Origin of the sequence: Kitasatospora sp. NPDC048239, assembly GCF_043202015.1 — a bacterium.
GTDB lineage: Bacteria > Actinomycetota > Actinomycetes > Streptomycetales > Streptomycetaceae > Kitasatospora.
Genome location: NZ_JBICZP010000001.1, coordinates 339,794 through 453,123 on the forward strand (window position 1 = coordinate 339,794; position 113,330 = coordinate 453,123).

The window sequence follows — 113,330 nt, forward strand, 5'->3', positions numbered from 1 at the left end:
CCGAGGTCGGCGAGGAGCTGGTCGCGCTGCTTGGCGCCGGTGTCGAAGACCTGCGCCGCGCTCTCGATGTCGGCCTTGGACGGGCAGCTGTTGACCTTGGCGACCGCGCTGCCGATCGGCGCCTTCGCGCCCTCGCCCCGGGCCAGCAGCTCGTCCAGCGACTTGGCCTGGGTCTGCGCGCCCGGTCCGGGGGCGCCGGCGGACGGGCTCGCGCTCGGGCTCGCCGAGGCGGGGTCGGTGGCGGCCGTGCTGGGGGCGGCGTCCGAACCGCTCGGGACGGGGGCGGGCTGCGGGTTCCCGCCGGCGGTGGTCTCGGTGGCCGAGGGGGTGGGGCCGGCGGCCTTCTCGGACGGGGAGCCGCTGTCCTGCTTCGCCCAGAGGATGCCTCCGCCGAGGGCGACGACGATCAGCAGGGCGAACGCGATCAGCAGCGGGGCCCGCTTGTTGCCGCGCCGGTCCTCGTCGTCGTCGAGGTCCTCGTAGCCGGCCGGGTAGTCCGGCTGGCCGGGGTACTGGCCGTAGCCTCCCGGGGCCTGGGCGTACAGGTCCGGGGCGGGGCCGCCTGGGCCGCCGTGGCCGTACGGCGCGGCCTGGGGGTACGGCGCGCCGTACCCGGGCGGGGGCTGGGCGGGGCCTCCCGGGGAGACGGGCGGCTGCGGGTAGCCGTAGCCGCCCTGGCCCTGGCTCTGCGGGGTGGCGTGGCTAGGGAAGCCCTGGCCGGTCGGGGCGGCCGGTGGCGCGGACGGTGCCGACGGCGGCGCGGCGCGGGGGAAGGCGGGCGCGGTCGGGGCGTCGTAGCCGGGAGCGGCGGCCAGGTAGGGACGGGCGCCCAGCGGGGGGCCCTGGTCGCCGACGCCGCCGGCCGGGGCCTGCTGCGGGCCGGGAGGGGGCGTCGGGGCGGCGGCCGGGGGAGCCGGCCGGGGCTGCTGCTGCGGGGGCTGCTGCTGGGGCTGGGCCGGGGGTTGGGGCTGGGCGGGGGCGGCGCCCTGCGGGCCGCGCACCCAGCCGCCCGCCCCACCGCGCGCGGTGGGGTCCCAGACCGCCGGAGCGGTGTTGTGCTGGTCCGTCATTGCGCTAGCCCCCACCGTCTGCCCGATGCTCTGCCTGGTGCTGTGCCGCTGTCGCCGGCTCCTGGCGCCCGCCGCGGTGCCGCAGCGGTGCCGGTCGCGGCGCCGCCGTGATGGCCGACGCGCCGCGCGGACACCGTACCGTTCGAGCCCCCGCCCCACAGCCCCGGCACGACGTTAGAGCATCCGTGATCGCCTGTGGGGCGGGTCCGGGGATCTCGTGGACCGGCCGGGACCGCGCGGACGGGAGGTAACGGCGGGATCCCGCAGCGGGTGGCCGGTGGTCCCCGGAGGCGGAGGGACGGGGACCGGGAGGGGCGGCGCGGGTCAGCCGGCGGTGGGGGTCAGCCGGCGGTGCGACGCAGCACCCGCAGGGAGCCCGTCACCGAGACCTCCTCGAAGCCCTCGGAGAGCGCCCGCAGGTAGACCCGGTAGGGCGCCTGTCCGCCGTCCGCCGGGTCGGGGAAGACGTCGTGCACCACCAGCAGGCCCTCCGGCGCGAGGTGCGGCACCCAGCCCTCGTAGTCGCCGGTCGCGTGCTCGTCGGTGTGGCCGCCGTCGATGAAGACCAGGCCGACCTGTCCGCCCCACAGCGCCGCGATCTGCGGCGAGCGGCCGACCAGCGCGACCACGTACTCCTCCAGGCCGGCCGCGTGCAGGGTGCGGCGGAACCGGGGGAGGGTGTCCATCCGCCCGACCTCCGGGTCCACCAGGGTCGTGTCGTGGTACTCCCAACCGGGCTGCTGCTCCTCGGAGCCCCGGTGGTGGTCCACGGTCAGCGCCACCGTGCCGGTCTCCCGGGCCGCGGCGGCCAGCAGGATCGCGGACCGGCCGCAGTAGGTGCCGATCTCCAGCACCGGCCGCCCGGTGCGGCGGGCGGACTCCACCGCCGCCGCGTACAGCGCCAGGCCCTCGTCCACGGGCATGAACCCGGTCGCGGCCTCGAACGCCGCCAGCACCTCGGGTGCGGGGCGCGTGTTCTGCAGGAGGTCGGACATGGTGCTGCTCCTCGCCGGGGCGGTGGACGGTGTGGGCTCCCGGGCTCCCGGGGTTCCGGGCGGGCCGGGTGCACGGGGAGTTCGGGATGTTCCGGGCGCTTCGGGTGTTCCGAGCGACCCGGTGGGCGGTGCTACCGCTCGCCGTCGGACCCTACTCGACGGTATGCCCGGTCGTCCTGCGGGTGCCGGGGAAACCGGGGGCGCGGGCCGGGCGCAGGAAGTCGGGCGGGCCGACTTCCTACGCGGCCGATGGCTCCGGGGCGCTCGGCGGGTCCGCCAGTAGGTCAGCCGGTCAGCCGGCCAGTAGGTCAGTCGGCCAGCAGCGCGCGGGCGACGCGCTCGCGGTGCGGGGCGAGCTCGGCGGCGATGGCGGCGGACTCGGTGGCTGTGGTGGTGACGACCGCCGGGTGGGAGGGGCGCCGGTCGAGGAGGGCCAGCCGCAGGTGGGTCGGCGGGTGGGTGGCGTCCACGGCGTCCTGCCGGAGCGCCGAGCGGCGCAGCAGGCGCTCGCGCTCCAGCGGCGGGATGGTGGCGAGGTGCTCGCGCAGCTGCTCCCAGAGCGTCGCGGTCACCGGCTCCTGCGGCGGGCGGGCCGCACCGCGGCGGACCGCCCTGGGCCGGTGGATGCGGTCGGCCCGCAGCCGGGTCACCAGGGTGTCCGCCGCGCCTTCGAGCAGCAGGGTCTCCAGCAGCCCGCGGGCCGCCGTGGTGGAGGCGGCCCGGGCGGCGAGTTCGTCCGCGTGGTACTCGGCCTGCTGACCGGCTCGGGCGGTGAGCCGGTCGAGCAGCCGTACGGCCCGAAGCAGCAGCCAGGCCAGGCCGCCGAGCAGCGCGTCACTGATCAGGTCGGCGAGCTGGAACAGTAGCTGCAACCCGCCCGGGCTCCCGGCCCGCCGACGGGGCCGGGCGAGGTCGTGCCAGTGCGCGAGCGCGCCGATCGCGGAGCCGAGCCAGAGGCCGCGCCGGTGGTCGCCGTTCACCCGGTGGGCGAGTTCGTGGCCGAGCAGGGCGATCCGCTGCTGGTCCGTCAGCGCCTCCCAGAGCTGCAGACCCAGGGTGAGGACGGAGCGGCGGCGCAGGCCGACCACCCCGATGGTCGCGTTGAACGTCCCGTCGATCCGGATCACCCCGACCGGATCAGCCCCCACCTGGGCGGCGAGCCGGTCCACCAGGCCGTACAGCGCGGGTGCCCGGTGGCGGTCCAGCACGTGCTCGTCGCGCGGCACCCGGCCGAGCCGCGGGCGCAGCAGGACGACGACCGCGAGGGCGCCGGCGCCCAGACAGCGCAGCGGGGTGTTGCCCGTGACGAGCAGCCAGAGCGCCCAGGCGAGCAGTGCGGTGGTGCTCAGGTGGACGGCTGCGGCGACGGCGGAGGCGGCGAGCCAGTCGCGCCGTCCGGTGGCGCCGTGGCCGGCGGCGAGGTCCTCGTAGAGCTGCTCGGTGCGGTCGGCGTGAGCGGTACGGGCGGTGCGGTCGGTGTGGGCGGCGCCGTGTCGGGGCTGCTCTGTGGCCTCGGCGGCCTCGGAGGCCGGGGTGAGGTTCCATTCGCAGTGCGGGCACCAGACGGAGAAGCGGGGATCGACGTCGAGTCGCGCGCCGCACTCCGGGCAGGTCTGGACAACGGGCGAGGTCAAGGCAGGTCTGGACACGGCGGCTGATCATGCCATGGGCGGCCGACCCGGAGCGGGTGGTTTTCGAGGGGCGGTCAGGAGCGGCCGGACAGCGGAGTGAAACGTGTTCTACTCCGGGCGGACGGGGCGTGCCAGAATCGGGCCCGACCAGCGATTCGGACCCCGGGAGCAACGCCATGCGCGCAGCCATCCTGCACAAGACCGGCCAGGACACGCTCGACGTTCGAGACGACGTGGTGGCGGTCGGCTTCGGCCCTGGCAAGGTGCGGGTGCGCCTGCGGGCGGCCAGCCTCTGCCACTCCGACCTCTCGGCGATGAGCGGTGTGCTGCCGCAGCCCGCGCCCTTCGTCCCCGGCCACGAGGGATCCGGGGACGTGGTGGAGGTCGGGGAAGGCGTGACCGGCATCGAGGTCGGCGACCGGGTGGTGCTCTGCTGGATGGCACCCTGCGGCCGCTGCGTCCACTGTGAGCAGGGCCGTGGGCACCTGTGCGTGGCGAGCCTTCGCCGACTCGGCGCACCCGGCTTCCGGTTCGGCCCCCTGACGGACGCCGCGACGGTCGAGGCCTCCGGCTTCTACGGGACCGGGGCGTTCGCCGAGGAGGTGGTGGTCGACCGCGGCGCCGTCGTCAAGGTCCCCGCCGACCTGCCGTACGAGCTCGCCGCGCTGATCGGCTGCGGGGTGACCACCGGCATCGGCGCGGCGGTCAACACCGCGAAGGTCGAGCCGGGCGCCTCCGTCGCCGTGATCGGCGCGGGCGGCGTGGGCGTGGCCACGGTGCAGGGTGCCCGGGTCTGCGGCGCCGGGCGGATCACCGTGGTCGACCCGGTCGCCTCGCGGCGGGAGCGGGCCCTGGCCTTCGGCGCCACCGACGCCATCGCTCCCGAGGACCTGAAGGCCACGGCCAAGGGCGTACCGGGCGGCGGCTACGACTACGTCTTCGAGGCGGTCGGCCGCGGGGCCACGGTGCGGGCCGGGTACGACGCGGCGCGGCGCGGGGGCGCGGTGGTGGTGATCGGCGCCGGGGCGCAGGACGACCTCGCGCAGTTCACGATGGGCGAGCTGTTCTTCAACGAGAAGCGGCTGCTGCCCTCGCTGTACGGCGGCGCGGACGTGTCACGGACCATCGCGCTGGTGGTCGAGCTGTGGCGGGCCGGGCGGATCGACCTGGCCGGGATGATCACGCACCGGGTCGCGCTCGCCGACGTCAACGAGGCCATCGCGCAGATGCGGGACGGCGAGGCGCTGCGGACGATCGTCACGCTGGACGCGTGGGGTGCCTGAGGTGCGTCGTTGGGCGTGTCGGTGGGCGTGTCGTGGGGCAGGGCGCGGTTTTCCGCTGACCGCTGACCGCTGACCGCCGACCGAGGCAAGCGGAAGGGCCCGCCGGTGTGGCGGGCCCTTCCGGGGTTCCGTGCGGGCTCTCTCAGTTCCGGCCGGCGAGGGTGCCGAGCCGGTGCCGGCCGTGCGGGTCGGCCTCCGGCGCGTCGTCGGCGGCGGAGTGGCCCCGGTGGCGACCGTGCGACGAGGTGTCCTCGGCAGTGGTCTCGTCGGCGTCGGGCCCGTTGCTCGCGGGACCGGTGGTGTCGGTGAGGGTGTCGGACATCAGAATCGTCTTTTCCGTGCGAGGGTGCAGGTGCTTCGGCGCCCGGGTGGTACCACGGGCGCGGGGCGGGCGTTGATCGGGTGTCCGGTGCAGGCGTCCGATGCCGGTGCCTGATCCGGCCGCCCTGATCCGGCAGCCCTGACCCGACAGCCCTGTTCGGATGCCCGAATCAGGTGTCGCAACCGGTTGTCCGACTGGATGCCTGACTGCGTGCCCGGTCTCGGACACCCGGTCTCGGACACCCGGTCTCGGACGCTTGATCAGGGGACCGGTCGGAGAACCGACCGGAGATCCGATCGGGCGCTCCGTGGTGCGCCACAGCCGGTGATCGCGGCCCTTGCCCCGGCCACCATAACGGCCGGAACGGGCGAGATCCTATCGAGATCACGACGTGCCCCTGCGACCGGTACGGCGCCGGGCGGCCAGGCCGGCGAGGGCGTCGGCGCCCAGGGCGGTCATGGGATGGGTGAGCCGGGCGGCGGTCGGGCTGCCGCCGTCGGGGACGCCGTCGGGGACGCCGTCGGGGACGCGGGCGGGGCGGGGGCGTGGGCGGAACGGGGCCGCCGCCAGGGCTGGGGCCGGTGAGGTGGACTCCTGCCCGGAGGGCGCCGTCGGGCGCGGTGGGGGAGGGCGAACAGGACGGGGGCCTCGGTGACGGTCGATGTGGTGTCCGAAGTGCAGTGGTCCGGGGCGCTCGTACGCCTCCTGGAAGGCCGCCACCAGAAAATATGTAGACCGATCGGTATATGTAGACCGGTCTGCATATATCGACGCGCCGTCCCCGCCTGTCCGGACAGGCGGGGACGGCACCGGTGGGCGGCCGCCGACCGGTCGACTAGCTGATCGTGAAGATCAGACAGGTCAGGATCAGACAGGTGTACTGGCAGCCGCCGCCGTGGCCGGTCAGCTCGACGGACTCGGTCTCGGGCAGCTCCTGCAGGGCCGCGAGGTCGGTCTCGAAGTCCACCATGTACTCCATGATCGGATTCCTCCCCTGGTGTTTCCGCCCGCCGCGATCTGCGGTACGGGCGATGGGTATTGCCCCCGCGGTGGTCTCCATCCACCGCCGCGGGTACCACCCCGGGCCGCAGGGGCCCGGGAGTCTGAGGGGCGCCGGCTTCCAGCCCGATCGCCCGGTTGTCGTGCGGCCGCCCCGGTTGTGGACCGCCCTGGGTACGGACCGGCCAGCCGAGGCGGTCCACAACCAGGGCTAAGCCCGAGGTCAGGCCCGCCCCCGCAGGCCCGCCTCCCGGGCGGGGCCTAGCCCGGCCGGCCGGTGCGCAGGAAGGCGGCCAGCAACTCGTGGAGCACCGCGGCGCCCTCCTCGGCCAGTACCTCGTGCCCCGCGCCGGCCGCCTCCACGTAGCGGAAGTCGGCACCCTCGGTGCGGCCGATCCGCAGCAACTCGTGCCGCAGCGAACGGGACTGGCTCACCGGGACGACCTCGTCCCGGTCCCCGTGCACGACCAGCAGCGGTGAGCTCAGCCGGTGCGCGAGCTGGAGGACGTCGCGGGGGCCGCGGGCGTCCGCGATCGGTTCGCCGCCGCCGAGCCGCGTCGTCAACGCCCTGACCGGAGAGGACGCTTCGGCCAGCAGCCGGGCTCCGGACAGGAACGGCGCGACCACCGCGCAGCGCGCGACATGGTCGGCGGGCGCGTGCGCGGCCGCCAGCAGGGCCAGAAACGCGCCGTAACTGACCCCGAACAGGGCCGGCGGCTCCAGGCCGAGGGCGGCGCGCTGGCCCGCGATGCCGTCCAGGAGGTACAGGATGTCGTCCAGATCCGGTCCGCCCCAGGCGCCTCGGATGGCCATCGCATGCGCCAACCCGTAGCCGGTTGAGCCGCGTTGGTTGGGGGCGATCACGGCCAGTCCCGCGGCGGCCATCCGCTGGAGTGCCGGGTCGAACTCCAGCCGCCAGGCGTCCGCCGGGCCACCGTGCAGGGCGAGTACCAGGTGCGGACTGCTCAGCCAGGCATCCCCGCCGTACACCACCGCCTCCAACGGACCCGCCGGGCCAGCGAGTTCAAGGCTCTGGGCGGGATGCCAGCGGCCGCCGTCCCCGGGCGGGGTGCTCCCGTCCAGCTGCCAGCCGGGCGGCGCGGTACGGGCGGTGCGCGGGGTGCCGGGCTGCCACGGGAGGACGGTGTCCCGCCACGGCCCGGGCAGTCCGGAGCCGAGCGGTGCCAACTGCAGGGGCAGCGGTACCGGTCCGGTGGTCGCGGTGGCCGGACCGTGGTCGAGCAGGGCGTCCACGTCCAGGGTGGCCAGCGCGGCCGGGTGTTCGGGGGAGGAGTACGGCATCCGTAGTCCGGCCTCCGACCAGTGTCCGACCGCGCCCAGTCGGCCGGGCGGCACGGCCAGCGGATCCAGCCGCCCGGCGGCGGGCCGCCACAGGGCGAGTGCCGAGCCGGCGCCGTGGTCGACCTGGACGGCCACGCGGGGACCGTCCGGCGCCGGGCGCAGCGCGACGGGTCGCAGGAACATGCCCGCCATGTGCAGGCATTCCGGGAACCGCAGGGGTTCGCCGCCGCCCAGCACGCCCCAGCCGAGCCGGTCGGTGGCGGGCGCGTCGCTGCGCACCATCGCGAAGCGGCTGTCCGGATCGAACAGCACCAGCCGGTCGTTGCTGCGCTCGCCGATCTCCAGCAGCGGGGTGACGTCGCCGGTGCGCAGGTCCAGGACGACCGTGCGGACGACTCCCGCGTTAACCCGGTCGAGCGCCAGCAGGGTGCCGGCGTGGTCGAGCCAGACCCCGCCGCCGTGCAACCCGGGGATCTCGGCGACCTGTTCGGGCTCGCTGCCGTCGGTGCGCAGCAGCCATGCGGTGGTGGCCGGCCGGGTGTCGGTACCGAGCGCGAGGGCGACCGGCGCACGGGACGATCCCCGCGTGCGGGGGGCGTCGCCGGGCGGCACGGGCAGTGGCAGCAGTCGCAGCCCTGGCATCCGCAGGGTGGCCAACTGCTGTTCGCAGGTGACCGGTTCGCGCCCCGGGCCGGGATCGGACAGCAGGACGAGATCATGCCGTTCGCCGTCGTGCCGACAGACCAGCACCGATCCGTCCGGCAGCGCGATCAGCTGCGAGCGCAGGTTCTCCGAGCGGTTCCCGGGCAGCGGCAGCGCGGTCGGTACGGCGGGCCCGGTCGGGGGGAGGATCCAACTCTCCACGTACCAGCCGCCGTCGGCGGCGGAGGCCAGGCTGGCGGCGTGGCTGCCGTCGGTGGCGAAGGTGAAGCTGAGGCGGCGCAGCGCGTGGGTCGCCGCGCGGGTGGCCACGTTCATTTCGCACCGCCTGTCCCGGGTTCGCCTCCGGGGTGCCGACGGTCGGCGGCGGGTGACACGGGATCCACCCAGAGCCTGGGGCCGCCGTGCCGCAGTCGCAGCAGGAAGGCCAGCGCACCCGCCGTGCCGGTGCCGTACGCGGCGGCGCAGCCCGTGCCGGTCTCGTCCGGCAGGACGAGCAGCCCGTCGCGCAGCGCCGACCTGGCGGTCATCAGCTGCGCCAACTCGCTGGCAGCGAGGCGGAATTCGTCGTCACCGGTGGCGTCGGCAAGGTCGAGCAGGTACTCGCCGTTGCCGGCCAGCCCGTGGCAGGCGCCGATGCCGCTGTGCCAGCGCCCGGCCGACACGGCCCGCCCGGCGGCGAGGGCGAGCTCATGCGCGGCGGCATCACCGGTGACCTGCCATAGCCGGATCAGGAAGCTGCCCGCGCCGGAGGATCCGCTGCACCAGTGCGCCAGTCGGACGTGCTCGGGGTCGCCGGCGCTCTGCGGCCACCAGGCCGTGTCCAGGCCGCCGCCTTCCTGCCCGCCGCCTTCCTGCCCGCCGTCGCGCTCCCGGCGGGCGGTCGCGACAAGGGTGCGCCCGGCCTCGGCGGCACCGGCCAGCAGGTCGCGGTCGCCGGTGGCCTCGGCCGCGGCCAAGAGGAAGGCCCCGACCCCCGCGACGCCGTGGGCGAAGCCGAGGTGGGTGATCCCGGCGAGCGCCGAGTCGAAGTCCTTCGGCACCGGCCACACCGTGCCGTACGGCGCACGGCGGGCGGCGGCGAGCAGCCCGTGGCCGCACCGGGCGGCCCGGGCCAGGAACTCCTGGTCGGAGCCATCCCCCAAGCCGGCTGCCGCGAAGCGGAGTTGCAGGAAGCCGGAGCCGGCCGCGCCGTGGCAGACGTCCGGGTTGGGCCACTCGACGGCTATCCGGCGGGCCAACTCGGCGGCGTGTCCGGCGAGTCGTGGGTCGGACAGCGCCTCGGCGGTGTCCAACAGGGCCCAGGCTGCGCCGGATCGGCCGAAGTGCAGGCCGGGCAGGACGACCGGTTCGGCGGCGCAGCGGCGCTCGACCCACTCGGCGGCGGTCCGGGTCGTCCGGCGGGCCTCCGCGCGAACCTCCTCCGGCAGACCCGCCGCCAGCGTGGCCCGGGCGAGCAGCGCCAGCACCCCGGCGGCGCCGTGCTGCACGTTGCACGGGTCGGACCGCTCGCCGGCGGGCACGGTCGGCCAGAGCCGGTCGCGCCGCAGCGGCGTGGCGGTCAGGGCCAGGTGCCGAAGCCCGTCGTGCAGGACCCGGTCGACGACGGCGTCGGAAGCGGCGACCCGCAGGTCGGCGACGGAGACGTGAGAGGGCGCGGGCGCGCCGGAGTCCACGGACGGACCCGTCGCCCCGGCGAGCACGAGTGCCTCCCGCGCCCGGGCCAGGCTCCAGCGCTGACCGGGCTCCTCCGCCCGCAGCCCGAGGACGAGCGGGGCGAGTCGGCGTGCGGTGTCGCCGTCGCGGGCGGCGAGGGCGAGCCAGCGGCCCAGCCGGTCGGCGACCGGACGGGCCTGCGGCAGGTCCTCGGGAAGCAGCGGGTCGTGGCCGGTGGCGAGCAGGAAGAGGAGTCCGCCGAGCGCGAACAGGTCGGCGGAGGGTTCGGCCAGGCAGCCTCCCGCGTCCCCCGTCACCAGGGTGAGCCGCCCCTGTTCGGGGGCCCGGTAGCCGGGGGTGCCGGCCGTGCCCGCCCGGTGACCGGCCTCGGCGGCGAGCTCCAGGTCGACCAGCCGCAGTCCGCCGTCCGGCAGCACCATGACGTTGCCGGGGGAGAGGTCGCGCAGCACCAGACCCTGCTCGTGCACCCGCTCGACCAGGTCGAGCAGGGCGTGCGCAAGCGGTTTGGCCTCGGCCCAGGCGACGTCGGGACTGCCGTCGCGGCGCAGCCGTGCGGCGACCCAGCCGCCGAGCGGCTGTCCGGAGATTCGTTCCTGCACAAGGAAGAGCGAGTCGTCCTGCTCGATCAGCTCGATCGGACGCGGCGCCAGTGGCTGCCGCCCGGGCCCGCCGGCCGTGCCCGGCTCACCCGCTGTACCCGGCGCACTCGCCCCGGCCGCCTCCGCCACCCGGCCCGGCTCGGCCACCCGGCCCGGCTCGGCCACCGCGGAGAGCCTGGTCAGCATCGCCGCCTCGTGTCGCAGCGCCGTCCGCGCATCCGTACCGGACCGGTCCACCTCGATGTGCGCGCGGGCCTGCTTGACCACCACCTCCGCGCCGCTGTCCGTGTCCCGTCCGAGGAAGACCCCTCCCTTGGCGCCGTGCCGCACGGCGGCGGTGAGCGCGTACCGCCCGGCGAGCAGCACGCCGCCGCGCTTCGCCGGCACCACCGGCTTCGGCGCACCCGGCCCGCTCGCACCCGGCCCGCTCGCAGCACCCGCCGCAGGCCCGGCCGCCGCCAGCGGGTCCCGCGCCCACGGCGGGCAGCGGTACGCCGCCGCCCGCACGTCCTCGACGCGCTCCCCGTCCGGCCCGCGCAGCATCGACCGGTACCCGCCGTCGTTGCCCAGCTCGGCCCGGCCCGCGATGGCGCCGTACCGGTAGTGCACCCGGCTCCCGCGCTCGTACGGGCGGTCGGAGAGCACCACCGGGCCGGGCCGGCCCGCCGTCGCCCGGTGCAGCGCGGCGGCGAGCCGCCGGAACTGCTCGTCGCCAACGGGGTAGACCGTGATGAACTTGCCCGCCGAACCCCGGTCGCTGTTACGCGAGTTGATCTCGTGGAGCCGCTCCGGACCGGCGGCGAACTTGAAGGTGCAGGGGTCGTCCGCGAGCACCGCGACGACCGCCGCCAACACCTCGCCCCCGACCGCCGAGGCCGCGCTCACATGGATCTTCCAGCCCTCCTCGGCCGGCTCCAGCGAGGCGGCCGCCCGCAAAGCGGCCTCCCGCGAGCCCGGCTCCCACGAGACGGCCTCCCGTGGGCCCGGCTCCGACGCCGCCGGCCTGGCCGTGCACCAGAAGCCCTCGACGGCGACCTCCCAGTCGCCGCCGCCTCCCCGGCCCCCGGCACCGGCCAGCACCGCCCGCGTCGCCTCCGGCCACGGGCCGGCCGCATCCGGCCCGCGGCCCGCCGATCCCCGCGCCCCGGCCGTCCGCAGCGATGTGCCCGCGCCCATCTGCATCCACATCCCTTCGTCTCGGTCGACGCCCGGCGGTGCCCACTGCTCCGGCACCCGGGCGCACGGCCACGGCCTGGATCGGTTCTCGGAAGTGCGGGAGCGCCGCCCCGGCCGCGTCCGCCCGGCCCTGCCGCTGTCCGGACCCGCATGCCGGCGGAGCTACTTCCCGACCCCCGGGTCGGGACAACTCCCGTTCACAGAAGTGAAGTTACTTTCGAGGTCGGGGCGGTTCAACGCGAATCCGGTCACTTCACTCGTAAGGGTGATCCGGCCGGTGTTTCGAATATGTACGAGCGAGCGGGTGTGGGCGGAGCCCGCCGGGCTGATCGCGGCAGGGACCCCCGGGTCGCCGGCGCGACCGCACGGCCCCCCGGGTTGACGTGCATCCGTACGGTCGGCGCCCACCTGTGCGCCCCGCGCGCACCGGCCCCGGGACGGGCGGCGGCCCGGACGCCCCCGCGCGCACGGTAGTCTCGACAGGTGCCGAAACTGTCCGACGTCATCACCGCGCTCGAAGAGGTCTACCCGCCGCAGTGGGCGGAGTCCTGGGACGCCGTCGGCCTGGTCTGCGGGGACCCTCAGGCCGAGGTCGGCCGCGTGCTCTTCGCCGTGGACCCAGTACAGGCCGTCGTCGACGAGGCCGTCGAGTGGGGTGCCGACCTGGTGGTCACCCACCACCCCCTCTATCTGCGCGGCACCACCAGCGTCGCCGCCACCGGCTTCAAGGGCCGGGTCGTGCACACGCTGATCGGCAACGGCATCGCCCTGCACGTGGCCCACACCAACGCCGACCACGCCGACCCGGGTGTCTCCGACGCCCTCGCCGAGGCGGTCGGGGTCCAGGTCACCGGCCCGCTGGTCCCGGACCCGACCGACCCGCTGGGTCGGCGCGGCAGCGGCCGGATCGGCCTGCTGGAGCCCCCGCTCACCCTCGCCGCCTTCGCCGCGCAGGTAGCCCTCGGCCTGCCGGCCACCGCCACGGGCGTCCGGGTCTCCGGCGACCCGGACCAGCTGATCGGCCGCGTCGCGGTCTGCGGCGGCTCGGGCGACAGCTTCCTCGCCGAGGCGCGGGCGGCCGGTGTCGACGCGTACCTCACCGCAGACCTGCGCCACCACCCGGCGTCCGAGGCCGTCGAGGCGGCGCCGGTCGCCCTGGTCGACGCCGCGCACTGGGCCACCGAGTGGCCCTGGCTCACCCTGGCCGAGCGGGCTCTCCACAGCGCCGCCGAGAAGCGCGGCTGGGCCGTCGAGACCAAGGTCTCCCACAAGGTCACCGACCCGTGGACCGCGCACGCCCCCATGTCCTTCACCGCCTGACCCGATTCACAGGAGCTCTCCGCTTGAACGCCGCGCCCGCCGACCAGATCCGCCTGCTCGACCTCCAGGCCATCGACTCGAAGCTCGACCAGCTGGCCCACCGGCGGCGCAGCCTGCCCGAGCACGCCGAGATCGACAAGGCCACCGCCGACCACACCGCGCTCAAGGACCTCGTGGTGGCCGCCCAGGCCCAGCACGGCGACACCACCCGTGAGCTGACCAAGGCCGAGCAGGACGTCGAGCAGGTCCGCACCCGGTCCGCCCGCAACCAGCAGCGCCTGGACTCCGGCACGATCACCTCGCCGAAGGACCTGGAGAACCTCCAGCACGAGATCGGCTCGCTGGCCAAGCGCCAGGGGGACCTGGAGGACGTCGTCCTGGAGATCATGGAGCGGCTGGAGTCCGCCCAGACCCGGGTCACCGAGCTGACCGCGCGCCTCGAGCACTCCACGGTCGTGCTGACCGAGGCCGAGTCCCGCCGGGACGCCGCCTTCGGCGAGATCGACAGTGAGGCCGAGAAGGTCAGGCGCGACCGCGAGGCCGTCGTCGCCGTCGTCCCGGCCGACCTGCTGAAGCTCTACACCCGCCTGCGCGAGCAGCAGGGCGGCGTCGGCGCCGCCCGTCTCTTCCAGCGCCGCTGCGAGGGCTGCCGGGTCGAGTTCGCCGTCTCCGACCTGAACGCCATCAAGGCCGAGCCCAAGGACGCGGTCGTCCGCTGCGACAACTGCGGCCGCATCCTGGTGCGCACCGCCGACTCGGGCATCTGACCCGATGGCGGGGCGCAGGTTCATCGTCGAGGCCGACGGCGGTTCCCGGGGCAACCCGGGGCCGGCCGGTTACGGCGCGGTGGTGCGGGACGGCGACACCGGCCAGATCATCGCGGAGGACGCCGAGTTCATCGGCCACGCCACCAACAACGTGGCCGAGTACAAGGGTCTGATCGCCGGCCTGAAGGCGGCCCGGAAGATCGACCCGGACGCCTCGGTGGACGTCCGGATGGACTCCAAGCTGGTCGTCGAGCAGATGTCCGGGCGTTGGAAGATCAAGCACCCCGACATGCAGCCGCTCGCCGCCGAGGCCCGCACCATCCTCCCGCGCGGCCAGGTCAAGTACACCTGGATCCCGCGCGAGCGGAACAAGGACGCCGACCGGCTGGCGAACGAGGCGATGGACGCGGGCAAGGCCGGCCGGGCGTGGGAGCCCAAGGCCCGCGCCGTGCCCGCGGCGCCGGCCGCGCCGGTGGCCGAACCCCCGCTGGAGAAGGCCGCGCCGAAGGCCGGCTGGGCGGCCCCGGCCGACCTCGGCACGCCGACCACCTTCGTCCTGCTGCGCCACGGCGAGACCGCCCTCACCCCGGAGAAGCGCTTCTCCGGCAGCGGCGGCAGCGATCCGGAGCTCTCCGAGAAGGGCCGCTGGCAGGCCGAGCGGGCCGCCGAGGCGCTGGTCGCGCGCGGCAGCATCCAGGCCGTGGTCAGCTCCCCGATGCTCCGCACCCGGCAGACCGCCGAGACCGTCGCCACCCGGCTCGGCCTGGAGGTCCGGTACGAGGAGGGGCTGCGGGAGGTCGACTTCGGGGACTGGGAGGGCCTGACCTTCGCGGAGGTCCAGGAGCGCCACCCGGAGGACCTCAGCGCCTGGCTCGGCTCCGCCAAGGCCAAGCCGACCGGCAGCAGCGAGAGCTTCACCACGCTGACCCACCGGGCCGGGGTCGCCCGTGACAAGATCCTCGCCCGCTACCCGGGGAAGACCGTGCTGGTCGTCTCGCACGTCAGCCCGATCAAGACGCTGGTCCGGCTCGCGCTCGGCGCCCCGCCGGACTCGCTGTACCGGATGGAGCTGTCGGCGGCCTCGCTCTGCGCCGTCCAGTACTACGCGGACGGCAACGCCTCGCTGCGGCTGCTCAACGACACCGGGCACCTGCGCTGAACACCGGCGGCGGGCCCCCGGCCCGCCGCCGCCCGCTGCACCTCAGTGCAGCTCGGTTCAGTGCACCTCGGCTCAGTGCACCTCGGCTCAGTGCACCTCGGTGACCACCACGTCGAGCTGCCACGGCTTGCGCGCGGTGCCCTCGGCCGCGACCTCCACCCGGTGGCCCAGCGCCGACAGCGCGTCCACCAGCTCACCGGGCGTCTTCGGCTCGGCGCCCGCCACCAGCAGGTCGCGCACCAGCCGGCCCTTGGTGGCCTTGTTGAAGTGGCTCACCACGGACCTCTTGCCGTCGCGCTCCTGCAGCACCCGCACGGTGGCCGTCCGGGACACCACCTCGCCGGCCGGCCGCCACGCCGCCGCGTACGCCGAACTGCGCAGGTCCAGTACCAGGCCGTCCGCCACCTCCGGCAGCACGGACGCCATCGCACTCCGCCAGAACGCCCCGAGTGCCCCCGGGCCGGGGAGTTTCACGCCCATCGAGCAGCGGTAGGGCGGGATGCGGTCGCTGATCCGGACGGCGCCCCAGAGCCCGGAGAACACCAGCAGCGAGCGCTCGGCCCGGTCGTACGCGGCCTCGTCGAGGGTGGCCAGGCCGAGGTTGTCGAAGAGCACGCCGGTGTACACCTCGCCGGCCGGCAGCGCGCCGGCCGTCGGCAGACCCGCGTTCCGGGCGACCTCGCCGCGCAGGCCCGGGCTCAGCCCGAGCACCCCGGCGGCGGCCTCCTCGTCACCCCGGCAGAGCCCGACCAGGGCGTCCAGCACCTGCGCGCGCGCCGCCGTCAGCCCGGGCAGCGACAGCCCGTCGAGCGCCACCGGCACCCCGTCCCCGGACGCGGCCTTGCCCTCCGAGGGCGGCAACAGCACCAGCACAGCGGACTCCTCAACATTTTGTGCGGACGAACCCCGCCACCCTACGCAACCCGACCGGACCGCCGGTAACCCCGCCGCCCCCGCTACGCGTCCGCCCCCGCTACGCGTCCGCGCCCCGGCCGGCCGCCGCGACCACGGCCGCCCCGGCGCCGAGCGCCAGGCAGAGCGGCGAGTAGTACCGCGCGTTCAGCCGCTTGAACCGCTCCGTCCGCTCGGTCAGCCCGCCGAACAGCAGCGGCCCGGCCGCCCCGCGTGCCAGCAGCACCCCCGCCACCGTCCGGACGCCCGCCCGGCGCACCCGCTTCGCCCCGGCCGCCGGCAGCACCCCGGCCTCCGCGCCCACCAGGTACGCGGCCGTCCCCAGCAGTCCCGCCACCGCGAGGCAGGCCGCCACCGGAGGCACCGTGTCGCCGGTCCCGATCACCGTGTCCGCGAACTCCTCCGGTGTCCGCGCCGGCCACGGCGTCACCGTCCACACCGCGTGCAGCGCCCCCGTCGCCGCCAGCACCCCGGCCACCGCTGCCCCCGTCACGCGTACCGCACCCATCGGCGAGCCCCCTTCGCATCCGATACCTGGGACCACCCTAGGAGGCCTTACACGGAAACCACTGGGCCCCCGGCTGCCCCCCGGCCTACGGTGGCACCGAAGGAGAGTGACGAGATGACCATGCGCCCCCTGGACCTGGTACCCGGCGACGACGACGCGGTGGAGGAGTCCCTGCCCGTCCGACTGCCCGCCGACCTGCCGCCGCAGACCCGGCAGGCGCTGGAGTTCGCCCTCCGGGCGGCGGCCCAGGCGGTGCTGGCCGGCCGGGTGCGGGTGACCGGGGCGACCGACCCGGACAGCGCGGAGCTGGCCTTCGACGTACGCCGGTCCGAGGTGCCCGAGGCGCTGGCCGAGCAGCCGGCACCCGGCCGGGCGGAGCGCCGGGCCGCCATGGTCGACCGGATCCGGGCGGCCAACGCGGAGACGCTGGAGAGGCTGAAGGAGCTGTGACCGCGCCGGGGGGAGCGAACGCCGTCGAGTACCTCGACCTGGAGGACGTCAGCTACCTCGCGGGCGGTCCGGAGAACATCCGCGACCTCGGCGCACTGCTCTCGGCCCTCGGGCGCCCGCAGGCGACCCTCTTCGGCCGGGACGCCTACCCCGACCTCTGGACCAAGGCGGCCGCACTCGGCCAGAGCCTCGCCCGCAACCACCCGCTGATCGACCGGAACAAGCGCACCGCCTTCGAGGCGATGCTGCTCTTCCTCGACTACAACGCCCAGCCGTACACCGACCCGCACCCGGACGACGCCGTCGCCTTCATGCTCCGCCTGGCCACCGGCGGCTACGACGACGCCGTCGCCCTGGCCGCCAAGGACCTCAGATCCCTCCTCGGCGCCGAACCCGGCCGGACCGGGGCCTGACCCCGGCCTGCCGCGCCCCGGGCGAACCCGGGCGGAGGTCGGCGCGCCCGCTGACCTCCGCCCGGAATCACCCGATTCGCCCTACGCTGCCTCCATGCCACGCCGAAAACTGCGGGTCAAGGCCGCCGACTCCGCCCGGATCAACGCCGAACTGGCCGACCTGCGCTCCCGCCTGGAGATCCGCACCGAGTGGCCGGAGGCCGTGCTGGCGGAGGCCGAGCGGGCCGCCGGGTCGCCGCGCCTGCCGGAGTACGACGCGACCGAGCTCCCGCTCTTCACCGTCGACCCGCCCGGCTCCCGCGACCTCGACCAGGCCATGCACCTCGCGCACCGCCCCGGCGGCGGCTACCGGGTGCACTACGCGATCGCCGACGTAGCCGCCTTCGTCCGCCCCGGCGGGGAGATCGACGCCGAGGCCCGCCGCCGCGTCGAGACCCTCTACTTCCCCGACCGCCGCGTCCCGCTGCACCCCGCCCGGCTCTCCGAGGACGCCGCCAGCCTGCTGCCGGGGGAGACCCGCCCCGCCCTGCTCTGGCAGCTCGACCTCGACGCCGACGGCGCCGTCGTCCTCGCCGACCTGCGCCGCGCCCTGGTCCGCTCGCACCGCCGGCTCGACTACACCGAGGTCGAGCGCGCCGTGGAGGCCGGCGGCGCCGACGAACCGCTCGCGCTGCTCGCCACCGTCGGGCGGCTGCGCGAGGAGCAGGAGCGCGCCCGCGGCGGGATCAGCCTGCCCGTCCCCGAGCAGGAGATCGAGGAGACCCCGCGCGGCTACGTCCTCGGCTACCGCGCACCCGGCCCCGCCGACGGCTGGAACGCACAGATCTCCCTGCTCACCGGCATGTGCGCGGCCGAGCTGATGCTGGACGCCGGCGTCGGCCTGCTGCGCACCCTGCCCGCCGCCCCCGCCGCCGCGTACCAGCGGCTGCGCCGGGTCGCCGCCGCGCTCGACGTCGACTGGCCGGACGCCCTCCCCTACCCGGAGCTGATCCGCTCCCTCGATCCCGGCGTCCCGCTGCACGCGGCCTTCCTCAACGAGTGCACCGGGCTGCTGCGCGGCGCCGGCTACCAGGCCTTCGACGAGACCCAGGACCTGCCCGCCCCCGCCGACCCCGGGCACGCCGCGCTCGCCGCCCCGTACGCGCACTGCACCGCGCCGCTGCGCCGCCTCGCCGACCGCTTCGCCCAGGAGGTCTGCGCCGCCGTCGCCGCAGGCGAGGACGTCCCGGACTGGGCCCGGGAGGCGCTGCCGACCGTACCCGCGCTGATGGCGGGCGGTGACCGCCGCGCGGCCGAGGTCGAGCGGGCCTGCGTGGACCTGGTCGAGGCGGAGCTGCTGGTCGGCCGGGAGGGCGAGGACTTCACCGCGGTGGTCGTCGACGTGGACGAGAAGCGCCCCGCCTACGGCACCGTCCAGCTGCGCGAACCCGCCGTCCGGGCCCGCTGCGACGGGGAGCGCGACCATCCGGGCCTGCCGCTCGGCGAGGAGATCCTGGTCCGGCTGACGACGGCCGACCCCGCCACCCGTACGGTCCGCTTCGCACCGGCCTGAGCCCGGCCCCGTGCGAGGATCGGACCGTGCCCGACCCCACACTCCCCGCAGCGGCCGACCGGCGCCGCCGACTGCTGATCCTGGCGATCTGCTGCCTCAGCCTGTTCATCGTCGGCCTCGACAACACCGTGGTGAACGTCGCCCTCCCGGCGATCCAGAAGGACCTCGACGCCCCGGCCTCCGGGCTCCAGTGGATCATCGACGCCTACACCCTGGTGCTGGCCTCGCTGCTGATGCTGTTCGGCTCGGTGGCCGACCGTTTCGGGCGCCGCCGGGTGTTCCAGGCCGGGCTGCTGCTCTTCGTGCTCGGCTCGCTGCTCTGCAGCCTGGCGACCACCCTGGAGTGGCTGGTGGTGTTCCGCGCGGTGCAGGCCGTCGGCGGCTCGATGCTCAACCCGGTGGCGATGTCGATCATCACCAACACCTTCACCGAGCCCCGGGAGCGGGCCCAGGCGATCGGCGTCTGGGGCGGGGTGGTCGGCATCTCGATGGCGCTCGGCCCGCTGCTCGGCGGCTTCCTGGTGGACGGCGCGGGCTGGCCGTCGATCTTCCTGATCAACGTCCCGATCGGGCTGGTCGCCTGCCTGCTGACGGCCCGGTACGTCCCCGAGTCGCGCGCGCCCCGGCCGCGCCGGCTGGACCCGGTCGGGCAGCTGCTGATGGTGGTGCTGCTCGGGAGCGGTACCGCCGCGATCATCGAGGGCCCCGAGCACGGCTGGACCTCCCCGCTGATCCTCACCCTCGCCGCGGCCGCGCTGGCGGCGCTGGTGGCCTTCCCGCTCTGGGAGCGGCGGGTGGCCGAGCCGCTGGTGGACCCGCGCTTCTTCGGCAGTGTGCCGTTCACCGGCGCCACCGTGACGGCGGTCTGCGCGTTCGCCGCGCTCGGCGGCTTCCTCTTCCTCAACACCCTCTACCTGCAGGACGTCCGGGACTACAGCCCGGTCGAGGCCGGCCTGTGGACCCTGCCGATGGCCGGGATGATGCTGGTCTGCGCCCCGCTGTCCGGCCGGATCGTCGGCGTCCGGGGCCCGCGCGGCCCGCTGGTCGCGGCCGGTCTCGGACTCGCCGCCAGCGGGCTGCTGCTCACCCGGCTGACCGCGGACTCCCCGCCCGCCCTGCTGCTGGCCGCGTACGCGCTGTTCGGCTTCGGCTTCGGCATGGTCAACGCCCCGATCACCAACGCCGCCGTCTCCGGCATGCCGCGCGCCCAGGCGGGCGTGGCCGCCGCGGTCGCCTCCACCAGCCGCCAGGTCGGCCAGTCGCTCGGCGTCGCCGTGATCGGCACCGTGGTCACCTCGGCGGTCGTCGGCCCGGTCGCGAGCGGCTTCGCCCCGGCCAGCCGGTCCGGCTGGTGGATCGTGGTCGGCCTCGGCGGCGTGATCCTCACCCTGGGCCTGGTCACCACCACCACCTGGGCCGTCGGCACCGCCGCCCGGGTGGCGGCCCGCTTCGGCTCCGAAGCGCCCGCGCCCCGGCCCGGCGTACGGGAGGCCCCGCCCGAGCGGCTACCATGACCACTACGGCGGAAGAGTCGGCCGGGCGGTCGCGACGGGTCCTCACGGGCCCGCCGAGGAACGTCCGGGCTCCACAGAGCAGGGTGGTGGGTAACGCCCACCCGGGGTGACCCGCGGGACAGTGCCACAGAAAACAGACCGCCCGCCGCTTCGGCGACGGGTAAGGGTGAAACGGTGGTGTAAGAGACCACCAGCGACCGGGGTGACCCGGCCGGCTAGGTAAACCCCACCTGGAGCAAGGTCAAGATCGGTGCCCTCGGGCACCGTGCGCGGATGACCGAGGGCTGCTCGCCCGAGTCCGCGGGTAGACCGCACGAGGCTGTCGGCAACGGCAGCCCTAGATGGATGGCCGCCTCCCCGGCCCGCGCAAGCGGACCAGGAGACAGAACCCGGCGTACAGGCCGACTCTTCCGCCCCCTCTCACCCCCGGCCGGTCAGGCCGGGTGGGCGCCCACCGCGTCGCGGATCTGGTCGCCGAGGCCGCCGTTGAGGCGGGCGCAGTTGGCGCAGCAGAAGAAGCGGCCGGAGACCTCGACGCCGTGGCCGACGATCCGGACCTGGCACTGCTCGCAGCGCGGCGCGAGCTTCTCCATCGCGCACTCGAAGCTGTCGAAGGTGTACGTGTCGCCGGTGATGGTCTTGATCTCGAAGGCCAGCCAGTAGTCGTTGTGACAGACGTCGCAGACCGCCATGGGGCCGTCTCCCTTTCGGTGGGGGCTGACCGACCGGGGTGGGCGCTCAGTGCTTCCCAGTGTCGGAGCCGTCGGGGGGAGCGGCCACTCGGTGCACCCGGTCAGGCGGACCGGGTCGACAGCCCGGCCAGGGCGTGGAGTGCCCGGTCGGCGTCGTCGGCGCCGACGAACAGGTGGTCGTGGTGGAAGCCGGCCACGACGTTGCAGCTGATGCCCTCCTCCGCGAGCCGGGTCGCCACGGCGGCGGTCAGGCCGACGGCCTCCAGCGCCGAGTGGATCTGCAGGGTGATCCAGGCGGCCACGTACTCGTAGCGCAGGCCGAGCGCGTCCGCCTCCTCCTGTGCCACCACCACCGTCACCCCCTCGGGTTCGGCGACCGTCACCACCGGTCGCATCCCGGCGGGCACCTTCGCGGGGAGGGTGCAGTACACGTACCTCCCCGGGTTGAGCGCCGGGCGCATGTTGCTCAGCAGGGTCGCAAGGTCTCGTTCACCGGCCATGCCCGCCACCGTAGCGGCTGGGTCCGGATCCGGCGGGTTCAGGCGCCGCCGCGCTCGGCGCGTCGGCGGACCAGCTCCTCGACCGCGCTGGGGAGGGTCGTCTCGAAGTCGATCAGCTTCGCCCAGGTCGGGGTGACGACGATCCGCACCATGCCGTCGTAGAGCGAGCGGATCTCGGCCTCCCAGGTGACCCGCTGCTCGGGCGTCATGGTGTAGGCGCCGTTGGCGTGGAGGAACTCGTCCGGGATCCCCTCGACCTCGTCCAGCTCGGCCCGGCCGCGGATGAGCAGGATCTTCGGCGGGTGCACCTCGGTGTCGATCGTCAGGGCGACCGCCGGGCGCTGGCGCAGGGCCGAGAGCTTCGGGGCGTACTTCGGCGTGCACATCACGACCTCGGAGCCGTTCAAGAGGAAGCCGATCGGAACGGCCCGGGGTGTGCCGTCCTTGGCGACGTAGGCCAGCCGGGTCAGGTCGCGGGCCAGCAGCTCCCGGCTGATCGGACGGTTCAGGACCTCGGTGATCTCGCTCGACTGCATGGTCGGCCCGCCTTCCGTCGGTCGTCCACCGGTCCCCTCCAGCTTAGGGAGCCCCCACCGGAGGCGAGCGGGCCGGTGTATCGGTAGGCGTTGACGGGCGACAGTCACCGATATATCGTCGAGGTATCGAGACAGTGACGTGACTGTCCGAACGAGCACGCTGGCGGACATGCGGGCGAAGACGGCAGGAGGTGGGCGCGATGCGCTCGACCAGGCGATTTCGAGAGGAGGGCCCGCGCGGCGGAAGGCGTCGTGGGACGGGTCCGGAGTTCGGGGGGATCCCCGGAGAGGGGTTTGCGAGCCGGGGGGCGTTCGGGGCCTTCGGGCCGCCGTTCGGGCCGCCCGGGCGGCCGATGGGCGGGCCGTTCGGCCAGGGCTTCGGCGGGCACGGCGGGCGCGGGCACGGTCCGCGCGGCCGGCGCGGCGGGCGGGCTCGGCGCGGGGACGTGCGGGCGTCGCTGCTGGCGCTGCTCAAGGAGCGGCCGATGCACGGCTACGAGATGATCGCGGAGATCACCGAGCGGACCGGCGGGGCCTGGCGGCCCAGTCCGGGCTCGATCTACCCGAACCTCCAACTGCTGGAGGAGGAGGGTCTGATCACCGCCGAGGAGGTGGGCGGCAAGCGGCTGAACTCGCTGACCGAGGCCGGTCGGGCGGTGGCCGAGGCCGGGGACGCCGAGCCGTGGGCGGAGGCCGGCCGGGAGGTCGACTGGGAGGCCGTCCAGGAGGTCGGCCAGGCGCTCGGCGCGGTCGACCAGGCGATCCGGCAGGTCATGACGACGGGCACCGAGGCGCAGCGCGCCAAGGGCCTGGCCATCCTCAACGAGGCGCGGAAGAAGCTCTACCTGGTCCTCGCCGAGGATGACTGACCGGCCAGGGGGGCCTGGAACGGGCGGTGCGGCTGCTCAGGGGCGGATGGCGAACAGCGTCACGCAGGCGAGCAGCAGCACCGCCCAGCCGAACCAGAGCCAGCCGTTGGCGCCGAGCGCCGCGCTGTAGACGCTGATCACCACGAGCAGTCCGGCGGTGACCGCGGCCACCTGCCGGTTGTGGTGCGCCACGGCCTGCGGCCGCGTCCTGGGGTGCCGTGCGGTCCTGGCCATCGCGGTCCTCCCGGGGGAGCGACCGTCACCCGGAGGCGCGGGCGGTGGCCGCCTCGTCGTACTCGTAGTGCCAGTACCAGCGGAGGCCCCGCTGCTGCTTGGCCCGGACGTACACCAGTGTGCGCGCCGCGACGTCCCCGTGCGCGGGGACCGGCACCTTGTAGGTCTTCGGTACGCCGTACATGGGCCCCAGCGGGATCGGCAGGATCCGGCCGTCCAGGGGGCCGCCGACGAATTCGGTGTCCGCGCTCTTCACCCCACCAGGGTCTCACCCCGGGGCGGCCGGCCGACCGCCGAGGTCGCGACCGGGGACCGCGAGGGGGAGGCCCTGTGAGGACCGGGTGCCGGGAGTGTGACCGGAGAGGCACCGCCCCCGGTCATCCGAAGGCGCCGCGCACCCTTATCCTTCCTGTTACGCCCTCGGGGTTCACCCGGGTCAGCGGGCCCGTACGGGCCGGGCGAGGCGCATGTCGCCGCGCCCGCCGAGCCGCATCCTGCGTGCTGCCGCGACTCCGTACCGTGACCCCGGCGTCGGCCGTCCGGCAACCCCGGCTCCGGTCGGCAGGGCGCGGACCGCAGGGCCGAGCAGCACCCCGGGAAGCAGCGGGGGGCGCTGTGCGTTGCGTCGGAGTGGTACGTCGAATGCTGTGTCACACCAGGCACGGCAGTGCGCGGAGAGGGGCCCGATGGAATCCGGCAGTAGGTGGACGACCTGGTGGCAGAAGCGTGACCGCCAGCGGGCCCGGTCGGCGGATACGGACAGTCCGGCCGCCCGACTCGATCAGCTGCTGGGCGCCGTCCGCGCCGGCTTCCCGCTCGCGCCCGCGGCCCATCCGGCCGGCTACCGGTGTTCCTGTGACCGGGTCGCGTGTCCGGCCCCCGCCCAGCACCCGGTCTCCTTCGCCTGGCAGAGCCAGGCCACCACCGACCCCGAGCAGGTCGCCCGCTGGCTCTCCCGGGATCCGCGGGCCAACTTCATCACCGCCACCGGGCGCGCCCACGACGTGCTGGACGTGCCCGCCGAGGCGGGCCGGCTGGCCCTGGCGCGGCTCACCGCGCTGGGCGTCGAGGGCCCGGTGGCCGCGGTCGGCGAGGACCGCTACCTCTTCTTCACCGCCACCCGGGGCACCCCGGTGGACGAGGACGAGTGGTGGCCGAGTGCGCTGGACTCCACCCCGGACACCATGTCCGAGCACCCCGGGCTGCGCTGGCACTGCCGGGGCTCGTACACCCTGCTGCCGCCGGCCGCGCTGCCGGACGGCTCCGAGGTGCGCTGGCTGAGCGGGCCCGAGCAGCCGCTGCCGGACCCGCTGCGCGTGCTGGACGTGCTGACCGACGCCTGTACCGAGGTGGGCGCGGTCGCCGAGGAGCAGTGGCTGATCGGCTGACGCGCTGACCGGCTGACCCTGTTGACCGGGCGACCCCGCTGGCCGCGCCGGTGCGGCCGCCGGGCCGGGCCCGGCGGCCGTGGCCGTTACGGCAGGGTGAGGACCTCCGCGCCGTCGGCGGTCACCACGAGGGTGTGCTCGAACTGCGCGGTGCGCTTGCGGTCCTTGGTGACGACCGTCCAGCCGTCCGCCCAGATCTCGTAGTCGTAGGTGCCCAGGGTCAGCATCGGCTCGATGGTGAAGGTCATCCCGGGCTTGATCACCTCGGTGGCCCGCTCGCTGTCGTAGTGCGGGATGATCAGGCCGGAGTGGAACGACGTGTTGATGCCGTGTCCGGTGAAGTCCCGCACCACGCCGTAGCCGAAGCGCTTGGCGTAGGACTCGATGACCCGGCCGATCACATTGACCTGCCGGCCCGGCTTGACCGCCTTGATCGCCCGGTTCAGCGACTCCCGGGTGCGCTCCACCAGCAGCCTGGACTCCTCGTCCACGTCGCCGCACAGGTAGGTGGCGTTGAGGTCGCCGTGCACCCCGTGGATGTAGGCGGTGGCGTCGATGTTGACGATGTCGCCGTCCTGGAGCACGGTCGAGTCCGGGATCCCGTGGCAGATCACCTCGTTGATGGAGGTGCAGACCGACTTCGGGAAGCCGCGGTAGCCGAGGTCCGACGGGTACGCGTCGTGGTCGCACATGTACTCGTGCGCGACGGCGTCCAGCGCATCGGTGGTGACGCCGGGCGCGATCAGCTTCGCGGCCTCCTCCATCGCCTGGGCGGCGATCCGGCTCGCGATCCGCATCTTCTCGATCGTCTCGGCGGTCTGGACCTCGGGCCCGGTGTACGGCGCCGGTGCGGGCCGGCCGACGTACTCGGGGCGGGCGATGTGCGCCGGGACCTTGCGGGTGGGGGACTGGATGCCGGGTACGAGAGCCATGGCCGCGAGTCTAGAGCGTGTCCGGCGATTCCCGCCGGGCGCACGAACCCACGGCGCCGGCCCGGCCGCCGTGGTGTGCGCGGGGGCCCGGCCGGGGGAATCATCGGTACGAACACGACGACGACCGACGGGAGACAGCACCATGCCCCTGGGATTCCACCGCAAGCCGACCGGCAAGCCCGGTGAGTGGTTCTACTGCATCAAGCACGCCAAGGTCGAGGAGGGGCCGGAGTGCCCCGCCAAGGACCGCCTCGGCCCCTACGCCAGCCGGGAGGAGGCCGCCCACGCGCTGGCGCTCGCCGACGAGCGCAACCGGGAGTGGCGCAACGACCCGAACTGGAGCGACCGCCCGGCCGGTGGCGATCCGCAGTAGGGTCCGCGGTCGCGGCGGCCCGACCCCCGGGCCCGGGAGCCCGAACGCACCCGCGCCGGCCGGGCCGCCGAGAGGCCGCCAAGAGGCCGCCGAGAGGAAGCCGAGAGGCCGTCAGCGGTCCTGCGGGTCCAGGTACTTCGCGCTGGTCAGCGGCGCGAGCACCTGCCAGCCGAGCGAGGCGTACAGCGCGTGCCCGTCCGGGGTGCCGGCCAGCACGCCGGTCTGGGCCCCCCGCTCGTGCGCGGCGGTCGCCAGCACCCGCATGACCAGGCTGCCGAGGCCCTTGCGGCGGTGGTCGGCGGAGGTCTCGATCTGGTCGACGACGGCGGTCGCACCGCCGACGGCGATCTGGCCGCGGGCCGCCAGCGCGCCGTCGGCGGTGGCGACCATGGTGCGCACGACGTCGCCGCGGACCCAGCTGCGCAGGCGGTAGCCGTCGGGGGCGGTCAGCCGGTGGGCGGGCGCCGGGGTCAGCGGGACGGTCATCAGGTAGCCGGGCTCGTCGTCGATCCACCACTCGGGCCCGAGCCAGGGCGTGATGACCGCCGGCTCCGCGAAGATCTTGAGCCAGGTCCCGCCGGTGCGCACCGAGCCGGCCACCTTGCGCACGTCGGCCTCCCGCACGGCGTCCCCGGTGGCGTCGAAGACGTGGCGGGTGACATGGCCGACGACGCCCACGTCGACGGTGTACCCCCAGGGCTCGACCGTGGGCGGCGCCGCCATCCGCGACGCGATCCACCCGTCGACCCAGCTGCGTACGACGTTCTCCGCCGTGGTCTCCAGCATGGCCACCCCTCCGTTCGACAGACCTGAACAGAGGCGAGAGTAATGGTCCTATTGGCTATTTGTCACTTACTTTCGGAGGGTGGGCCGCCGGGCCGGTGTCAGCCGACGGCCGCCCGCCGTGCCTCGGACCGCTCGTGCTCCGCGCGGACGGCGACCGCGTTCGGGTCGGTCCGGCTGTCGTAGGAGAGCAGGCTGGGCAGGGCGGCGGCCAGGGCGAGGACCCCGACCACGCAGGCCGCGCCGCCGGCCCAGACCGAGGCGCGGACGCCGACCAGGCCGGCCATGCCGCCGGCCCGGACCTGGCCGAGCTGGGGGCCGAGCGAGTAGCTGAGCAGCTCCACGCCGGCCATCCGCCCGCGGACCTCGTCGGGGATGGACTGGTTCCACATGGTGGAGCGGGCGATGCCGCTGATCTGGTCGGCGCCGCCGGCCAGGGCCAGGCAGAACAGGACCAGCCAGACGCTGCCGGACAGCCCGGCGAGGGTCATCGCCGCACCCCAGCCGAGGGCGGCCACCACCAGCATCCGGCCCTGCCGGTGGATGGCGGAGGTCCACCCGCTGGTCGCCGAGACGGCCAGCGCGCCGACCGCGGAGGCGGCGTACATCGGGCCGAGCGCCCAGTCGGCGTGCAGCTCCGAGGCGAGGAAGGGGAAGATCGCCACGGGGAAGGCGAACAGCATCGCGCAGGTGTCGATGGCGTAGGTGCCCAGCAGGTCCTTGCGGCTCCAGGCGTACCGGACCCCGGCGGCGACGGCCCGCAGCGAGGGCTTCTCGGCTCCGGTGGGCGGCGGTACCGCGCGCATCCGGGCGAGCAGCAGCAGCGAGGCGGCGAAGGTCAGCACGTCCAGCGCGTACGCCGTCTGCACTCCGGCGAAGGCTACGATGATCCCGGCCAGGGCCGGGCCGGCCACCGAACCGGCGTTCCGGTACAGGGAGTTGAGCGCGAAGGCGGCGGTCAACTGGTCGTGCGGGACGATCCGCGGGGTGAGCGAGTCCAGCGCCGGGCGCTGCAGGCCGTCGGTGGCGGCGACCAGCGCGGCCACCAGGTAGATCGGCCACAGCACGGGGGTCGGCAGCAGCGCGTTGAGCAGCAGCAGACCGGTGAGCAGACCGAGGCCGGCCTCCGAGAACAGCACCAGCTTGCGGCGGTCCAGCGCGTCGGCGAGGGCGCCGCCCCAGAGGCCGAAGACGACCAGCGGCACCAGTTCGAAGGCGCCGACCAGGCCGACCGCGAAGGACGAGCCGGTCAGCTCCTTGATCTGCATCGGCACGGCCACGTAGGTGAGGAAGCTGCCCAGGCTGGTGACGCACCCGGAGAGCCACAGCAGCCGGAAGTCCCGTGAGGAGTGCCAGGGGGTCAGGTCGGGGCGCAGGGAGCGCAGCAGCGCCCGCGGTCCCCTGGTCGGGGCTGGTTCGGATTCGTTCACGGAGGACCATCCTCGGCGGCCCGCGGCCGCCCCCGCAACGGGTTTTCCGCCGGCCGCCCGCCGGGTGCGGCCCCGGCCGCCCGCCTACCAGCGGCTGATCGCCGGCCCCGCGGTGAGCCGTCCGGCGAGGTCGGCCAGCCGGTTGATCGCGGAGCGGCGCCCCGGTGCCCGCCCGGCGGCGGCGCTCACCAGGTGCTGGGCGAGGTCGAACGGCTCCTCCTCCGCGGTGCCGACGGCCAGCCGCTCGTGCGCGAGCCCCGCGAGGTCGCCGGAGCCGGAGCCGGAGCCGGAGCCGGGGCCGAAGCCGGAGCCGGAGCCGGGCCGGCCACCAGAACCGGGCCCGCCGCCGAAGCCGTCCCCGGTGCCGCCGCCGTCCACGGCGAGCACCGTGGCGCCGGACCGGCGGGCGTCCTGCACCCGCTCCAGCAGCGCCTCCCCGGCCGCCGCCGGGGCCACCACCAGCACGGTCGCCCCGCGCCCGGCCCCGCTCAGCCGCCGCAGCCCCTGCGCCAGGTGCTCCGGGGCCTGCTCGGGCACCCGGTGCCGCAGCAGGGTGGGGGCCAGCCGCGGGACGTCCGACCAGGCCGCCTCGTCCTCCAGATGGGCGGCCAGGTGCCAGGGCTCGTACGCCTCGGTGCCCACCAGCAGCAGGCCGCCCGCGCCCCGCCGGGTGACCGAGTGCCGCAGCGCGCCGGCGAAGCCGCCGACCGCCTCCAACCAGCCCGTGCCCGCCAGGTGCTCACGGAGTGCCGAAACTCTCACCGCGTCCATGCGCCCCAGAATGTCGCGCCGGGGCGGCAGTTTGGCAGGATCGGCCCATGACTTCCCTCGAATCAGCGACAAACCCGGCCCACGAGCTGCCGGACGTCTCGCAGCTCGTGGTCGGTGTCCTCGGCGGCACCGGAGACCAGGGGCGCGGGCTGGCCTACCGACTGGCCAAGGCCGGCCAGCAGGTGATCATCGGTTCGCGCGACGCGGCCCGCGCCGAGGCCTCGGCGGCCCAGCTCGGCCTCGGCGTGCGCGGCGCCGACAACGCGGCCACCGCGCGGGACAGCGACATCGTGATCGTCGCGGTGCCGTGGGACGGGCACGCCGCCACGCTCTCCGCCCTGCGCGAGGAGCTGGCCGGCAAGATCGTGGTGGACTGCGTCAACCCGCTGGGCTTCGACAAGCAGGGCGCGTACGCGCTGGTACCGGAGGAGGGCAGTGCCGCCCAGCAGGCGGCCGCCCTGCTGCCGGACTCCCGGGTCACCGCCGCCTTCCACCACCTGTCGGCGGTGCTGCTCCAGGACGAGTCCGTCGAGTCGATCGACACCGACGTCATGGTGCTCGGCGAGGAGCGCGCCGCCACCGACGTCGTCCAGGCGCTGGCCGGGCGGATCCCCGGGATGCGCGGCATCTTCGCGGGCCGGCTGCGCAACGCCCACCAGGTGGAGTCGCTGGTCGCCAACCTGATCTCGGTCAACCGCCGCTACAAGGCGCACGCGGGTCTGCGGATCACGGACGTCTGACCGGCCCGCGCGGCCCACGCCCACCGGCCCGCGGACGCGCCGACCTCACCCCTGGACCCGGTCCGGCGGTGAGGTCGGCGACAATGGGGGCCGACCGCACCCGCCCTGAGGAGCCCCCCGCCATGCCCCGCACGTCCCTCTTCGCCCTGATCGTCGTCGTCCTCGCGATGACCGCCGCCGTGGTCGCCCTGGTGCAGGGCGACTGGGTGGGTCTGATCTGGATCCCGCTGGCCGGTGTGGCGAGCAACGTGCTCTGGCTCAACCTGCGCCGCGCCAGGCTGGCGAAGGCCGCCGCCGAGCGAGGCTGAGCGGCGGCCCCGGCCCGGCCGGACCGGGGCCGGCTCTCCCGAAGACGGGCCCTAGCTCTTCCAGAAGGTGAAGAGCTCCCGGCCGAACAGTGCGTACGCCTCGTCGACCCCGAACAGGTCCATCAGGCCGTACACGGTGTCGAAGAAGAACCGGTTCACCTCGGGCTGCCACAGCAGCGCGAAGACCGCCAGCATCCCGTACGGCGCGAACGGCTCGACGGCGCGGCGGGCCCGGTACGACAGCCAGGGCTCGATGATGCCGTAGCCGTCCAGCCCCGGCACCGGGAGCAGGTTCAGCAGGGCCGCGCTGAGCTGCAGCATGCCGAGGAAGCCCAGGGCCAGCGCCAGCGGCGAGACGATCAGCTCCTGGCCGCGCCAGACGGCGTGCACGGACGGGTCGTCCAGCCAGCCCGCGCCGACCGGGATCAGCAGCAGGGCCGCGCAGACCAGGTTCACCAGCGGGCCGGCCGCCGAGATCAGGCTGTGCTTGAGCCGCCCGTTGATCCGGTGCCGCTCGATCCAGACCGAACCGCCGGGCAGGCCGATGCCGCCGAGGATCACGAAGACGATCGGCAGGACGAAGCTGATCAGGATGTTCGCGTACTTGAGCGGGTTGAGCGTCAGGTAGCCCTTGGCCCCGACGGTGAGGTCGCCGCCGTGCAGCGCCGTCCGGGCGTGCGCGTACTCGTGCAGGCAGAGCGAGACCATCCAGCCCGCCACCACGAACAGGAACACCCCGAACGAGGCGTTGCCGTACCCCGCGTACACCGCCCAGCCGGAGGTGGCGAGTATCGCGAGCAGCACCCAGAACACCGGGCTGATCCGGCGGTCCTCGCTGCGCGAGCGCTGCGTTGCGGCGAAGGTCATGAGGTGGGTGCTCCGAGGGGGTCTGGGGTGCGGGCCGGACCGATCATGCCGGGCGGTCCGGCGCTGGGACAAGCCGTCCAGGGTGAACGTACGGCACCCTGGTCCCGTTCCACCCCCGTGCAAATGTGCGTGCGCACCCGCGGGCATCGACCAGAATGGGCAGGTGCACTACGGCATCCTCGGCACCACCACGGCCCATCACGACGACGGAACCCCGGTCCCGCTCGGCGGTGCCCGGCTGCGCGCACTCCTTGCCGCCCTGGTCCTACGGCAGGGGCGGCCGGTGCCGGCCGACCTGTTGGTGGACGAGGTCTGGGACACCGAGCCGCCACAGGACTCCTCGGCCGCGCTGCAGACCCTGGTCGGCCGGCTGCGGCGCACCATCGGCCGCGACGCGGTCGGCTCCGGCCCGGCCGGCTACTGGCTGACCGATCCGCGGACCGACCTCGGCGAGTTCCAGCGGCTCTCCGCCGAGGGCCGCCAGGCGCTGGAGACCGGCGACCACGCGCCGGCCGCCGAGCGGCTGGGACAGGCCCTGGCGCTCTGGCGCGGCCCCGCCCTCGCCGACCTGCCCGACCGCGGTGGGCCGGCCACCCGGCTGGAGGCCCAGCGCGAGGAGGCCCGCCGGCACCGGATCACCGCCGAGCTCGGCCTCGGCCGGGCCGCCGAACTCGTCGCTGAGCTCGCCGAGCTGTGCGAACGGCAGCCGCTGGACGAGCAGTTGCAGTACCTGATGGTCCGGGCGCTGAACGAGAGCGGCCGCACCGCCGAGGCGCTGCGCCACTACGAGCGGACCAGGCGGGCGCTGGCCGACGAGCTCGGCGTCGACCCGGGACGCAGGCTCCAGGAGCTGTACGCGCAGCTGCTGTCCCCGGCCGAGCCGCCGCCGGGCCGGCCGCAGCCCGGGGCGCCGAAACCCGGCGCCGCCCAGCCCGATCCGGCCCGGCCCGCAGTCCCCGCAGGCCCCTCCGCCCCCGCCGGAGCCGCCAAGGCATCGGCGCCCGAGCCGGCCGCCGCCCGGAGCACCGGCAACCTGCGCGGCCGGCTCACCAGCTTCGTCGGCCGGGAGAGCGACCTCGCGGCCCTGCGCAGCACCCTGACCGGCAGCCGGATGGTCACCCTGACCGGCCCGGGCGGCTCCGGCAAGACCAGGCTCTCGGTCGAGGCCGGCCGGGCCGAACAGGGCGCCGGGCGCTGGCCGGACGGCGTCTGGCTGGCCGAGCTCGCCCCGCTGGAGAGCCCGGACGCCGTGCCGGGCGCGGTGGTCTCCGCGCTCGGCCTGCGCGAGACCGTGCTGCATACCGGCGGCATGGTCGCCGAGGTGATAGAGAGCCGCACCGAGGACCCGGTGCGCCGACTGGTCGAGCACTGCGGCCACCGCCGGATGCTGCTCGTCCTGGACAACTGCGAGCACCTGATCCAGGCCGCCGCCGACCTCGCCGACCAGCTGCTCGCCGAGTGCCCGGGCCTGACCGTGCTCGCCACCAGCCGCGAGCCGCTCGGCGTCCCCGGCGAGACGGTCCTGCCGGTCGAGCCGCTGCCCGACCCGGTGGCGCTGCGGTTGCTCGCCGAGCGCGCCGCCGCCGCCCGCCCCGGCTTCGACCCGCGCAGCGAGCCGGAGGCCTGTGCCGAGATCTGCCGTCGGCTGGACGGCCTGCCGCTGGCCATCGAACTGGCCGCCGCCCGGCTGCGGGTGATGACGGCCCGCCAGATCGCCGACCGGCTGGACGACCGCTTCGCGCTGCTCACCGCGGGCAGCCGCACCCTGCTGCCGCGCCAGCAGACCCTGCGCGCGGTGGTCGACTGGAGCTGGGACCTCCTCGGCAAGCGTGAACGGGCCGTACTGCGCCGGCTGTCGGTGTTCGCCGGCGGCTGGCGGCTGGAGGACGCCGAGGCGGTCTGCGCCGACCGCGAGGTGCCCCGCGAGGAGGTCGCCGACCTGCTGCTCTCGCTGGTCGACAAGTCGCTGCTGGTGGCCGACCTCGGCGGCGGGGGCCTGCCGCGCTACCGGATGCTGGAGACCATCCACGAGTACGCCGCCGAGCGGCTGGCCGAGGCCGTCGAGAACGACGGGACCCAGCGCCGGCACGTCGAGCACTTCCGCACCCTGGTGGTGAGCGCCGAGCGGCGCATCCACGGCCCGGAGCAGCTGCACTGGCTGGACGTGCTGGAACGCGAGCAGGACAACATCCGGGCCGCGCTGCGCCGCGTGGTGGACCGCGGCGAGGAGCAGGAGGGGCTGGCCCTCGTACTCGGCATGAGCTGGTACTGGTCGCTGCGCGGCTACAGCCTGGAGGCCCGTGGCTGGTACGACGCGGTGGGGGCGTTCGGCCCCGACCCGTTCGCCCCGGAGGCGGTGGTCGTCCCGCTGGACCGCCCGGTGCTGGCGTACGGCCTGCCGATGCCGGAGGGGGTGGTGGCCGAGGGCCGCCGGGAGATGGCGATGTACCGGCTGGTCGGGCTGTTCGAGGGCAACCTGGAGATCCTGGCCGATCCCGAGGCGGGGCGGCTCGCCCAGCGGATGCTGGCCGTCTACACCCCGGACCTGCCGCAGGCCTACCGGTTCCCGGGGCTGATGCGGGTGTTCGGGGCGTTCGTGGCCGGCCGGCTGGACGAGATGAGGGGCCTGCTGGAGGACGCGGTGGAGGGCTGCCGCCGGCACGGCAGCGGCAACGACCTGGCGTTCATCCTGCAGATCCGGGCCAAGATGATGAACGACTGGCCGGGCGGCACCGAGCAGGGCGTGCGGGACGGCGAGGAGTCGCTGGAGCTGTTCCGCCAGGCCGGCAACCGCTGGGGGATGTCCCAGGCGCTGGCGGCGCGCGGCGAGTCGATGGCCAACCAGGACCTCACCGACGAGGCCGTCGAGTCGTACCAGCGGGCGATCGAGCTGGCCGAGGAGCTGGGCGCCCCGCAGGAGGTGCCGATGCTGCGGGTGCACCTGGGCGGTGCACTGCTCGGCCGCGACATCGACGAGGGCGAGCGGTACATCCGGGAGGCGCTGGCCTCGATCGAGCCGGGGAAGAACCAGGCGTCCAACGGTGCGCTGCTCTTCGGGCACCTGATGCTCTGCGGCCTGCACGCCTACCGCGGCGAGTACGACGAGGCCCTGGAGCAGTTGGACCAGCTGGGCTGGAGCAGGATCGGCGCCTTCGCCCCCGGCCTGGTCGCCGGGATGCTCACCGTCACCCGGGGCTGGGTGATGGCCCGGGCCGGGGATCCCGAGGGCGGGGCCGAGCTGGTCCGGGAGGGGCGGCGGCTGCTGCAGGCCGTCCCGGAGCCCGCGAGCGGTTTCGCCGAGCAGATGTCGGTGATGCTGGTGCCCCCGGTGGCCGGGGTGCTGCGGGCCTTCGCCGAGCGGGACGGCGATCTGGTGGCGGCCCGTCGGGCGGCCGTGCTGCTCGGCGCGCACCAGGGGCTGCACGGCCCGCGGGGCGGCTGGCTGGACCGTACCGAGCGCGAGGAGTCCGAGCGGAGCCTGCGGGCCCTGCTCGGCGAGGAGGCCTTCGAGGCGGCCCGGGCCGAGGGCACCGGGCTGACCATCGGCCAGGCCGGTGTGCTGCTCGACATGGTGGCCGACTGGCAGGCCGGCTGACCCCCCGTCCCAGGGGTCGGCCGGCCTGCCGGATCATGGTGTGCGGACCGTCAGGTCCGCTTGCGGAAGCGGGCCACCGCGAGCGGCGCGAAGACCGCCGTGATGCCCACCGACCAGCCCAGCACGATCAGCACCGGGTGGGCCACCGCGCCCTCGCCGTTGAGCAGGGCGCGGCAGGCGTCGGCGAGTGCCGAGAGCGGGTTGACCTTGGTGAAGGACTGCAGCCAGCCGGGCATGGTGCCGGTCGGCGCGAAGATCGAGCTGCCGAACTGCATCGGCATCAGGACGAGCATGGACACCCCCTGGACGGCCTGCGCGCTCTTCATCGCCATGCCGAGCAGCATCGAGATCCAGACGATCGACATGCCGAACAGCAGCGCGAGCCCGACCGCGGCCAGCACCTCCAGCGGGCCGGTCTTCACCTCGAAGCCGAGGATCAGGGAGAACCCGATCAGGATGGTGAAGGAGACCAGGGACCGGCAGGTCTCCGCGCCGATCTTGGAGAGCAGCACCGAGGAGCGGCCGATCGGCAGGGTCCGGAACCGGTCCATCACCCCGGTCTGGAAGTCGCTGTTGAGGCCGGTGCCGACGGCCATCGCCAGGGTGATCCCGGTCTGTCCGAGCAGGCCGGGGATCAGGTACTGCTTGTAGGCGTCCTGGCCGCCGGAGATCGCGCCGCCGAAGACGTAGACGAACAGCACGATGAAGATGACCGGCATCAGGACGGCGTCGAACATCGACTCCGGGTCGGCCTTGATCCGCATCAGGTTGCGGCGGGTCAGTGCGCCGACGTGCCGCAGGTGGCCGGAGAGCCCGATCCGGGAGTCCTCCACCTTGGCCGGGCTGAGCGTGGCGGTGGTCATGCGACGGGCTCCTTGGCGAGGCTCTGGGCGGGCACCGCGTCGGCCGCGGGCTTGCCGGTGATGGTGAGGAAGACCTCGTCGAGGCTGGGCACCAGGGTGTCGATGTCACTGATCGCGAAGCCGCGGGTGCCGAGCACCCCGACCACGGCGGTCAGCTGCTCGTCGCCGGTGATCGGCACCGAGAGCAGTCCGGTGTCGGCGGAGAAGGTGGCGGCGCCGATGCCGGTGTCGTGCAGGCAGCGGGCCATCTCGGGCAGCTCGGCCGCGTCGGCCGGGCGGACCTGCAGGGTCCGGCCGCCGACCTGGGCCTTGAGCTGGGCCACCCCGCCGGAGGCGATGACCCGGCCGCGGTCGATCACGGTCAGCTCGTGGGCGAGCTGCTCGGCCTCCTCCATGTACTGGGTGGTGAGCAGCACGGTGGAGCCCTCGGCGACCATCCGCTGCACCTCGTCCCAGACCTCGTTGCGGGTTCGCGGGTCCAGGCCGGTGGTGGGCTCGTCCAAGTAGAGGACCCGGGGGCGGCCGATCATGCTGGCGGCCAGGTCGAGGCGGCGGCGCATGCCGCCGGAGTAGGTCTTGGCGACGCGCTTGCCGGCCTCGGTGAGCGAGAAGCGCTCCAGCAGCTCGGCGGCGCGCTCCTTGGCGTCCTTGCGGGAGAGGTCGAGGAGCCGGCCGATCAGGTAGAGGTTCTCGTAGCCGGAGAGCATCTCGTCGACGGAGGCGTACTGGCCGGTGAGGCCGATCGTGCGGCGCAGCTGCTTGGGCTGGCGCAGGACGTCGTAGCCGCCGACGAAGGCGGTGCCGGCGTCGGGCTTGATCAGCGTGGACAGGATCCGGACCAGCGTGGTCTTGCCGGCGCCGTTGGGGCCGAGCACGCCGAGGACGGTGCCCTCGCGGACGGTGAGGTCGACCCCGTCGAGGGCCTTGGTGCTGCCGTAGTGCTTGACGATGCCGCGGACCTCGACGGCGTTGCCAGCGGCGGGTCCCCGGTCGTTCGGGGCGGTGGCGATTCGTGTCATGCCCTCAGGCTGCCCGACCCGGCTGTCAGCGGGCTGTCACCGCCTCCCCGGCCCGGGCGGGCGGTGACAGCCCGCTGTCATCACACTGTCGCGGCGCTGTCAGCAGGCGGGGAGGGCCCCGCACCCGGCGGGTGCGGGGCCCTCCCGGGCGTGCCGACCGGTCAGTGGAAGGTGTGCTCCGGCGCCGGGAAGGTGCCGGCCGAGACGTCGGCGGCGAACTCGCGGGCGGCCTCGCCGAGGACGGCCCGCAGGTTGGCGTACTGCTTGACGAACTTGGGCACCCGGCCGGCGGTCATGCCGGCCATGTCCGTCCAGACCAGGACCTGGGCGTCGCAGTCGACCCCGGCGCCGATGCCGACGGTCGGGACCGACAGCTGCTCGGTGACCTGGGCGGCCAGCTCGGCGGGCACGGCCTCCAGGACGACGGCGAAGGCGCCGGCCTGCTGGACGGCCTTGGCGTCGCGCAGCAGCTGGTGCGCCGCCTCGTCGCCGCGGCCCTGGACGGGGTAGCCGCCGAAGGCGTGCACGGACTGCGGGGTGAGGCCGATGTGCGCCATCACCGGGATGCCGGCCTCGACCAGCAGCTCGATCGAGCGGGCGCTGCGCTCGCCGCCCTCCAGCTTGACCGCGCCGACCCCGGCCTCCTTCATCAGCCGGGCGGCGTTGTGCATGGCCTGGGCGGGCGACTCCTGGTACGACCCGAACGGCAGGTCGGCGACGATCATCGCCCGCCTGGTGCCGCGGACGACGGCGGCGGAGAGCATCACCATCTGATCCATGGTCACCGGCACGGTGGTCTCGTAGCCGAGGTGGCAGTTGCCGGCGGAGTCGCCGACCAGCAGGACCGGGGTGCCGGCCTCGTCGAAGACGCCCGCGGTCAGGGCGTCGTAGGCGGTGAGCATCGACCACTTCTCGCCGCGCTGCTTGGCGGCGGCGAGGTCGCGGACGGTGACGCGGCGGTTGGTGACCCCGCCGTAGAGGCTGGCGGTCGACGCCTGGTTCTGGGCAGGCGAAGGCGAAGAAGCGTTCATCGAACAGGCTCCTGAAGGGTTGTCGTCTCGTGGCGCCGTGCGGCGTCCCCGGATCACCTCCATGCTTGCACGCCTGCGCGCGGGCGCAAAGAGGGGTGCATCCCCTCCGGTGCGATCTGTGGCACACCGCGGGCCGGGCCGGGCCTTTGCCCAAACTTTATGAAACGGAGTCGTCTCGTATCGAAAATCGGGCTACGCTGCTCCAGGGGGTTACGAGACGCCGTCGACTCGAAAAGGCGGCGTGTGCAGACCCGCCAGTGCCACGCCACCACGGACGGGAATTCCAATGACCACCGCAGCCGCGCCACCCCGTGTGCCGGAAGCCATCCACCGCCGCCGCTGGGCGATCCTGGGCACCCTGGTGCTCGCCCTGCTCGTCGTCGTGCTCGACAACTCGATCCTCAACGTCGCGATGAAGACCATCGCGTCCCCGGCGCCGACCGGCCTCGGCGCCAGCCAGAGCGACCTGGAATGGTCGATCAACTCCTACACCCTGGTGTTCGCCGGGCTGCTGTTCACCTCCGGCCTGCTCGGCGACCGCTTCGGCCGCAAGCGCGCGCTGCTGGCCGGCATGGTGGTCTTCGGGCTCGCCTCGCTGCTCTCGGCGCTGGCCGCCTCACCCGGCGAACTCATCGGCTACCGCGCCCTGATGGGCGTCGGCGGCGCCCTCGCGATGCCCGCGACGCTCGCCATCATCATGAACGTCTTCGAGCGCGCCGAGCAGCCCAAGGCGATCGGCATCTGGGCCGGCGCGGTCGGCCTGGCCATCGCGATCGGCCCGATCACCGGCGGCCTGCTGATCGAGCACTTCTGGTGGGGCTCGGTCTTCCTGATCAACGTCCCGATCGTGATCGTCGCCGTCGTCATGATGGTGCTGCTGGTGCCCGAGTCCAAGGACCCCAACCCGGGCCGGCTCGACCCGATCGGCGTGCTGCTCTCGATCATCGGCCTGGTCGCGCTGATCTACGGGATCATCAAGGGCGGCGAGCTCGCCGACTTCACCGCCGCCGGCGCCTGGGTGCCGATGCTGGTCGGCGTGCTGGCACTGGTCGCCTTCGTCTGGTTCGAGCGCCGCACCGCCCACCCCGCGCTGGACGTCACCTGGTTCCGCAACAAGGTGTTCAGCGCCTCCGTGGTCGTCGTCGGCGTGGTCTTCTTCGCGCTGATGGGCGTCTCCTTCTTCGGCGTCTTCTACATCCAGAGCGTGCGCGGCTACAGCGCCCTGCAGGCCGGCGTGCTGATGCTGCCGCTGGCCGTCGCCCAGCTGCTGTTCGCCCCCCGGGCCCGGCTGGTGGTCGACCGCTTCGGCATCCGCGCCACCTGCGCCGGCGGCATGGCGCTGATCGCGCTCGGCTTCCTCGGCTACCTGCTGCTGAACGCCACCACGCCGATCTGGGTGCTGGTCGTGCTCGGCCTGCTGATGGGCACCGGCATGGCGCACGTGATGCCGCCGGTCACCGTCGCCATCATGGCCTCGCTCCCGCGGGAGAAGGCCGGCGCCGGATCGGCGATCAACAACACCTTCCGCCAGGTCGGCGGCTCGCTCGGGGTCGCCGTGCTCGGCGCTGTGCTCTCCACCGTCTACCGGGACGGCATGTCGGACAAGCTGGCCCAGCTGCCGACCGAGGCGCTGCGGGAGAAGGCCGGCGAGTCCCTGGAGGCCACCCTGGCCGTCGCCGGGCGGCTCGGCCCGCAGGGCGCAGGCCTGGTCGGCCCGGCCAACGAGTCGTTCATCAACGCCATGCACGTGGTGGCGGGCCTGTCCGCCGGCATCACCGCGTTCGGCGCCCTGCTGGCCTGGCTGCTGCTCCCCGGCCGGATCGCGGCCGGCGGGCCCGGCGCCCCCGGCGCAGCCAAGCCCGGCGAGCAGCAACAGCCCGATCTGTCCGGACCGGCCCGCGAGCCGGAGGCCGCAGGAGCCTGACCGGCGACCGCGACGGGTGAGAATAGGGGGCCCCGCCTCCCCGGGTGTACCGGGAGGGCGGGGCCGCCGTCCGTGCCGGGCTTCCACCGGGCCGGGACCACGGACGACAATCGAATGAGGACGGCACCGCGCGCCCGCGCGCACCCAGGAGGAGAGAGCGGGGATGAAGACGGACACCACGGTCGTTGCGGCCTATCCCGGCCCGCGCCGGGGCCGCCCCCGCAGCGAGGCGGCCGAGCAGGCGATCTTCGCCGCGGTCGAGGAGCTGATGGCGGGCGGTACGGCCCTGGCCGAACTGACCATCGAGGGCATCGCCACCGCCGCCGGCGTCGGCAAGGCCACCATCTACCGGCGCTGGCCCAACAAGGAGGCCCTGCTGGTGGACATGGTCAGCCGGCTGGAGGCCCCGGTGCCCGAGCCGACCGGCGGCTCCGTCCGGGACGACCTGGTCGCCATGATCGAGTACATGCGGATCCGCGGCCTCACCAAGCGCTCCCGCTGGGTGCTCAAGGCCGCCCTCGGCCAGATGCACAGCTGGCCCGAGCTGCGCACCGCCTACCGCGACCGGGTGATCATGCCGCGCCGGCAGGCGGCCTACGAGCTGATCCGCCGCGGCATCCTCCAGGGCGAGCTGCGGGCCGACCTCGACGAGGACCTGCTCGGCGACCTGCTGATGGGGCCGATCCTGGCCCGCAGCATCCTGTGGGACGACTCCGACCTGGACGACCCCGGGCTGGCCGCCCGGATGGTCGACGCGCTGCTCCAGGGGCTCGGCCCGGTTCCCCATCCGGCCGTCCGGGACCTCCCCGGAGGCGGCCTGTAGCGGGACTGTGACCTGCGGCGTGGCCTGCCTCACCAATCCCGGCCACGCCGGAACCCGCTCCCCGGAGCCCGCGTCTGTCCCGGCATAGGCTGAGCCGGGAATCCGATCAAACCGGCACCAGTCCGGCACGCCGTCCGCCCACCCGGGCGGCGCGGGATCGGACCGGCAGGCGGCACGAACGACGGGAGCCACGGCATGGCACAGGCGGACAGGGCGGACCGGGCGGCGGTACCGGCGGAGGGCGGCAGCGGGCCGGCCACCGCCGGGAGCGCCTCCGGGGGATCCCGCCCGGGCCGCGGCTTCCTGGGCCTGCGGCACTGGGGCCGGGACGACCGCGGCAGCACCACCTGGCGGCGCGGCCTGGTCCTCGCCGTGCTCGCCCTGCTCACCACGGCCCTGCTGGTCCTCCACTCCGAGGTCCCGAACTCCGTCGGCAACCTCGGCAGCCTGCTGGAGACCTTCCTGCCCTGGCTGGGCCTGGCCGTCCCGGTCCTGCTGCTGCCCGCCCTGCTGCGGCGCTCCGCCACCGCGCTGATCGCGCTGCTGGCGCCCACCCTGGTCTGGTTCAACCTGTTCGGCGGGCTGCTCAGCGACAAGGGCGGCGGCGCCGGCGACTGGACGGTGGTCAGCCACAACGTCGCCGCCGCCAACACCGACCCGCAGCGCACGGTGCAGCTGCTGAAGGACTCCGGCGCCCAGATCGTCGCCCTCCAGGAGCTGGCCGGCAAGCCGCTGCGCGGCTACGAGAGCGGACTGGCCGACGCCTACCCTTACCACGAGGTGGAGGGCACGGTCGGCCTCTGGTCGAAGTACCCGATCAGCGGGGTGTCCGTGGTGGACATCAAGATGGGCTGGACCAGGGCGTTCCGCGCCCAGGTCGCCACCCCGCAGGGCCCGGTGGCGGTGTACGTCGCACACCTGCCGTCCGTCCGGCTGAAGGCCGAGGGCGGCTTCACCGTCGACCAGCGGGACGCCAGCGCGCAGGCGCTCGGCGACGCCATCGAGGCCGAGCCGCTGAAGAAGGTCCTGCTGCTCGGCGACCTCAACGGCACCATGAACGACCGCAGCCTGGCGCCGATCACCTCGCAGATGCGCTCCGCCCAGGGCGCGGCGGGGGACGGCTTCGGCTTCAGCTGGCCGGCCTCCTTCCCGATGGCCCGGATCGACCAGATCATGAGCAAGGGCGGCCTCAAACCCACCGACTCCCGCACCCTGGGGCAGGACGGCAGCGACCACCTCGCGATCGCCGCCGACTACCGGTACTGACCGCGGCCGCCCCCGGGTGCCGGGGGCGGCAGCGGGTCAGCCGCGGCGCCAGCGGTTGGTGATCGGCAGCCGGCGGTCCCGGCCGAAGCCCTTCACCGAGATCTTCGGGCCCGGCGGGTACTGCCGGCGCTTGTACTCGGCGGTGTCGACCAGCCGGACGATCCGGTCGACCACGGCCGGGTCGAAACCGGCCGCGACGATGGCGTCCCGGCCCTGGTCGCCCTCGACGTAGAGGTCGAGCACGGTGTCCAGCAGGTCGTAGTCCGGCAGCGAGTCGGTGTCCACCTGGTCCGGCCGCAGCTCGGCGGAGGGCGGCTTGCCGATGGTGTTCTGCGGGATCGGCGGCTGCTCGCCGCGCCGCTCGGCCTCCTCGTTCCGCCAGCGGGCGAGCCGGAAGACCAGCGACTTGTAGACGTCCTTGATCGGCCCGTACGCGCCGACCGAGTCGCCGTACAGCGTGGAGTAGCCGACCGCCAGCTCGCTCTTGTTGCCAGGGGCGAGCACCAGGTGCCCCTCCTGGTTGGAGATCGCCATCAGCAGCGTGCCGCGCAGCCGGGACTGCAGGTTCTCCTCGGCCAGGCCGGTCAGCTCGGTGGCCGCCAGGTAGGCGTCGAACATCGGGGCGATCGACACGGTCCGGAAGTGCAGCCCGGTCCGGCGGGCCAGCTCGGCGGCGTCGTCCCTGGAGTGCTGCGAGGAGTAGCGGCTCGGCATCGAGACGCAGTGGACGTTGCCGGCGCCGACCGCGTCCACCGCGATGGCCGCCACCAGCGCCGAGTCGATGCCGCCGGAGAGGCCGATCAGCACGGACGCGAAGCCGTTCTTGGTGACGTACGCCCGGGTGCCGGAGACCAGCGCGGCCCAGATCTCCGCCTCGTCCGAGATCCGGGGGGCCACCTCGGCGGTCAGCGGCTCGGCCGGCGCCGGCCGGGGCCCGCCGCCCAGCTCGGTGCGGACCAGGTGCAGCCCGTCGCCGAGCAGCAGGCCGTCGGTGTGGTCGCTGCTCGCGGCCGGCAGGTCGAGGTCGAGGACCATCAGGTGCTCCTCGAACTGCGGGGAGCGGGCCAGCACCGCGCCGTCCGGGGCGACCACGATCGAGTCGCCGTCGAAGACCAGCTCGTCCTGGCCGCCCACCATGTTGACGTAGGCCAGCGGGCAGCCCGCCTCGGCGGCGCGGCGGCGGACCAGCTCCAGCCGGGCGTCGTCCTTGTTCCGCTCGTACGGCGAGCCGTTGACCACCAGCAGCAGGCCGGCCCCGGCCTCACGGGCGGCCGTGACCCGGCCGCCGTCCTGCCAGATGTCCTCGCAGATCGCCAGGGCGACGTCCACCCCGTGCAGCCGCAGCACCGGCAGCTGGTCGCCGGGGACGAACCAGCGGTACTCGTCGAACACGCCGTAGTTGGGCAGGTGGTGCTTGGCGAAGCGGGTGACCACCTCGCCCCCGTACAGCACCGCCGCGCAGTTCTGCGGCGAGCCGGCCGGCCGCCCGAACCGCGGCGAGGCGTGCTCGGAGCGCCCGAGGTAGCCGACCACCACCGGCAGCCCGCCCAGCCCCTCCTCGGCCAGCCGCTCCGCCAGCCCGGCCAGCGCGGACCGGGACGCCTCGACGAACGACCCGCGCAGGGCGAGGTCCTCGACCGGGTACCCGGTCAGGGCCATCTCGGGGAACGCGACCAGCTGGGCGCCGGCCTCGAAGGCCTGCCTGGTCCAGCGCACCACCTCATCGCCGTTGCGTGCGATGTCACCGACCCAGGGGTCGGTCTGGCTCAGGGCGAGACGGAGATTGGGCATGTCCCGAGTGTAATCGTCGATCTGACGCGATGTCGTTCGGCCCGGGGGTCGCCACTGCCCTCGGGGCCGGTGATCCGCCATGATGGGGGCAGTCGCTTTCGGGTGGTTTCCGGGCGTAACACGAACGTAAAGAGCAGAGGTGAGACTGTCCCCATGGGCAAGCAGCAGGAGTTCGTGCTTCGGACGCTCGAAGAGCGTGACATCCGTTTTGTCCGACTGTGGTTCACCGACGTGCTCGGGTTCCTGAAGTCGGTCGCGGTGGCGCCGGCGGAGCTGGAGCAGGCCTTCGAGGAGGGCATCGGCTTCGACGGGTCGGCGATCGAGGGATTCGCCCGGGTCTACGAGTCGGACATGATCGCCAAGCCGGACCCGACCACCTTCCAGATCCTGCCGTGGCGCTCGGAGACCCCGGGGACGGCCAGGATGTTCTGCGACATCCTGATGCCGGACGGCTCGCCGTCCTTCGCCGACCCCCGGTTCGTGCTCAAGCGGACCCTGGAGAAGGCCTCCGCCCTCGGGTTCACCTTCTACACCCACCCCGAGATCGAGTTCTTCCTGTTGAAGAACCTGCCGGGCGACGGCACCGCGCCGATCCCCGCGGACCAGTCCGGCTACTTCGACCACACCCCGCGCGGGGTGGGCCACGACTTCCGCCGCCAGGCGATCACCATGCTGGAGTCGATGGGCATCTCGGTGGAGTTCTCCCACCACGAGGGCGCCCCCGGGCAGCAGGAGATCGACCTTCGGTACGCCGACGCGCTCTCCACCGCCGACAACATCATGACGTTCCGCCTGGTCATGAAGGAGGTCGCGCTGGAGCAGGGCGTGCACGCCAGCTTCATGCCCAAGCCCTTCTCCGACCACCCGGGCTCGGGGATGCACACCCACCTCTCGCTCTTCGAGGGCGACCGCAACGCCTTCCACGAGTCCGGCGCCGAGTACCAGCTGTCCAAGGTGGGCCGCTCCTTCATCGCCGGCCTGCTCAGGCACGCCGCCGAGACGGCCGCCGTCACCAACCAGTGGGTCAACTCCTACAAGCGGATCTGGGGCGGCTCGCAGCGCACCGCGGGCGCCGGCGGCGAGGCGCCGTCGTACATCTGCTGGGGCCACAACAACCGCTCCGCGCTGATCCGCGTCCCGATGTACAAGCCCGGCAAGCAGGGCTCCACCCGGGTCGAGGTCCGCTCGCTGGACACCGGCTGCAACCCCTACCTCGCCTACGCCGTCACCCTGGCCGCCGGCCTGAAGGGCATCGAGGAGGGCTACGAGCTCCCGGCCGGCGCCGACGACGACGTCTGGGCGCTGTCCGACGCCGAGCGGCGGGCGATGGGCATCCAGCCGATGCCGCAGAACCTCGGCGAGGCGATCGACCTGATGCAGCGCAGCGAGCTGGTCGCCGAGACCCTCGGCGAGCACGTGTTCGACTTCTTCCTGCGCAACAAGCGCCAGGAGTGGGAGGAGTACCGCTCCGAGGTCACCCCCTTCGAGCTGCGGAAGAACCTCCAGGTGCTGTAGCCGCGGGGCTACGCTGACGTCCGGTCAAGTACCGGAGGGCCCGCCGTCATTCGAATGGATGACGGCGGGCCTCCATTTGGGTTGGCGCGTTCACCGATGGCGGTATGTGAGGGGATTGTGACGTTGGGTTGTGATCCGATAAGCGTGATCCACCCCTCCCCACCTGAGAGGACCTCATGCCCTCCTCCACCGTCAGCCGCGCCGTCGCCGCCCGGCTGCTCGCCCGCCGGATCGGGATCGCGGGGGCGGCCGTCGCCGCCGTCGCCGGTCAGCTGCTGGTCAGCCCCATCGCCGACGCGCGCGGCTCCGGGCCCAAGCAGCCCCAACTGCGCGCCGACACCATCGCCTCGAACCCGATCCCGTTCACGACGCGGTTCCAGGGCGACTTCCACGGGTCGGTGACCCGGATCAGCAACTCGCTGATGACCTGTGACGAGACCCAGCCGCCGGTCGACCCGGCGCAGCCGGCGTGTGTGGACGCCCGGACCGGTGCGGGCAGCCGCCCGATCAACAACAACTACCAGATGAAGTACATCAACATCGATCCGGGCAGCATCGGCCCGCTCGGTGACCCGATCTACTCCGCCAGCTCGGCAGACCTCAACCTGCTGGAGGGCTCCGAGATCAAGTACGCCCGGCTGTACTGGGGCGGGACCCGCGGCATCGGCGACACCGTGCTGCCGGAGAGCCAGATCGACGAGATCTACCTGAAGTTCCCCGGCGAGGGCCAGTACCGCAACATCGCCAACGACCAGCCCTCCATCGGCTACATCACCACCAGCGAGGAGAGCAGCTACCAGGCCTCCGCCGACATCACCGACCTGGTCAAGCAGCACGGCAACGGCACCTACACCGCGGCCAACATGGACTCCGTGGTGAAGCCGCACAGCTGGGGCGGCTGGACGATCGTGGTGGCGTACGAGAACCCGTGCAAGCCGCTGCGCCACATCCACGTGTGGGACGGCTTCCAGGTCGAGCTGCCGGACAGCCCGCCGCGCGAATTCGACCTCACCGGGCTGAAGACGCCGGACACCGGCCCGGTCGCGGGCAAGCTCGGCTTCGTGGTCTACGACGGCGACCTGAAGTGGACCGGCGACACCCTCGCCATGAAGTCCACCAACGGTCCGGTGACGCCCTTCCAGGACGTGAACCACGCGGTCAACGACTCGTTCAACTCCACCATCGAGGAGCTGACCCCGGCCGACCAGTTCGCCCGCAACCCGTACAACCGCAACAACTTCGGCTACGACTCCAACCGGTGGGACATCTCGCCCTACCTGCGCAACGGTGACACCGACATCTCCATCCGGTTCGACACCGACAAGGACGGCTACGACCTGGGCGTCTTCTACGCCTACGTCAACCTGGACGGCTCGCTGGAGGGCTGACCGGGCCTCACCGCCCGGCGCCGCTGCCGCAGCACCCGCAGGCCGGGGTGCGGCAGCGGCGCCGCCGTGTGTGCGGGGCGGCCGCGCAGGGCGCGCTCGCACGGCCGCTCCACCCACCGGTACAGCCCGCCCGCCACCAGCAGGCTCCCGGCGGCCAGCAGCAGCCAGACGCCCAGCAGCGGCGCGCCGGGCGCAGGGCGGCCCGCGGTGCCCAGCCAGCAGCGGATGCCGATCTCGTGCACCAGGTACCAGGCGTAGGACCACTCGCCGAGCCGTACCGCCACCGGGCCGGCCAGCAGCCGCGGCCCGGCCCCGGCGGCGTCCCGCTGTGCGGCGGCCGCCAGCAGCGCGGCGAACAGCGGTGCCGCCAGGAGCTGGGACGCGCTGTAGGGGCCCCACCAGACGGAGTCCGGGGCGGCCGCGTGCCACGGCACCAGCAGCAGGTGCCAGCCGGCCACGGCCGCCGCGGCGCCGGCGAGCGGGACGCGGGGGAGCCGCCCGTGCCGGACGGCCAGCCCGGTGACCACCCCGAGGACGAACTGGGGGGTGCGGGTCAGCGGCAGGTAGTCCAGCAGCCAGCCGCGCACCGCCGGGTCGTCCGGCAGCAGCGCGCCCGCCGCCCAGAGCGCCGGGCCGAGCGCCGCACAGAGCAGGGCCAGCGGCAGCCAGCACCGGCGGCGCGGCGCCAAGGCGCGCAGCAGGAACGGGAAGAGCAGGTAGAACCAGGCCTCCGCTCCCAGCGACCAGGAGGCCGGGTTGCCGCCGAAGACCGTCTCCCGCGCCCACGGGTGCAGCAGCGGCAGCGACCAGAGCGCCGCCGCCAGCGGCAGCGCCGCGCCGATCAGGGCGTCCGCGCCGAGCGACACCGCGGTGCTCAGCACGTGCAGCGGCCAGATCCGGGCGAACCGGCGGCGGGCGAAGCTCCGCAGGGCGGTCGGCGCCCCGTCGTACGTCCAGGCCAGGACGAAGCCGGAGAGCACGAAGAAGAACGTCACGCCGGAGCGGCCGTACCAGGCGAGCGGGCCCAGCACCGGCACCTCGCCCACCTTGCGGGCGAGGTGGTAGAGCACCACCAGCAGCGCGGCCCAGAACCGCAGCCCGGTGAGCGACGGCAGTCGGGCGGGCATCGGCGCTCCGGGAGCAGGCGGGGCTGGACGGGTCGGACGGGGCTGGACGGGTCGGACGGGGCTGGACGGGTCGGCTCCGGTCCAACGAGCCGGGGCCGGCCCAGGACACGCCACCGGACGCGCCACGTCGGACCCGGCGGGTGGTCGGCGCCGGGGCGCGCGGCGCGGAGCGTGGCCGCGTACCCTGCTGGAGGCGGCTCGGACCGGTCGGGAGCGGGCCGCGCGGGCCGCGCAGGCCGGAAGCCGGAGGGGCGATGTCGGTGGAGGATCAGCGGGCCGGGAGCCGGGTCAGCCGGCCGGAGATCAGGCTGGTGCGGCGCGGGTTCACCGACCCGGCGCAGGCCGTCAGGCTGCTCGCCGGGCCCGGTCTGGAGGGGCTGGCCGACGACCCCGTGCTGCTGGACGCGCTCGGCGCGACCGCCGACCCGGACCTCGCCCTGCTCGGTCTCGCCCGTCTGCTGGAGTCCGCCGACGAGCAGGACCGGCACACCCTGCGCGACACCCTCACCACCTCCAAGCCGCTGCGCGACCGCCTGCTCGGCGTGCTCGGCGCGTCCACCGCGCTCGCGGACCACCTGGCCCGGCACCCGCACGACTGGCACGCCCTGGTCACCTTCGAGCTGCGCGACATGCACCCCGGCCCGGACGACTTCCGGCGCGCGCTCGACGAGGGCGTCCGGGGCCATGCCGTCCCCGACCGGCCGGACGCCCTGCGGGTCTCCTACCGCCGCTGCCTGCTGGCCATCGCCGCCCGCGACCTCACCGGCACCACCGACCTCGCGCAGACCGCCGCCGAGCTCGCCGACCTGGCCGGCGCCACCCTGGAGACCGCCCTCGACATCGCCGCCGAGCAGGATCCGGAGGCCGCCCGGTCCTGCCGCCTCGCCGTCATCGGCATGGGCAAGTGCGGCGGGCGCGAGCTCAACTACGTCTCCGACGTCGACGTCATCTTCGTCGCCGAGCCGCAGGAGGGCGTCGACGAGCACGAGGCCGTCAAGGCGGCCACCCGGCTCGCCGCCGCCCTCACCCGGATCTGCTCCGACACCACCGGCGAGGGCACCATCTGGCCGGTGGACGCCAACCTGCGCCCCGAGGGCCGCAACGGCCCGCTGGTCCGCACCCTGGCCAGCCACCTCGCCTACTACCAGCGCTGGGCCAAGACCTGGGAGTTCCAGGCCCTGCTCAAGGCCCGGCCGGTCGCCGGGGACGCCGAGCTCGGCGCCGCGTACCTGGAGGCGCTCGCCCCGATGGTCTGGCAGGCCGCCGCGCGGGAGAACTTCGTCGCCGACGTGCAGCAGATGCGCCGCCGGGTGATCGACTCCATCCCGGCCACCGAGCTGGACCGCCAGCTCAAGCTGGGCCCGGGCGGCCTGCGCGACGTCGAGTTCTCCGTCCAGCTGCTCCAGCTGGTGCACGGCCGCACCGACCCGGCGCTGCGCAGCGGCAACACCCTGGAGGCGCTCGCCGCGCTCTCCGGCGGCGGCTACGTCGGCCGGGCCGACGCCGTCTCGCTGGACACCGCCTACCGCTTCCTGCGCTCGCTGGAGCACCGGATCCAGCTGCACCGGCTGCGCCGCACCCACCTGATGCCCAAGGACGAGGGCGACCAGCGCCGGCTCGCCCGCTCGCTCGCGCCGCTGATCAATGACGACACCCGCGCCGACCCGGTCGCCGCCCTCCAACGCGAGTGGCGGCGGCACTCCGTCGAGGTCCGCCGACTGCACGAGAAGCTGTTCTACCGGCCGCTGCTGGACGCCGTCGCCGAGCTGCCGGCCGGCGCCGCCGGCCTCACCCCGGACGCCGCCCGGGCCCGGCTGGAGGCGCTCGGCTACGCCGACCCGGCCGCCGCGCTGCGCCACCTCGCCGCGCTAGCCTCGGGCGTCAGCCGCAAGGCGGCCATCCAGCGCACCCTGCTGCCGGTGCTGCTCGGCTGGTTCGCCGACTCCGCCGATCCGGACGCCGGACTGCTCAACTTCCGCCAGGTCTCCGACGCGCTCGGCCGCACCCCCTGGTACCTGCGGCTGCTGCGCGACGAGAGCGCCGCCGCCGAACAGCTGGCCCGCGTCCTGTCGGCCGGCCGGCTGGCCCCCGACCTGCTGTTGCGCGCCCCGGAGGCGGTCGCCATGCTCGGCGACCCGCAGGGCCTGACACCGCGCGGCCGACCCGCCCTGGAGCAGGAGATACTGGCCGCCGTCGGCCGGGCCGACACCGCCGCCACCGCCGTCGCCGCGGCCCGCTCGGTGCGCCGCAGGGAGCTGTTCCGGACGGCCGCCGCCGATGTCCTCGGCCGGCTCGGCGACGACCCGGCCGAGGCGCTGGACGCCGCGGGGGAGGCGCTCACCGCGCTGAACGCCGCGACCCTCCAGGGCGCGCTGCGCGCCTGCATCGCCGGCTGGGAGGCCCGGAACGGCGAGCTGCCGACCCGGATCTCGGTGATCGCGATGGGCCGCTTCGGCGGGCGCGAGCTCGGCTACGGCTCCGACGCGGACGTGCTCTTCGTCCACGAGCCGCTGCTGGGCTCGCTGGACCAGGACGCCGCCCGGGCCGCCCAGGCGGTCTGCCACGAGCTGCGCACCCTGCTCGGCGCGCCGTCCACCGAACCGCCGCTGCTGGTCGACGCCGACCTGCGCCCCGAGGGCCGCAACGGACCGCTGGTGCGCACCCTCGCCTCGTACGCGGCGTACTACCGGCGCTGGTCGCACGCCTGGGAGAGCCAGGCGCTGCTGCGCGCCGAGCCGGTGGCCGGGGACGCGGAGCTGGGGGAGCGGTTCCGGCAGCTGATCGACCCGCTGCGCTACCCCGGGGTGGGCGTGCCCGAGCGGGACGTGGTGGAGATCCGCCGGATCAAGGCCAGGATCGAGGCCGAGCGGCTGCCGCGCGGCGCCGACCCGACCACGCACACCAAGATCGGCCGGGGCGGTCTGGCGGACGTGGAGTGGACGGTCCAGCTGCTCCAGCTCCAGCACGGCCACGAGCTGCCCGCCCTGCGCACCACCCGGACCAGGGCGGCGCTGGCCGCGGCCGTGGAGGCCGGACTGGTCGGGAGCGAGGACGCGGCGGTGCTCGACGCGGCCTGGGTGCTGGCCTCGCGGGTGCGCTCCGCGGTGATGCTGGTGCGCGGCCGGCCGGGCGACAGCTTCCCCGCGGAGGCGCGGGAGCTGTCCGGGGTGGCCCGCTACCTCGGCTACGGCGCCGGGCACAGCGGCGAGCTGGTGGACGACTACCGGCGCACCACCCGGCGGGCCCGCGCGGTGGTGGAGCGGCTGTTCTACGACGGCTGAGCGGCCTGCCGGTGCGCGCGCCGGTAACGCCGAAGGGCCCCGCAGACCAGGTCTGCGGGGCCCTTCCACATAGCGGGGGTCAGCGCCGCCCGGCGCCGACCGCGGGCTCGCTCCACTGCTCGGGGACGGTGACCGGCTCCTCCTGCGTGCCCCGGGCCGGTACCCGGGGCAACCGGTAGGGCCAGGAGTGGTAGAGCCAGCGGGCCGCGAGGAAACCGACCAGGAGGCAGAGCTCACCGCCGACGGCGTCCATCCAGAAGTGGTTGGCGGTCGAGACGATCACCACCAGGGTGGCCAGCGGGTACAGCAGCCCCAGCACCCGGACCCAGGCCCGGCGGGCCAGGAAGAAGATCGCCAGACCGCACCACATCGACCAGCCGATGTGCATCGAGGGCATCGCCGCGTACTGGTTGGAGACGTGCGTCGCGGGCCCGGAGGCCATCGAGCCCCAGGTGTTGTGGACCTTCAGGGTGTCGATGAACCCCCCGTCGGTCATCAGCCGGGGCGGTGCCAGCGGGAAGAAGTAGAAGCCGACCAGCGCGATGCCGGTGGTGACGAACAGCACCGTGCGGGCCGCTGCGTAGCGGCCCGGATGGCGGCGGTAGAGCCAGACCAGCACGCCGATGGTCACGATGAAGTGCAGCGTCGCGTAGTAGTAGTTCATCCCGACGATCAGCCACGAGGCCTTGTCGACCGCGTGGTTGACCGAGCGCTCGATCGCGACGCCGAGGCTCTGCTCGAAGTCCCAGATCCAGGAGGCGTGCTTCTGGGCTATCGCCTCCTGCTCGGGCACGGCGTTGCGCACGAGCGAGTACACCCAGTAGCTGATCCCGATCAGGGCGAGCTCGAACCAGATCCGCGGCCGGGTCGGCGAGCGGCGCTGGTCGCGGATGCGGCTGCGCAGCGCGGCCGAGCGGGACTGGGCGACACGGGTGGCTCCGTCGGGCATCCGGCCGGGCTCGGCCGGGCCTGCTCCGGAACCGCCACCGTGCGCCGCGCCGGCGCGCTCGGCGCCGGTCTGCTGGATCTCGGTCGGTTCCCCCATGGACGAGAAGTCTGCCAGACGTCCCGTAGCCGTCTGCTCATCCTCTGGAAGTGGATTCTTCACCGGATGTCCCCCTTGAGGGTTAGGGGGCGACTCCCACCGGGGTAGGGGGTGCTGTCTGGTCTGGTACGAACCGGCGGGACGGGCATACGTCCCATTGTCACGCCGAGTCGATCGGGCGGCGCAAGCGGGGGGTCGGGCAGTGCCGCGGGGCCGGGTTTTCCCGGCACGAAACGCTTTCTGCATCTTGCTGAAACATATTGCAGCCCGCTAGCGTCCTGGCCACCCGATCCCCCTTCCCCCGCAAGGGAGCCCTCAGTGGCCGATCTACCGCCCCGCCGCCCGCGGAGCACCACCCCCCTGCGCAGACCGGGCCGTGCGGCCGTGCTGCTCGCCGCCGCACTGACCGCCGCCACCCTCGGCACCACCCCCGCGGCCCTCGCCGCCGCCCCGCCCGCCCCGCCCTCGGACGCCGCGCTGGCCGCGACCGCCGGGCGGCACGACCTCACCCGCGAGCAGTTCTACTTCGTCCTGCCGGACCGCTTCGCCAACGGGGACCAGGGCAACGACAGCGGCGGCATCACCGGCAGCCGGCTGGAGAACGGCCTCGACCCGGCCGACAAGGGCTTCTACCACGGCGGCGACCTCGCCGGCCTGATCCAGCGGCTCGACTACATCCAGGACCTCGGCACCACCGCGATCTGGATGGCCCCGATCTTCACGAACAAGCCCGTCCAGGGCACGGGGGAGAACGCCTCGGCCGGCTACCACGGCTACTGGATCACCGACTTCACCCGGGTCGACCCGCACTTCGGCACCAACGACCAGCTCAAGGAGCTGATAGCCAAGGCGCACGCCCGGGGCATCAAGGTCTTCTTCGACGTCATCACCAACCACACCGCCGACGTCATCGACTACCAGCAGAAGCAGTACGGCTACCGCTCCACCGGTGCCTACCCGGTGCTGGACGCGGACGGCCGGCCGGTCGACGAGACCGCCGTCGCCGACGCCGGTGCGGCCTGGCCGAGGACCAACCGGGACTCCTTCCCCTACAGCCCGGTCTTCCGGAACCCGGCCGACGCCACCGCCAAGACCCCGGCCTGGCTCAACGACCCCTCGCTCTACCACAACCGGGGCGACTCCACCTTCGCCGGCGAGTCCGCCACCGAGGGCGACTTCTCCGGCCTGGACGACCTCGACACCCAGAACCCCCGGGTGGTCCAGGGCTTCGAGAAGGTCTACCAGCAGTGGGTCAAGGACGCCGGGGTGGACGGCTTCCGGATCGACACCGTCAAGCACGTCAACATGGCTTTCTGGCAGCAGTGGGCGCCCGCGCTCAAGGACTTCGCGGCCAAGCAGGGCAACAAGCGGTTCTTCATGTTCGGCGAGGTCTACTCCGGCGACCCGGCCGTCACCTCGCCCTACGTCACCAAGGGCAGGCTCCAGGCCACGCTGGACTTCCCGTTCCAGAACGCCGCCCGCTCCTACGTCTCCCAGGGCGGCTCGGCCGCGGGCCTCGCCGACGTGTACGGCCAGGACTACCGGTACACCACCGCCGACACCGACGCCTACGAGCTGCCGACCTTCCTCGGCAACCACGACATGGGCCGGTTCGGCTCCTTCCTGCTGGCCGACAACCCGGGCGCCGACGAGGCCACCCTGCTGAGGAAGGACCGGCTCGGCAGCGAGCTGCAGTTCCTCACCCGCGGCCAGCCCGTCGTCTACTACGGCGACGAGCAGGGCTTCACCGGCGCGGGCGGCGACAAGGACGCCCGGCAGGACCTGTTCGCCTCGAAGACCGCGTCGTACAACGCCGACCGGGTGCTCGGCGGCGCCACCGGCCCGGCCGACCGCTACGGGCAGGGCGGCGAGCTGTACCAGGGCGTCGCGGGCCTGGCCAAGCTGCGCCGGGACCACCCGGCGCTCGCGGACGGCGCCCAGATCCAGCGGTACGCCGCCGACGGCGCGGGCGTGTACGCCTTCTCCCGGATCGACGCCGGACAGCAGGTCGAGTACCTGGTCGCGGTCAACAACGCCACCGAGGCGAAGACCGTCGCCCTGGACACCTTCTCGGCCGGGCAGGGCTTCGACCGGATCTACCCGGCGGCCGGGGAGCGGCTCGCCGGCGGTGCGGACCGCAAGGTCACCGTCACCGTGCCGGCGCTCTCCTCGGTGGTGTTCAAGGCCGCCGGGAGGCTGGCGCAGGTCCCCGCCGCCCCGCAGCTGGCACTGAAGACCCCCGCCGACGGCTCGACCGGCACCGTCACCATCGGCGCGCAGGTCGACGGCGGCGGCTTCGACCGGGTCTCCTTCGCCGCGCAGATCGGCACGGGCGGCTGGCAGGTGCTCGGCAGCTCGGACACCGGCGCGTACCAGGTCACCCAGGACCTGAGCGCGGTCGCACCCGGCACGGTCGTCCGCTACAAGGCCGTCGTCCAGGACTCCTCCGGCCACCTGCGCTCGGCCACCGGCTCGTTCACCACCGGCACTCCCGCGCCCAAGCCGGTGCCCAGCGCCACCGCCCGCCCGTACGCGGTCGTGCACTACCAGCGCAAGGACAACGCCTACGACGGCTGGAACCTCTACGCCTGGGGCGACCTGGCCGACGGCGAGGGCACCCAGTGGCCCGCCGGGCACGGCTTCACCGGCCGCGACGCGTACGGCGCCTTCGCGTACGTGAAGCTGAAGGCCGGGGCCTCGGACGTCGGGTTCATCGTCGAGAAGGACGGCGTCAAGGACGTGGACGCCGACCGCCACATCGACGTCGGCGCGACCGGCGAGGTCTGGCTCGCCGAGGGCGACCCGACCGTCCGCACCGCCAACCCCGGCCCGGTCGCCACCCTGCCCGCCGACACCGCCGTCATCCACTACAACCGGGCCGACGGCGACTACGACGGCTGGGGCCTGCACGACTGGACCGGCGCCGCCAAGCCCACCGACTGGGGCGGTCCGCTGACGCCGGTGCGCCGGGACTCCTTCGGCGCCGTCTTCGAGGTGCCGCTCGCCCCCGGCGCGACCAGCCTCAGCTACATCCTGCACAAGGGCAACGACAAGGACCTGCCGAGCGACCAGTCGCTGGACTTCGCCGTCAACGGCCGCGAGGTCTGGATCCTGGGCGGCCGGGAGGGCTACCTGCTGCCGCAGGGCTCGACCGCCTCCGCGCAGGTGGACCTCGGCTCGGCCAAGGCCCAGTGGATCGACGCCCGCACGGTGGTCGTCCCGGCCGCGTACGGCGCCAACGACGCGGCCCTGGCCGGCGGGACCAGCGCCCAGCTGGTGTACGACCCGGCGGGCGGCATCACCGCGGACAAGGGCGTGCTCTCCAAGCCCGGCCAGTGGATCCGCCTGGATCCCGCCCCCGGCGGCCTGACCGCCGCACAGAAGGCCGCGTACCCGCACCTGGCGGGCTACCGGGCCTTCACCGTGGACGCCCGGGACGCCGGCCGGGTCGCCCAGGCGCTCCGCGGCCAGCTGCTGTTCACCGAGCACCTGCCCAGTGGCGCGGTGCTCGCCGCCACCGGCGTGCAGACCCCCGGCGTCCTGGACGACCTGTACGCGCGCCGCACCGGGAAGGTCGACTTCGGTCCGGCGTACTACCACGGCAAGGTGGCGCTGTCCCTGTGGGCGCCGACCGCGCAGGAGGTGTCCGTCCAGGTCTTCGACGGCCCGTCCGGCGGCACCCCGAGGACGCTGCCGCTGAAGCTGGACGACGAGACCGGCGTCTGGGAACTCGTCCGCGACAAGGCGGAGTTGGACGGCAAGTACTACCTGTACCAGGTGAAGGTCTGGGCGCCGGCCGTCCAGCGGGTGGTGACCAACGCCGTCACCGACCCGTACTCGGTGGCGCTCTCCACCGACTCGGCGCGGAGCCTGGTGGCGGACCTCTCCGCCGCGGAGCTCAAGCCCCGCGGCTGGGAGGAGCACGCCGTCCCGAAGGCCGTCCCGCCCGCCCGGCAGCAGATCCAGGAACTGCACGTGCGGGACTTCTCGGTGGAGGACACCACCGTGCCCGCCGCCGAGCGCGGCACCTACCTGGCCTTCACCGAGTCGAAGTCGGCCGGTATGCAGCACCTGCGGGACCTGGCCAAGGCCGGGGTGACCACCGTCCACCTGCTGCCGACCTTCGACATCGCCACCATCCGGGAGAACCGGGCCGAGCAGAAGCTGCCCGGCTGCGACCTGGCCGCCCTCGCGGCGGACAGCGAGAAGCAGCAGGAGTGCGTGGCCGCCGTCGCCGCCGAGGACGCCTACAACTGGGGCTACGACCCGCTGCACTACACCGTGCCGGAGGGCTCGTACGCCACCGACCCGCAGGGCACCGCCCGCACGGTGCAGTTCCGGCAGATGGTGCAGGCGATCCACGAGGCCGGGCTGCGCGTGGTGCTGGACGTGGTCTACAACCACACCGCCGCCGCCGGGCAGGCCGAGCACTCGGTGCTGGACAAGGTCGTCCCCGGGTACTACCAGCGGCTCGACGCCAACGGCAAGGTGACGGCCGACAGCTGCTGCGCGGACACCGCGCCCGAGCACGCCATGATGAACCGCCTGGTGGTGGACTCCGTCACCACCTGGGCCCGCGAGTACAAGGTGGACGGCTTCCGCTTCGACCTGATGGGCCTGGACCCGAAGTCCACCATGCTGGACGTGCAGGCGGCGCTGCGGAGGATGACGTCGGACTCGGACGGCGTCGACGGGAAGAACGTCTTCCTCTACGGCGAGGGCTGGAACTTCGGCGCCGTCGCGAACAACGCCCGGTTCGAGCAGGCCACCCAGCTGAACATGGCCGGCACCGGCATCGCCACCTTCGACGACCGGATCCGCGACGCGGCGCGCGGCGGCAACTTCCAGCTGTCCTCCGCCCCGCAGCAGGGCTTCGCCTCGGGCCTGTACACCGACCCGAACGGCTCGGCGGACAACGGCACCCCGGAGCAGCAGAAGGCCCGGCTGCTCCAGCAGATGGACCAGTTGAAGGTGGCCCTCACCGGCAACCTGGCCGGCTACACCTTCACCGACAGCTCCGGGCGGACCGTCACCGGCGCGAGGGTCGACTACAACGGCGCCCCGACCGGCTACGCGGCCAGGCCCGGCGAGTCGGTGGAGTACGTGGACGCGCACGACAACGCCGACCTGTTCGACGCGCTGGCCTTCAAGCTCCCCGCGGGCACCGATCCCGCCGACCGGGCCCGGATGCAGGCGCTGGCGCTCTCGCTGACCGCCCTGACCCAGGGCCCGGGCTTCGCCCAGGCCGGCAGCGACCTGCTGCGCTCGAAGTCGCTGGACGCCAACTCCTACGACTCCGGTGACTGGTTCAACGCCATCCACTGGGACCCGGCCCAGGGCAACGGCTGGGGCCGGGGCGTGCCGATGGCGGCCGACAACAAGGGGATGTGGCCGCTGTCCGCGTCCCTGCTGGCCAACCCGAGGCTGAAGGTCGGCGCGGCGCAGATCACGGCGACGACCGCGCAGTACCAGCAGTTCCTGCGGATCAAGCAGTCCTCGCCGCTGTTCTCCCTGCCCACCCTGGCCGAGGTGCAGCGCCGGCTCTCCTACCCGCTGTCCGGCACCCCGGGCGAGGCGCCCGGGGTGATCACGCTGCACCTGGACGGCACCGGCCTGCCGGGCGCGGAGAAGGGCCTGACGGTGGTGTTCAACGCGACGCCGACCGCGCAGAGCCAGACCGTGGCCGCCCTGAAGGGGACGGCCCAGGGGCTGCACCCGGTGCAGGCGGGCGGCGCGGACCCGGTGGTCGGGCGGTCCGGCTTCGACGCCGCGACCGGGACCTTCACCGTGCCGGGCCGCACCGTGGCGGTGTTCGTCCAGCACTGACGGTCCGCCGGATCCGGGCCCCGCACCGCCGTCACGGTGGTGCGGGGCCCGTGCCGTTCCGGTTCCCTCTGAAGCAGTTTCATTCGGTGATTGGCCGGAAACCGACGCTGGCACGGCCGGAATGGTGACGTGCCGCGCCGACCGGGCGCTGTCGTCCGGGTTTCGGGCCGATCGCGGCCCCGGCGTGCTGGTCAGTGACCGCCGGGTGTGGTCAAACCTTCCGGCGTTATTGAAAACGGTGTCCAGAACTTCGTGTGGCTGTAACACAGTTGGCGGCCCGGCGGATGAACGGTCGCTGGTGCGAATCGGCCAATCCATGGCATGCATCTGTCATTCATGACTCGTTTGCTGCCACGATTCCTCCGGCTGCAGACGTGGGGGCCCCACCCTCCGGTGCAGCTGCCCCAGGCCAGGTACAGCGCACCCCCTCGGCAAGGCAACCAGCTCCGCACACCGCACCCGCGCCGCACACCGGCGGCGGGGGCCCCCACTGTGCCGCAACCCCGCGGTCCAGGTTCTCTCCACCGCACGCGAACCCCGCGCCGGTCGGAAAAGGAGTCCGCATGTCCCGTTACACCCAGGCTCGGAAGGCTGCGGTTGTCATGGCCGCCACCACCGCGCTGCTGGTGACCGGCATCCCCGTCATCGCGCAGGCGGCCACCGCTGACGCCCCGACGGCCGTCGCGGCCCAGCAGACGAGCCGCGCCCAGCTGATCGCCTCCGCGACCCAGCAGACCTCCACCCTCGCCCAGACCCTGGGCCTGGGCAGCGAGGAGAAGCTGGTCACCAAGGACGTCGTCCAGGACGCCAACGGCGCCCGCCACCTGCGCTACGAGCGCACCTACGCCGGACTCCCGGTGCTCGGCGGCGACCTGATCGTCCACCAGGACGCCACCGGCGCCACCCAGGGTGTGACCAAGGCCACCGAGGCCTCTCTGACCGGTGTGAACACCACGCCGAAGCTCGCCGCGCCGGCCGCGCAGTCGGCCGCGCTCGCCGCCGAGTCCGGCTCCTCGCTGGAGAACGCGCCGCGCCTGGTGGTCTGGGCCGCGGACGGCAGCCCGCGGCTCGCCTGGGAGACGGTCGTCTCCTCCACCGAGTCGGACGGCACCCCGAGCAAGCTGCACGTGGTCACCGACGCGACCTCCGGCCAGGTCATCCTGAAGTTCGAGGGCGTCAAGACCGGTACCGGCAAGGGCGTGTTCGTCGGCAACGTCACCATCGGCACGACCCAGTCGGGCTCGTCGTACCAGATGAAGGACGGCACCCGCGGTGGGATGTACACCACCAACCTGAACCACGGGACCACGGGCACCGGCACGCTGTACACCAAGTCCAGCGACAGCTGGGGTGACGGCACCGTCGCCAACAGCGAGTCCGCCGCGGTCGACGCCCACTTCGGCGTCTCGGCCACCTGGGACTACTACAAGAACACCTTCGGCCGCAACGGCATCCGCAACGACGGCGCCGGCGCCTACAGCCGCGTCCACTACGGCCAGAACTACGTGAACGCGTTCTGGGACGACGAGTGCTTCTGCATGACCTACGGCGACGGTGACGGCAACACCCACCCGCTGACCGAGCTCGACGTCGCGGGCCACGAGATGAGCCACGGCGTCACCTCCGCCACGGCCAACCTGACCTACTCGGGTGAGTCCGGCGGCCTCAACGAGGCCACCTCGGACATCTTCGGCACCATGGTCGAGTTCTACGCCAACATCCCGACCGACAACCCCGACTACCTCATCGGCGAGTTGATCAACATCAACGGGGACGGCACCCCGCTGCGCTACATGGACAAGCCGTCCAAGGACGGCGGCTCCGCCGACTACTGGTCCTCCACGGTCGGCAACAAGGACGTCCACTACTCCTCGGGCGTCGCCAACCACTTCTTCTACCTGCTGTCCGAGGGCAGCGGCGCGAAGGTCATCAACGGCGTCAGCTACAACTCGCCGACCCAGGGCAACATCACCGTCACCGGCATCGGCCGGGACAAGGCGGCGGCGATCTGGTACAAGGCGCTGACCACCTACATGACGTCCAACACCAACTACGCCGCGGCGCGCACCGCGACGGAGAAGGCGGCCACCGACCTCTACGGCGCGGGCAGCGCCGAGCTCCTCGCGGTCGGCACCGCCTGGGCGGGCGTCAACGTCGGCACCGTGCCCCAGAACCCGGGTGGCGTCACCGTCACCAGCCCGGGCAACCAGAGCACCAAGGTCGGCACCGCGGTCAACCTGAGCATCAAGGCCAACGGCGGCACCGCCCCGCTGACCTACTCGGCCACCGGCCTGCCGGCCGGCCTGTCGATCAACGCCTCCACCGGCCTGATCACCGGCACCCCGACCACCATCGGCACGTCCAACGTGACCGTCACGGCCAAGGACTCCGCCAACAAGACCGGTACCGCCAGCTTCACCTGGGCGGTCACCGACGGGAGCAGCACCTGCACCCCGGCGCAGCTGCTCGGCAACGCCGGCTTCGAGACCGGCACCGCCGCCCCGTGGACCGCCTCCAGCGGCGTCGTCGACTCCAGCTCCTCGCAGGCCGCGCACGGCGGTACCTGGAAGGCCTGGATGAACGGCTACGGCTCCACCCACACGGACACCCTCTCGCAGACGGTGACCATCCCGGCGAACTGCAAGGCCTCGCTGAGCTTCTACCTGCACGTCGACACCGCCGAGACCGGCACCACGGTGTACGACAAGCTGGCGGTCACGGTCAACGGCACCGCGCTGAAGACCTACTCCAACGTCGACAAGGCGACCGGCTACCAGCTGCGCACCTTCGACCTCTCGGCCTACGCGGGCCAGACGGTCACCCTGAAGTTCACCGGCACCGAGGACTCCTCGCTGCAGACGAGCTTCGTGATCGACGACACCTCGATCACCACCAGCTGACCCTGATCCAGGGCCAGTAGAACCAGGTAAGACAGGGAGCAGGGCCCGGCAGCCATCGGCTGCCGGGCCCTGCGTCGTCGTGAGGTTCCGGAAACCCGCGGGCAACCGCCGGGCAACGGCCGGGCAACACGAAACACGGCCGAAACGTGTCCGTCCGCAACAAGAAATCCGTCCCCGCAAAACTCTCCCATCCGACCTGCGACCCCGCCCACCCGTCGCCCGCCACCACCCTCCAGGGACGCGCCGGGTGGGGCACCCCTGTCCGCGCAGGCCTCTGGGAAGGCACGCCCATGTTCCTGGCTGACCCGTCACCCGGCCTCGACACCGGTGACACCGCCTGGCTGTTGGCCAGCACCGCGCTCGTCCTGTTGATGACCCCCGGCCTGGCCCTGTTCTACGGCGGCATGGTGCGCACCAAGAGCGTGCTCAACATGCTGATGATGAGCTTCGTCTCGATCGCCGTGGTCACCGTGGTCTGGCTGCTGGCCGGCTACTCGCTCGCGTTCGGCCCGGACGCCGGCGGCTGGGGCCTGATCGGGGGCCTGGACCACCTCGGGATGGCCGGAATCACCCCCACCTCGCTCACCGGGCACGTCCCGACCGTGCTGTTCGCCACCTTCCAGCTGACCTTCGCGATCATCACCGCCGCGCTGATCAGCGGCGCCATCGCGGACCGCGCCAGGTTCGGGGCCTGGGTGGCCTTCACCGCCGTCTGGACGCTGCTGGTGTACGTCCCGGTGGCGCACTGGGTGTTCGCGCCCGGCGGCTGGATCCTGTCGAGGCTGGGTGCGCTGGACTTCGCCGGCGGCACGGTGGTCGAGGTGAACTGCGGGGCGAGCGGCCTCGCCCTGGCCCTGTTGCTCGGCCCGCGGATCGGCTTCGGCAAGGAGGCGATGCGCCCGCACAGCCTGCCGCTGGTCCTGCTCGGCGCCGGACTGCTCTGGTTCGGCTGGTTCGGCTTCAACGCGGGCTCGGCGCTGGGCGCCAACGGCCTGGCGGCGTCCGCGCTGCTCAACACCCAGGCGGCGGGCTGCACCGGGCTGCTCGGCTGGCTCCTGGTGGAGAAGCGCCGGGACGGCCACGCGACCACGCTCGGCGCGGCCTCCGGCGCCGTGGCCGGACTGGTCGCGATCACCCCGTCCTGCGGCAGCGTCGACCTGGTGGGCGCCCTGGTGATCGGGCTGCTGGCGGGCGTGGTCTGCTCGTACGCGGTGAGCTGGAAGTTCCGCTTCGGCTACGACGACTCGCTGGACGTGGTGGGTGTGCACTTCGTGGCCGGGGTCATCGGCACCGCGCTGATCGGCCTGTTCGCCACCACCGCGATGACCGGCGGCCCGGCCGGCCTGCTGCACGGCGGTGGTTTCGGACAGCTCTGGCGGCAGCTGGCGGCGGTGGCGGCGGTGGCGGTGTACGCCTTCGCCATGACGTACGCGATCGGCCGGGTGATCGACCGGCTGATGGGCTTCCGGGCCGACGAGGAGCAGGAACTCGCCGGTCTGGACCTCGCCGTGCACGCCGAGACCGCGTACGATCACGGCGTCCTGGGCCACGGTACGACGGCCCACGCCACGGTGGCCCGGGCCACCGCCGCCTCCGTGCTCACGCACTCGTCCGACAGGACCCCCTCCGCATGAAGCTGATCACCGCGATCGTCAAGCCGTTCAAGCTGGACGAGGTCAAGAACGCGCTGCAGGCCGTCGGCGTGCACGGACTGACCGTCACCGAGGCCAGCGGGTACGGGCGCCAGCACGGCCACACCGAGGTCTACCGGGGGGCCGAGTACCGGATCGACCTGGTGCCCAAGGCCCGGATCGAGGTCGTGGTGGAGGACGCGGACGCCGAGCGGGTGATGGAGGAGATCGTCCGGGCCGCCCGCACCGGGAAGATCGGCGACGGCAAGGTCTGGTCGGTCCCGGTGGAGGACATCGTCCGGGTCCGCACCGGCGAGCGCGGGCCGGACGCGGTCTGACGCCCGCCTGACGTCCGGTTGGCGCCCGTCCGACGCGCGTTGCCGCGCCGGCCCCCTCGCGGGGCCGGCGTTCGCGCGCGCGGGCGCCTTCGTCCAACCCAAGGGGTCGTATGCGATCTTTCCGGGGCTGCGGAAACGTTCCTCCTTGACTCTTGACGACCCTTCCGGGCGGCCCTAGGTTCAGCGCTGCAAGTTTCCGGCAAGTTTCTGAAACCTGCTGCAAGCCTGCCCCGGCTGCCCCACCTCAGCCCCCAGGAGACATCGTGGTCACCACCGCCCCCACCCGCCGGTCCGCCCGCGCGGCCGGCGCGCTCACCGCCTCGGCGGCACTCGCGCTCTCGCTCACCGCGGCGTTCGGCGCCGCGCCCACCGCCCATGCCTCCCCGCCCGGCACTAAGGACGTCACGGCGACCCTCTTCGAGTGGCGCTTCGACTCGGTCGCCAAGGCCTGCACCGACACGCTCGGCCCCAAGGGGTACGGCTTCGTCGAGGTCTCACCGCCCCAGGAGCACATCCAGGGCGGTCAGTGGTGGACCTCCTACCAGCCGGTCTCGTACAAGATAGCCGGGCGCCTCGGCGACCGGACCTCCTTCAAGAACATGATCGACACCTGCCACGCGGCGGGGGTCAAGGTGGTCGCCGACTCGGTGATCAACCACATGTCGGCCGGCTCCGGGACGGGCACCGGCGGCACCGCCTACACCAAGTACACCTACCCCGGGTACTACCAGGACCAGGACTTCCACTCCTGCCGCACCGCGATCAGCAACTACGCCGACCGCTCCAACGTGCAGAACTGCGAGCTGGTCAACCTCTCCGACCTGAACACCGGCAGCGCCTACGTCCAGCAGACCATCGCCGGCTACCTGAACGACCTGGCCTCGCTCGGCGTCGACGGCTACCGGATCGACGCGGCCAAGCACATCGCCGCCGCCGACCTCGCCGCGATCAAGGCCAGGACGGCGAACCCCAACGCCTACTGGGTGCAGGAGGTGATCTACGGCGCGGGCGAGCCGATCCAGCCCTCCGAGTACACCGGCACCGGCGACGTGGACGAGTTCCGCTCCGGCACCTGGCTGAAGAGCGCCTTCCAGGGCGGTCGGCTGGCCGACCTCTCCGGCTGGGGCTCCGGCCTGCTGGCGAGCGACAAGGCCCGCACCTTCGTCGACAACTGGGACACCGAGCGCAACGGCTCCACCCTGACCTACAAGGACGGCAGCGCCTACACCCTGGCCAACGTCTTCATGCTGGCCAACCCCTACGGCTCGCCGAACGTCTACTCCGGCTACGCCTTCTCCGGCCACGACGACGGCCCGCCGAACGGCGGCACCGTCAACGCCTGCTACAGCGACGGCTGGAACTGCACCCACGCCTGGCGGCAGGTCGCCAACATGGTGGGCTTCCGCAACGCGGTCGCGGGCACCGGGATCACCAACTGGTGGTCCAACGGCAACAACGCGATCGCGTTCGGCCGGGGCGGCAAGGGCTTCGTGGCGATCAACCGCGAGTCGGGCGCGGTCACCCAGACCTTCCAGACCTCGCTGCCGGCCGGCTCGTACTGCGACGTCCAGCACGGCGACCCGACCGGCGGCGGCTGCACCGGCCCGTCCTACACGGTCGGCTCGGACGGCCGGTTCACCGCCACCGTCGGCGCCGGCGACGCGGTCGCGCTGTACGTCGGCGCGGGCGGCTCGGGCGGGACGGTGCCCGCCGTCGGCGGTGCCTCCTTCGCGGTCAACGCCACCACGGTGTTCGGCCAGAACATCTACGTGGTCGGCAGCAGCGCCGCGCTCGGCGCCTGGGACACCGGGAAGGCGCTGCCGCTCTCCTCGGCCGCGTACCCGGTCTGGAAGCTGGACGTGTCGATGACCGCCGGCACCGCGTTCGAGTACAAGTACATCCGCAAGGACGCCTCCGGGGCGGTCGCCTGGGAGTCCGGTGCCAACCGCACCGCGACCGTGCCGGCCTCGGGCGCCGTGAGCCTGAACGACACCTGGCGCAGCTGACCGCGCCGGGCGGCCGCCCTCCGTACGGGGGGCGGCCGCCCGCCGCCGCGGCCTCTTGCCGCAGTCTCTTAATGCGGCCTCTTGCTGCGGCCCGGGCCCGGCTTCCCGGCCCCGGTTGCCCAGCCCTGGTTGCTCAGCCCCGGCCGATGTACGGCATGGCCGTCGCCATCACCGTCGCGAACTGCACATTGGCCTCCAGCGGCAGTTCGGCCATGTGCCGCACGGTCCGGGCGACATCGGCGACGTCCATGGTCGGCTCCACGGCGATCCGGCCGTCCGCCTGCCGCACGCCCGCGCCCATCGCCGCCGTCATGTCGGTCGCGGCGTTGCCGATGTCGATCTGCCCGCAGGCGATCCGGTATGGGCGGCCGTCCAGCGAGAGCGACCTGGTCAGCCCGGTGACGGCGTGCTTGGTCGCGGTGTACGCGATCGACTGCGGGCGCGGGACGTGGGCCGAGATCGACCCGTTGTTGATGATCCGGCCGCCCTGCGGGTCCTGGGCCTTCATCTGCCGGAACGCGGCCCGGGCGCAGAGGAACGCCCCGGTGAGGTTGAGGTCCACCACGGCCCTCCACTCGGCGACCTCCAGCTCGTCCACCGGGGTCGGCGCGCCGAACGTCCCGGCGTTGTTGAACAGCAGGTCGACCCGGCCGAACCGCTCGACGGCCGCCGCGAAGAGCGCGTCCACCGCCGCGGGGTCGGTGACATCGGTCGGCACCGCGGCCGCCCCGGTACCGCTCGACCGCGCGGTCTCCCGCAGCGGCTCCTCCCGCCGCCCGGCGAGCACCAGCAGCCACCCGGCGGCGGCCAGCTCCAGTGCCACGGCGCGTCCCACCCCGCTGCCGGCTCCGGTGACGACGGCGATCTGCTGGGGCATGGCGACTCCTCGGACGGCGGTGCTGGCGAGCTGATCGTCGCCGATCCGGAGCCCGCAGTCACTGGTACGAGGGACCAAACGGCGCGCGCGCCGACACCCGTCCGGCTGTGCTCCCCGCCGTCCGGCGGGGGCCACCCCCCGCCGGACGGCAGGGTGGGCGAAGGGCTTTACCGGAGATCGGGAGCAAACATTGGACCGCCGTCGGCCCTCGCGCAACCGGTCGCCCCCGCACCACGTCATAAGATCGCAGGACGGCGCGCCACCGCGAGGGACGGCGCACCGCCCCCGGGGGCCGCAGCACGCGTCGCGCCCGGGCCTGTCCGGCCCCACCCCGGGGGCCACCGCCCGGCTCCCGACGGAGCGGGCGCGACACCGGTCGGAGAGTCCTCACCGTGCAGCCGCAGTCCACCCGCATCCGCGCCGTCCTGACCGGCGCCGCCGCCTTCGCCCTGGCCGCCTCGCTGGCGGCCTGTGGCAGTACGGACGGCAGCGGGAAGGGGGACACCGCCAAGGGCGACGCGGGCACGGCGGGCGCCGCGGGCAGCGCCGCTCCCGGCACCCCGTCGGCCGCGGGCAGCAGCCCGGCCGCGTCCGGCACCTCCGCCGCACCCACCAGCGCCACCCCGGCCGCCTCCGGCAAGGTGCTGATGCCGACCGGTCCGGCCGCCGCACTCACCAAGTCCCGGGACACCGTCGCCGGCCAGATCATGATGACGACGCTGACCGGTCCCAAGTCGGGCGTCTCCGGCAAGGTCTGGGTCTGGCTGCCGCCCGAGTACAACGACCCGAAGTTCGCCAAGACCGGCTTCCCCGTGCTCACCCTCTTCGCGGGCGGCCAGAGCAACGGCTACAACACCTGGACCGACGACCAGCTGCCGATCCAGCAGTACGACGCCGAGCTGTCGAAGGCCGGCAAGGCGCACCCGTTCATCATGATCATGCCGGTGCAGAACTTCAACAGCGACGAGAAGAACGCCCTGGACTGCGCCGACATCCCGGGCCAGCCCAAGATGGGCACCTGGATGGCCGAGGACATCCCGGACTTCGTCCGCGCCAACTTCCGCACCGTGAAGGGCCGCGACGGCTGGGGCCTGATGGGCGCCTCCACCGGTGCGTTCTGCAGCGCGAAGCTCGCCCTCCAGCACCCGGACAAGTTCAAGGCGGCCGTCCCGATCGACGGCTACTTCAACCCGGACTCGGGACTCTGGAAGGGCCACGAGGCCGAGCGGCAGGCCAACAGCCCCGACGCGATGGTCGCCCAGGGCAAGGCCGACGTGAAGATCCTCGCCACCGCGGGCGGCGCGAACGGGTACGAGACGAAGCTGGTCAAGGCGTGGGTCGCCAAGGCCGTGGCGCCGCTGTCCGTCGAGTACTACGAGCAGCCCGGCGGCAAGCACCTCACCACCGACTTCAAGAAGATGATCCCGGACACGCTGGCCTGGCTCACCAAGAACCTGGCGGGCCCGGCGGCCGACTGAAGCGGCGGCCCGGCCCCGGCTCGTATCGGCCCCCGCAGGTATCGGCCCCTGTACATATCGGCCCCCGCACGTAACGGCCCTCGCCCGCCTCGCGGACGAGGGCCGTGGTGTTGCCCGCCGGGCTCCTGACCTGCGCGTCAATCGGATATTGATTCGACTCTGATCGACTGTGAGCACTTTGGTGGGAGCGCGTTTCCACCAGCCTGCCAAGTCGTGAGAAGAGAGCCATGCCGAGCCACCTGCTTCCCGTAGCGTCCCCGCCCGCCGTCCCCGCCCAGTCGGGCTCCGACCGTGAGCGGACCGCCGGCGAGGAGCCGCAAGCCGTCCGGTTCGCCGGGCTGCGGCTGGTGCACGCCGCCCTCCGCCGCGACCTGACCCGGCTGCCGAACTCGCTGCGCCTGCTCCAGCCCGGCGAGGACGACAAGGGCGAGGCGCTGCTGCGGCACTGGACCTTCGTCACCGCGATGCTGACCTGCCACCACGAGCAGCAGGACACCCGGATCTGGCCGATCGTGCGCCGCTTCGCCCCCGAGCTGCGACTGCTGCTCAACTGGCTGGAGGCCGACCACCACAACCTGGACCACTCCTTCACCCGGGTCACCACCCTGGTGCGGATCGCCAGCCGGGACGCGGGCAGCGCCTGGCCGGTCGCCTACGCGATGGAGGACCTGGCGGCCCGGCTGGAGACCCACCTGCGCATCGAGGAGCGGCAGTTGATGCCCCGGATGGAGCGGGTGTTCGCGCCCGGCTCCCGGCTGGGCAGCCTGCCCGAGCTGCTGGACCTGCTGCGCTCCGCCGACGGCCCGGGCACCGCCGACGCGCTGGCCTGGCTGCTGGACGGCGTCGAGCCGGCGGTCGTCGACCAGCTGCTGGCCGACTGCGACGACGACGTGGTCCGCAACTGGCCGCACTGGCAGGCCACCTACCAGCGCTGCACCGCTCCGCTCTGGGGCCCGGCCGACGGCTGGGGCGTCTCCCGCGAGTGACCGCGGGGCCTTTTGCGGCCCTTTGATCTACGCGCGTGGCATATGCGCAAGGCATATGCGCCCCAGCCTCGCGTCAGCACACCCCCAGCCGGGCCAGGTAGCCCGGCAGATCGGCCGGATCGTGGGTGGCCAGCCCGACGTAGCCGTCCGGCCGGACGACGAACAGCCCCCGTCCGTACGCCCGGGCCGCGATTCCGCCGCCGGTTCCGGCGTCGACCCGCAGCGCGCCGACGCCCGTCGGCAGAACCGGCAGCCCGCACTCCACGGCGAGCACGGTGAACTGCGGCCCCCGGAACACGTCGAACAGCCGGCGCCCGGGCCCGCCCGCCTCCCGCGGCTCCTCCAGGGGGGCGTCCGGAGCGCGCTCCCCGGCGCGCAGCGCCTCCTCGGCCAGGCCCGAGCGGGCCTCCACGGTCAGCGGCCCGCCCTCGTAGCCGAGGCCCAGCTGCTCCGTCCGCGGCCCCCGGTTCAGTGCGCCGGCCCGGACCCCGCCCGCCCGGTACAGCCGGGTGGAGATGTCCAGCACGTCGGCGGCGATCGGCAGCCGCTCCGCCTCGTAGCTGTCCAGCAGTTCCTCGGCCGCGCCGTGCCGAAGCACCTGGCCGAGCTTCCACCCCAGGTTGTAGGCGTCCTGGACGCTGGTGTTGAGTCCCTGGCCCCCGGCCGGGGAGTGGATGTGCGCGGCGTCGCCGGCGAGGAACACCCGGCCGACCCGGAACCGCTCGGCGAGCGCCGCCCGGGGCCGGAAGTCCGAGGCCCAGCGCACCTCGCCGACCGCCTCCGCGGGCAGGTGGGTGCGGGCCGCGACCGTCCGGCGCACCCCCTCGGGCGAGGTGTCCGGCTCCTGGTCCGCGTCGAACTGGGCGAACAGCTGGAAGTCGGCCGTGCCCGGCAGCGGGCAGAGCAGCAGCGCACCGCCGGGGGCCTTCGGCCAGATGTGCCAGTTCTCGCGGTCCAGCCCGGTCAGCCGGAGATCGGCGACCAGGGCGGGGCGCTGGTCGACCTGCTCGCCGGCCATCGGGATGCCGGCCGCGCGCCGAACCGTGCTGCGGCCGCCGTCGGTGGCCACCAGGTAGCGGGCCGCGACGGTGCGCTCGATGCCGTCCGGCCCGGTCAGCCGGGCCTCGACCCGGTCGGGGCGCTGGTCGAGGCCGGTCAGCGCGGTGCCGAAGGCCACCTGCCCGCCGAGCTCCCGCAGCCGGTCGTACAGCACCTCCTGGGTGCGCCACTGCGGGAGCATCCAGATGTCCGGGTGCGGCACGGTCGGGTCGGGCGCGTTGCGCTCGATCAGGTCCCACTCGCCCTGCCGCTCGCCGTCCTGCCAGGACATCATCCGGGGGTAGTGGCCGCCGGCGGCGCGGACCGCGGGCAGCACCCCGAGGTCGTCGAGGACCTCCAGGGTGCGCGGCTGCAGCCCCTTGCCGCGCGAGCCGGGGAACAGCGCCGCGGCCTTCTCCACCAGCAGGGCGGACACCCCGCGGCGGGCGAGGTCGCAGGCCAGGGTGAGGCCGGTGGGGCCTGCTCCGACGATCAGGACGTCCGGGTGTCCGGGGTGCACGGCATGCTCCATGGGAAGCTCCTTAACGGCGTTAAGTTGGCGACTGGTCCGAGCATGGGCTTAACGGTGTTAAGTTGTCAAGGTGAAGAGTGGGGCGGGCCGGCCGACACCCACCGGAAAGGCCGGTATGCCACCCAAGCTGGACCGCGCTCAGGTCGTCGATACGGCCCTGCGCCTGCTCGACGAGACCGGGCTCGACGGCCTCACCCTGCGGCGGATCGCCACCGAGCTGGACGTCAAGGCGCCCGCGCTGTACTGGCACTTCGCCAACAAGCAGGCGCTGCTGGACGAGATGGCCACCGAGATGCTCCGCCGGATGACCGGCGGGCCGATCACCCCGCCGGCGTCCTGGCAGGAGGCGCTCACCGCCACCTGCCGCACGCTGCGCGGCGCCCTGCTGGGCTACCGCGACGGCGCCAAGGTCTTCAGCGGCACCCGCCTCACCGACCAGGGCCACACCGAGGGCCAGCACGTGATGCTGGCCGCCTTCACCCGGGCCGGCTTCGAACTCGCCGACGCCGTACAGGCGTACACCACCGGGTACGCGTACACCATCGGCTTCGTCATCGAGGAGCAGGCCGTCCACCCCCGGCCCGGCGAGCGCGCCCCCGGCTACGACCCGGAGCAGCGCGCCGCGGGCATCGACCCCGCACACGAACTCGCCGCCGCGGCCGGTCGGGACCTCTTCGGGGACTACGAGCGGCGCTTCGAGCGCGGCCTCGCCGTCGTCGTGGCCGGGGTCGAGCGGGTCCTCGGTCCCGAAACCGCCGCCAACCCGTAGGGGGATCTGGCCCTCCGGCCCTCAACTGCCGTGGACCCCTAGGGGATTGGACCCACTCTTCTCGGGGTCGGGGCGGCCCGGCCGCTCCGGGCCGGGCCAGGGGGCGGGTACCGCCCGGGGCCGATGGCCCGGCGTGCACGGCCGCCTACCGTCAGTGCCATGACCACAGCGACCCCTTCGCGCCCGGCCCGGCCCCCTGCCCGTAGGGCCCGTCCCGCCCGGACGGCCCGCACCGCGCTGCTCGCGGCCGGTGCCGTGCTCCTGCTCACCACCGGGCTCACCGCCTGCAAGGCCAGTGCCGCGCTCTGCACCGACGACGACAGCTGCGATGTCGTCGTCCGGACCGACGGTGCGGACGCCGCCAACACCGTGGAGGTCTTCGGCGGCGATCGCAGCGTGAAACTGACCGTCAGCCACATCACCGACACCTCGGCCGAGGTGAAGGTCGGCGAGGAGACCAGGACCCTCACCGAGAAGACCGAGGCCGCCATCGGCCAGGCCAAGATCACCCTGCGCAGGGCCGTCGCGGGCGACCACTACGCCGAACTCCACGTCAGCCGCTGACCGACCGCCACCGTCCTCGGCTACTACGACTCCTACTCCTACTCCTGCTTCTGCTCCTCATCCGTCCGCTCGGGCCAGTCCGCCTGTTCCGGCTACTCCGGCAGGCGGTTGAGCCAGGTCAGCGGAGTGACGGTGATCGCCTGCCCCGGCGATCCGTCCCACTCCACCGGCAGGCCGACCGCCTCCAGCGCCGCCACCACCTCGCGGCCGATCAGCACCGTCCGGAGCTCCGCCTCCGCCGTCGACTCCGCGGGCGCGCCGTCCGCCCGGAACCCGCCGTACCGCAGCGTCAGGCCGCCCCCGGCAGCCGCCCGCTCGGTGTCCTGCTCATGAAAGAAGACGAAGCCGCGGGAGTCCGCGTCGGCCTCGCCGCCGATCTCCGCGTATCCGCAACTGCCGCAGCAGGTGAAGTCCATCGCCGCGACGATGTCCTGCTCCTCCAGCGCGTCGAAGGCCTCCTCCAGGCGGTCCACGTCCGTGGTCCGCGGCCAGGACGCCTGCTCGGCCAGCCGCTCCTGCCACAACGGCGCGACGAGCCGACCCGCCTGCTCCTCCGTCAGCCCCTGGTCGTCGAACTCGTCGGCCAGGGACTCGGCTATCTCGTCCGACTCCTGGAAGCCGCACCGGATCAACTCACGGGCGCGCTCCCGGGCGTCGCGCAGCACATCGGGGGTGGGATCGGTCTCCTGGTTCATGGTCGAATACTCGCACCCGCCACCGACAACCCCGCCACCGGCAGCCGAGCTGTCCACCGCGGCCCTCAAGGGCCTGCCGGCCGGGCCCGCAGGACAGGTCCTCAGCCCGGGGCGAGCCGGAACTCCAGATTGCCGAACCGCACCTGGTCGCCCGGCCGTACCCGCACCCCGCCCGCGATCCGGCGGCCGTTCACATGCGTGCCGTTGGTCGACCCCAGGTCGTACAGCACCCAGCCCTCGCCCTCGCGCCGCAGCTCGGCGTGCTGGCGCGACACCGAGGCATCGTGCAGCCGCAGCCCGGACCCGGGGATCCGGCCGATCGTCAGCGTCCCCGCCCCCGCGTGCGGCAGGCTCAGCCCCGGCAGCCGCTCGACCCGCCAGGCCCCGCGCAGCCGCACCCCGAACGCCGATATCTGACCCACCGTCCGCAGCAGGAACCGTCCGACCGGGTTCCCGGCCGGCAGGTCCGCCATCGCAGCGTTCAACTCGGCCCGGCTGCTCGCGTGCAGCACGACGTCCATCCGCCCGAGGAAGGTCTCGTGCGACAGCCGTCCGCTGCCCGCCCCCTCCCGCAGCACCCCGAGCGCCTGCTCCCGCTCGGCCTCGGACGGCCGGACCACATGCGTCCGGATCTCAGGTGACGTCATGGCCTGATTGTCGGCTCACCCGCACCCGCCTGTCCAGGATCCGGCAGCCGCCGGACCGCGGCGGAGCCCGCCGACCGCACCGGACCGCGGCGGCGTGTGGTGCGGGTGTGAGGTGAGCGGCGCGGGGTGCGGGGGTGCCGGGTGCCGGGTCAGGACTTCCTGGCGGCCGCCAGGATCTTGGCCGTGGTGTGCAGGAAGCGCGAGGTGCCCTGCCCCTGGTAGGCCTTGCCGAAGACGTCGGCCGGGTTGGTGTTCATCCGCCCGCCCCGCAGGTGGATCACCACGAAGGCGGTACCGGCGTCGGCGCCGACGACCTCGAAGTCGCCCTTCTCGGACGTCCGCGGGACGGGGTAGTCGTCCGGCAGCGGCTCGGAGAGGAAGACCACCATCAGCCGGACGTCCGGCGTCGCCTCGATCCCGGCGAACGGCTCGGCGGCCAGCAGCGCCTCGACCTCGTCCGGGGTGCGCAGCATGACGGGCACGGGGAAGCCCAGCGCCTCGGCCAGGTGCCGTTCGATCCGCCGGGCGAGGGCGGCCCGGTCGGTCTCGCCGGTGGTGAAGAAGACGTTGCCGCTCTGGATGTAGGAGCGCACGTCGCCCAGGCCCAGCTCGGTGAAGAGGGCGCGCAGCCGCTCCATCCGCACCGTGCGCCCGCCGACGTTGACGGCTCGCAGGAACGCGATGTACTCGGTCGTGGTGGTCACCCGTCCAGTCTGGCACCGGGCGCCGACAACGCCCCGGGCCTCACCGGGATTGCCGGCGCCCGGTGCCAGACTGGCGCCATGGCTACCTGGCAGGACTTCGAGTACGCGGCACCGGATCTCGCCCCCCTCGTACGGGCCCGTTTCGAGGCGAACAAGCACCATGTCCTGGCGACGCTGCGCAGGGACGGTTCACCGCGGGTGAGCGGCACCGAGGTCAACTTCATCGGCGCCGACCTCACCATCGGGTCGATGGAGGGGGCGATGAAGGCCCGCGACCTCCAGCGGGACGCCCGCTTCGCGCTGCACGCGCATCCGGGCGACGAGACGATGGAGGGCGGGGATTCGAAGATCTCGGGCCGGGCCGTCGAGATCACCGACGAGGTCGAGCTGGCCGCCTGGGTGGCGGACCTGCCGCAGGCGCCGCCCGGCCCGTTCCACGCCTTCCGGCTGGAGCTGGACCAGGTGGTGCACACCACCGTGAGCGACGACCAGCTGTGGGTCACGTCCTGGCGTCCGGGCGAGCCGGTCCGGCGGATCCAGCGGCTGTAGCGCCGCCGGCCGCGGTGCCCGCCCGGACGGCTGCTACGGCAGGACGGACTTGAGCGCCTCGGGGGTCCGGGCGACGACGGCGTGGCCGTCGTCCGCGGTGATGATCGGGCGCTGGATCAGGATCGGGTGGTCGGCCATCGCCTTGATCCAGCGCGCCCGGTCGCCCGGCTCCCGGGTCCACTTCTTCATTCCGAGGTCCTGGGCGGACTGCTCGTCCAGCCGGGTGATGTCCCAAGGCTCCAGCCCCAGCCGCTCCAGGACCTGCTCCAGCTCGACGGCGGTCGGCGGGTCCTCCAGGTAGCGCCGCACGGTGTACTCGGCGCCCGCGCCCTCCAGGGCCCCGAGCGCCGTTCGGCACTTCCCGCAGCGCGGGTTGATCCAGATCTCCATGCCGCCAGGGTACCGACCCCGCCCGCCGGGGCCCTGTTTTCCCGTTCGACCGCCGCCCGGCCTCGACCGCCGCCCGGCCTCGACCCGCCCGGCCTCGACCCGCCCCGACCCACCCTGCCTCGACCCGACCCGCCCGCCGACGGCCCCGCGGTCCGCGCCCTCACTCCGGCGCGGGGCCCGCCCCGGGCTCCCGAGGGCCGCGCAGCGGCAGCGTCCGGCTGAGCACGAGGTTGGTGGTCGTGCTCCCGAACTGGGCCAGCTCGTCGACGAGCTGCTCCAGGTGGGCCATCGACGTGGCCGCCACCTTCAGGACGTAGCAGTCGTCCCCGGTGGTGCGCACGCACTCCAGGATCTCGGAGCGCTCCCCGAGCAGCCGGCGCAGCGGCTCGTGCCTGGTCCCCGGGTACTTCAGCCGGACCACCGCCAGCAGCCCGTACCCGGTCCGCTCCAGATTCACCTCCGCCCGGTACCCCGTGACCACCCCGGTCGCCTCCAGCCGGCGCACCCGCTCCGTGGTGGCCGAGGCGCTCAGGTTCACCCGCCGCGCCAACTCCGTGAACGCGATCCGGCCGTCCCGCTGGAGCTCGTCCAGGATCGCCCAGTCCGTCGCGTCAAGACTCTCGGTCATCCGCCCAGATTACCGGGGGATCCACGGCCGAACCGCCCCTGAACAGGTGGGAATCCCTTCTGGCGACCGGTATCGGCTGACTAGCCTTTGCGTTGTGAAGATCGGAGTCAACGTCCTCAATTTCGGCCCCGGCACCGACCCGGGGGTCCTGCGCGACTGGGCCCGGACCGTGGAGGGTCTGGGCTTCGACCTGCTGATGGTCTCGGACCACATCGCCATCACACCCGATGTCGCCGAGCGCTATCCGGCGCCCTTCTACGAACCTTTCACCACCCTGTCCTGGCTGGCCGGCCTTACCACCCGGGTCCGGCTCGGCACGACGGTCCTCATCGCCCCCTACCGGCACCCGCTGCTCACCGCCCGGATGGCCGCCAACCTGGACCAGCTGAGCGGCGGCCGACTGGTCCTCGGGGTGGGGGTGGGCTGGGCCCGGCAGGAGTTCGCCGCCCTCGGGATCCCGTTCGAGCGGCGCGGACGACTGACCGACGACCACCTGGCGGCGATCCGGGCGGCCTGGGACACCGACGCCTACGGCGGCCGGCGGATCCCGTTGTGGGTCGGCGGCAACAGCGACGCGGGCCGGCGCCGCGCCGTGCGGCTCGGGGACGCCTGGCATCCGCTGCGCTGCACCATGCCGTGGCTGCACGCGGCCGTCGGCCGGCTGGCTGCCGACGCGGCCGAACTCGACCTGCCCGTACCCGCCTTCGCCCCCCGGATCGCCCTCAGGCTGACCGAGGCGCCGGTCGAGGGGCCGGACCGCCTCGCCGGGGTGGGCACGATCGAGCAGATCCTCGACGACCTCGCCCAACTCCGCCTGCTGGGCGCCGAGTCCGTCATCCTCGACCCCTACCACGGCAACCCGGACGAGACCCGCCACCCCCACACGGCCTGGCAGGCGCTCGCCACCGTGGCCGCCCACCTCCACCCCCGCCGAACGGAACAGCCATGACCGCACCCGACGCCGACACCCTCCTCCGTCGGGCCATCGCCCTGGCGGCCAAGGCCCGTGCGAGTGGCAACCCCCCGTTCGGCTCCCTGCTGGCCGGGCCGGACGGCACGGTCCTGGCCGAGGACTGCAACACCACCCTCACCGACCGGGACATCACCGCCCACCCCGAACTGAAGCTCGCCCGCTGGGCCGCAAGGGAGTTGGACCCGGCCACGGCGGCGCAGACCACCTTGTACACCAGCTGCGAGCCCTGCACGATGTGCGAGGCCGTCATCCGACAGGCCGGCCTCCACCGCGTGGTCTTCGCCCTGTCCGCCCAACAACTCCTGGACATCCGCCCGGCCCCCCACCGACCCCCCGTCCCCCAGTCCGGCCCCGCCCTCCTCGACGAGATCCGCGCCATCGTCGAACCCCACTACCGCTGACCCATCACCCCCAACGCCCCCGGGGGGCGCGGCAAGACTCGTCGTTGTCAAGCGGCCTGACGACGCGCCAGCACGGAGGTGCCCGACCTGCAGGTCGTAGCGGTGTTCGAACAGGCCTCCGATAGCAGGCCACTCGGCCAGCTCCACCCCCTCGGTGGCATCACGGCGCGGGGCTTCTCCCGGACTGTCCGGGTGCGAGTACTGGCAGGACAGGCAGTCCGGGTACGGGCGGACGGGCCCGGGCGAGACCCGGGACAGCTCAGCTGCGCGAAGCAGCCGTGCGGGCCGCGGGCTTCGTGGTGTCCGGCTCACCGTCCGGCCCGAGCCGGGCCGGACGGTGAGCCGTGGCGCCTGCGGTCAGTTGTCGACGCGAACGACGGCCGGGGGTGCGTAGCGGCCGGTGAGGATGGCGGGAGTGGGCAGGTACTGGCGCAGGATGAGGCGGAACAGGACGCCTGCCTCGGTGGTGGGGAGCCAGTTGGACTCGCGTCCGGGGCCGGGGTTCTCGCGCTGGAGGTAGAGGGTCAGGGAGCCGTCGGGTCCGTAGGTGAGGCCCTTGGTGAGGCTGCCGAGGTGGTAGCGGCCGATCGGGTTCTCGACGAGGAAGCCCTGCGGGTTGAGGTACATGGTCACCGACCAGAAGGCGCCCACGGGCGGGAAGTCGTCGGGGCCGAAGCGGAGTTCGTAGCGGTGCTCGCCGGAGAGCGGGTTGCCGTCGCCGTCGAGGATGGCGCCGATGTAGTAGGCCTCCTTCGCGCTGTTGGCGAGCAGGCCGAGCTGGGCGATCTCCAGGCGGGAGAAGTAGTCGGTGCCCCAGTCGCCGATGGTGTCGACGTCGACCATCACCCAGCCGTTGCGGGACGGGCCGGCGAAGGGCATGTCGGCGTACAGGTCGTGCAGTCCGTCGGCGACGGCCCGCCGCAGTCCGTCGACGGCTGCGGGGTGCAGGCCGGAGGGGTCGAAGGGGCGGTGCGGGGCGATGCCGATACGGGCGAGCAGGCCGAGGACGCCGGCGTCGGAGGCCGGTGGCGGGCTCGCGTTCAGGCAGTCGGCGAGCATCCGGTAGAAGTCCAGCGGATCGCCGTCGGCCGACCGCCAGTCGCGGGCCCGGGGGTTGGCCGAGGGATCGGGCTTGGGGGAGGACGGGTCGGCGGGGCGCAGGGCGATTCGCTGCTGGAGGGCGACGGCGGCGGGCACGTCGTCGTCGAGGATCGTGACGCGGGCCAGCACACAGACCAGGGGCGTGGGGGCGGTGATGACCCGGGTGATGCCGTCGGGGACGGTGCCGCGCCAGCCCGGTCCGGCCAGCAGGTAGTCGCCGCCGGTGGTGTCGCCCGTGCGGGTGCCGACGTAGGCGAAGCTGTTGGTGTACATGTCCAGGAGCTGGACGGTGAAGTAGCGGTCGGCGACGGGCGGGACGGTGAGGACGACCGCGCCGCCGGAAAGGTCCACGAAGGTGCGCGAGTACGGGGCGTCGACGATCGGCGTGACGAAGTAGGTGTCCCTGGGCTCCGCCCGGCGCGGCGTGTGGTGGATCTCGTTGATCGCGCCGAGGTGCGTGGGGGCGGAGGTGTCGACGTGCCATTCCCACAGGCTGCGGTGCATCTCCAGGAGCGGGAAGCCGTAGCGGAAGGCCGCCATTCCGAGCCAGTGGCCCTCGTCGGCCCGGGCCTTCTCGTGGGCGGTGGCGATCTGCTGCTTCAACGTCTGCGCGTCCATGCGGACTCCGATCGGGTGCAACCAGCGGTGACACGGGTGATCCCACGCTCATCGCTTCCGGGTGGGCTCGCAACCGCGCTCCCCGGTCAGACCGAAGGACGCGGGCATGCTCACCCGTTCGGCCGAGCCTTCGTTGCGGTTGCCCGGGTGCGCGGGAAGGCTCTGGGCTACCGCCTGCCCGGCGGGGGTGGATCGGGTCCGGTACCGAGGAGGCAGCGATGGGCGACGCCGTCGGACAGATGCTGGCGTCGGCGGTGGGCATCGCCATCAGCCCCTTGCCGCTGATCGCTGTGCTGCTGATGCTGGCCACCCCGCGCGGCAAGGTCAACGGCACGGCGTTCGTACTGGGCTGGATGGTCGCACTCGGGGCGGTCACCGCCGCGGTCGTCCTCGTCGGCTCGGGTGCCGGGGCCGCCGACGAGGGCGCGCCGGCCCGCTGGACGTACTGGCTCAAGCTCACGCTCGGCGTGCTCTTCCTGCTCATGGGCGTCAAGCAGTGGAAGGACCTGCCGCGGGAAGGGCAGGATCACGCGCTTCCCGGCTGGATGCGGGCGATCGACCACTTCACCCCGGGCCGGGCGGCCGGACCCACCTCGTGAGGTCCACGGCCGCGCGGGCCCGGCTGCGGGCGGTCGGCAGGCCGAAGGCCTCGGACGTGTCCGCCGGTCTCGTGACCGGCCTCTTCTCCATCCCGGAGGGCATGGCGTACGCGGCGATCGGCGGCTTCAACCCGGTCGCCGGCATCTATGCCGGCGTCGTCCCCACCCTGGTGGGCTCCCTCTTCGCCCGCACCGTCCTGATGGTCACCACCCTCACCTCGGCGCTCGCCCTGACCGCGCAGAGCGTCGTCAAGGAGGCCGGACTCGACGCCCTCGACGCGGGCAACGTCGCCACCCTGGCCGTGCTGGCCGGGGCGGTCATGCTGCTCCTCGGCGCACTCCGGCTCGGGGTGGTCATGTCGTTCGTCTCCAACGCGGTGATGACCGGCTTCTCCACCGGCATCGCCCTGCAGATCATCACCGGCTCCCTCAAGGACGCCACCGGCTACAAGCCGGCCGGCCACAACAAGCTCCTCCAGCTCGGCGACTGGATCGTCCACATCGGCGACTGGAAGCCGGCGGCGGTCCTCACGGCCCTCGCTGCGGTCGCCGTCTGGGCTCTGGTGCGCCTGGTGGAGCGGCTGAAGCCGGTCGCCGTCCTGGTCGCCCTGCTCGTGGTCAGCGTGGCCGTCGGCGTCCTCGGCACCTCGGTGGAACTGGCGGGCGACATCGCCCCGATCCCCGGCGCCCTGCCCGCCTTCACCGCCCCCGACCTGTCGGCCGCCGGCGCGCTGCTGCCCGGGGCCTTCGCGGTCGCCCTCGTCGGACTCGCCCAGGCCGCTTCCATCGGGCCCGGCGTGCCCAACCCCGACGGCAGTAAGACCTCCGTCAACGGCGACTTCGTCGCCCAGGGCCTCGGCAACATCGGCGGCGGCCTGTTCGGGGCACTGCCCACCGGCGGCTCGATGTCCCGCACGGGTGTCGCCGTCAGCGCGGGCGCCCGCACCCGGTGGACCGGCGTCTTCGCCGCGCTGTGGCTCGCGCTGCTCGTCCTCACTCTGGGCTCGCTCGCCGAACGCATCCCGATGCCGGTGATCGGCGGCCTGATCATCGTGATCGGCTGCGAACTGATCGCAGGCCGCCTCCCGGACATCGCTCTCGTGCTGCGCACCTCCCCGCTGTCGGCCATCGCGATGATCGCCACCTTCCTGGCCACCACCCAGCTCCCGCTCCAGCAGGCCATCGTGATCGGAGCGGTCCTCTCCCTCCTGCTGTACTGCGTGCAGGCGGCCCGCCAGAGCCGGCTCCACCTGCTGGAAGAGGACGGCGAGGGCAGGTGGCGGATCTCGGACGTCCCGGCCCGGATCGAACCCGGCACCGTCACGGTCCTCCACTACGACGGTGTCTCGCTGTTCGCCGAGACGCCCCGGATCGACGAACAGTGGCCCGACACCACCGACGCGCGCGGCGCGGCCGTGATCCTGGGCCTGCGCGGTGTCCCCGACGTCCCCTCCTCGGCCGTACTGAAACTGCTGCGACGCTACGCACGCGAGCTGCGCGCCCACGGCGGCCGCCTCTACCTCGCGGGCGTCGAACCCCGGCTCCAGACCGTCCTCCGCCGCACCGGCCTCACCGCGGAACTGGGCGAGGACGCCGTCCTGCCCCCCACCAGCGACATCTTCGGCGCCCAGCAGGAAGCCGCGGCCCGCGCCAGGCAGTGGATCGAGGAAACCGAACGCAGGACCCAGAACGGTTGACGCTCCGGTACGACGAGGTCGTTCTGGTCCGGGAGGTCGGCGGGGACCCCCGACGGGGCGACGGGCGAAACGGTCCGGGTGGACCTGTTGGACAAGCCCTACGACGCGACGATCCGCCACGACACCTCGTACTTCCCGACCCTCAACACCCTGGTGCAGGCCGAACCGTGGCTGGACCGCGACCGCGCACTGATCGACTGGCTCACCACCCTCGACATCGGGAGGGGGCAGCCCTACGCCCCCGACCGCAGGTACAGCCCGAACTCGGCACGGCGCAACAGGATCCTCGGTACCGGCTCCCCGTCCGGCGAGGGCCCCCTGTCAGGCAGGAAGAGGAGAAGCCGACGGGCTCGGGCGCTCTGCGGGCCCCGTCCTCGGTTTCACTCTCATTTCACATCGTGAGCCGTCGGACGGCCGACGGCGGGTCCCCAGACAGCGTTTCCGCAGGTCGGAAGGGTGCCCGACCTGCGGAAACGATGAGAGATCAAACTGCGTCTCCGCAGGTCGGAGGGCCCTCTACAGGTCGTAGTACAGCTCGAACTCGTGCGGGTGCGGGCGCAGGGCGATCGGGGCGATCTCGTTGGTGCGCTTGAAGTCGATCCAGGTCTCGATGAGGTCCGGGGTGAAGACGTTGCCCGCGAGCAGGTACTCGTGGTCGGCCTCCAGCGCCTCCAGGACGGCCGGGAGGGAGGACGGGACCTGCGGGACGTTGGCGTGCTCCTCGGGGGCCAGCTCGTAGAGGTCCTTGTCGACCGGCTGCAGCGGCTCGATCTTGTTCTTGATGCCGTCGAGGCCGGCCATCAGCATGGCCGCGAACGCGAGGTACGGGTTGGACGACGGGTCCGGCGCGCGGAACTCGATGCGCTTGGCCTTGGCGTTGGACCCGGTGATCGGGATGCGGATCGCGGCGGAGCGGTTGCGCTGCGAGTACACCAGGTTGACCGGCGCCTCGAAGCCCGGCACCAGGCGGTGGTAGGAGTTCACCGAGGGGTTGGTGAACGCCAGCAGCGACGGGGCGTGCCTGAGCAGGCCGCCGATGTAGTAGCGGGCGGTGTCGGAGAGTCCGGCGTAGCCCTGCTCGTCGTAGAAGAGCGGCGAGCCGTCCGTCCACAGCGACTGGTGGACGTGCATCCCCGAGCCGTTGTCGCCGAAGATCGGCTTCGGCATGAAGGTGGCCGTCTTGCCGTTGCGCCAGGCGACGTTCTTGATGATGTACTTGAACAGCATCAGGTCGTCGGCCGCGTGCAGCAGCGTGTTGAACTTGTAGTTGATCTCCGCCTGGCCGGCGGTGCCGACCTCGTGGTGCTGGCGCTCCACCTCCAGGCCGGACGCGGCCAGCTCCAGGGACATCTCGGCGCGCAGGTCCGCGAAGTGGTCGACCGGCGGGATCGGGAAGTACCCGCCCTTGTACTTGACCTTGTAGCCGCGGGCGTCGCCCTCGGCGGAGCCGGAGTTCCAGGCGCCCGCCTCGGAGTCGATGTGGTAGTACGAGGCGTTGGCGCTGGTGTCGAAGCGCACCGAGTCGAAGACGTAGAACTCGGCCTCGGGCCCGAAGAACGCGGTGTCGGCGATGCCGGAGGAGGCCAGGTAGGCCTCGGCCTTCTTGGCGACGTTGCGCGGGTCGCGGCTGTAGGCCTCGCCGGTGACCGGGTCCTGGATGAAGAAGTTGATGTTGAGGTGCTTTTCCTTGCGGAAGGGATCGAGCCGGGCCGTGGCCAGGTCCGGGACGAGTGCCATGTCGGACTCGTGGATGGCCTGGAAGCCGCGGATCGACGAGCCGTCGAACATCAGGGTCTCGGACGGGTCGAAGGTCGCCGCGGGCACGGAGAAGTGCTGCATGACGCCCGGGAGATCGCAGAACCGGACGTCGATGAACTTCACATCGTTGTCCTGAATGAACTGCTTCACTTCGGCGGCGTTGTTGAACATCCATCCTCCTCGGCGTGCGAATGGGGCTCACCCTAGGAACGGGCCGTTTCCGACCGGTGACCCGGTCGTTTCCTGAATGTTAACCGCCGTCGTTGAACGGGCGGCAAAGACGTACGGTATGGGACAAAAAGCCTCCCCGGCCCGGGTCGGGCCGGTTGAGTGGTCTGGACCACTGGGGGAGGTGGGGGAAAGCCCGGACGACGCGGATTCACCCTCCGGGGGAGGCGGTGGCGGAGCGGCGGGCCCGTCCGGTTAGTGTGGATTCGTGGACACCAGAGAAGCGTTGGGATCGTGGATCGACGGCCCGAAGGCGGCCGCCGAGAAGATGGGCACCGACTTCGGCTACCGCGGCGAGCGCCTCGGCCTGCCCAAGGAGGGCCCCGGTTCGATCGCCGGCCCGGGGCGGCGGATCGGCGCCCTGTTCGTCGACGGCTGGCTGGTCTCCCTGGTCGCCTACGGGCTGATCGCCAAGGGCACCCCGGGCTCGGCCAACATGTGGACCACCCCGCTGTTCTTCGCCGTCACCGTGCTGCTGCTGGCCACCACGGGGACGACCGTCGGCAAGCGGCTGTTCGGCCTGCGGGTGGTCCGGGTCGACGGCGCCCGCGCCACCATCCCGCAGGTCCTGCTGCGCACGGTGCTGCTCTGCCTGGTGGTGCCGGCCCTGGTCTGGGACCGCGACACCCGGGGCCTGCACGACAAGGCGGTCGGCACGGTCGAGGTCCGGATCTGACCGGGTAGAGCCCGGAGCGGCAGCCGCCGAGCCCGGAGCGGCAGGAGCGGCAGCCGCCGGACCAGGCACCCGAAGCGGCGACGGCCCCCGAACGTCGAACGGCCCCGACGCGGAATCTCCGCGGCGGGGCCGTTTCGTGTCAACGGGGAGGGGTGGTCAGCGGACCTGGCCGCCCTTGGGCATCCGGGCGCCCTTGGGCATCGGGCCCTTGGGGATCGGCGCCTTGGAGAGCAGGTCTCCCAGGGCGCGCAGCCGGTCGTTGGTCTCGGTGACCTGCGCGGGGGTGATGGCGCGCGGCAGTCGCATCAGGTGGATCTGGAGCTTCTTCAGCGGGACCTCGCCCTCGCCGTCGCCCACCACGATGTCGTGCACCGGCACGTCGCCGACCACCCGGGCCATCTTCTTCTTCTCGGAGGCCAGCAGCTGGCGGACCCGGTTGGGGTTGCCCTCACCGATCAGCGCGATGCCCGCCCGGCCCACGGCGCGGTAGACCGCGTCCTGGTTGCGGGTGACCGCGACCGGCGTGGAGCTGGCGCTCCAACCGCGTCGGATGTTGTTCAGCACCGCCGCCACGGCGCCCGGCTGCCCCTCCATCTGTCCGAACGCCGCGCGCTCGGCCCGGCGCCCGAAGACGATCGCCATGGCCAGGAAGGCCACGATGAAGCCCAGGATGCCCAGGTAGACGGGGTGGTCGATTGCGAAGCCGATGGCGAGGAACACGCCGAAGGTCAGCAGGCCGACGCCGCCGATGATCAGGCCGATCTTGGTGTCGACCTTCTTGGTCATGGTGTAAGCCAGGCGGATCTGCTTCAGTCGCCCGGGGTTCTCGGATGTTTCCCTCGCCATAACGCTCATGGTACGTGCCGTAGGTGCGGGATATCCAAGCCCGGGTACCCGTTCGCCCCGAACCGTGACCCGGGTTGCCCCGTACGGGTACGGACGGTGTCCGCGGGGGTACCGGCGGTCAGTGCCGTCCGGCCTCCGCCGGACGGCCGGACGGCAGCGCGTCGCGCTCGCGGTCCGCCGCGTACCGGCGGTTCTCACAGACTGCCGCCCAGGCGTTGCGCCGGGCCTGCCGCTGGCCGCCGGCCAGGAGCACGCTCTCGGCGAGCCGCAGCGCGCCACCCACCGACCGGATGCCGACCTGCATGTCGAAACAGCTCCCTCGTGCGATTGCGATCCGGAATCGAACGACTCCATCCTCACCACCCCGTGTTACCAGTCCGTGACCTGTCAGTCAAAGCCCGGTGAACCCGAAGGGGCGGAGCCGCGGCTTCGCCCCTCAGGTGGCTCAACACTTCCGGTCGGTTCAGGCCGACGTCTTCGCCCGGTGCTCCAGGGCCTGCCGGTACAGCCGGCCGGCGCGGTACGAGGAGCGCACCAGCGGGCCCGACATGACCCCGGCGAAGCCGAGCTCCTCGGCCTCCTGCTGCAGCTCGACGAACTCGTGCGGCTTGACCCAGCGCTCCACCGGGTGGTGGCGCAGCGAGGGCCGCAGGTACTGGGTGATGGTGATCAGCTCGCAGCCCGCGCCGACCAGGTCGGCCAGCGCCTGGCTGACCTCCTCGCGGGTCTCGCCCATGCCCAGGATCAGGTTGGACTTGGTGACCAGTCCGGCCGCACGGGCCTGGGTGATGACGTCCAGCGAGCGCTCGTAGCGGAACGCCGGGCGGATCCGCTTGAAGATCCGCGGCACCGTCTCGACGTTGTGCGCCAGCACCTCGGGGCGGGACGAGAAGACCTCGGCCAGCTGCTCCGGCACCGCGTTGAAGTCGGGGATCAGCAGCTCGACGCCGGTCCGGCCGGCCTCGCGGGCGGCCGTCAGCGCGTGCACCTGGCGCACCGTCTCGGCGTACAGCCAGGCGCCGCCGTCCTCCAGGTCGTCGCGGGCGACGCCGGTGATGGTGGCGTAGTTGAGGTCCATGGTCACGATGGACTCGGCGACGCGGCGCGGCTCGTCCCGGTCGAAGTCGGCGGGCTTGCCGGTGTCGATCTGGCAGAAGTCGCAGCGGCGGGTGCACTGGTCACCGCCGATGAGGAAGGTGGCCTCGCGGTCCTCCCAGCACTCGAAGATGTTGGGGCAGCCGGCCTCCTGGCAGACCGTGTGCAGCCCCTCCTTCTTCACCAGCGACTGCAGGGCGTTGTACTCGGGCCCCATCTTCGCGCGGGTCTTGATCCACTCGGGCTTCCGCTCGATGGGGGTCTCGCTGTTGCGGACCTCCAGGCGGAGCAGCTTCCTGCCGTCGGGTGCGACAGCGGACACGTGCGACTCCTAGAACTAGACGGGGTACCCCCAGGGTACGCCTGTGCTTGTACGGCCTTCGCCGGGCCTGCGGCCCGCAATCGCAGGGCAACAGAGCTACCGGCCGGTAGATTCCCCGAAGGGAGGATGCTCAGCGGCTGAGCGCCGGCTCCGGCAGTTCGGCGAACACCGCCGCCAGGTGCTTCTCGACCACGGGCAGCGCCTCGCCGACCGGGAAGTCCCGACCCAGCTCCGAGGAGACCGAGCCCACCCCGGCGTCCCGGATCCCGCAGGGCACGATCCGGTCGAACCAGGTCATGTCGGGGTCGCAGTTCAGCGCGAAGCCGTGCATGGTGACCCCGCGCGAGACCCGTACGCCGATCGCGGCCAGCTTGCGGTCGTCGCCGCGCTGGCCCGCGTTGGACGGCGCGTACTCCGGACCGGCCAGCCGCGGGTCGATGCCCAGCGGCAGCCCCATCCGCAGCGTGAGGCTGCCCAGGTCCACGACCTGCGACGGGTCCACCACCGCGTCCGGGAGGTCCTCACCCAGCACCCAGACCCCGCTGCGGCCCTCGACGCGGGTGGTCCGCACGCCGAACTCGCCACAGGCGCGGATCAGCGCCTCCTCCAGCCGGCGCACGTACGCGACGACGTCCATCGGCTCGGGCAGCTTCACGATCGGGTAGCCGACCAGCTGGCCCGGGCCGTGCCAGGTGATCTCGCCGCCCCGGTTGACCTCGACCACCGGCGTGCCGTCCAGCGGCAGGTCGGCCGGGTTGGTGCGCTTGCCCATCGTGTAGACCGGCTGGTGCTCCAGCAGCAGCACGGTGTCGGGGATCTCGTCCGCGACCCGCAGCGCGTGCAGCCGCTGCTGCTCCTGCCAGGCCTCCGGGTAGGGGATCGCGCCCTCGCCTATGCCCATCCGTACGAAACGCACGTTCCCGCTCACGCGTCCCCCTCGCTGCGCTCGGTGGTCGCTTCGTGAAACGCGCACCTTCCGAGGGCCCGCGCCCGACCCGCGACCGGGGGGACCTCGATGCTCCGCTCGTTCACCGCTGCTCCTTGCCAGGCGTTCGAGACCAACCTCGCCACTGTACGCCTGGGCCGGATCCGACCGGTCAGGTGCCCGCGAGCAGCTGGAGGCGCAGGGCCAGCTGGAGTTCCAGCGAGCGCTCGGGGTGGTTCCAGTCCCGCCCGAGCAGCACCTCCACCCGGTCGAGGCGCTGCACCACGGTGTTCACGTGGACGTGCAGCTCGTCCTTGGCCCGGGTCAGGCTGCCGCCGCAGTCGAAGTAGGCGCGCAGGGTGCGGACCAGCTCGGTGCCGCGCCGGTTGTCGTAGTCCAGCAGCGGGCCGAGCACGGCGCCGACGAAGCCGTCCACGTCGTGGCCGTCCCCGAGCAGCACCCCGAGGAAGCCCAGCGACCCGGCCGAGGCGCCCTCCCCGGACCGCCCGAGCACCCGCAGCGCCCGGGCGCAGCGCAGGCCCTCGGCGTACGAGGCGGCCAGTGCGACGGGGCCGGCGGCCGGTCGGCCCGCGCCCACGGTGACCGGGAAGCCGGCCAGCCGGGCGAGCCGTTCGGCGGCCAGCTCGGCCGCCTCCTGGACGCCCGCGGAGGCGCTCGCCGACGTGCCCGCCGAGGCGCTCCCCGCGGAGGCGCCGCCCGCCGTACCGCCCCCCGCTCCGCCGTCGTCCGGGAGCAGCAGCACGACCGCCTCGCCGTGCTCGGCGCTGATGCCCCGGGAGCCGAACAGGTACCGCCCGGCGGCGCCCGCCAGCCGGCCGCGGTCGGTGGCGGCGGTGCCGGGGGCGCCGGCGGGCTCGGCGACCAGCACCAGGTGCGGCCGGCCGAGGTCCACGCCGAGCCGGCGGCCGCGCGCGGTCAGGCCGGCCGGGTCCCGCTCGGGGGCGGTGAGCAGGTCGGCGAGCAGCTCACCGCGCACCCGGTTCTCGGCCTCGGCGACCGAGCGGCGCAGCAGCAGGAGCAGCGCGGTCACCACGCTCGCCCGCTCGAACAGGCGCCGGTCGGCGTCGTCCAGGCCGGGCCGGCCGCGCAGGACGAGGGTGCCGAGCGGTTCCTGGCCGGCCAGCACCGCGCAGACCCAGGTGCCGCCGTGCCGCACCGAGCGGCCCTCGGCCCGGGAGGCGGCGACCGCCTCGGCCAGCCCCGCGGCGGGCGCGGCCCGGCCGGCCAGCGGCTCGCCCTCGGTGTCCAGAACGGCTATCTCCCCGCCCAGCAGCGCCGCCACGGCGGCGGCCACGTCCGGTACCTCCGCACCGCGCAGCACCAGGTCGGTGAGCCGGTCGTGGCCCTGCTCGGCGCGCTGGACGGCGGCGGAGTGGGCGCGGATGAGCTCGTTGGCGCCGTTCAGCTCGGCCAGCGCGGCCCGGGTGTCGGCCAGCGACTTGGCGGTGTCCAGGGCGATCGCCGCGTGGGCGGCCAGCGAACAGAGCAGCGCGACCTCGTCGGGGGAGAAGGCACGCGGCGAGCGGTCGGCGGCGAACAGCACGCCGATCACCTGCCCGCCGAGCAGCAGCGGCACCCCGATGATCGCGACCAGGCCCTCGTCGAGCACCCCGGCGTCGATCCTGCCGGTGTGGTGGAAGCGCTCGTCGGTGCGGTAGTCGGGGGTGGCGTACGGGCGGGCGGTCTGGGCGACCAGGCCGCCGAGGCCGTCGCCGAGGCTGAGCCGCAGGGTCTGGAAGAGGACGGAGACCGAGCCGTCGGTGACCCTCATGTAGGTGTCGCCGGCGGCCTCGTCCGGGAGGGTCAGATAGGCCGTGTCGGTGCCGAGCAGCAGCCGGGCCCGGCGAACGATCGCCTGCAGCACGGTGTCCAGGTCCCGGGAGGCGGCGAGGTCCCCGGCGGTGTCGAAGAGCGCCGTCAGCTCGGCCTCGCGGCGGCGGTGCTGACGCAGGGTCCGGTGCACCCGCAACGCCTGCCAGGTGGCGTCGTCGATCTCGCTCAGCACGGCGGCCGGCGCCCCCTGGCGACGGGCGTCGGCCAGCACGTCGGCGAAGTCCTCGGTGGCGGCACCCGAGGCGAGCAGGTCGAGCAGCCGCCGCAGCGCCGGCGCGGAGCTGGTGTGCGGGTGGGGGTCGTTCACGGTACGGCCGCCAATCGGCAGTGGGTCTCTGGCCCCAGGGACGGAAGCGCGATCGTAGCTGTTCAGGGAGGGTGAACGCCGATGGCCGGCGCCCATGGGGTATGGGCGCCGGCCACCGGTGCGTCAGGCCGTCGAGGGCTTGGCCAGCGAGGCGTCCTCCGCCGGCGTCCGGTCACCGGCCGCCGCACCGGCCGTCGCGCCGGCCTCCACGCCGGCCTCCTCCTCGGCCTCGGCGAGGTCGCTGCCCCGGGTCTCCCGGGCGCAGAGCACCGCCAGGACGGTGAGGACGGCCGCGATCGCCACGTACACCGCGATCGGGGTCGAGCTGCCGTAGTCCTTCAGCAGCGCCGTCGCGATCAGCGGCGCCGGCGCGCCCGCCGCCACCGAGGCGAACTGGGCCCCGATCGAGGCACCCGAGTACCGCATCCGGGTCGCGAACAGCTCGGAGAAGAAGGCCGCCTGAGGCGCGTACATCGCGCTGTGGAAGACCAGTCCGACGGTCACCGCGAGGAGCAGCGAACCGAAGGACCGGGTGTCCACCAGCCCGAAGAAGACGAAGGCCCAGACGCCGACGCCCACCGCGCCCACCAGGTACACCGGCTTGCGCCCGACCCGGTCGGAGAGCGCCCCGAACACCGGGATCAGTGCGAACTGGATCGCCGAGGCGATCAGGACGGCGTTCAGCGCGGTCTGTTTGGGCAGGTGCACCTGGGTCACGGCGTACGCCAGGACGAAGGTGGTCATCACGTAGTACGAGATGTTCTCCGCCATCCGTGCGCCCATCGCCACCAGCACCTCCCGCCAGTGGTGCTTCAGAACGGCCACCAGCGGCGGCTGCTCGGCCTCCTGCCGGGTGGCCCGGCGCGCCTCGGAGCGCGCCAGCGCCTCCTTGAACAGCGGCGACTCGTCCACCGCCAGCCGGATCCACAGGCCGACCGCCACCAGGACCGCCGAGAGCAGGAAGGGCACCCGCCAGCCCCAGGCGAGGAAGGTGGCATCCGACTGCACGGTGGTCAGCAGCGACAGCACGCCCGCCGCCAGCAGGTTGCCGGCCGGGGCGCCGCCCTGCGGCCAGGAGGCCCAGAACCCGCGCCGCCGCGCGTCCCCGTGCTCGGAGACGAGCAGCACCGCGCCGCCCCACTCGCCGCCGAGCGCGAAGCCCTGGACCAGTCGCAGGGCCGTCAGCAGCACCGGGGCCGCGGCGCCGATCTGGTGGTACGTCGGCAGCAGGCCGATCAGCGTGGTCGAGCCTCCCATCAGCAGCAGGCTCACCACCAGCAGCTTCTTGCGGCCGATCCGGTCGCCGAAGTGCCCGAAGACCAGGGCGCCGAGCGGCCGGGCGGCGAAGCCGATCGCATAGGTGAGGAACGACAGCAGCGTGCCGGTCAGCGGGTCGGTGTTCGGGAAGAACAGCTTGCCGAACACCAGCGCGGCGGCTGTTCCGTACAGGAAGTAGTCGTACCACTCGATGGTGGTGCCGATCAGACTGGCACCGACCACCTTCCAGAGCGGGGAGTCCGCTCTCGCGGTGGCGGGGGACTTGGCCATGGCGGGATCACCTCGGGGTGGGAAGGGACGCGGGGGGCGGCGGCGGGGGTCGGACGGGGGAGGCGGGGGAGACGGTGCGACCGGGGTCAGTGCGCGGTCCAGCCGCCGTCCACGGGCAGGCTGGCGCCGGTGATGTACGAGGCGTGCGGGGAGCAGAGCCAGAGGGCCAGCTGCGCCACCTCGTCGGGCTCGATCAGCCGCTTGACGGCGGTGCGGTCGAGCATGATCTGCTCCACCACCTCGTCCTCGCGGATGCCGTGCGCCAGCGCCTGGCTGGCGATCTGCTGCTCCACGAGCGGGGTCCGCACATAGCCGGGGTTGATGCAGTTGCTGGTCACGCCGTACGGCGCGCCCTCCAGCGCGACCGTCTTGCTCAGCCCCTCCAGCGCGTGCTTCGCGGTCACGTAGGCCGACTTGAAGGCGCTGGCCCGCAGGCCGTGGACGGAGGAGATGTTGACCACCCGCCCCCAGTCCTGCTCGTACATGTGCGGCAGGGTGCGGCGCAGGATGCGGAACGGGGCCTCGACCATCACCCGCTGGATCAGCGTGAAGCGTTCGATCGGGAACTCGTGCACCGGCGCGACGTGCTGGAGGCCGGCGTTGTTGACCACGATGTCGGCGTCGTCGGGCAGGGCCTCCACCGCGTCCGGGTCGGAGAGGTCCGCGACGTGTGCGACGCCGCCGATCCGGGCGGCGAGCTCCTTGGCCGGGCCGGCCGCCAGGTCGACGACGTAGACCCGGGCGCCGGCCTCGGCGAGGGCCTCGGCGCAGGCCCGGCCGATGCCCGAGGCGGCCCCGGTGACCAGGGCCGTACGACCGTCGAGCGGGCGGGCTGAAGTGGTGTCCATGGCCGAGAACGGTAGGAATCCGCGGGCCGGTCTCCTATGTGGTGGGGCACCACAGCACCCCGCTCCGATGTGTCGACCACCACCACGAGGGTCGAACGGCCGGTCGGCCGGTGAGAGCCAAACCCATCCTGTCCGGGCTTCCCCACAATGGGCGCGCTTGCTTCACCCGTTCGGAGGATTGCTCGGTCAGAACCACCCATAGCGCCCGAATGCTCGCTACATTCACGCCGATTCCCGACAGGGGGCGCCGCCACAGGCAGCCGAAGTACTGGTGGAGCCGGTGCGGCGTCCGAGAGGTGTTGACTGACTATGCCCCAACGGCCTGCAACCGACAGTCCGGCGTACGGACCGCTCGACCCGCTCGACCAGCACCCGGGTCCGGTCGGTCGGGCCCTTCCGGACGCCCCCGACGCCCCGACCGCCGACGAACCGCGGCTGCCCGCGCAGGCCACCCAGGGCGGGTCCGCCGTCCCAGCCACCGCCCCGGCCACGCCGCCGGCCGGTCAGGCCGGCCCGGCCCCGCAGAACGGCCAGCTCGCCGCCCTGATCGAGGAGGCCGGCTTCTCGCACGCCGGTCTGGCCCGCCGGGTCGACCAGCTCGGCCTGGAGCACGGCCTGGACCTGCGCTACGACAAGACCTCCGTGACCCGCTGGCTGCGCGGCCAGCAGCCGCGCGGCGCCACCCCGGCACTGATCGCCGAGGTCTTCACCCGCCGCCTCGGCCGCCGCCTCACCGCCCAGGACCTCGGCCTGGACGCCTGCGCCCCGGTCTACGCCGGCCTGGAGTTCGCCGAGACCCCGCAGGAGGCGGTGGACATCGTGGCGAGCATGTGGCGCAAGGACAACGGGCCGCAGTCCGAGCTGCGCCGGATCGCCTTCACCCCGGCCGGACTGGTCGTGCCCAGCCGGGACTGGCTGATCGGCCGCACCGACGAGCGGGTCGCCCGGGACGGCTCCACCCTGGCCCGCCCCGATCCCGCCGGCGGTGCGCCTGCCGCCGGTGCGCCTGCCGCCGGTGCGCCCGCCGGCGGACCGGCCGCGCCCGGGGCGCCCGCCGCACCCCCGGCGCGCGGCACCGTGCCCGGCGCACCGTCCGCCCGGACGGCCGCCGGGACGGGGACCGCCGCCTCCACCGCTCTGGGCCGGGTGCCGACCCAGAGCCGCCGCCCGCCGGTGGCCGTGGAGCCGCCGTACTCCGACCCGGCCCGCGAGCAGCGCCCGGCCCTGCGGGTCGGGCGGGGCGACATCGCGGCCATCCGCGCCGTGGGGGACCTGTTCCGCGCGCTGGACCACGCGTACGGCGGCGGCCACGCCCGGCAGGCGCTGGTCCGCTACCTGGAGAGCGAGGCCGAGCCGATGCTGCGCGGCCGGTACGGCGAGCAGATCGGCCGGGCACTGTTCGGCGCGGTCGCCGACCTCACCAGGCTGGCCGGCTGGACGTCCTTCGACATCGCGGCGCACGGCCTGGCCCAGCGCTACTTCGTCCAGGCGCTGCGGCTCTCCCAGGCGGCGGGGGACCGTGCGCTCGGCGGGTACATCCTGGTGACGATGAGCCAGCAGGCGGTGCACCTCGGCCACGGCCGGGAGGCGGTCCAGCTGGCGCGGGTCGCCCAGCAGGGCGTCGGCACCGCCGTCCCGCCCGCCGTCCAGTCGCTGCTGCACGCCGCCGAGGCCCGCGGCCACGGCCTGCTGGGGGACGTCCGGGCCTGCACCACCGCCCTGGTCCGCTCCGAGCGGGCCCTCGGTACGGGTCGTCCGGGAGATGAACTCCCCTCCTGGGCGCGCTACTTCGACGAGGCCCAGCTGGCCGACGAGTTCGCCCACTGCTACCGGGACCTCCAGCAGTGGCGGACGTCCGCCCAGCACGCCGAGAAGTCGCTGCGGCTGCGCTCGCCCGCGTACGCCCGCAGCCGGATCTTCTGCCGCCTGGTGCTGGCCACCGCCCGGCTCGGCATGGGTGATCTGGACGAGGCGTGCACCATGGCCACCGACGCGCTGCGGGCGGCGGGGGAGATGCGCTCGGCCCGCTCCCTGGAGTACGTGCGGGACTTCCACCGCCGGCTGACCCCGTACCGGGGCAGCCCGGTGGCCCGCGCCTTCGAGGAGACGGCCCGCCAGGCGGGGGTGATCTGACGACCGGTACGGCTACCAGCTCTCGGCGTTCACCCTCGGCCGGTCGCCCTCCACGGCGGCCGGCCGGCGGACGGTGCCGCGCAGCCGCTGCGCCAGCAGGGGGAACAGCAGCACCGAGAGCAGACCCGCGCCGACCAGCGCGGCCGCGGTGGAGGACGGCAGGTGCCCGGCGTCCACCTCGATCGTGGTGATCACCACCACCAGCGGCAGCGCGGTGGCGCCGTACAGGCCGAGTGCGGCGCGGTCGTGCCGGCCGAGCCCGGCCGGGGCGAGCAGGGCGGCCGGGAGTCCGCGCACGGCCAGCAGCAGGACCAGGAACACCGGTACGAGCAGGAGCGTGCCGGGCTGGTCCAGCAGCGCCGCCAGGTCGAAGTTCATCCCGCTGACCACGAAGAACACCGGGACGAGGAAGCCGAAGCCGATGCCCTCCAGCTTGGCCTCGATCACCTCCTCCTCGGCCTCCGGGACGTCGGCCAGCAGCAGGTGGGAGACGATGCCGGCGGTGAAGGCGCCGAGCAGCATGTCCAGGTCGAGCCAGATCGCGGCGGCCACCATCACGGCCAGCACCAGGATCACCGTGCGGATCGCGAACTGGCCGGAGGTGCGCAGGGTACGGCGGATCAGCCGGGTCATCCAGCTCGGCCGGGGCCGCCGGGCGTAGGCCACGGCGGTCGTCGTGATCACCGCGAAGGCGCCCAGGATGACGGCGGTCCGCAGCGGGGTGTTGCCGCTGAGCAGCACCGCGACCGCGATGATCGGTCCGAACTCGCCGACCGCGCCGGTGGCCATCACCAGCGAGCCGAACGGGGTGGGCAGCTCACCGGAGTCGCGGAGGATCGGCAGGATGGTGCCGAGCGCGGTGGTGGTGAGCGCCAGCCCGGCGAAGGCGCCGTTCAGCGGGTCCCGGTTGACCATCGCGCCCACGCCGAGCGCCACCACCAGGGCCACCAGCCACGCGGCGCCCGCCCGTTTGAGCGGGCCGCCGCGCAGCTTGGCGAAGTCGATCTCGTATCCGGCCAGGAACATCAGCATGGCCAGGCCGAAGTCGGAGAGCGCGCCGACCAGGTCGTCGGCGTGTGTCCAGCCCAGGACGTCGGGGCCGATCAGCACGCCGAGCACGATCTCGAACACCACCGTGGGGACGGCGACCCACCGCAGCAGCCGGTCGGCCAGGAGCGGCGCGGCCACGGCGGCGGCCGGGATCAGGATCAGGGCGAGCGGCTCGACCTGGAAGTCGGCGCTCACCGTACGGCCGGTCCTGACATGACGGGGGAAACCATCCGAACAGCGGTCATATCGGCATACTGGCACGCGGTCCACGGCCGCTCCGGCACCCCGGCCGCCGCGTGTTACCCCGTCGCGCCCGGCCCGCCACGTCGTCGCACCCGGCCCGCCGCACTCCTACCCCACGCACGCCGGCCCGCCGCACTGGCCCGCCGCACGCCGGGCCGCCGCACCCGGCCCGGCGTGCGTCACGCCGCCGCCTCCGCCTCCCGCGCGGTGGCCGGCAGCCCGAGGTCGCGCAGCACGGCCTGGGCCACCCGCCGCCCGGAGACCAGCGCACCCTGGACGCTGCTGGTGTCGCGGTGGTCCCCGCAGACGTACAGCCCGGCCAGCAGCCGCACCGGCCGGCGGTTGTTGTGCGGCGGCGGCATGACCGGCACCGCGTCCGGTACGTGCCGCACGCTCAGGAACTGCCAGCCCTCGGCGGACGTCCCGTACAGCTCGGTCAGCCGCCCGCGCACCGCCCCTTCGAGCGCGGCCGGCCCGCCCGCGTCGAAGGCTCGCCGACCGAGCACGGTGGTCGCGATCAGCGCCTGCCCGGCCGGGGCGTACGACGGGTGCAGCTCGCTGAGCACCAGCGAGTGCGAGACCAGCGGCGGGTTGCCGTGCGGCCGGTCGCCGTCCAGCAGCAGGACCGGCTCACCGATCGGGGAGCGGTCGGCCGCGTGGTAGAAGGTCGTGACGGGGTGGAAGTCCGGCAGCCGCAGTCCCGGCAGCAGGTCGGCGGCGGACCGCGCGTCGGTGGCGACCACCACGGCCTGCGCCCCGATCCGCCCGTGCCCGGCGGTCTCCACCCCGTCGGCGGCGATCGAGGTGACCCGCACTCCGGTGCGCACGGTGCCGGCGGGCAGGGCGGCGGCCAGCTGGGCCGGCACGGCCGCGATGCCCCCGGCGGGCAGACAGAGCCGTCCGCGTGCGTAGGAGCGCAGCACCAGGTCGGCGACCCTGCTGCTGGTGCCCAGGGCCGGGTCGCTGAGCAGGGCGGTGAGCAGTGGCCGCAGGAAGCCGTCCACGGTGCGCGGGGCGAGCCCGCGGTCGGTGAGCGCCCGGGCCGCGGTGGTCTCCGGCCGGGCCTGCAGCCGGGTGACCGGGGTGGCGGCCAGCCGGCTGAGCCAGCTGCCCAGCCTGGCCTTGTCCAGCGGGTTGCCCAGCGGGGCGCGGGCGGCGGCCTGCCGGGCGGCGGTCAGCTGCGGGTCCCCGGTCCGGTGCCGCCGGCCGCCGCTGTGCACCAGCACGCCGGGGGCGAGCGGACGCAGGTCCAGGCGGTCCAGGTCGAGCCTGCGGCGCAGCTCGGGGTAGGCGGTGTTCAGCAGGTGGCTGCCGTCGTCGAGCCGGAACCCGTCCAGCTCGCGGGTGGCCGTCCGGCCGCCGATCCGGTCCGTCGCCTCCAGGACCTGGACGACCAGGCCGTGGCCGGTGAGCGCGCGGGCGGCGGCCAGGCCCGCGAGTCCTGCGCCCACCACGATGACGTCCGGATCGGACTGTCGGCGGGTGCGGCGAGTGAAGTCGTACGTGGGCACTGGCGTGCTCCCTCCCTGGTCCCGGAGCTTCGGCCGACGCAGGCAGCGGGGTGCCGGGACACGGTCCGACGATGTGATGCCCAGTCAGTAGGAACGTCAGACAGGACCATCGGCCCGTATCCGGGCGGGGGAGGGGTTCGGCGGCGCCGGGTGGCGGCACGGTCACGGACTGTGCGCCCGGGGGCCGGGTTCGGGGGCCGACGGGCGCGCACGGTCACCAGGGGCGTGCAGCGCGCCCGCCGTGTGCTCCCGTGCGCCCCCTCCCGGAGCCCCGCCCCGACCCCGCCGGGCATATGCCCTTGGCCAGGGCGAACGTCGTACGGGGGCTACAGCGCGGCGCGCACCACCGCGTCGACGTCCGGGTGCTCGAAGCGGAAGCCGGCCTCCAACAGCCGCCGGGGTACCACCCGGTGGCTGCCGACGACCTCGACCGCCAGCTCGCCCAGGACCGTCTTCAGGACGGCCTCCGGCACCGGGAACGGCGTCGGGCGCTTCAGCGCCCGGCCCAGTGCCGCCGTCAGGTCGGCGTTGGTGGCCGGCTCCGGCGCGGTCAGGTTGAACCCGCCGGAGAGGTCCTCCCGGTCGAGCAGGAAGCGCAGGGCGGCGACCTCGTCGGCCAGTGAGATCAGGCTCCAGTACTGCCGGCCGTCCCCGAGCCGCCCGCCCAGCCCGAGCCGGAACAGCGGGAAAAGCCGCCCGCCGGCCCCGCCCGCGGTGGAGAGCACCATTCCGGTGCGCGGGTGGACCACCCGGACACCGGCCCGCTCGGCCGGTCGGGCGGCGGCCTCCCACTCGACGCAGACCTCGGCCAGGAAGTCGTCCCCGGCGGGGGAGTCCTCGTCGATCACCCGGTCGCCGGTCTGCCCGTACAGGCCGACGGCGGAGGCGCTGAGCAGCACCCGGGGCGGCTTCGGCAGCCCGGCCACCGCGACGGCCAGCGTCTCGGTGCCGAGCACCCGGCTCTCCCGGATCTCCCGCTTGTAGGCGTCCGTCCAGCGGCGGTCCCCGACGCCGGCGCCCGCCAGGTGCACCACCGCCTCGACCCCCGCCAGCCCCTCCCGGTCGACCTGCCCCAGCTGTGGGTTCCAGCCGATCGCCGTCGAGCCGTCGGCCTGTGGCCCGGTCCGGGAGCGGTGCCGGACCAGCCGCACCACCTCGTGGCCGTCCGCGAGCAGCGAGCGGACGAGGGCCGAGCCGATCAATCCCGTGGAACCTGTGATCGCGATGCGCATGCGGCCATCCTCGCAGCTGGAATTCGGGATGCGGCGGGGGCGCGGCTGACTAGCATGACGCGCATGCACGACGAAGATCTGATGATCCGACCCGCACGGTTCGAGGACGAGAAGGCGCTCGCCGAGCTCAACCGGGCCGCCTGGTCCTGGCTGAGCGATGTCGCCCCGCAGCCGGCCGAGGACGCCGGCGTGTTCGACGAGCGCCACTCCCCGGACCAGTTCCTGCTGGCCCTGCTCGGCGGCCGGGTCGTCGGCTACGTCCGGGTGGTGCCCCCGACCCCGCTGGCCAGCAACCGGCACGTGCGCCAGATCCAGGGTCTGGCGGTCGACTCCGCCGCGCGCGGCCGGGGCGTCGGCCGGGCCCTGGTCGGGGCCGCCTGCGCGACGGCCGAGGCCGAGGGGGCCCGGCGGATCACCCTGCGGGTGCTCGGGCACAACGCCCCGGCCCGCCGGCTCTACGAGAGCTGCGGTTTCATCGTCGAGGGCTCGCTCTCCGAGGAGTTCCTGCTCGACGGCCGGTACGTGGACGACATCTGGATGGCCCGCTCGCTGACCGGCTGAACCCGCCCTGCGCACCGCCGGCCGAGAGCTACTGACGAGTCGTCAGATCGGTTGCGCGGGTGGTGCAGAGTCGTAACACATCCACCCTGTCTGGACCGCCTCCGGGCCGGGTACGGTACGGCAGTGAGCAACTCGACGCCTCCCGGGTGGTACCCGGTACCGGGTGCGGACGGCACGGCCGGCCATGAGCGCTGGTGGGACGGCAACGCCTGGACGAGCGACGTGCGCCCCGTCCAGGCGGGCGGCGCCCAGCTCGCCGACGCCCCGACCCAGGCCTGGCAGCCGCCGGCGCAGCCGGCCCCCGCCCAACCGCCCGCGTACGGCTACGGCGCCCCGAACCAGGGGCAGCCGGGCTACGGCTATCCGGCCCAGGGCCAGGCCGGCTACGGCTACCCGCAGTCCGGCGGCTATCCGCCCCCGCCGTCCGGCCGGATGAAGCCCGGGGTGGCCGTCGGCATCGGGCTCGCGGTGCTGGCCGTGGTCGGCATCGTGGCCGCGGTCGCCCTCACCAGCGGCGGCGGGACCCCGAAGGCCGACCCGACCCCGACCGTCACGGTCACCACCACGGGCACCCCGAGCCCGAGCCCCAGCCCGACCCGCCGCACGCCCAGCCCGACGCCGACGCCCACGCCGACCGAGCGCACCGCGCCGCCGCCGGTCCTCAAGGACACCGTCGCCGACAAGCAGCACAGCATCACCGTGCCGATCTACGAGGGCTGGGACGCCCAGAGCGACACCACGCACTCGACCGTCTTCCTGGGCAGCGGCCGCTACGCCTGCCCGGGCGGCGGCTCGTGCATCCGCGGCCAGTTCTCGATCGAGAAGGACACCATCCAGGGCGCCAGCGCCAGGGCCGCCGCCGAGGCCGCGATGCCGACCTACGCCGCGGCGATCTTCACCGGGATCACCTCGCACACCGACGCGGGCTCCTCGAACACCACCGTGGCGGGCATCTCCGGCTACGCCGTCCGCTGGCACGTCAAGACCTCGGACGGCACCCAGGGGTACATCCTGATGGTGGCCGTGCCGGCCAAGGGCGGCGGCTTCGTCGCCTTCGAGGGCGGCGTGGACGACGACCCGAACGCGCCCGACGCGACGGTGCTGGACCAGATCATCAAGGGCATCAAGCAGGACAGCAGCTCCGGCTCCGGCACCTGACCGACCGGGCGGGCCGTCCCCGGGGACGCGCTGGGACGGCCCGGGACGGCCCCGCTACGGGGACTAGTCCCCGTAGCGCTCCCAGAGCTTGGGGAACCGTTTCGCCATGGCGTCCGGGTCGTCGAAGTCCAGTGCGGCGCCGGACGGCCGCGCGGGCTGCCGCTCGCCCACGTCGGGCAGCGGCAGCCCGGTCAGCTGCTCGTACGCCTCGTCGGCCGCGTAGCCGAGGTCCTCGGCCTCGCCGTCCTCCTCCTCGTCGAACTCGGGTAGCAGGTCCGCCAGGTCGTCCGGCTCGTACAGCCCGCCCTCGAAGACCTCCCGGCCCTGGCCGATCAGCCAGCAGCGGAAGTAGTCGAAGGTGTCCTCGGAGGCGCCGTCCAGCAGCAGGTATGCCGCACCCCACAGGTCGGTGCGGTAGGCACGCTGGAACCGGGCCTCGAAGAGCCGGGCGAAGTCGACGACGTCGTCCGGGGTCAGCTGGACGAGCCGCTCCACCAGCCGCTCCGCCTGCTCGTCGGGGTCGCCTTCGGCGGCTTCCCGGGTCTCGTCGATGATCTGCCAGAAGTCGGTCTCGTCCATCACCGCTCAAGCATCCCTGTTCGCCCGCGCCCGCGCATGCGTAGCGGCCGCGAAACGCCCGGTCGGCCGGTGAAAATACGGTGTCCGCGACAACACGGAACCCCGCGCCGTCCGGGGACGACGCGGGGTTCCGTGGGGCGATCGGACCTTACAGGCCGAGCTCGACCTCGAACTCGCCGGCCTCGAGGATCTCCTTGACGGCCACCAGGAAGCGGGCGGCGTCGGCGCCGTCCACCAGGCGGTGGTCGTAGGAGAGCGACAGGTAGGTCATGTCGCGGATGCCGATGGCGGTGCCGCCGTCGGCCTCGATGACCACCGGGCGCTTGACGGTCGCGCCGATGCCCAGGATGGCGACCTGGTTCGGCGGCACGATGACGGTGTCGAACAGCGCACCGCGCGAGCCGGTGTTGCTGATGGTGAAGGTCGCGCCGGACAGCTCGTCCGGGGTGATCTTGTTGCCGCGGACCTTGCCGGCCAGCTCCGCGGTCTTCTTCGAGATGCCGGCGATGTTGAGGTCGCCCGCACCCTTGATGACCGGGGTCATCAGGCCCTTCTCGGAGTCCACCGCGATACCGATGTTCTCGGTGTCGAAGTAGGAGATGGTGCCCTCGGCCTCGTTGATCCGGGCGTTGATGACCGGGTGGGCCTTCAGCGCCTGGGCGGCGGCCTTGACGAAGAACGGCATCGGGGACAGCTTGACGCCCTCACGGGCGGCGAAGGCGTCCTTGGCGCGGCCGCGCAGCGACATGATCTTGGTGACGTCCACCTCGACCACGCTGGTCAGCTGAGCCTGCTCGTGCAGGGCCTTCAGCATGTTGTCGCCGATGGCCTTGCGGATGCGGGTCATCTTGACCGTCTGGCCACGCAGCGGGGACGGCGCGGCGGCGGCCTTCGGCGCGGCGGCCGGGGCGGCGGCGACGGGCGCCGGGGCGGCCTTCGCGGCCTCGGCGGCGGCCAGGACGTCCTGCTTGCGGATGCGGCCGCCGACACCGGTGCCGGTGACGGAGGCCAGGGCGACACCCTGCTCGGAGGCGAGCTTGCGCACCAGCGGGGTGACGTAGCCGTCACCGCTGTCGGCCGCCGGGGCGACCGGAGCGGCAGCCGGGGCGACCGGCGCCGGGGCGGCGACCGGGGCGGCCGGGGCCACGGGGGCCGGGGCGGCCGGGGCAGCCGGGGCGACCGGAGCCGGAGCGGCCACGGGGGCGGCCGGGGCCACGGGGGCCGGGGCGGCGACCGGGGCGACCGGAGCCGGAGCGGCAACCGGAGCGGCCGGGGCGGCAGCCGGGGCAGCGGCGACGGCACCCGCAGCGCCGATCAGCGCGAGCTGGGCGCCGACCTCGGCGGTCTCGTCCTCGCCGACCAGGATCTTCACCACGACGCCGGCGACCGGCGACGGGATCTCGGTGTCGACCTTGTCGGTGGAGACCTCGAGCAGCGGCTCGTCGACCTCGACGGTCTCGCCCTCGGCCTTCAGCCAACGGGTGACGGTGCCCTCGGTGACGGACTCGCCCAGCGCGGGCAGCACGACCGGGGTGGCGTCGCCGGCCGGGGCGGCGGCCGGAGCGGCGGCAGGGGCGGCCTCGGCGACCGGGGCGGGGGCGGCGGGCGCCTCCACGACCGGGGCCGGGGCGGCCGGAGCGGCCTCGGCGACCGGAGCGGCGGCCGCGACCGGGGCGCCGGAGCCGTCGTCGATGATCGCGAGCTCGGCGCCGACCTCGACGGTCTCGTCCTCGGCGACCTTGATCGAGGCAAGGATGCCCGAGGCCGGGGCCGGGATCTCGGTGTCGACCTTGTCGGTGGAGACCTCGAGCAGCGGCTCGTCGACCTCCACACGCTCACCCTCGGCCTTCAGCCAACGGGTGACGGTGCCCTCGGAAACGCTCTCGCCCAGCGCGGGCAGTGTTACTGAGACCGCCATGGTTTCAGCGACTCCTATCAAGTCTTGCGTACTGGAATGGGGGGTGTTGCGGCGTGATCAGTCGTGCGCGTGCAGCGGCTTGCCGGCCAGCGCCAGGTGCGCCTCGCCCAGGGCCTCGGACTGGGTCGGGTGAGCGTGGATGAGCTGCGCGACCTCGGCCGGCAGAGCCTCCCAGTTGTAGATCAGCTGAGCTTCGCCGACCTGCTCGCCCATGCGGGCACCGACCATGTGGACGCCGACCACGGCGCCGTCCTTGACCTGGACGAGCTTGATCTCGCCGGCGGTCTTCAGGATCTTGCTCTTGCCGTTGCCGGCCAGGTTGTACTTGAGGGTGACGACCTTGTCCTTGCCGTACAGCTCGACGGCCTTCGCCTCGGAGATGCCGACGGAGGCGACCTCGGGGTTGGAGTAGGTCACGCGCGGGACGCCGTCGTAGTCGATCGGCACGGCCTTCAGGCCGGCCAGGCGCTCGGCGACGAGGATGCCCTCGGCGAAGCCGACGTGGGCCAGCTGCAGGGTCGGGACGAGGTCGCCGACGGCGGAGATGGTGGGCACGTTGGTGCGCATGTACTCGTCGACGAGGACGTAGCCGCGGTCCATCGCGACGCCGTTCTCCTCGTAGCCCAGGCCGGCCGAGACCGGGCCGCGGCCGATGGCGACGAGCAGCAGGTCGGCGTCGATCTGCTTGCCGTTCTCGGTGGAGACGCGCACACCGGTCTCGGTGTACTCCACGCCCGAGAAGCGGGCCTTCAGCTCGAACTTGATGCCGCGCTTGCGGAAGGCGCGCTCCAGCAGCTTGGAGGAGTTCTCGTCCTCCAGCGGGACGAGGTGCGGCAGCGCCTCGACGATGGTGACCTCGACGCCGAAGGACTTCCAGACCGAGGCGAACTCGACACCGATCACACCGCCGCCGAGGATGACGGCGGACTTCGGGATGCGGTCGAGCTTGAGGGCGTGGTCGGAGGAGATCACGCGGTCGCCGTCGATGTTCAGGCCCGGCAGCGACTTCGGCACGGAGCCGGTGGCCAGGATGATGTGCCGGCCCTCGACGCGCTGGCCGTTGACATCCACCGAGGTCTGCGAGGACAGCCGGCCCTCGCCCTGGATGAAGGTGACCTTGCGGGAGGCCACCAGGCCCTGCAGGCCCTTGTACAGGCCGGCGATCACGTCGTCCTTGTACTTGTGGACGCCGTTGATGTCGATGCCCTGGAAGGTGGCCAGCACGCCGAACTCGGCGGCCTCCTTCGTCTCGTCCGCGATCTCGGCGGCGTGCAGCAGCGCCTTGGTCGGGATGCAGCCGCGGTGCAGGCAGGTGCCGCCCAGCTCACCCTTCTCGACCAGGGCGACACTCAGGCCCAGCTGAGCGGCGCGGAGCGCCGCGGCGTAACCGCCGCTTCCGCCTCCGAGAATGACTACGTCGAAAACGGTGCTGGCGTCGTTCGCCACGTCACGTCCTCCATGCAATGGGGTGGGTCGCCGGGCCGGTCGCGGTCCGGTGGGTCGGAAGCCTTTGTGGGGCGCCCAGTCGTGCCGGAAATACATCTTCGCACTTGTTCGTGGCGGCTGATGTCCGGGTCCACCCCTGGGGCGTCCCGAAGGGTGGTCACGGGGGTGGCAGCACCCCCGACGGAAGGGCATCGTCGCAGCTCAAAGCGGGGTTGACAGCAAGCGGCGCGGGGGTTTCACCGGGTGGCGGACCGGCGGGTTCCGCACTGCGGAACAAAGTTTCGCCCGCAGCGAACAGGGGTGTGTTTCCCGCCGGGCCCCTACTCGCAGGTAACCCGGGGTGGGACGCCGACGGGGTCCGGCGCGAGTGCGCCGGACCCCGTCCACGGAAGCCTCGGTCAGGCCTTGGTGCCCGCCGCGGTCCGCTCCGCGAAGCGGACCAGGGTGCGCACCGCGCTCGCGGTGCCGCCCTTGGGGGTGTAGCCGAACGGCGCGCCCTCGTGGAAGGCCGGGCCCGCGATGTCCAGGTGGGCCCAGTCGATGCCCTCGGCCACGAACTCCTTCAGGAACAGACCGGCCACCAGGCCGCCGCCCATCCGCTCGCCCATGTTGGCCAGGTCGGCGATGGTCGTCTCGGTCATGCCCTTGCGCAGCTCGGCCGGCAGCGGCATCGGCCAGGACTGCTCGCCCGCCTCGCCCGCCAGGGTGTGCAGGGTCTCGCGCAGCTCGTCGTTGTTGGCCATCACGCCGAAGGTGCGGCTGCCCAGCGCCAGCAGCATCGCGCCGGTCAGGGTCGCCACGTCGACGATGACGTCCGGGTTCTCCTCGCCGGCCCGGACGATCGCGTCGGCCAGCACCAGGCGGCCCTCGGCGTCGGTGTTCAGCACCTCGACGGTCTTGCCGCCGTACATCCGCAGCACGTCACCCGGGCGGGTGGCGGAGCCGGACGGCATGTTCTCGGCCAGCGCCAGCCATGCGGTGACGTTGACGGCCAGGCCCAGGCGCTTGGCGGAGACCACGGCGGCGAAGACGGCGGCGGCGCCGGCCATGTCGCACTTCATGGTCTCGTTGTGGCCGGCCGGCTTCAGCGAGATGCCGCCCGAGTCGTAGGTGATGCCCTTGCCGACGAACGCCAGGGTCGCCTTGGCCTTCGGGTGGGTGTACGCCACCTTCACCAGCCGCGGCGGGTTCGCCGAGCCGTTGCCGACGCCCAGCAGGCCGCCGAAGCCGCCCTTGAGCAGCGCCTTCTCGTCCAGCACCTCGACCTTGAGGCCGTGCTCCTTGCCGGCGGCCTGGGCGATCGCGGCGAAGCTCTTGGGGTTCAGGTCGTTCGGGGCGGTGTTCACCAGGTCGCGGGCCCGGTTCATCTCCTCGCCGACGACCGCGGCGCGCTCGACGGCGGCCTTGGCGTCCTTGCTGCCCTTGCGGGCGGCCAGCAGGACCAGCTCGCCGACCGGCTCCTTGCCGCCGCCGTTCTTGTAGGTGCCGAAGGAGTAGGCGCCGAGCAGGGCGCCCAGCGCGATCGCCTCGGTCTCCTCGGCGTCCTCGGCCGGCAGCGCCAGCGCGACCTTCTTCGAACCGGCCAGGGCGCGGGCGGCGACACCGGCGGCGCGGCGCAGCGTCTCCAGGTCGTAACCGTCCTCGGCGGCCTCGCCGAGGCCGACCGCGAGCACGAGCGCGGCCTTCAGGCCGGCGGGGGAGGGCACCTTGACGGCCTCGCCCTCGGCGCCGGTCGCGCCCAGGGTGGTGAGGACCTCGGCCAGCTTGCCCTCGAACGCCTCGCTCACGGCCTCGGCACCGGGCGCCAGCACGATGCCCTTGGCGCCCTTCGCCACGCCGATCACCAGGGCGTCCGCGCGCAGCGAGGCGGCGGAGGAGGTGCTCACAGACAATGCAGTCACGTAATGCGTCCTGTTCTTTCGCGGTCCACGGCCGGTCGCGGCTCGGCTGCCGCACCGGCGCAGCCCGTGCGGCCGACGCGGTGGCCGCCCCGCCACCGGACGCCGGGCCCGGGGCCCCTGGCGCGTGCGCCGCCGGTCGGGCGGTCGCACACACCAGAGGCCCCGGCTCCTCAGCGCGCGGAGGCCGGGCAGGACCTGCGACGGTGCAGGGCTGCGGTGCTCCACGCATGGTAGTCCGCATGCTGGGATCACGCGCCGCCCGGTCTCCCGCCGTCGGATACGGCACTTCGGGGGCGCTGCGGGCCTGTGGTCAGCCCAGCAGTGCGAGCGCCAGCAGCGAGCCGGCCGCCGCGGTCTCGGCCAGCGCCCCGAGGACGTCCCCGGTGATCCCGTCGAACCGCCGTACACAGCGCCGCAGCAGCAGCCAGGCGCAGCCGAGGCCGACCGCAACTGCCGCCGGGAGCCGCAGGACTGACCATCCGTCGGAAATGCCGAGGGCGGCCAGGGCGAGCGCCGCGCCGACCGAGGAGGCCAGTGCCGCGGCGGGCGGGACGGTGCCCGCCACCATCGCGCCGAGGCCGCCAGGCCGGGCGGCCGGCACCGATCGGCGGCATCCCCAGGTGAGCGCGCAGCGGGCGGCGACGGCCGAGGTGAGCACCGCGAGGGCGCCGCGCGTGAGGGAGGCGTCGAACTGTCCGGCCAGGGCGGCGATCTGGGCCAGCAGTACCAGGAGGAGGGTCAGGACGCCGAACGGTCCGATGTCGGACTGCTTCATGATGCGCAGCGCGTCCTCGGCGGGCCTGCCGCTGCCCAGGCCGTCGGCGACATCGGCGAGGCCGTCCAGGTGCAGGCCCCGGGTCAGGGCGGCGAGTGCCCCGACCGCCGCCACCGCGCCGAGCAGGCCGCCCGCGCGCCAGGCCGCCAGCGCTCCTACGCCCGCGGCCAGGGCGCCGAGGACCAGTCCGACCACCGGTGCGGCCACCATCGCCCGCGCCGCCGCCGACCGGTCCCAGCGCTCGACCCGTACCCGCAGCACGGACAGCGTCCCGAAGGCGAACCGCAGCCCGTCGCCCCAGCCGGCGGGCGCCCGTGCCTCCTCGCCGCCGTGCATGCTCATCGCTCCTTCGTCGGGGTCGGGTCGCCGCCCGCCCCCGACGGGAGCGCCGGTCAGGGCCCCGAGCCGTTCGGGCTCAGACCCGGCTCAGCAGCTCCGCCGCCGAGGGCAGCTTCGGCTGCTCCTTCGGCGCCGCGGGGATGAACGGTGCGGGCGAGTGCTCGGCCAGGCTGTCCGCCGCGGCCTGGAGCAGCGGCAGCGCCATCAGCGCGCCGACGCCCTCGCCCATGGTGATCTCCTGCTCCTGCATCGGGGTCAGGGTCAGCCGGTCGTAGGCCTTGGCCTGGGCCGGTTCGCCGCTGGACTGCCCGGCGCGCCACCACTCGGGCGCCCGGAACGCGATCCGCTGCGCGACCAGCGCGCAGGCCGAGGAGACCACGCCGTCCAGCACCACCGGCAGCTTGCGCACGGCGGCCTGCAGCAGGAAGCCGGTGATCGCCGCGAAGTCGGCGCCGCCGGTGGCGCCCAGCAGCGCCAGCTGGTCGCCGAGCACGGGCCGGGCCCGCCGCAGCGAGTCCCGGATGGTCGCGCACTTGACCATCCACACGTTGTCGTCGATGCCCGAGCCGCGCCCGGTCACCGCGGCGGCGTCCGTTCCGCAGAGCGCGCCGACCAGGACCGCGGCCACCGTGGTCGAGCCGACCCCGAGGTCGCCCAGCACCACCAGGTCCGTCCCGGCGTCGGCCTCCTCGTCGGCGACCGCCATGCCGGCCCGGAACGCCTTGGCCGTCTCCTCGGGCGTCAGCGCGTCCTCGACGTCGATCCGCCCGGAGCCGCGCCGCACCCGGTGCGCGACCACGTCGTCGGGGAAGTCCGACGGGTCCGCGTCCACCGCGATGTCGACCACCCGCACCTCGGCGCCGAAGCGCCGGGCCAGCAGGGCGACCGGCGCGGTGCCGTCCAGGACCGCCCGGACCCGGGCGGCCGTGCCGCCCTGGGGCAGCCGGGACACCCCGAGGGCCGCCACCCCGTGGTCGGCGGCGAACAGCAGCACCTTGGGCGCCGACAGCGGCCGTACCGGGGAGCGCCCCTGTACGGACGACAGCCAGCTGCCCAGCTCCTCCAGCCGGCCGAGCCCGCCGCGCGGCCGCTCCAGCGCCTGCCAGCGCTCCTCGGCGGCCCGCCGGGCGCTCTCGTCGGGGCGCTCGACGAGCGAGGAGAACGTATCGAGATCCACGGTCGTGTCCATCGGTCGGAAGGCTACACGTCGCCGGTGTTCAGCCAGCGGCGGGCTTGACTTGCAGAACCTGCCCCGCCACCACCAGCAGCACACGCTCCGAGGCGTCCGCCACCGCCATGTTCAGCCGGCCCAGGGTGTCGCGGAAGCGGCGGCCCGAGGCGGTCGCCGGGACGACACCCATCCCGACCTCGTTGCTGACCGCGACGAGCCGCCGTCCGCTCGCCCCCCAGGCCAGGGCCAGCGCCTCGCAGCGGGCCTGCACCGCGGCCTCGCCGCCGTCCGCCCACACCCGGTCGTCCCAGGCGCCGCACTCGTCCATCACCGCGGTCAGCCACAGCGCCAGACAGTCGATCAGCACCGGTGCCCGGTCGGCGGAGTCCGCCAGGACCGCCTCCAGGTCGCAGGTCTCGGCGGTGCGCCAGCTCGCCGGTCGCCGCTCCCGGTGCAGCGCGACCCGCTGGGCCCACTCGCCGTCGCCGTCCCGGGTGCCGCCGGTGGCCACGTACAGCACGTCCGGGTGCCCGGCGAGCAGCTGCTCGGCCCTGGTGGACTTGCCGGAGCGCGCGCCGCCGAGGAACAGCGTGCGGGAGGGTGCGAGGTCGGGTGCCATGGGTTCATCCTGCCAAGGGGGCGCCCTGCGGGTGGGGCCGGGCCCGCGCTGCCGGGCCCCGCGAGGCATAGGGAAGATCCCACCGGGCAGGCTAAGGTGCGCAGCAACACAGGCACGTCGTCGGCGGGAGGAACCGGGCATGGTCTGGACGTGGCGGTACGAGAAGACGGACGGCACCGTGGTGGCCCCGAGCGGGCCGCAGGAGGAGTTCGCCGGCCAGGGGGACGCCGAGACCTGGATCGGGGAGAGCTGGAAGCAGCTGGTCGAGGACGGCGTGGACACCGCCGTACTGCTCGACGACGACCGGGAGATCTACTCGATGAGCCTGCACGAGGGCTGAGCGGCCCCCGGGCCCCCGGCCGGTCGGGCCGGTCGGCGCTACTTGGCGCCGAAGACGTGCAGCAGCGCGGCGACCTGCCGGTAGGGGTCGGTGCGCCCGGCCTTGTCCTCGGCCTCCAGCAGCTGGGCCAGCTGGCGCCCGTCCACCGGCGGCGCCGCGTCGTCGGGCGCGTTGTCGGTGAAGACCCGCACGCCGTACCAGTGCCGCAGCGGCACCGAGACCTCGGAGAGCGTGACGGCGAGGTCGGCGAGCCGGTCGGCGCGGGCGGCCAGGCCGAGCCGGTTGTAGTAGCGGTCGCTCTCGAAGGCGTGCAGGGCGGCCCGCCAGTCCCCGGTGGCGGCGGGCCGCAGGGCCAGCGCGTCGCGGTTGCGGACCAGCAGTGAGAGCAGTCCGCCGGGCGCGAGCAGCCGGGCCAGCGAGGCGATCATCGGGTCCGGGTCGGGCAGGTACATCAGGACGCCGTGGCAGAGCACCACGTCGAAGCTGCGCGGTCCGAACCAGCGCCCGCACTGGTGGCCGTCGCCGCTGAGCAGCTGCATCCGGCCGCGGACCTCGGGCGGCTCCTCGGCGAGCGCGCCCTGGGCGACGCCGAGGGCGACCGGGTCGGAGTCGATGCCGGTTACGAAGTGGCCGGCCCGGGCCAGGCGCAGCGCCTGGGTGCCCTGGCCGCAGCCGATGTCGAGGACGCGCTGGGCGCTGCGGCCGACCAGCTGCTCGGCGAGCTGCCGGGCGACCAGCTCCTGCCGGACGAGGTTGCGCAGGCCCCCGAGCCGCTCCAGCCACGGCCCGGTGCCGCCGGCGAAGGAGCCGCTGCGCGAGGGCAGCCGGTCATGGGACTGGCGTTCCTGGGCGAGGCGGTCGTGGCCGCCCCCGCCCTGACCGGGCAGTGCATACAGGCCGGGCCCCTCCCAGGACGGTGGGGCCCAGCCGGAGTCCACCGGTTCGGCGGTCAGGGCTTCTCCCCGCGCCGCACCTGCGGCTTGGGCAGCCGCAGCCTGCGCATCTGCAGGATGCGCATCAGGCCGTACGCGACCGCGCCGCGGGTGTTCTGGCCCGCGAACCGCTCGCCGAGCTGCTTGCGCAGACCGAAGCCGAGGCGGACGAAGTCCAGCACCACGAGGACGAAGAACAGCAGGAACAGCACGGTGGAGAGCAGCTGGAGGGCCGGCACCTTGACGATGCTGAGCACCAGGATGACCACCGCGGCGGGCAGGAAGAACTCGGCGAGCGACCAGCGGGCGTCGACGAAGTCCCGGGTGAACTTGCGCACCGGGCCCTTGTCGCGGGCCGGCAGGTGCCGCTCGTCGCCCTCCAGCAGCGCGGTGCGCTGCTTCTCGCGCTCGACGCGCATCCGGTCACGGGCCTGGCGGGAGGCCTCCTTGCGGTCCTTGGGCACGGTCACCCGGGTGCGCCGGTGGGCCTCGGCCTCACTGCGCTTGGGCGTGGGTCGGCCCTTCTTCGCCTGCGGGTCGCGCGGCTGGGTCTCGTCCTGCTTCTCCAGCACGGCGGCGGAGGCGGCGGCATCATCTGAACGGCGTCGGAACACACCACCAGCGTACGGGGTGCCGGGCGGCTTCTTCCGGTGCCCTTGGACCCAAACGCATATCGATCGTCGTCGACCCCGCCGGTCGGAGGGTTTCCGGCGCTCTTCCCGTAGGGGATCACTCCGCCGGACGCATCGGGGAATGAGGGGCGGATCCACCCCGGGGATGAGGCACCGGCGGGGTCGCTGTAGCAGTCTTGTTGCAGGCAGGTGCACTGCGGCGACGGGCTCGCTGCACATACACTCGTCGTGTCTGGTAACGAGATAGAGACCGCAGGCCGGAGAAGGGGGCACCCGAGGCCCATGAGCGACGGAATCATGAAGCGTATGGGGCTGATCTTCCGCTCCAAGGCGAACAAAGCCTTGGATCGGGCGGAGGATCCGCGTGAAACGCTCGACTACTCGTACCAGAAGCAGCTCGAACTGCTGCAGAAGGTGCGACGCGGCGTCGCGGACGTAGCCACCTCGCGCAAGCGCCTGGAACTCCAGCTGACCCAGCTCCAGCAGCAGTCCGCGAAGTACGAGGACCAGGGCCGCAAGGCGCTGTCCCTCGGCCGTGAGGACCTCGCGCGCGAGGCGCTGACCCGCAAGGCCAGCATGCAGTCCCAGATCACCGATCTGGAGACGCAGTACCAGCAGCTCCAGGCCGAGGAGGAGAAGCTCACGCTCGCCTCCCAGCGCCTGCAGGCCAAGGTGGACGCCTTCCGCACCAAGAAGGAGACCATCAAGGCCACCTACACCGCCGCCCAGGCGCAGACCAGGATCGCGGAGTCCTTCTCCGGGATCTCGGAGGAGATGGGCGACGTCGGCCTGGCGATCCAGCGGGCCGAGGACAAGACCGCCCAGATGCAGGCCCGTGCGGGCGCGATCGACGAGCTGCTGGCCTCCGGTGCGCTCGACGACGCCAGCGGGCTCGGCCGCAAGGACGACATCGAGGCGGAGCTGGAGCGGGTGGCCGGCGGCTCGGACGTCGAGCTGGAGCTGGCCCGGATGAAGGCGGAGCTGACCGGTGGCTCGCCGGCCGCCGGCCCGCAGGCCATCGAGCAGGGCAAGCAGCAGCAGCACGACGCGCCGCCGCAGCAGACCCCGCCCACCATCAACTACAACAAGTGATCTGAGCTTCACCCCACGAACCAGGGAGACGCACGGCATGATCATGAGGGTCATGGGTGAGGGGCAGTTCCAGGTCGGCGACGCCCACCTGAACCGGCTCAACGAGCTCGACGAGGAGCTGCTCACCGCACTGGAGTCGGGGGACGAGGAACACTTCCACCGAGCGCTCGGCGAGCTGCTGGGCGCGGTGAAGGAGTTCGGAACCCCGCTGCCGGACGACTCGCTGGAGCCGTCCGACCTGATCCTTCCGGATGCCGATGCGACGATCGACGAGGTCCGGCAGCTGCTGCGGGCCGAGGGTGACGGCCTGATCCCCGGCATTCCCGAATAGCCGCCGTCTCGCGCCAGACGCAAGGGCGGGCCCCCTCCACCACGGAGGGGGCCCGCCCTTCGGCGTACGGCACGGCTACGGCAGGGCGAGCATCCGGTCCAGCGCCGCCTTGGCGTACTTCTCGGTCTCCGGGTCGACGGTGATCACGTTCGGCACCCGGCCCTCGACCAGCGACTCCAGCGCCCAGACCAGGTGCGGCAGGTCGATCCGGTTCATGGTGGAGCAGAAGCAGACCGCGCGGTCCAGGAAGACGACCTCCTTGTCCGGGTGGGCCTTGGCCAGCCGGCGGACCAGGTTGAGCTCGGTGCCGATGGCCCACTTGGAGCCGGGCTCGGCCGCGTCCAGGGCCTTGATGATGTACTCGGTCGAGCCCACCATGTCGGCCGCCGCGACGACCTCGTGCCGGCACTCCGGGTGCACCAGCACGGTGACGCCCGGGATGCGCTCGCGGACGTCGTTCACCGAGTCCAGCGAGAACCGGCCGTGCACCGAGCAGTGCCCGCGCCAGAGGATCATCTTGGCGTTGCGCAGCTGCTCGACGGTCAGGCCGCCGTTCGGCTTGTGCGGGTTGTAGAGCACGCAGTCGTCCAGCGAGAGGCCCATCTCGCGCACGGCGGTGTTGCGGCCCAGGTGCTGGTCGGGCAGGAAGAGCACCTTCTGGCCCTGCTCGAAGGCCCACTCCAGCGCCCGCTCGGCGTTGGAGGAGGTGCATATGGTGCCGCCGTGCCGGCCGGTGAAGGCCTTGATGTCGGCGGAGGAGTTCATGTACGAGACCGGGACGGTCACGTCGGCTATGCCGGCGTCGGTGAGCACGTCCCAGCACTCGGCGACCTGCTCGGCGGTGGCCATGTCGGCCATCGAACAGCCGGCCGCGAGGTCCGGCAGGACGACCTGCTGGGCGTCGGTGGTGAGGATGTCCGCCGACTCGGCCATGAAGTGCACGCCGCAGAAGACGATGTACTCGGCCTCCGGGCGGGCGGCCGCGTCCCGGGCGAGCTTGAAGGAGTCGCCGGTGACGTCGGCGAACTCGATCACCTCGTCGCGCTGGTAGTGGTGGCCGAGGATGAATACCCGGTCACCGAGCGCGGCCTTGGCCGCGCGGGCGCGCTCGACGAGGTCGGGGTCGGAGGCGGCCGGGAGGTCGCCCGGGCACTCGACGCCGCGCTCGCTGTTCGGGTCGGCCTCACGGCCGAGCAGCAGCAGAGCGAGCGGCGTCGGTGTGGGGTCGACGCCGTAGGTCTCGGTGATGGTGGTGGTCACGGGCGGGTGCCCTTCTGTGCGGCCGATCAGTCGGTGCAGGCCTTCTCGTCTATCTGACGCTATCTATGATAACCGGTTAGCGTCAGACTGACGATGGCCATCCTGTCGATGTGACGAGAACCGCTTGCCGGTTCGGCCCGTCCGGCGCCGCCGCAGGCGCGCTACGGGGCGTCCGGCGTGGTCGAATCGGTATCCGGGCCCGATGGCGTTGGCTGTGGAGAGTGGATGTCCGGCTAGCCGACCGCGCGAGGACCACCGGCCGTCATCTGCCAGCGGTGAACTCGGTCCTGTCATCCGCCAGAATGGTGCCGAACCGTTTCGGCGGCCGCCGCCCCCGCCGATCCCGTACGACCAGTGGAGCCCCGCACCGATGAGCAGCAGCCGAGCGCACGAGGTGGGCGGGGCAGCCCTGGACGACACCGACCGGCTGCTGCTCGCCCGGCTGGGCAGTGACGGGCGCGCCTCGTACGCCGAGATCGGGCTCCAGGTGAACCTCTCGGCCACCGCCGTCCGCCGCCGGATCGACCGGCTGCGGGCACGCGGCATCGTCCGCGGCTTCACCGTCGTCCTCGACCCGTCCGTGCTCGGCTGGCAGACCGAGGCCTTCGTCGAGGTCTACTGCCGCGAGCGCACCGCCCCCGAGGAGATCCTCGCCAGCCTGCGCCAGTTCCCCGAGGTGGTCGCCGCCTGGACGGTCACCGGCGACCCGGACGCCCTGGTGCACCTGCGGGCGCCCGACATGCGGCACCTGGAGGCCGTCATCGAGCGCATCCGCAAGGAGCCCGGCGTGCAGCGCAGCCGCTCCTCCGTGGTGCTCTCCCAGCTCATCGGCTGACCTCGTCCGGGCCCTTCGCAGGGCTGCGCAGGAATCCTGCGCGCGGCCCCCCGAAGACGCCCGAAACCTGCCTGACCAGCCGCGTTCCGACGCGCGGGGAAGGCCCACCGCTGCCTAGGCTGATCTCGTCCGGAGCGCGCCGCGAATCCCTCACACGCCACCGGGCCGCCCCCCGACACCCCACAGCCGAGAGGGACACCCGTGTCCGCAGCCCCCGACCGCATGCACCGGCCCGACAACGAGCTGGTCGACCTGGTATTCGACTACATGCGGGAGCGGCTGCAGTACGACCCCGTCCCGCTCGACCACCCCGGCGACGGCGAGCACCTGCGCGCCCAGCTGGCCGGACTGCTCAACCCGCACGGCAACAGCCCGGCCGACGTGCTCAAGCTCTACGACCACGAGCTGTCCCGCGCGGTGATCTCCGCCGACAGCCCGCGCTACCTGTCCTTCATCCCGTGCGCCCCCACCAAGGCCGCGCTGCTCTTCGACATGGTCGTCTCCTGCGCCTCCCTGCAGGGCATCTCCTGGCTGGAGGCGGCCGGCGCGATCGCCGCCGAGAACCAGGTGCTGCGCCTGATAGCGGACCGCGCGGGAATGCCCGAGACGGCCGGCGGCACCTTCGTCTCCGGCGGCTCGGCGGGCAACCTCTCCGCCCTGGTGGTCGCCCGCGACACCGCCCGCCGCAGGCTCGGCGTCGGCCCGGAGGCCCGGCTGCGGATCGCCGTCGCCGACCAGGTGCACTCCTCGGTCAAGAACACCTTCAACATCATCGGCGTGGAGGCCTTCAAGGTCCCGACCGTCGACCGCCGCTTCACCGGCGAGGCGCTGCGCGCCGCCCTGGCCGCCGACCCGAACCCGGAGACCGTCATCGCGGTCGTCGGCACCGCCGGCACCACCAACGAGGGCATCGTCGACGACCTCCAGGGCCTCTCCGAGGTCGCCCGCGAGCGCGACCTCTGGTTCCACGTGGACGGCGCCTACGGCGGCGCCGGCCTGTTCGCCCCGTCCGTGCGCGAGCGCTACAACGGCATCGAGCACGCCGACTCCTTCGTGGTCGACCCGCACAAGTGGCTGTTCGCCCCGTTCGACTGCGCCGCGCTGCTCTACCGCAACCCGCAGCTCGCCCGCGCCGTGCACACCCAGGACGCCTCCTACCTGGACGTCCTGCACACCGAGGGCGACGAGTGGAACCCCACCGACTACGCCTACCACCTGACCCGGCGCGCCCGCGGCCTGCCGCTCTGGTTCTCGCTCGCCGTGCACGGCACCGAGGCGTACACCGACGCCATCGAGACCGGCCTCACGCTGGCCCGGGACACCGCCCAGCTGATCCGCGACAGCGAGCACCTGGAGCTGCTGTTCGATCCGCAGCTGTCCGCGGTCTGCTTCCGCCGCACCGGCTGGACCGGCGAGGACTACTACCGCTGGTCGCAGCAGCTGCTCGCGGACCAGATCGGCTTCGTCACCCCGACCGGCTGGGACGGCGAGACGGTCGCCCGCTTCGCCTTCCTGCAC

At 73.5% G+C, this 113,330-nt stretch carries 97 protein-coding genes and 1 other RNA gene (2 of these 98 running past the window's edge); 44 read left to right on the forward strand and 54 right to left on the reverse strand.

Annotation, left to right across the window (positions count from 1 at the left end; translation table 11 throughout):
- The 3 genes from ACGFZP_RS01495 to ACGFZP_RS01505 all read right to left on the reverse strand — a co-directional run.
- Positions 1–1,070, reverse strand: partial view of a hypothetical protein gene (locus tag ACGFZP_RS01495; protein WP_392927432.1) — the 5' portion only. The gene continues 277 nt to the left of window position 1, outside the view; only the first 1,070 of its 1,347 coding nucleotides appear in the window; its start codon is at positions 1,068–1,070; its stop codon lies off the left edge, out of view.
- Between the two features lie 341 nt (positions 1,071–1,411).
- Complete coding sequence (locus ACGFZP_RS01500) at positions 1,412–2,065, reverse strand: class I SAM-dependent methyltransferase (protein ID WP_392927434.1); 654 nt, start codon at positions 2,063–2,065, stop codon at positions 1,412–1,414.
- A 308-nt stretch (positions 2,066–2,373) separates the two neighbouring features.
- Positions 2,374–3,699 carry a M48 family metalloprotease gene (locus tag ACGFZP_RS01505; protein WP_392927436.1) on the reverse strand — a complete coding sequence of 442 codons (1,326 nt, stop codon included), beginning with the start codon at positions 3,697–3,699 and terminating at the stop codon, positions 2,374–2,376.
- Between the two features lie 173 nt (positions 3,700–3,872).
- Between ACGFZP_RS01505 and ACGFZP_RS01510 the strand changes: the two genes are divergently transcribed.
- Positions 3,873–4,979, forward strand: coding sequence for an alcohol dehydrogenase catalytic domain-containing protein (locus ACGFZP_RS01510; protein ID WP_392927438.1), 1,107 nt, complete (start codon positions 3,873–3,875; stop codon positions 4,977–4,979).
- 142 nt (positions 4,980–5,121) lie between these two features.
- On the opposite strand, the gene ACGFZP_RS01515 is transcribed toward ACGFZP_RS01510, so the two are convergent.
- The 4 genes from ACGFZP_RS01515 to ACGFZP_RS01530 form a co-directional block, all read right to left on the reverse strand.
- Complete coding sequence (locus ACGFZP_RS01515; RefSeq protein WP_392927439.1) at positions 5,122–5,301, reverse strand: hypothetical protein; 180 nt, start codon at positions 5,299–5,301, stop codon at positions 5,122–5,124.
- Between the two features lie 835 nt (positions 5,302–6,136).
- Positions 6,137–6,280: a VenA family class IV lanthipeptide gene (locus tag ACGFZP_RS01520; protein ID WP_392927440.1), complete on the reverse strand. Its 144-nt coding sequence runs from the start codon at positions 6,278–6,280 to the stop codon at positions 6,137–6,139.
- A gap of 281 nt (positions 6,281–6,561) precedes the next feature.
- Positions 6,562–8,580, reverse strand: coding sequence for an alpha/beta hydrolase family protein (locus ACGFZP_RS01525; protein ID WP_392927442.1), 2,019 nt, complete (start codon positions 8,578–8,580; stop codon positions 6,562–6,564).
- Positions 8,577–11,714 carry a lanthionine synthetase LanC family protein gene (locus ACGFZP_RS01530; RefSeq protein WP_392927444.1) on the reverse strand — a complete coding sequence of 1,046 codons (3,138 nt, stop codon included), beginning with the start codon at positions 11,712–11,714 and terminating at the stop codon, positions 8,577–8,579. Before ACGFZP_RS01530 ends, ACGFZP_RS01525 begins: the two co-directional genes overlap by 4 nt.
- A gap of 483 nt (positions 11,715–12,197) precedes the next feature.
- On the opposite strand from ACGFZP_RS01530, the gene ACGFZP_RS01535 reads away from it, so the two are divergent.
- From ACGFZP_RS01535 to ACGFZP_RS01545, 3 genes are read left to right on the forward strand one after another with little or no spacing between them, the layout of a single operon-like run.
- The gene (locus tag ACGFZP_RS01535; protein ID WP_392927446.1) at positions 12,198–13,034 is read left to right on the forward strand and encodes a Nif3-like dinuclear metal center hexameric protein; all 837 of its coding nucleotides are present in this window, start codon (positions 12,198–12,200) and stop codon (positions 13,032–13,034) included.
- Positions 13,035–13,057: 23 nt separating this feature from the next.
- Complete coding sequence (locus ACGFZP_RS01540) at positions 13,058–13,801, forward strand: zinc ribbon domain-containing protein (RefSeq protein ID WP_392927448.1); 744 nt, start codon at positions 13,058–13,060, stop codon at positions 13,799–13,801.
- 4 nt (positions 13,802–13,805) lie between these two features.
- Complete coding sequence (locus ACGFZP_RS01545; protein ID WP_392927449.1) at positions 13,806–14,960, forward strand: bifunctional RNase H/acid phosphatase; 1,155 nt, start codon at positions 13,806–13,808, stop codon at positions 14,958–14,960.
- A gap of 87 nt (positions 14,961–15,047) precedes the next feature.
- On the opposite strand, the gene yaaA is transcribed toward ACGFZP_RS01545, so the two are convergent.
- Entirely contained in the window at positions 15,048–15,833 is a 786-nt protein-coding gene (gene yaaA, locus ACGFZP_RS01550) for a peroxide stress protein YaaA (protein WP_392927451.1), read from the reverse strand.
- Positions 15,834–15,933: 100 nt separating this feature from the next.
- Positions 15,934–16,380, reverse strand: a complete 447-nt coding sequence (locus tag ACGFZP_RS01555; protein WP_392927453.1) for a DUF3995 domain-containing protein — start codon at positions 16,378–16,380, stop codon at positions 15,934–15,936.
- Between the two features lie 114 nt (positions 16,381–16,494).
- On the opposite strand from ACGFZP_RS01555, the gene ACGFZP_RS01560 reads away from it, so the two are divergent.
- The 5 genes from ACGFZP_RS01560 to rnpB all read left to right on the forward strand — a co-directional run bounded on the left by ACGFZP_RS01560 (position 16,495) and on the right by rnpB (position 20,722).
- Positions 16,495–16,830: a hypothetical protein gene (locus ACGFZP_RS01560; protein ID WP_392927454.1), complete on the forward strand. Its 336-nt coding sequence runs from the start codon at positions 16,495–16,497 to the stop codon at positions 16,828–16,830.
- A complete protein-coding gene (locus tag ACGFZP_RS01565) occupies positions 16,827–17,243 on the forward strand; it encodes a type II toxin-antitoxin system death-on-curing family toxin (RefSeq protein WP_392927456.1) in 417 nt (138 codons plus the stop codon). Before ACGFZP_RS01560 ends, ACGFZP_RS01565 begins: the two co-directional genes overlap by 4 nt.
- A 94-nt stretch (positions 17,244–17,337) precedes the next feature.
- The gene (locus ACGFZP_RS01570) at positions 17,338–18,795 is read left to right on the forward strand and encodes an RNB domain-containing ribonuclease (RefSeq protein WP_392927458.1); all 1,458 of its coding nucleotides are present in this window, start codon (positions 17,338–17,340) and stop codon (positions 18,793–18,795) included.
- A gap of 26 nt (positions 18,796–18,821) precedes the next feature.
- The gene (locus ACGFZP_RS01575; RefSeq protein ID WP_392927460.1) at positions 18,822–20,309 is read left to right on the forward strand and encodes an MFS transporter; all 1,488 of its coding nucleotides are present in this window, start codon (positions 18,822–18,824) and stop codon (positions 20,307–20,309) included.
- 13 nt (positions 20,310–20,322) lie between these two features.
- An RNA gene (gene rnpB, locus ACGFZP_RS01580) (RNase P RNA component class A) lies at positions 20,323–20,722 on the forward strand.
- A gap of 21 nt (positions 20,723–20,743) precedes the next feature.
- On the opposite strand, the gene ACGFZP_RS01585 is transcribed toward rnpB, so the two are convergent.
- The 3 genes from ACGFZP_RS01585 to ACGFZP_RS01595 form a co-directional block, all read right to left on the reverse strand.
- On the reverse strand, positions 20,744–21,001 hold the full coding sequence (locus ACGFZP_RS01585; RefSeq protein ID WP_387940175.1) for a Prokaryotic metallothionein: 258 nt from the start codon (positions 20,999–21,001) through the stop codon (positions 20,744–20,746).
- A gap of 101 nt (positions 21,002–21,102) precedes the next feature.
- A complete protein-coding gene (locus ACGFZP_RS01590) occupies positions 21,103–21,501 on the reverse strand; it encodes an ACT domain-containing protein (RefSeq protein ID WP_392927462.1) in 399 nt (132 codons plus the stop codon).
- 38 nt (positions 21,502–21,539) lie between these two features.
- Positions 21,540–22,037: a pyridoxamine 5'-phosphate oxidase family protein gene (locus tag ACGFZP_RS01595; RefSeq protein WP_392927463.1), complete on the reverse strand. Its 498-nt coding sequence runs from the start codon at positions 22,035–22,037 to the stop codon at positions 21,540–21,542.
- 353 nt (positions 22,038–22,390) lie between these two features.
- Here ACGFZP_RS01595 and ACGFZP_RS01600 point away from each other — a divergent pair, with 353 nt between their 5' ends.
- On the forward strand, positions 22,391–22,906 hold the full coding sequence (locus tag ACGFZP_RS01600; protein WP_392927465.1) for a PadR family transcriptional regulator: 516 nt from the start codon (positions 22,391–22,393) through the stop codon (positions 22,904–22,906).
- 36 nt (positions 22,907–22,942) lie between these two features.
- Here ACGFZP_RS01600 and ACGFZP_RS01605 read toward each other — a convergent pair whose 3' ends face one another.
- Both ACGFZP_RS01605 and ACGFZP_RS01610 read right to left on the reverse strand, forming a co-directional pair.
- The gene (locus ACGFZP_RS01605) at positions 22,943–23,140 is read right to left on the reverse strand and encodes a hypothetical protein (RefSeq protein ID WP_392927468.1); all 198 of its coding nucleotides are present in this window, start codon (positions 23,138–23,140) and stop codon (positions 22,943–22,945) included.
- 25 nt (positions 23,141–23,165) lie between these two features.
- Positions 23,166–23,396 (reverse strand): hypothetical protein, encoded by a 231-nt coding sequence (locus ACGFZP_RS01610; RefSeq protein WP_392927470.1) that lies wholly within the window; start codon positions 23,394–23,396, stop codon positions 23,166–23,168.
- Between the two features lie 430 nt (positions 23,397–23,826).
- On the opposite strand from ACGFZP_RS01610, the gene ACGFZP_RS01615 reads away from it, so the two are divergent.
- Positions 23,827–24,528: a bifunctional DNA primase/polymerase gene (locus tag ACGFZP_RS01615; RefSeq protein WP_392927472.1), complete on the forward strand. Its 702-nt coding sequence runs from the start codon at positions 23,827–23,829 to the stop codon at positions 24,526–24,528.
- Positions 24,529–24,614: 86 nt separating this feature from the next.
- On the opposite strand, the gene map is transcribed toward ACGFZP_RS01615, so the two are convergent.
- Positions 24,615–25,460, reverse strand: coding sequence for a type I methionyl aminopeptidase (map, locus tag ACGFZP_RS01620; protein ID WP_392927473.1), 846 nt, complete (start codon positions 25,458–25,460; stop codon positions 24,615–24,617).
- Between the two features lie 142 nt (positions 25,461–25,602).
- Between map and ACGFZP_RS01625 the strand changes: the two genes are divergently transcribed.
- Positions 25,603–25,833, forward strand: coding sequence for a hypothetical protein (locus tag ACGFZP_RS01625; protein WP_392927475.1), 231 nt, complete (start codon positions 25,603–25,605; stop codon positions 25,831–25,833).
- Positions 25,834–25,944: 111 nt separating this feature from the next.
- On the opposite strand, the gene ACGFZP_RS01630 is transcribed toward ACGFZP_RS01625, so the two are convergent.
- The 3 genes from ACGFZP_RS01630 to ACGFZP_RS01640 form a co-directional block, all read right to left on the reverse strand.
- Complete coding sequence (locus ACGFZP_RS01630; protein ID WP_392927477.1) at positions 25,945–26,619, reverse strand: GNAT family N-acetyltransferase; 675 nt, start codon at positions 26,617–26,619, stop codon at positions 25,945–25,947.
- Positions 26,620–26,717: 98 nt separating this feature from the next.
- Positions 26,718–28,046 carry an MFS transporter gene (locus tag ACGFZP_RS01635; RefSeq protein WP_392927480.1) on the reverse strand — a complete coding sequence of 443 codons (1,329 nt, stop codon included), beginning with the start codon at positions 28,044–28,046 and terminating at the stop codon, positions 26,718–26,720.
- A gap of 84 nt (positions 28,047–28,130) precedes the next feature.
- The gene (locus ACGFZP_RS01640) at positions 28,131–28,817 is read right to left on the reverse strand and encodes a hypothetical protein (RefSeq protein WP_392927482.1); all 687 of its coding nucleotides are present in this window, start codon (positions 28,815–28,817) and stop codon (positions 28,131–28,133) included.
- Between the two features lie 47 nt (positions 28,818–28,864).
- Between ACGFZP_RS01640 and npdG the strand changes: the two genes are divergently transcribed.
- Complete coding sequence (npdG, locus tag ACGFZP_RS01645) at positions 28,865–29,557, forward strand: NADPH-dependent F420 reductase (protein WP_392927484.1); 693 nt, start codon at positions 28,865–28,867, stop codon at positions 29,555–29,557.
- 122 nt (positions 29,558–29,679) lie between these two features.
- Complete coding sequence (locus tag ACGFZP_RS01650) at positions 29,680–29,865, forward strand: hypothetical protein (RefSeq protein ID WP_392927485.1); 186 nt, start codon at positions 29,680–29,682, stop codon at positions 29,863–29,865.
- 51 nt (positions 29,866–29,916) lie between these two features.
- Here the strand turns inward: ACGFZP_RS01650 and ACGFZP_RS01655 are convergent, their stop codons facing one another.
- Positions 29,917–30,732: a site-2 protease family protein gene (locus ACGFZP_RS01655; protein WP_392927487.1), complete on the reverse strand. Its 816-nt coding sequence runs from the start codon at positions 30,730–30,732 to the stop codon at positions 29,917–29,919.
- Positions 30,733–30,895: 163 nt separating this feature from the next.
- Here ACGFZP_RS01655 and ACGFZP_RS01660 point away from each other — a divergent pair, with 163 nt between their 5' ends.
- Positions 30,896–34,327 (forward strand): ATP-binding protein, encoded by a 3,432-nt coding sequence (locus ACGFZP_RS01660; protein WP_392927489.1) that lies wholly within the window; start codon positions 30,896–30,898, stop codon positions 34,325–34,327.
- 50 nt (positions 34,328–34,377) lie between these two features.
- On the opposite strand, the gene ACGFZP_RS01665 is transcribed toward ACGFZP_RS01660, so the two are convergent.
- The 3 genes from ACGFZP_RS01665 to panB form a co-directional block, all read right to left on the reverse strand.
- Complete coding sequence (locus ACGFZP_RS01665; RefSeq protein WP_392927491.1) at positions 34,378–35,190, reverse strand: ABC transporter permease; 813 nt, start codon at positions 35,188–35,190, stop codon at positions 34,378–34,380.
- Positions 35,187–36,209, reverse strand: coding sequence for an ATP-binding cassette domain-containing protein (locus tag ACGFZP_RS01670; protein ID WP_392927494.1), 1,023 nt, complete (start codon positions 36,207–36,209; stop codon positions 35,187–35,189). Before ACGFZP_RS01670 ends, ACGFZP_RS01665 begins: the two co-directional genes overlap by 4 nt.
- Before the next feature lie 161 nt (positions 36,210–36,370).
- The gene (gene panB, locus ACGFZP_RS01675) at positions 36,371–37,240 is read right to left on the reverse strand and encodes a 3-methyl-2-oxobutanoate hydroxymethyltransferase (protein WP_392927495.1); all 870 of its coding nucleotides are present in this window, start codon (positions 37,238–37,240) and stop codon (positions 36,371–36,373) included.
- 286 nt (positions 37,241–37,526) lie between these two features.
- Here panB and ACGFZP_RS01680 point away from each other — a divergent pair, with 286 nt between their 5' ends.
- The 3 genes from ACGFZP_RS01680 (at position 37,527) to ACGFZP_RS01690 (ending at position 41,253) form a co-directional block, all read left to right on the forward strand.
- Positions 37,527–39,164 (forward strand): MFS transporter, encoded by a 1,638-nt coding sequence (locus ACGFZP_RS01680; protein ID WP_392927498.1) that lies wholly within the window; start codon positions 37,527–37,529, stop codon positions 39,162–39,164.
- Between the two features lie 163 nt (positions 39,165–39,327).
- Complete coding sequence (locus tag ACGFZP_RS01685; protein ID WP_392927501.1) at positions 39,328–39,987, forward strand: TetR/AcrR family transcriptional regulator; 660 nt, start codon at positions 39,328–39,330, stop codon at positions 39,985–39,987.
- A gap of 195 nt (positions 39,988–40,182) precedes the next feature.
- The gene (locus ACGFZP_RS01690) at positions 40,183–41,253 is read left to right on the forward strand and encodes an endonuclease/exonuclease/phosphatase family protein (RefSeq protein WP_392927503.1); all 1,071 of its coding nucleotides are present in this window, start codon (positions 40,183–40,185) and stop codon (positions 41,251–41,253) included.
- A gap of 36 nt (positions 41,254–41,289) precedes the next feature.
- Here the strand turns inward: ACGFZP_RS01690 and ACGFZP_RS01695 are convergent, their stop codons facing one another.
- Positions 41,290–43,044 (reverse strand): NAD+ synthase, encoded by a 1,755-nt coding sequence (locus ACGFZP_RS01695; protein ID WP_392927505.1) that lies wholly within the window; start codon positions 43,042–43,044, stop codon positions 41,290–41,292.
- Positions 43,045–43,197: 153 nt separating this feature from the next.
- Here ACGFZP_RS01695 and glnA (ACGFZP_RS01700) point away from each other — a divergent pair, with 153 nt between their 5' ends.
- Together glnA (ACGFZP_RS01700) and ACGFZP_RS01705 are read left to right on the forward strand one after the other, a co-directional pair.
- Positions 43,198–44,559 (forward strand): type I glutamate--ammonia ligase, encoded by a 1,362-nt coding sequence (gene glnA, locus ACGFZP_RS01700; protein WP_392927507.1) that lies wholly within the window; start codon positions 43,198–43,200, stop codon positions 44,557–44,559.
- A 176-nt stretch (positions 44,560–44,735) separates the two neighbouring features.
- Positions 44,736–45,947 carry a hypothetical protein gene (locus ACGFZP_RS01705; RefSeq protein WP_392927508.1) on the forward strand — a complete coding sequence of 404 codons (1,212 nt, stop codon included), beginning with the start codon at positions 44,736–44,738 and terminating at the stop codon, positions 45,945–45,947.
- Here the strand turns inward: ACGFZP_RS01705 and ACGFZP_RS01710 are convergent.
- Positions 45,914–47,074, reverse strand: coding sequence for an acyltransferase family protein (locus ACGFZP_RS01710; protein ID WP_392927510.1), 1,161 nt, complete (start codon positions 47,072–47,074; stop codon positions 45,914–45,916). The genes ACGFZP_RS01705 and ACGFZP_RS01710 overlap by 34 nt on opposite strands.
- A 254-nt stretch (positions 47,075–47,328) precedes the next feature.
- On the opposite strand from ACGFZP_RS01710, the gene ACGFZP_RS01715 reads away from it, so the two are divergent.
- Positions 47,329–50,355: a bifunctional [glutamine synthetase] adenylyltransferase/[glutamine synthetase]-adenylyl-L-tyrosine phosphorylase gene (locus ACGFZP_RS01715; protein WP_392927512.1), complete on the forward strand. Its 3,027-nt coding sequence runs from the start codon at positions 47,329–47,331 to the stop codon at positions 50,353–50,355.
- 79 nt (positions 50,356–50,434) lie between these two features.
- Here the strand turns inward: ACGFZP_RS01715 and ACGFZP_RS01720 are convergent, their stop codons facing one another.
- Entirely contained in the window at positions 50,435–51,400 is a 966-nt protein-coding gene (locus ACGFZP_RS01720) for a phosphatase PAP2 family protein (RefSeq protein ID WP_392927513.1), read from the reverse strand.
- 318 nt (positions 51,401–51,718) lie between these two features.
- Between ACGFZP_RS01720 and pulA the strand changes: the two genes are divergently transcribed.
- The 5 genes from pulA to ACGFZP_RS01745 all read left to right on the forward strand — a co-directional run bounded on the left by pulA (position 51,719) and on the right by ACGFZP_RS01745 (position 64,101).
- Positions 51,719–57,226 (forward strand): pullulanase-type alpha-1,6-glucosidase, encoded by a 5,508-nt coding sequence (gene pulA / locus ACGFZP_RS01725; RefSeq protein WP_392927515.1) that lies wholly within the window; start codon positions 51,719–51,721, stop codon positions 57,224–57,226.
- A gap of 563 nt (positions 57,227–57,789) precedes the next feature.
- Positions 57,790–60,126, forward strand: coding sequence for a M4 family metallopeptidase (locus ACGFZP_RS01730; RefSeq protein ID WP_392927518.1), 2,337 nt, complete (start codon positions 57,790–57,792; stop codon positions 60,124–60,126).
- A gap of 290 nt (positions 60,127–60,416) precedes the next feature.
- Positions 60,417–61,760 (forward strand): ammonium transporter, encoded by a 1,344-nt coding sequence (locus ACGFZP_RS01735; RefSeq protein WP_392927520.1) that lies wholly within the window; start codon positions 60,417–60,419, stop codon positions 61,758–61,760.
- Positions 61,757–62,095, forward strand: coding sequence for a P-II family nitrogen regulator (locus tag ACGFZP_RS01740; protein WP_387940236.1), 339 nt, complete (start codon positions 61,757–61,759; stop codon positions 62,093–62,095). The genes ACGFZP_RS01735 and ACGFZP_RS01740 overlap by 4 nt, the downstream gene beginning before the upstream one ends.
- A 263-nt stretch (positions 62,096–62,358) precedes the next feature.
- Positions 62,359–64,101 (forward strand): carbohydrate-binding module family 20 domain-containing protein, encoded by a 1,743-nt coding sequence (locus ACGFZP_RS01745; RefSeq protein WP_392927522.1) that lies wholly within the window; start codon positions 62,359–62,361, stop codon positions 64,099–64,101.
- Between the two features lie 133 nt (positions 64,102–64,234).
- Here ACGFZP_RS01745 and ACGFZP_RS01750 read toward each other — a convergent pair whose 3' ends face one another.
- The gene (locus ACGFZP_RS01750) at positions 64,235–64,978 is read right to left on the reverse strand and encodes an SDR family oxidoreductase (protein WP_392927523.1); all 744 of its coding nucleotides are present in this window, start codon (positions 64,976–64,978) and stop codon (positions 64,235–64,237) included.
- A 392-nt stretch (positions 64,979–65,370) separates the two neighbouring features.
- Here ACGFZP_RS01750 and ACGFZP_RS01755 point away from each other — a divergent pair, with 392 nt between their 5' ends.
- Both ACGFZP_RS01755 and ACGFZP_RS01760 read left to right on the forward strand, forming a co-directional pair.
- The gene (locus tag ACGFZP_RS01755) at positions 65,371–66,456 is read left to right on the forward strand and encodes an alpha/beta hydrolase (RefSeq protein ID WP_392927525.1); all 1,086 of its coding nucleotides are present in this window, start codon (positions 65,371–65,373) and stop codon (positions 66,454–66,456) included.
- Between the two features lie 227 nt (positions 66,457–66,683).
- A complete protein-coding gene (locus ACGFZP_RS01760) occupies positions 66,684–67,442 on the forward strand; it encodes a hemerythrin domain-containing protein (RefSeq protein ID WP_392927526.1) in 759 nt (252 codons plus the stop codon).
- Between the two features lie 73 nt (positions 67,443–67,515).
- Here the strand turns inward: ACGFZP_RS01760 and ACGFZP_RS01765 are convergent, their stop codons facing one another.
- Complete coding sequence (locus ACGFZP_RS01765; protein WP_392927528.1) at positions 67,516–69,012, reverse strand: FAD-dependent monooxygenase; 1,497 nt, start codon at positions 69,010–69,012, stop codon at positions 67,516–67,518.
- Positions 69,013–69,127: 115 nt separating this feature from the next.
- Here ACGFZP_RS01765 and ACGFZP_RS01770 point away from each other — a divergent pair, with 115 nt between their 5' ends.
- Both ACGFZP_RS01770 and ACGFZP_RS01775 read left to right on the forward strand, forming a co-directional pair.
- A complete protein-coding gene (locus tag ACGFZP_RS01770) occupies positions 69,128–69,781 on the forward strand; it encodes a TetR/AcrR family transcriptional regulator C-terminal domain-containing protein (RefSeq protein WP_392927530.1) in 654 nt (217 codons plus the stop codon).
- Between the two features lie 159 nt (positions 69,782–69,940).
- Positions 69,941–70,345, forward strand: a complete 405-nt coding sequence (locus ACGFZP_RS01775) for a hypothetical protein (RefSeq protein WP_392927532.1) — start codon at positions 69,941–69,943, stop codon at positions 70,343–70,345.
- A 92-nt stretch (positions 70,346–70,437) separates the two neighbouring features.
- Here ACGFZP_RS01775 and ACGFZP_RS01780 read toward each other — a convergent pair whose 3' ends face one another.
- The 3 genes from ACGFZP_RS01780 to ACGFZP_RS01790 all read right to left on the reverse strand — a co-directional run bounded on the left by ACGFZP_RS01780 (position 70,438) and on the right by ACGFZP_RS01790 (position 72,391).
- A complete protein-coding gene (locus ACGFZP_RS01780; protein ID WP_392927533.1) occupies positions 70,438–71,040 on the reverse strand; it encodes a DUF6891 domain-containing protein in 603 nt (200 codons plus the stop codon).
- A gap of 101 nt (positions 71,041–71,141) precedes the next feature.
- Complete coding sequence (locus ACGFZP_RS01785; RefSeq protein ID WP_392927535.1) at positions 71,142–71,687, reverse strand: FHA domain-containing protein; 546 nt, start codon at positions 71,685–71,687, stop codon at positions 71,142–71,144.
- Between the two features lie 149 nt (positions 71,688–71,836).
- Positions 71,837–72,391, reverse strand: a complete 555-nt coding sequence (locus ACGFZP_RS01790; protein WP_392927536.1) for a DUF1697 domain-containing protein — start codon at positions 72,389–72,391, stop codon at positions 71,837–71,839.
- A gap of 78 nt (positions 72,392–72,469) precedes the next feature.
- On the opposite strand from ACGFZP_RS01790, the gene ACGFZP_RS01795 reads away from it, so the two are divergent.
- A complete protein-coding gene (locus ACGFZP_RS01795) occupies positions 72,470–72,940 on the forward strand; it encodes a pyridoxamine 5'-phosphate oxidase family protein (protein WP_392927538.1) in 471 nt (156 codons plus the stop codon).
- A gap of 33 nt (positions 72,941–72,973) precedes the next feature.
- On the opposite strand, the gene ACGFZP_RS01800 is transcribed toward ACGFZP_RS01795, so the two are convergent.
- A complete protein-coding gene (locus tag ACGFZP_RS01800) occupies positions 72,974–73,330 on the reverse strand; it encodes an arsenate reductase family protein (protein WP_392927540.1) in 357 nt (118 codons plus the stop codon).
- Between the two features lie 160 nt (positions 73,331–73,490).
- Entirely contained in the window at positions 73,491–73,958 is a 468-nt protein-coding gene (locus ACGFZP_RS01805; RefSeq protein WP_392927542.1) for an Lrp/AsnC family transcriptional regulator, read from the reverse strand.
- Between the two features lie 94 nt (positions 73,959–74,052).
- Here ACGFZP_RS01805 and ACGFZP_RS01810 point away from each other — a divergent pair, with 94 nt between their 5' ends.
- Together ACGFZP_RS01810 and ACGFZP_RS01815 are read left to right on the forward strand one after the other, a co-directional pair.
- Positions 74,053–74,907, forward strand: a complete 855-nt coding sequence (locus ACGFZP_RS01810) for an LLM class flavin-dependent oxidoreductase (RefSeq protein WP_392927543.1) — start codon at positions 74,053–74,055, stop codon at positions 74,905–74,907.
- Positions 74,904–75,332 (forward strand): nucleoside deaminase, encoded by a 429-nt coding sequence (locus ACGFZP_RS01815; protein WP_392927545.1) that lies wholly within the window; start codon positions 74,904–74,906, stop codon positions 75,330–75,332. Before ACGFZP_RS01810 ends, ACGFZP_RS01815 begins: the two co-directional genes overlap by 4 nt.
- A gap of 357 nt (positions 75,333–75,689) precedes the next feature.
- On the opposite strand, the gene ACGFZP_RS01820 is transcribed toward ACGFZP_RS01815, so the two are convergent.
- Positions 75,690–77,051, reverse strand: a complete 1,362-nt coding sequence (locus ACGFZP_RS01820; protein ID WP_392927547.1) for a DUF1254 domain-containing protein — start codon at positions 77,049–77,051, stop codon at positions 75,690–75,692.
- Between the two features lie 218 nt (positions 77,052–77,269).
- Between ACGFZP_RS01820 and ACGFZP_RS01825 the strand changes: the two genes are divergently transcribed.
- Positions 77,270–77,650: a GAP family protein gene (locus ACGFZP_RS01825; protein ID WP_392927549.1), complete on the forward strand. Its 381-nt coding sequence runs from the start codon at positions 77,270–77,272 to the stop codon at positions 77,648–77,650.
- Positions 77,647–79,347, forward strand: a complete 1,701-nt coding sequence (locus ACGFZP_RS01830; RefSeq protein ID WP_392927551.1) for a SulP family inorganic anion transporter — start codon at positions 77,647–77,649, stop codon at positions 79,345–79,347. The genes ACGFZP_RS01825 and ACGFZP_RS01830 overlap by 4 nt, the downstream gene beginning before the upstream one ends.
- 516 nt (positions 79,348–79,863) lie before the next feature.
- On the opposite strand, the gene glnA (ACGFZP_RS01835) is transcribed toward ACGFZP_RS01830, so the two are convergent.
- Positions 79,864–81,276: a type I glutamate--ammonia ligase gene (glnA, locus tag ACGFZP_RS01835; RefSeq protein ID WP_392927553.1), complete on the reverse strand. Its 1,413-nt coding sequence runs from the start codon at positions 81,274–81,276 to the stop codon at positions 79,864–79,866.
- Between the two features lie 265 nt (positions 81,277–81,541).
- Here glnA (ACGFZP_RS01835) and ACGFZP_RS01840 point away from each other — a divergent pair, with 265 nt between their 5' ends.
- Positions 81,542–82,009 carry an RDD family protein gene (locus tag ACGFZP_RS01840; protein WP_392927554.1) on the forward strand — a complete coding sequence of 156 codons (468 nt, stop codon included), beginning with the start codon at positions 81,542–81,544 and terminating at the stop codon, positions 82,007–82,009.
- Positions 82,010–82,165: 156 nt separating this feature from the next.
- Here ACGFZP_RS01840 and ACGFZP_RS01845 read toward each other — a convergent pair whose 3' ends face one another.
- The 7 genes from ACGFZP_RS01845 to ACGFZP_RS01875 all read right to left on the reverse strand — a co-directional run bounded on the left by ACGFZP_RS01845 (position 82,166) and on the right by ACGFZP_RS01875 (position 89,754).
- Positions 82,166–82,864, reverse strand: coding sequence for a DUF4191 domain-containing protein (locus tag ACGFZP_RS01845; protein ID WP_392927556.1), 699 nt, complete (start codon positions 82,862–82,864; stop codon positions 82,166–82,168).
- A gap of 109 nt (positions 82,865–82,973) precedes the next feature.
- Positions 82,974–83,159 (reverse strand): hypothetical protein, encoded by a 186-nt coding sequence (locus tag ACGFZP_RS01850; RefSeq protein WP_392927557.1) that lies wholly within the window; start codon positions 83,157–83,159, stop codon positions 82,974–82,976.
- Positions 83,160–83,318: 159 nt separating this feature from the next.
- A complete protein-coding gene (gene lipA / locus ACGFZP_RS01855) occupies positions 83,319–84,272 on the reverse strand; it encodes a lipoyl synthase (protein ID WP_392927558.1) in 954 nt (317 codons plus the stop codon).
- A gap of 130 nt (positions 84,273–84,402) precedes the next feature.
- Positions 84,403–85,173 carry a lipoyl(octanoyl) transferase LipB gene (gene lipB, locus ACGFZP_RS01860; RefSeq protein WP_392928298.1) on the reverse strand — a complete coding sequence of 257 codons (771 nt, stop codon included), beginning with the start codon at positions 85,171–85,173 and terminating at the stop codon, positions 84,403–84,405.
- A gap of 196 nt (positions 85,174–85,369) precedes the next feature.
- Complete coding sequence (locus ACGFZP_RS01865) at positions 85,370–87,358, reverse strand: helix-turn-helix domain-containing protein (protein ID WP_392927560.1); 1,989 nt, start codon at positions 87,356–87,358, stop codon at positions 85,370–85,372.
- Between the two features lie 123 nt (positions 87,359–87,481).
- Positions 87,482–88,906, reverse strand: a complete 1,425-nt coding sequence (locus ACGFZP_RS01870) for an MFS transporter (RefSeq protein WP_392927563.1) — start codon at positions 88,904–88,906, stop codon at positions 87,482–87,484.
- Positions 88,907–88,992: 86 nt separating this feature from the next.
- Positions 88,993–89,754, reverse strand: coding sequence for a 3-hydroxybutyrate dehydrogenase (locus tag ACGFZP_RS01875; protein WP_392927566.1), 762 nt, complete (start codon positions 89,752–89,754; stop codon positions 88,993–88,995).
- 309 nt (positions 89,755–90,063) lie between these two features.
- On the opposite strand from ACGFZP_RS01875, the gene ACGFZP_RS01880 reads away from it, so the two are divergent.
- Positions 90,064–91,887, forward strand: coding sequence for a regulator (locus ACGFZP_RS01880; protein ID WP_392927569.1), 1,824 nt, complete (start codon positions 90,064–90,066; stop codon positions 91,885–91,887).
- A gap of 12 nt (positions 91,888–91,899) precedes the next feature.
- On the opposite strand, the gene ACGFZP_RS01885 is transcribed toward ACGFZP_RS01880, so the two are convergent.
- From ACGFZP_RS01885 to ACGFZP_RS01895, 3 genes are all read right to left on the reverse strand, one after another.
- Positions 91,900–93,132, reverse strand: a complete 1,233-nt coding sequence (locus ACGFZP_RS01885; protein WP_392927572.1) for a cation:proton antiporter — start codon at positions 93,130–93,132, stop codon at positions 91,900–91,902.
- Between the two features lie 227 nt (positions 93,133–93,359).
- Positions 93,360–94,691: an FAD-dependent oxidoreductase gene (locus tag ACGFZP_RS01890; protein ID WP_392927577.1), complete on the reverse strand. Its 1,332-nt coding sequence runs from the start codon at positions 94,689–94,691 to the stop codon at positions 93,360–93,362.
- A gap of 326 nt (positions 94,692–95,017) precedes the next feature.
- Positions 95,018–95,923, reverse strand: a complete 906-nt coding sequence (locus ACGFZP_RS01895) for a TIGR01777 family oxidoreductase (protein ID WP_392927579.1) — start codon at positions 95,921–95,923, stop codon at positions 95,018–95,020.
- Positions 95,924–95,977: 54 nt separating this feature from the next.
- Between ACGFZP_RS01895 and ACGFZP_RS01900 the strand changes: the two genes are divergently transcribed.
- Both ACGFZP_RS01900 and ACGFZP_RS01905 read left to right on the forward strand, forming a co-directional pair.
- A complete protein-coding gene (locus ACGFZP_RS01900; protein WP_392927581.1) occupies positions 95,978–96,484 on the forward strand; it encodes a GNAT family N-acetyltransferase in 507 nt (168 codons plus the stop codon).
- 123 nt (positions 96,485–96,607) lie between these two features.
- Entirely contained in the window at positions 96,608–97,642 is a 1,035-nt protein-coding gene (locus ACGFZP_RS01905; RefSeq protein ID WP_392927582.1) for a DUF2510 domain-containing protein, read from the forward strand.
- Positions 97,643–97,705: 63 nt separating this feature from the next.
- On the opposite strand, the gene ACGFZP_RS01910 is transcribed toward ACGFZP_RS01905, so the two are convergent.
- The 7 genes from ACGFZP_RS01910 to cobU all read right to left on the reverse strand — a co-directional run bounded on the left by ACGFZP_RS01910 (position 97,706) and on the right by cobU (position 106,390).
- On the reverse strand, positions 97,706–98,221 hold the full coding sequence (locus ACGFZP_RS01910) for a DUF4240 domain-containing protein (RefSeq protein WP_392927583.1): 516 nt from the start codon (positions 98,219–98,221) through the stop codon (positions 97,706–97,708).
- A 148-nt stretch (positions 98,222–98,369) separates the two neighbouring features.
- Positions 98,370–100,139: a 2-oxoglutarate dehydrogenase, E2 component, dihydrolipoamide succinyltransferase gene (gene sucB, locus ACGFZP_RS01915; RefSeq protein ID WP_392927585.1), complete on the reverse strand. Its 1,770-nt coding sequence runs from the start codon at positions 100,137–100,139 to the stop codon at positions 98,370–98,372.
- Positions 100,140–100,196: 57 nt separating this feature from the next.
- On the reverse strand, positions 100,197–101,585 hold the full coding sequence (gene lpdA / locus ACGFZP_RS01920) for a dihydrolipoyl dehydrogenase (protein WP_392927587.1): 1,389 nt from the start codon (positions 101,583–101,585) through the stop codon (positions 100,197–100,199).
- A gap of 398 nt (positions 101,586–101,983) precedes the next feature.
- Positions 101,984–103,486 carry a leucyl aminopeptidase gene (locus ACGFZP_RS01925; protein ID WP_392927589.1) on the reverse strand — a complete coding sequence of 501 codons (1,503 nt, stop codon included), beginning with the start codon at positions 103,484–103,486 and terminating at the stop codon, positions 101,984–101,986.
- Between the two features lie 310 nt (positions 103,487–103,796).
- Complete coding sequence (locus ACGFZP_RS01930) at positions 103,797–104,603, reverse strand: adenosylcobinamide-GDP ribazoletransferase (protein ID WP_392927590.1); 807 nt, start codon at positions 104,601–104,603, stop codon at positions 103,797–103,799.
- 73 nt (positions 104,604–104,676) lie between these two features.
- Positions 104,677–105,789 carry a nicotinate-nucleotide--dimethylbenzimidazole phosphoribosyltransferase gene (gene cobT / locus ACGFZP_RS01935; protein WP_392927592.1) on the reverse strand — a complete coding sequence of 371 codons (1,113 nt, stop codon included), beginning with the start codon at positions 105,787–105,789 and terminating at the stop codon, positions 104,677–104,679.
- Positions 105,790–105,817: 28 nt separating this feature from the next.
- The gene (gene cobU, locus ACGFZP_RS01940) at positions 105,818–106,390 is read right to left on the reverse strand and encodes a bifunctional adenosylcobinamide kinase/adenosylcobinamide-phosphate guanylyltransferase (RefSeq protein ID WP_392927594.1); all 573 of its coding nucleotides are present in this window, start codon (positions 106,388–106,390) and stop codon (positions 105,818–105,820) included.
- A gap of 139 nt (positions 106,391–106,529) precedes the next feature.
- Here cobU and ACGFZP_RS01945 point away from each other — a divergent pair, with 139 nt between their 5' ends.
- A complete protein-coding gene (locus ACGFZP_RS01945; RefSeq protein WP_392927595.1) occupies positions 106,530–106,730 on the forward strand; it encodes a hypothetical protein in 201 nt (66 codons plus the stop codon).
- Positions 106,731–106,768: 38 nt separating this feature from the next.
- Here ACGFZP_RS01945 and ACGFZP_RS01950 read toward each other — a convergent pair whose 3' ends face one another.
- On the reverse strand, positions 106,769–107,509 hold the full coding sequence (locus ACGFZP_RS01950) for a class I SAM-dependent methyltransferase (RefSeq protein WP_392928300.1): 741 nt from the start codon (positions 107,507–107,509) through the stop codon (positions 106,769–106,771).
- 170 nt (positions 107,510–107,679) lie between these two features.
- Complete coding sequence (locus ACGFZP_RS01955) at positions 107,680–108,276, reverse strand: DUF3043 domain-containing protein (protein ID WP_392927597.1); 597 nt, start codon at positions 108,274–108,276, stop codon at positions 107,680–107,682.
- Positions 108,277–108,576: 300 nt separating this feature from the next.
- Here ACGFZP_RS01955 and ACGFZP_RS01960 point away from each other — a divergent pair, with 300 nt between their 5' ends.
- Positions 108,577–109,386 (forward strand): PspA/IM30 family protein, encoded by an 810-nt coding sequence (locus ACGFZP_RS01960; protein WP_387940318.1) that lies wholly within the window; start codon positions 108,577–108,579, stop codon positions 109,384–109,386.
- Positions 109,387–109,423: 37 nt separating this feature from the next.
- A complete protein-coding gene (locus tag ACGFZP_RS01965) occupies positions 109,424–109,717 on the forward strand; it encodes a hypothetical protein (RefSeq protein WP_392927599.1) in 294 nt (97 codons plus the stop codon).
- Positions 109,718–109,792: 75 nt separating this feature from the next.
- Here ACGFZP_RS01965 and nadA read toward each other — a convergent pair whose 3' ends face one another.
- Complete coding sequence (gene nadA / locus ACGFZP_RS01970) at positions 109,793–110,977, reverse strand: quinolinate synthase NadA (protein ID WP_392927601.1); 1,185 nt, start codon at positions 110,975–110,977, stop codon at positions 109,793–109,795.
- Between the two features lie 370 nt (positions 110,978–111,347).
- Here nadA and ACGFZP_RS01975 point away from each other — a divergent pair, with 370 nt between their 5' ends.
- Entirely contained in the window at positions 111,348–111,812 is a 465-nt protein-coding gene (locus ACGFZP_RS01975) for an Lrp/AsnC family transcriptional regulator (protein WP_387940324.1), read from the forward strand.
- 201 nt (positions 111,813–112,013) lie between these two features.
- Positions 112,014–113,330: the 5' portion of a pyridoxal phosphate-dependent decarboxylase family protein gene (locus tag ACGFZP_RS01980; RefSeq protein ID WP_392927603.1), read on the forward strand. It continues 51 nt past the right edge of the window; only the first 1,317 of its 1,368 coding nucleotides appear in the window; its start codon is at positions 112,014–112,016; the stop codon falls past the right edge of the window.

Bases quoted from the DNA above. Each gene is read 5' to 3' on its own strand.
- ACGFZP_RS01850 (WP_392927557.1), bottom strand. From the start codon at position 83,159: ATGCAGGTCGGCATCCGGTCGGTGGGTGGCGCGCTGCGGCTCGCCGAG.
- ACGFZP_RS01775 (WP_392927532.1), top strand. From the start codon at position 69,941: ATGACCACAGCGACCCCTTCGCGCCCGGCCCGGCCCCCTGCCCGTAGG.
- ACGFZP_RS01525 (WP_392927442.1), bottom strand. From the start codon at position 8,580: ATGAACGTGGCCACCCGCGCGGCGACCCACGCGCTGCGCCGCCTCAGC.
- ACGFZP_RS01760 (WP_392927526.1), top strand. From the start codon at position 66,684: ATGCCGAGCCACCTGCTTCCCGTAGCGTCCCCGCCCGCCGTCCCCGCC.
- map (WP_392927473.1), bottom strand. From the start codon at position 25,460: ATGGCTCTCGTACCCGGCATCCAGTCCCCCACCCGCAAGGTCCCGGCG.
- lipB (WP_392928298.1), bottom strand. From the start codon at position 85,173: ATGGGCATAGGCGAGGGCGCGATCCCCTACCCGGAGGCCTGGCAGGAG.
- ACGFZP_RS01880 (WP_392927569.1), top strand. From the start codon at position 90,064: ATGCCCCAACGGCCTGCAACCGACAGTCCGGCGTACGGACCGCTCGAC.
- ACGFZP_RS01965 (WP_392927599.1), top strand. From the start codon at position 109,424: ATGATCATGAGGGTCATGGGTGAGGGGCAGTTCCAGGTCGGCGACGCC.
- ACGFZP_RS01895 (WP_392927579.1), bottom strand. From the start codon at position 95,923: ATGCGCATCGCGATCACAGGTTCCACGGGATTGATCGGCTCGGCCCTC.
- ACGFZP_RS01845 (WP_392927556.1), bottom strand. From the start codon at position 82,864: ATGAGCGTTATGGCGAGGGAAACATCCGAGAACCCCGGGCGACTGAAG.
- ACGFZP_RS01515 (WP_392927439.1), bottom strand. From the start codon at position 5,301: ATGTCCGACACCCTCACCGACACCACCGGTCCCGCGAGCAACGGGCCC.
- ACGFZP_RS01500 (WP_392927434.1), bottom strand. From the start codon at position 2,065: ATGTCCGACCTCCTGCAGAACACGCGCCCCGCACCCGAGGTGCTGGCG.
- ACGFZP_RS01780 (WP_392927533.1), bottom strand. From the start codon at position 71,040: ATGAACCAGGAGACCGATCCCACCCCCGATGTGCTGCGCGACGCCCGG.
- ACGFZP_RS01930 (WP_392927590.1), bottom strand. From the start codon at position 104,603: ATGAGCATGCACGGCGGCGAGGAGGCACGGGCGCCCGCCGGCTGGGGC.
- ACGFZP_RS01510 (WP_392927438.1), top strand. From the start codon at position 3,873: ATGCGCGCAGCCATCCTGCACAAGACCGGCCAGGACACGCTCGACGTT.
- ACGFZP_RS01690 (WP_392927503.1), top strand. From the start codon at position 40,183: ATGGCACAGGCGGACAGGGCGGACCGGGCGGCGGTACCGGCGGAGGGC.
- ACGFZP_RS01650 (WP_392927485.1), top strand. From the start codon at position 29,680: ATGCCCCGCACGTCCCTCTTCGCCCTGATCGTCGTCGTCCTCGCGATG.
- ACGFZP_RS01600 (WP_392927465.1), top strand. From the start codon at position 22,391: ATGGGCGGGCCGTTCGGCCAGGGCTTCGGCGGGCACGGCGGGCGCGGG.
- ACGFZP_RS01615 (WP_392927472.1), top strand. From the start codon at position 23,827: ATGGAATCCGGCAGTAGGTGGACGACCTGGTGGCAGAAGCGTGACCGC.
- ACGFZP_RS01795 (WP_392927538.1), top strand. From the start codon at position 72,470: ATGGCTACCTGGCAGGACTTCGAGTACGCGGCACCGGATCTCGCCCCC.
- ACGFZP_RS01560 (WP_392927454.1), top strand. From the start codon at position 16,495: ATGACCATGCGCCCCCTGGACCTGGTACCCGGCGACGACGACGCGGTG.
- cobU (WP_392927594.1), bottom strand. From the start codon at position 106,390: ATGGCACCCGACCTCGCACCCTCCCGCACGCTGTTCCTCGGCGGCGCG.
- ACGFZP_RS01605 (WP_392927468.1), bottom strand. From the start codon at position 23,140: ATGGCCAGGACCGCACGGCACCCCAGGACGCGGCCGCAGGCCGTGGCG.
- ACGFZP_RS01655 (WP_392927487.1), bottom strand. From the start codon at position 30,732: ATGACCTTCGCCGCAACGCAGCGCTCGCGCAGCGAGGACCGCCGGATC.
- ACGFZP_RS01910 (WP_392927583.1), bottom strand. From the start codon at position 98,221: ATGGACGAGACCGACTTCTGGCAGATCATCGACGAGACCCGGGAAGCC.
- ACGFZP_RS01705 (WP_392927508.1), top strand. From the start codon at position 44,736: ATGCCCTCCTCCACCGTCAGCCGCGCCGTCGCCGCCCGGCTGCTCGCC.
- ACGFZP_RS01815 (WP_392927545.1), top strand. From the start codon at position 74,904: ATGACCGCACCCGACGCCGACACCCTCCTCCGTCGGGCCATCGCCCTG.
- glnA (WP_392927507.1), top strand. From the start codon at position 43,198: ATGGGCAAGCAGCAGGAGTTCGTGCTTCGGACGCTCGAAGAGCGTGAC.
- ACGFZP_RS01640 (WP_392927482.1), bottom strand. From the start codon at position 28,817: ATGGACGCGGTGAGAGTTTCGGCACTCCGTGAGCACCTGGCGGGCACG.
- panB (WP_392927495.1), bottom strand. From the start codon at position 37,240: ATGAACGCTTCTTCGCCTTCGCCTGCCCAGAACCAGGCGTCGACCGCC.
- ACGFZP_RS01875 (WP_392927566.1), bottom strand. From the start codon at position 89,754: ATGGACACCACTTCAGCCCGCCCGCTCGACGGTCGTACGGCCCTGGTC.
- ACGFZP_RS01555 (WP_392927453.1), bottom strand. From the start codon at position 16,380: ATGGGTGCGGTACGCGTGACGGGGGCAGCGGTGGCCGGGGTGCTGGCG.
- ACGFZP_RS01770 (WP_392927530.1), top strand. From the start codon at position 69,128: ATGCCACCCAAGCTGGACCGCGCTCAGGTCGTCGATACGGCCCTGCGC.
- ACGFZP_RS01590 (WP_392927462.1), bottom strand. From the start codon at position 21,501: ATGGCCGGTGAACGAGACCTTGCGACCCTGCTGAGCAACATGCGCCCG.
- ACGFZP_RS01960 (WP_387940318.1), top strand. From the start codon at position 108,577: ATGAGCGACGGAATCATGAAGCGTATGGGGCTGATCTTCCGCTCCAAG.
- ACGFZP_RS01665 (WP_392927491.1), bottom strand. From the start codon at position 35,190: ATGACCACCGCCACGCTCAGCCCGGCCAAGGTGGAGGACTCCCGGATC.
- ACGFZP_RS01715 (WP_392927512.1), top strand. From the start codon at position 47,329: ATGTCGGTGGAGGATCAGCGGGCCGGGAGCCGGGTCAGCCGGCCGGAG.
- ACGFZP_RS01825 (WP_392927549.1), top strand. From the start codon at position 77,270: ATGGGCGACGCCGTCGGACAGATGCTGGCGTCGGCGGTGGGCATCGCC.
- ACGFZP_RS01720 (WP_392927513.1), bottom strand. From the start codon at position 51,400: ATGGGGGAACCGACCGAGATCCAGCAGACCGGCGCCGAGCGCGCCGGC.
- ACGFZP_RS01800 (WP_392927540.1), bottom strand. From the start codon at position 73,330: ATGGAGATCTGGATCAACCCGCGCTGCGGGAAGTGCCGAACGGCGCTC.
- ACGFZP_RS01585 (WP_387940175.1), bottom strand. From the start codon at position 21,001: ATGGCGGTCTGCGACGTCTGTCACAACGACTACTGGCTGGCCTTCGAG.
- npdG (WP_392927484.1), top strand. From the start codon at position 28,865: ATGACTTCCCTCGAATCAGCGACAAACCCGGCCCACGAGCTGCCGGAC.
- ACGFZP_RS01765 (WP_392927528.1), bottom strand. From the start codon at position 69,012: ATGGAGCATGCCGTGCACCCCGGACACCCGGACGTCCTGATCGTCGGA.
- cobT (WP_392927592.1), bottom strand. From the start codon at position 105,789: ATGGACACGACCGTGGATCTCGATACGTTCTCCTCGCTCGTCGAGCGC.
- ACGFZP_RS01750 (WP_392927523.1), bottom strand. From the start codon at position 64,978: ATGCCCCAGCAGATCGCCGTCGTCACCGGAGCCGGCAGCGGGGTGGGA.
- ACGFZP_RS01735 (WP_392927520.1), top strand. From the start codon at position 60,417: ATGTTCCTGGCTGACCCGTCACCCGGCCTCGACACCGGTGACACCGCC.
- ACGFZP_RS01900 (WP_392927581.1), top strand. From the start codon at position 95,978: ATGACGCGCATGCACGACGAAGATCTGATGATCCGACCCGCACGGTTC.
- ACGFZP_RS01805 (WP_392927542.1), bottom strand. From the start codon at position 73,958: ATGACCGAGAGTCTTGACGCGACGGACTGGGCGATCCTGGACGAGCTC.
- ACGFZP_RS01685 (WP_392927501.1), top strand. From the start codon at position 39,328: ATGAAGACGGACACCACGGTCGTTGCGGCCTATCCCGGCCCGCGCCGG.
- ACGFZP_RS01570 (WP_392927458.1), top strand. From the start codon at position 17,338: ATGCCACGCCGAAAACTGCGGGTCAAGGCCGCCGACTCCGCCCGGATC.
- glnA (WP_392927553.1), bottom strand. From the start codon at position 81,276: ATGTTCAACAACGCCGCCGAAGTGAAGCAGTTCATTCAGGACAACGAT.
- ACGFZP_RS01975 (WP_387940324.1), top strand. From the start codon at position 111,348: ATGAGCAGCAGCCGAGCGCACGAGGTGGGCGGGGCAGCCCTGGACGAC.
- ACGFZP_RS01680 (WP_392927498.1), top strand. From the start codon at position 37,527: ATGACCACCGCAGCCGCGCCACCCCGTGTGCCGGAAGCCATCCACCGC.
- ACGFZP_RS01630 (WP_392927477.1), bottom strand. From the start codon at position 26,619: ATGCTGGAGACCACGGCGGAGAACGTCGTACGCAGCTGGGTCGACGGG.
- sucB (WP_392927585.1), bottom strand. From the start codon at position 100,139: ATGGCGGTCTCAGTAACACTGCCCGCGCTGGGCGAGAGCGTTTCCGAG.
- ACGFZP_RS01820 (WP_392927547.1), bottom strand. From the start codon at position 77,051: ATGGACGCGCAGACGTTGAAGCAGCAGATCGCCACCGCCCACGAGAAG.
- ACGFZP_RS01595 (WP_392927463.1), bottom strand. From the start codon at position 22,037: ATGCAGTCGAGCGAGATCACCGAGGTCCTGAACCGTCCGATCAGCCGG.
- ACGFZP_RS01785 (WP_392927535.1), bottom strand. From the start codon at position 71,687: ATGACGTCACCTGAGATCCGGACGCATGTGGTCCGGCCGTCCGAGGCC.
- ACGFZP_RS01740 (WP_387940236.1), top strand. From the start codon at position 61,757: ATGAAGCTGATCACCGCGATCGTCAAGCCGTTCAAGCTGGACGAGGTC.
- ACGFZP_RS01625 (WP_392927475.1), top strand. From the start codon at position 25,603: ATGCCCCTGGGATTCCACCGCAAGCCGACCGGCAAGCCCGGTGAGTGG.
- ACGFZP_RS01730 (WP_392927518.1), top strand. From the start codon at position 57,790: ATGTCCCGTTACACCCAGGCTCGGAAGGCTGCGGTTGTCATGGCCGCC.
- ACGFZP_RS01945 (WP_392927595.1), top strand. From the start codon at position 106,530: ATGGTCTGGACGTGGCGGTACGAGAAGACGGACGGCACCGTGGTGGCC.
- ACGFZP_RS01710 (WP_392927510.1), bottom strand. From the start codon at position 47,074: ATGCCCGCCCGACTGCCGTCGCTCACCGGGCTGCGGTTCTGGGCCGCG.
- ACGFZP_RS01520 (WP_392927440.1), bottom strand. From the start codon at position 6,280: ATGGAGTACATGGTGGACTTCGAGACCGACCTCGCGGCCCTGCAGGAG.
- ACGFZP_RS01545 (WP_392927449.1), top strand. From the start codon at position 13,806: ATGGCGGGGCGCAGGTTCATCGTCGAGGCCGACGGCGGTTCCCGGGGC.
- ACGFZP_RS01870 (WP_392927563.1), bottom strand. From the start codon at position 88,906: ATGGCCAAGTCCCCCGCCACCGCGAGAGCGGACTCCCCGCTCTGGAAG.
- ACGFZP_RS01530 (WP_392927444.1), bottom strand. From the start codon at position 11,714: ATGGGCGCGGGCACATCGCTGCGGACGGCCGGGGCGCGGGGATCGGCG.
- ACGFZP_RS01670 (WP_392927494.1), bottom strand. From the start codon at position 36,209: ATGACACGAATCGCCACCGCCCCGAACGACCGGGGACCCGCCGCTGGC.
- ACGFZP_RS01695 (WP_392927505.1), bottom strand. From the start codon at position 43,044: ATGCCCAATCTCCGTCTCGCCCTGAGCCAGACCGACCCCTGGGTCGGT.